We start from the raw sequence: 81,758 nt of genomic DNA, 5'->3' as shown, positions 1-81,758 counted from the left end.
CTAGCGCCGATAGAATATCGACACCAGATGGCTGCGTAGTGTTTTTTAGTGCTGTCTACTTGACAGGGGTAAGTCCACCGCGTGTTTGTTCAGTATTTTTATTAATGTACTTGGTGAGCCCCTAGCAATGCACCCATATTGTCCAAAATTATTTTTGCGTCATTGTTTAATAAAGGCATAACATCTGGACGTTGTACTAATTCAAAAGAGTTTTTTAATGTTCTTTTCAACATTGAAATATCAAAATTTGAGCAATACTCATTTATTTTATGGATGGTTAACATATCTGTCCGTGATAGTTTTGTACTCTCCTGTTGAGTTTGCCTATTTGCTAAAACATGTTTAATAAGCACACGCGCACTTGTGTTTAATAAACGATAATATTTCGCTTCTGATAATTTCAATAGATTTGTTTCAATCAATACCCTTGCACTAACAAAATCTAAGTCATCACATGCTTTATTGACTTTCGTAATATAGGATGTCATATTACCTGTCATTTTCACATCTCCATTCATACCATAAACCCGAAAAAAGCCATTGCTTTGGTATAGCGATTCCATTACAGACCATTTCTTTTCCGTCAACATAATATTACGTTAGGTTTTGTTTCCTACTATAATAATAAATACCCTCCACCTATTAGACTAATTATTCTAAATAGTACTACATATTTTTACCCATTTCAATGCATAACTTTTGCCCCGCATAAAAAAAGCAATGGATGACTTTAGCGTCATCCATTGCTTTCCTATTACATATTTTTTAATTCCTCTAAACGTTTTAATACAACCGCGTGCTTACTTTCATAATCCGCTAATTTTTCACGTTCTACATTGACTAATGCCTCAGGTGCTTTCGATACGAACTTTTCATTTGAAAGCTTACCTGTCACTAACTTCACTTCTTTTGCCCATTTCTCTAACTCTTTTTCAAGACGAGCGATTTCTTCCTCTAAGTTAATAAGCCCAACAAGCGGTAGGAAAACTTGTGCACCTGTAATAACTGCTGTCATCGATTGACCTGGTGCCTCTAAGCCTTCACCAATTGTTAACGTATCTGGGTTACAGAATTTCTCTAAATAGGCTTTATTCGCTTCAAGTACTGCCACTGTTGCAGCATCTTTTGCAGAGATAAATAACGGTACTTTTTTGCTCATTGGCGTGTTTACTTCCGCACGAATATTACGTACTGAACGTATAATATCCATTAGGAGCTTCATATTATCTGCTTCGTCAGCAAAATGAAGATCCGTGCGTACTGTTGGCCATGCAGCTACTGTAATCGATTCACCATCATGCGGTAAGTGTTGCCAGATTTCCTCTGTAATGAATGGCATAAATGGATGCAACAGACGCATCGTTTGATCGAGTACGTACGCTAAAATAGAACGAGTTGTCTTTTTAGCAGTTTCATCCTCACCGTATAATGGTAATTTTGCCATTTCAATATACCAAGAACAGAAATCATCCCAAATGAAATTATAAAGTTCGCGACCAACTTCACCAAATTCATAGCGCTCTGCCAGAGATGTTACACGTTCAATCGTCTCATTTAAGCGTGTTAAAATCCATTTGTCAGCAACCGATTTTTCACCTGTTAAGTCGATTTCATCATATGTCATTCCATCCATATTCATAAGGGCAAAACGGGATGCATTCCAAATCTTATTAGAGAAATTCCATATAGCCTCTACCTTCTCAGTAGTATAACGTAAATCTTGACCAGGTGATGAACCTGTTGCTAAGAAGTAGCGTAATGAGTCTGCACCGTATTGCTCAATAACATCCATTGGATCAACACCATTGCCAAGTGACTTACTCATTTTACGCCCTTCACCATCACGAACTAAACCATGAATTAATACATCTTTGAATGGACGTTGTTCTGTAAATTCAAGACCTTGGAAAATCATTCGAGATACCCAGAAGAAAATAATATCATAGCCTGTTACGAGCGTATTTGTTGGGTAATAACGTTTATATTCTTCATTTGCTTCGTCTGGCCAGCCCATTGTAGAAAACGGCCATAGCGCTGAAGAGAACCATGTATCTAGTACATCCTCATCTTGTGTCCAATTGTCTGCATCAGCCGGTGCTTCTTTTCCTACGTAAATTTCACCTGTTTCATTATGGTACCAAGCCGGGATTTGATGGCCCCACCATAATTGGCGAGAAATACACCAATCACGAATATTCTCCATCCAGCGTGAATAAGTATTTTCAAAACGAGCTGGAACAAAGTTTACTTTACCTTCTTGGTCTTTTTGAAGCTCTAATGAAGAATCTGCAAGTGGTTGCATTTTAACAAACCATTGTGCTGAAAGATATGGCTCTACAACAGCACCAGAACGTTCAGAATGCCCTACTGAATGCATATGTTCTTCAATGCGTATTAACACACCCGCTTCTTGTAAATCAGCAACAATTTGCTTACGACATTCAAAACGATCCATACCGTTGTATTTGCCAGCAAGTTCGTTCATTGTGCCATCTTCATTCATCACGAGGATACGCTCAAGGTTGTGACGATTACCCACTTCAAAGTCATTTGGATCATGGGCAGGTGTCATTTTTACAACCCCTGTTCCAAATTCCATATCAACATAGTCATCTGCTACAATCGGAATTTCGCGACCTACAATCGGTAAAATAACCGTTTTACCAATTAAATGCTGATAACGTTCATCTTTCGGGTGAACAGCTACGCCAGAGTCTCCAAGCATCGTTTCAGGACGTGTTGTCGCAACTTCTACATATCCTGAGCCATCAGCTAAAGGATATTTCATATGATAGAAGGCACCCTGCACATCTTGGTAAATAACCTCGATATCAGACAATGCTGTTTTAGCAGCTGGATCCCAGTTAATAATGCGTTCACCACGATAGATTAGGCCTTTTTCATATAATTGAACAAAAACTGTATTAACTGCCTCCGAAAGACCTTTATCTAGTGTGAATCGCTCACGTGTGTAGTCTAATCCAAGGCCAAGCTTTGCCCATTGATCACGGATATGCCCAGCATATTCTTCTTTCCATTCCCATGTTTTCTCGAGGAATTTTTCACGTCCTAAATCATAACGTGTAATATTATCCTCACGTAGCTTTGTTTCTACTTTTGCCTGTGTAGCAATACCTGCATGGTCCATACCTGGTAACCAAAGTGCATCATATCCTTGCATACGTTTCATACGGATGAGGATATCTTGTAAAGTTGTATCCCATGCATGACCAAGGTGTAATCTACCTGTTACGTTCGGTGGTGGAATAACGATTGAATAGGGTTCTTTCCCGCTTTCTGGCTGTGCCTCAAAAAATTTCCCTTGCAACCACCATTCATAGCGACCGGCTTCAATGGACTGTGGGTCATATTTAGTTGGCATTGAAATGTTTTCTGTCATATTGACTCCTCCTAATGTTTGAAGACTATTGATAAAGCAATCACTTTACCAAATAAAAAAACTCCTCTCGTCTAAAAGGACGAAGGAGTTTTAGTTCGCGGTACCACCTTTAATTCCAGCAGCGGTTAAGGAAATGATCATCGAATACATTTCTCAGCCTTATCTACTGGCTCTTAATTCGGTAACGGTGTTTAACCGGCTTTAACTACTGTTAGTTCACTAAAGCTGCTCAAGGGCTACCTTCAATTAAGTACAAATAGAAACTTCTCAGCTACCGTTTCCTCTCTGAAAATGTAACATAATTTACTCTTCCCTATCATAGCATCTGTATTTGATTTTCCTTATTGTACCGCAGAAACGTGTAATTTTTCAAGTGATTTAGTCATCTTTTAATAAGAGTAAAGTAAATAGAAAAGGAAGTGAATATTCAAATGCGTCGACGCAAGTATAACCCCTGGCTTTTACCACCTTGGTTAAGGCAATTTCGTTTTTACTGTAGAACGATTATCGTGCCAATTTGTGGTTTTCAATTTATCCGTGTCATTATTGTACCAACATCCGGTGATTTAGTTTTCTTATTACTCTTGCTACTCCTCAGCTATTTACTTTTGAAAGACATCATTTGATACACGAACTTTAAGCGGTGTATATTCTTCAGTTAGATCCCAAATCATGGAAGGCACTTCATGCCAAGAGCTGGACTCACGTACAACAATATGACTTGAGGATTCTCTCAAACTTATTTTTTGGTCAACTGTTGGAGTCTTCACTTGGTGTGAAGCTGCTACTACTGCTGTAGTTTGTTTTTTCACTTGCATGCTTTCTTCTGGCACAGTAAGTATCTCTTCATGTTCATAGGCACTGGCAGTAAAGGACTGATTTTCTAATACATGGTCATTTTCAACAACTGGCTCGTATTCGTTAAAGATGCTTGTGACTGTCCATTCAAGCTGACATTTCTGATTCGTCAAGCTTGGGCGAATATCTTTGACCATTATATCCTTAAGGTTTGATTCCTTTGGTAAATCGACATGTAACGGCACGGCATACTCAAAATAACCTGTATCTCCTTGGACATCTAGGGCATCAATTGAAATTAAATCATCATCGCCTGTAAAAGCATGCATATTTTGAAAATCGAAGCGTACATGTGCGGTAATATGATAGATGCCCACTAGTCGAAGTGAATCCTCTAACTGCATTGCCTGCCACTGTGGCTTAATTTGCACAGCTGCTATTTCTGTTGGGCAGCCGTACCCAGGAAAACAAAATGTTTCGCTCATATTCCAAGTTTTGTGTTCGATAATAATCCCTCCCTTTGCATCATATGACTTATGAGAGGATAGTATGCTAGAAAGCTTCCAACCGTATAAAAAAAGAGGAAATTCATATAAAAATGGCATGCTAGAATATTACTTCTAGCATGCCATTTTTATGAATGTACTTACATCCATTAAACATGTACTAATTTGATTTTATTTGCTACACGATCTGTTAAAATTTGCGTTGCCTTTGGTACTATCGGTTTGAAAATTGGATTTAAAACAGGACCAGCTAATCCGCCAGCAATAACCTCTAAGAAGCCTGTCATTTTTGTGTTTTCAGCATCGATGCTTTCTGCAAGGAAATAGCCATTTCCTGTGAAATTATCCGAAAGACCTTTAAGTTCAAATGTCACTTTGGATGGGGATACCCACTCTAAAATAATAATTTCTACTTCAACTGTTTTTTTCAGCACTCCCACATTTCCTTTAAAAGTCCATGTTGAATGTTTGTCATCAATCATTTCATGTGCGTTATAACCTGGGACAAGCTTTGCCCATTTCTCCATATCACTGACAAAATCCCATACATGTTCAATTCCTACGGGTACTTCGACCGTATGTGTGCCTGTTGCCATATCAATTCACTACTTTCTTTTATGAATAGCTATATTATAAACGATATCGTCCACATTTTGGCTATGCTGAAAGATATAATTTTGACAAAAGCAGGTCCTTCATCCAGTATAGATGATTGTCCTTGGTAGTTAATATATGCTATCTTTTCTCTTTTGTTCTTTTATTGCTCAAGTACTACAATGACTTCTAACTTATGTATACAAAAGGGCATGCTAGATTTTTTCTAGCATGCCCTATCAATTTTACTTAGCTAATTGTGCAAATACTTTATAGAAGGCATCAACCGTTTTTGCGATATGCTCCTCTGTATGTGCAGTAGAGATAAATAACCCTTCAAACTGAGACGGTGGTAGGAAAATTCCTTCCTCAGCCATCAGACGGAAGTATTCAGCAAATAAGGCTAAATCCGATGATTTAGCAGTTGCAAAATCAATGACCTCTTCATTCGTAAAGAAGAAGCCAATCATAGAACCCGCACGATTAACAGTGTGAGGAATATTGTACTTCGTCGCCGCTTCACGGAAACCAGCCTCTAGCTGATCGCCTAGTTGTTTAAAGTATTCATAAGTACTGTGATCTAAACGTGATAGCGTTTCATAGCCCGCTGTCATAGCTAATGGATTCCCTGAAAGTGTACCTGCTTGATAAATCGGTCCAGCTGGTGCTACTTGCTCCATAATTTTTTTAGTACCAGCAAACGCACCTACTGGAAGGCCTCCGCCAATTACTTTCCCTAACGTCGTTATATCAGGTGTAACTCCAAAATAACCTTGTGCACAACCATAATCAACACGGAAGCCCGTCATAACCTCATCAAAGATTAATAACGCACCATGTGTAGTTGTTAATTCGCGTAAGCCTTCTAAGAAACCTGATTGTGGTGGTACAACACCCATATTCCCTGCAACTGGCTCTACAATAACTGCTGCTAACTCTGCACCAAATTTTTCGAAAACAGCTTTAGCGCCTTCTAAATCATTATAGGCTACAGTTAACGTATTACGAGCGATATCTGCAGGTACGCCAGGGCTATCAGGAAGACCTAATGTAGCAACTCCAGATCCTGCTTTAATTAATAATGAATCACCGTGGCCATGATAAGAGCCTTCAAATTTTAAAATCTTATCCCGACCTGTAACTCCGCGAGCTACACGTAATGCAGACATAGTAGCTTCTGTTCCCGAAGAAACGAAGCGAATCATTTCCATGCCTGGAAGACGATCTAACACTAATTGAGCTAAACGATTTTCTGTATAGCTTGGTGCACCAAAGGAAGAGCCTTTTGCTGCAGTTTCAGCAATTGCTTTGACAACCTCTGGATGTGTATGCCCTAAAATGAGTGGGCCCCAAGATAATACATAATCTATATATTCATTACCATCAATATCTTTAATGATAGCCCCATGGCCTGATTCCATGAAAATTGGGTCCATATTTACTGATTTGAATGCACGAACGGGGCTATTGACACCACCTGGCATTAACTGAACAGCTTCAGCATAGGCTTGCTTTGATTTTTCGTAAGAACGTGTCATTTATTTCTCCTCCAACCAACGTGCAACATCTTTTGCATGATACGTAATAATTAAATCAGAACCTGCACGTTTCATGCCTAATAATGTTTCAAGCACAACTTTTTTCTCTTCAATCCACCCATTAATAGCAGCTGCTTTAATCATCGCATACTCACCTGAGACATTATACGCAACAAGTGGTAATGGATAATTATTTTTCATATCTCGAATAATATCTAAATAACTTAGGGCTGGCTTAACAATTAAGAAATCCGCTCCCTCTTCGATATCAGATTCTGCCTCACGGAATGCCTCTAAACGGTTAGATGGGTCCATTTGATAGGATTTACGATCACCAAATTGTGGAGCACCATCTGCCGCGTCACGGAATGGGCCATAGTAACTTGACGCATATTTCACAGCATATGACATGATTGGAATATGCTCAAAGCCTGCTTCATCAAGACCAGCACGAATGGCTGCAACAAAGCCATCCATCATATTAGATGGAGCAATTATATCTGCGCCTGCCGTTGCTTGTGATACTGCTGTACGAGCTAAAACATCTAATGAAGGGTCATTTAAAATTTGATCGCCTTCAATTAAGCCACAATGACCATGATCCGTAAACTCACATAAGCATGTATCCGCAATGACTAAAAGCTCAGGATGACGCGTTTTAATTAAGCGAGTCGCCTCTTGGACAATACCATGATCATGGAATGCACCAGTTCCAACAGCATCTTTTTCAGCCGGTAAACCAAATAAAATTACAGCTGGGATTCCTAATGCAACAACCTCATCAATTTCTGCTTCAAGCTTATCTAATGAAAATTGAAAAACACCAGGCATAGATGGTACTTCATTTTTAATACTTTCGCCCTCTATTACAAAAATAGGATAAATGAGGTCCTCTTTATGTAAGTATGTTTCTTTTACCATTGATCGCATCGTTGCATTGGCACGCAAACGACGATGTCTTTGAAATTGTAGTCTTGTCATGATTTGTCCCCTACTTTCATTAATTCTTCGATGACTGCTTGCATTGTATATACACTTGGCATAATATCCACAGTTGCACCGTATTGTTCAAGAGCTGCTTCCGTAATATGGCCGATGGCTGCAACCCTAGTGGCTTGCCACCCGACATGTACTGCTACACTTTTTGCATATACATCAACAGCTGAAGGACTAGCAAAAATCACTGTGACGTCCTCATTGTGATGAATGCAATTAATAATAGCTGATGTTTGATCATGTCGTTCTACCGTTTCATAAACTGTCCATTCTTTCAAATTAAAGGGCAGTCCATCCTTCAACGTACTTTTCGCCTTTTCTCCACGAATAAACAGACAACTTGGATGGTCGCCAGCTATACTTGGAAATTCCTTGACGAAAATATCAGCACTAAATACGGAAGGCATAAAGCTCACTTTAAATCCTAGATTTTCTAACGCTGTAGTTGTTTTTGTGCCAATGGAAGCAATTTTCGCTTGAAAATTTTCGGCACTTAATTGATGCCTCTCCATCTTATTAGCAAATGCATCTACAGCATTTTGACTCGTAAAGATAACCCAGTCAAATTGTAGCGCACTATTCAACAGTTTTGCATCAGCGTTGTCCATACGTTCGCATGTTTCAATTAATGGGGCAATTACTGCATGGCCACCTAAAGCTGCAATATCATCTACAATAGCTGTTGTTTTAGATGTACCTGTTAAAAGTACCGTTTTACCTCTTAAAGGTAAATCATTTTGCATCTTGCTCTGCCTTCACACGTTGAATTAAATCGAAAGCTCCTTGTTTCGTTAAAATAGTAGCCAATTCTTCCCCAATTTTTTGTGCGTCTGAACCAACTACTGTTTCTTTATATACAACTGATGCATCAGGTGCAGCAACAAGGCCTGTTAAAGTAATTTCATCCCCATTTGATGTGGCATAGCCAGCGATTGGTACTTGACACCCGCCATCCATAGCCGCCAAGAATGCTCGTTCTGCATGTGCCTCTTGCCATGTAAATTGGTCTGTTAATTTAGCTAACTCTGCTAATAGCTCGGTATCATCTCCACGGCATTCAATACCAAGAGAACCTTGTGCTACGGCTGGTAAACAATCTTCCACTGATAAAAATTCAGTGACAACATCTTCACTCCAACCAAGTCGTTTTAAACCAGCTGCTGCTAAAATAATCGCGTCGTATTCTTCGGTTTCAAGCTTAGCTAAACGTGTATCAACGTTTCCTCTAATCCATTTAATTTCAAGATCCGGACGTACTGTTAGTAGCTGCGCACTACGACGTAAAGAACTTGTCCCGACGACAGCTCCTGCAGGAAGATCAGCAAATTTAACATGTCCCTTGGAAATAAATGCGTCACGTGCATCTTCACGTGGAGGAATACAGCCAATTACTAAACCTTCCGGCAATACAGCAGGCATATCTTTCATAGAATGGACAGCAAAATCAATCTCTTTATCGTAAAGGGCTTGTTCAATTTCTTTAACGAACAATCCTTTGCCCCCTACCTTTGAAAGCTGTACATCTAAAATTTGATCACCTTTTGTCACAATTTCTTTTACTTCAAATTCAAATGGAGCACCAGCAGCCTTTAATTCATTAATGAACCAATTTGTTTGCGTTAGTGCTAGCTTACTTCTCCTAGAACCTACAATAATTTTTCTCAACAGTCTCCAACCTTTCCTCTAATACCATAAATGGAATCGCGATAAACTACTTCCTAAGAAGAAGTTCACAACAACTAATAAATAGGCATAAATATGTACCCATGCATAAGTTGTACCTATCAGCTTGCTTTTGCGATTCACATATAAGATAAAGCAATACAAAATTAAAATAATGAAGGATCCTATGATCTTCGCATCGAAAATCGAAAGACTCTCTAATGTTAATAATGCCCATTCAAACCCTAATATTAAACTTATAAATAACATTGGGATTCCAATAAAGAATGATACATTCATCCAGTTGCTCGTTTGCTGTAAAGATGGCAGTCTTGTCCAAAGATGCGACCACTTTTTCTTCTTCAGCAATCGATATAAAACAAGATATAAAATGGCAAACACAAATGTTAATGTGAATGCTGCATATGACAATATCGCAAATGATATATGAATAAAAAGCATTTCCGAAATTAATGTATCTCCGACAGTTCCCGTAGGACGTTTAGGCATAAATGTAAATATACTAGCAAACAAAAATCCTAATATATTAATAATAAATACCGGTAAGTCTACTCTTGCAATGCAATGCAGGATAATGGATAACGTCACAAGTAACCAGGAGTAAAAGAGAATTCCCTCTGACAATGATAAGATCGGAAAGCGTTTCGTTTCCACAAACGTTAAAATAATAATGGCACTTTGAATCATCCATACAAATGAAACAAGCCAGAAAGCAATGCGCCTTGCTCGTACTTGCTTATAAAAATAATCAGTAAAGTAAAAAACTAGACTGATCGCATACAAGACGATCATCACCTCATATAGCCTTGTCATGGTCAAATCAGCCAATAGACATCCCTTCTTTGTAGTGAAATTATAAAGCTATAAATAAGAAAACAAAAAACGTTTTCGTATCCTAAGTTTACCATACAGATACGAAAACGCCTCATGTAATATCAGTAGAGAATCCAATAGCGCAACACCACTTCGTACAACTTCAGTGTACAAATCGCATTAGATTATTTAGAAAGAATACTTTGGTTCAGCAGAAGTTTGAGTTGCCTGTGCGCGTTCTTTACGCTCAAGCTCTTGCTTCGTCATCTCTTGAACTTCAGCTTCCACAGCTTCTTCTATACCAAAAATTTGTTGGAATAAACGTAACTGTTCATTTGCTTTTGGTGAATTGGCCATTTCTTTCGCTTGTAAGATTGGCTCTTTTAACAATTGATTAATAATTGATTTTGTATGTTTGCTTAAAATTTTACGTTCACGTTCCGTTAAATCTGGCATTTTATTCTCGATACTAGTCATCGTCTCTTCTTGAATACGATTTGCTTTTTTCCGTAATGCAGAAATCACAGGTACGACACCAAGCGTAGACACCCAATCTTTAAATTGGAGCACTTCATGCCCAATCATATCCGTAATATCCGCAGCAGCACGTTCACGTTCCGCTAAATTAGCTTCGACAATACCTTGTAAATCATCAATATCATATAAGAAAACATTTGGTAAATCGCCAACACGTGGATCGATATCACGCGGAACAGCGATATCTACCATAAATAATGGTTTCCCTTTACGTAAACGTTCCACGAATTGCATGAGCTCATAATCAATGACATAGTCAGTTGCACCAGTCGATGTAATTAAAATATCTGCTTCTAATAAGGAGCACTGTAATTCCTTCATTGATTTAGCTTGACCATGGAATTTTGCAGCTAGACTTTCCGCTTTTTCAAACGTACGGTTAATTACTGTTACTTTTCCTACTCCACTGCCGTAGAGGTTTTCAATCGCAAGCTCCCCCATTTTCCCTGCACCTAGAATAGCTACATGCTTGCGTTGTAAAGAGCCAAAAATTTTCTTTGCTAATTCTACTGCTGCATAAGAAACTGATACCGCATTCTCGCCGATAGCTGTTTCATTATGTGCTCGCTTTGCAAATGTTACCGCTTGTTTAAATAGTTGATTGTAAACCGTTCCTGTCGTGCCAATCTCTTGTCCACTTAAAAAGCTTTTTTTTACTTGCCCTAAAATTTGCGTTTCACCTAGAACCATTGAATCGATTCCAGCTGTTACTTTAAATAAATGTTCGACTGCCTCATCCTCTTCACGAATTGTTAAATACGAAGAAAATGTCTCCACAGGCAAGCCAAACCAATCAGCTAAAAATTGTTTCACAAAATGACGTCCAGTATGCAGTTGATCCACAACAGCATAAATTTCTGTACGGTTACATGTCGAAACAATAACGTTTTCTAAAATACTTTTCTGCTTTTGCAGCGCTTCCATTGCCTGAGGTAGTTCACTCTCAATGAATGATAACTTCTCTCTTATTTCAACAGGCGCTGTTTTATAATTCAAGCCTACTACGATGGTATGCATGAATAACACCTCACACGTTCTAATTCACAAATTTCATTATAGCACAGTTCGACAATAGTTCATCTATAATTTGTGAACATGTCATGAAGAACTGCATTTCGTCATCTACATTAGAATTATTATAAACTAAGTGTAACAAATTATACGTTTTGTTTCAAATTAAAAAACTGCCCCGCATAAGGAGGCAGTTTTCATCATTAATTTGTTATAGAAATAGTTTTCATTGAAATAATATTTCCATCTTTATCATATGCGATCAAATCAATTTCATTATTAACTTTAAAGTCCTGCATAGTTTGTACTGTTTTCGTTAACATAAATACATGATCACTACGTTTTAGCAACTCGAATTGTACATCACCACTAATTGATTTATAACGTACATTAATCTTCGCAACGTTTGGACAATTACCATCAATACGAGCGCTCATTGTAAGATAGCCTTTTCGTAATGATACATTTGCATCTTCAAATAAATCATCCGGGTTGATACAGCTTGATGCCGGAGTTTTACATAAAATCGCATCAATCAACTTTTGGAACACCTGATGCAATTGTAAATTATCAAGCGCGTGATAATAAGCTCCGCCAGTTTCTGTAGACAATTGCATTAAAGTAGCATCATTTACTTGTGATTTCTTGCCCATACTTACTGTGTATATTTTCACACCTTGCTTTTTCGCTTCATTGATCACTTTTGTCATTTTTGATTTACTTGTTTTCCCATCAGATACAACCACAATAGCTTTAGCCGTTTTTGTATCGTTTGAGAATTTCGTTAATGCAATATCAATACCTGCAAAAATATCCGTAGCACCTTTCTCTTTAGATGCTTTATAAAGATCTTTCTTCAATACAGCATCTGTTGTACCCTCACCAAGAATTGTTGCCTTTGTGTTTGTTTCGATGACGATGTTATTTTTCGCCTTCAATTGATTGATAAATTCAATCATTTTCTTGCCACGATAATTAGTTGGATCAACAGCCTTCATAGATGAAGAATAATCTACTACATAGGCAATTTCTGTTGCTAATGAGCATGAATTTTTACTGAAGTACGGATTAGTAAAAATATCTTTGGTTACTGTTTTATCTTTTAAACCCTTCAAAATCGTTGCATAACGAGGGTCTATTGGATTGACAAGGGTTGCTTCTACTTTGGATTTGCCATAGATGATAGAGTCAAAGTATGCAACAGCTGTACCTGGGCTACCAGTATTGTTTAATGGATCTGAAGTATTCGTAATAAATGAAGCTGTTTTTTCCACTCCATCATACTTGATTTTGACTGTTCCTTGATAATCCGTAACTGGTTCTCCACCAGGACGAACTAACGTCACCATGACTTTTGTATAGCGATCCTTGCCTGATGGTCTAGATGCAGCATCAGCACTTTCTTTCAATGCCTCTACTCGTTTTTTATAAGCCTCTACTTGTCCAAGTAGCTTCCCGCCTTGATATTTTAATAACACGGTACGATCATAGTTACTTAAGTTGGTAAAGATAGAATAAATTTTCATAACACTATCATAATGTTCAAGTGTCAATTTTTTTTCTTCCGGCATATGGTTCATAAGCTGGATGATAGCTCCAACTGGATTAATGTTTTCTACCTGAGAGGCGATAGCATCATCAATCCCTTGAACACGATAAATCGGACGGCCATCTTCAGAAATCATATACATAATTTCTGTTTTAGCTGGCGATGTGACCGAATTATCTAAACGACGATTTAACAGTTCCTCAAAAAGGTAAACCGAAATATTGTAGTTTTCAAATTGTAAAATAGCATTTTCATACCCTAGTGCTGGATATCTAGGATCTGAGCCTCCGTAACGTAAATAAACATTTTGAACATTGCCCAAGGCGTCTGTTACATTAGTTTGCTGCCCAATACTAAATAGCTTTTTATCCCCATCATACTTCAATGGAATTGGTGAATACACATCAATTATGTTTTGTGTGAAGAACTCTGGCAATTTCTCATATGGGATATACGGTGGTGTCACATTCCCATTATCATCATCTGTATTAGTAGGATCATAGACTTGGTAATCAATACGCAATTCAGGTTGTGGTGAATAACGCACCTCTGCTTTTAATTTTTGCCCTACAAGACACTTCATTGCTGGATCGGTATTATTAACCAATTCAAAGGAAATCGTATCACGAGCAGATTTTGTTAATTTTGGCGCTACAACAATAGCTGATACAGTCGAACCATCAGATTGGACGGTTCTAACCGCTTCGCCAGAAGTATCGATAATCGTACCGTAAGTTGACGTCACACGGAATGTATAAGATTTATCATCCGCAATAGGGTCTCCATTACAAGCCTTTAAAGATACAGTCACAAGTGTTGAATCCACTTCATTCGCAATTAAATCTGGTTTTTCCACTACAATGCTTTGCAATGCATTATTTACATAATCAGGTCCAGTAAAATCATTGGAGTTATCCTTTGGCTCTTCAAAATCCGCACTATTAGAGCCCATGAATCCCGGAGGTAATGTAATACTATCATTATCACGACCAGCTGCACTTCGCGTTAATCCTTGTACGGCAAAGTTACCATTTTGGACTGCTCTGTATAAGAATGTCGCGACATCACCACGCGTTAATTTTGTTGATGGATTAAAGCTTGCAAATGTCTTTTTGCCTGAATTACTTGTCGATAAATTGTTTGAATATAAATATTGAACAGCTTGTGGTTCATCTAAATCCAATCCTTTAAAAGCGGCATAAATTTGTGCAAATTGACCACGAGTAATCGCTTTTGATCGATTGGCATTTACATGTGTTCCATTAAACGGTAAATAAAAATCACTATAAAAGTTATAAGCTACACTATCCGTATAAGATAATGGATAATTACGGTCTAGCTTCGCAAACATGAGGACAAGCTCTCGATCTGTCACTTGCTCATTCGGTAAAAAGTTATTGGCATTGTTCAAAGTCATCAATTCATTGTCAACCGCCCAAGAAATGGCTTTGTAATTATTACTATTCGTCGGAACATCTCTAATTGTGGTAGCTGCTTGCGTAACAACAGGTGTTGCTGTCATCAAAAGCAGCATGAAGCACAGCATAGTAAGCACTGCTTTTTTTACATATGTCATGGTTGTTCAGTCCTTTCTTTAGTTAAAGAACAATATGTCATCACGATAATTTTGTTTCAAGTCATCTTCTAAATATTTCAAGAAACGTTCTAAAACAACGGAAGCTTCTGCTCGAGACAGTGGTTTATTTGGATTAAAACGTCCAGCAGAATCGCCAATCATCAATCCAAGTTCATTGGCAATATAGATACCATCTCTTGCATAGTTTGGAATTTGGTTGTCATCCGTAAATTTCGTTAAATAGCCAGGATTCGGCGCTCTATTTTCTAGGCCTAAGGCACGAACAAAGATAGTTGCCGCCTGAGCTCTTGTGATGGCACCATCAGGCATGAAGTAATCCGCTGAAACCCCTTTAATGATCCCTTTATTTAAAGCTGATTCAATATAGTAATAGTCTTTAGTAGATCGTTTTAAATCCTTAAAGACACTTGTAGTAGGAGCTTTTCTTGATTTCTTTTCTTCAAACACGCGTAGGTCAACAGCTTTACCAATGGCTGTAGTAAAATCAATGCGTTTCATTGGCGTTTTAGGAGAGAAGAAATTACTTGAATCTGAATAAATACCTAGAGAATACAGTTTCTCAATTGCTTCTTTCGCATAATGATTTGTTAAGTCTCTAAATTTGGGAATAATAAGACGTTCAATAGTTGGCATATATTCTGTATCTAAATCCAGTGTACCTTTTTGTCCCGAAGCTAAATTATAAGTGTACTCCGATATAACGTCCTTTTCACTGACAACGGCATAGCCACCTTCGAAGCTGCCTAAAGTACCTAGGTTCTCCTCGTAATTCAGGATACGTGATTTACTAGTAGATACGCGATTTTTCACATGGCTTGTCTTACCATCACTGAATGAATAAACAGACTCTGTGATTTGTGTTTCAGTTGCTCCCCAAAAGTTTTCATAGCCTGCATGTCTGCTATCAGTTTCAATCGTTATGGTGTTTTGAACCGCATTTTTCCCTTTGCCAGTTTCATAGGCATAGGTCTTTCTTGAAATTACATTTCCCGAGTAATAATCAGAAGCTGCCCGATTATCTGTAACAGTTCCTTGGGAAAATTGATAATCGACTAAAGAATAAGTAATCGATCCGATTGTAATTTTTTCAGTATATTTCTTAACCTCTCCATTAGAAGTTTTTTGACCAATACTTGCATAATCCACAACATCTGACTCGTAGGCCATGTTTCTTGTTAATGTTGCGCCATTGTTGCCAGTTAACTTCATACTATACGTTTCAGTTAGTTTGCCCTTTGATTCTTTTTGTGTAATCTTAATATCTTTACTTGTTCCTTTGAAAATGACGGGTGATCCTGAAAGAAATACCGCTTCCTCATATGTATATTCATTTTTCACGGCACCGGTTGTTTCTAATGAAGCAGCTGATGCATGGAATGGTGTAATCGAATTAATTACAAAAATAGCCAGAACGACTAACACTAATTTTGACCAATTTTTTTGCATACGTTTATCCTCTCTTTCACTGTACATAAAGTGAATCATGATGCTAGCTTTAAAAATTTCTAAAACAAAAATCTGCTTATCTTTCGAAAGTATTGACAATTTAGCCTATAAGCCTAAGCGAAGATTCCTTTCATCGCCTTTTGCTAATACTATTCGCATTAGACTCGCAGATTTTAGTTTGTTATTGATATTAATCTACTAAAATAAAATGTCCCTTTACAAATCGATCCGATAATACAACTAAACGATCCGATGGCTGTAAATCAGATGCCTGAATCACTTTACCTGCTTTTATCAGTGTCGCTTGATCAATATTCATATTAATCATCTCACCTGCTTCATACCAACGGCCATTTTGCCATTGACTAACACTCTTGACATTTATAACAGCAGGATACGTAGATTTCACAGATTGCAACTTCCCTGTAAGCATTAATGGTGCAACAGGTTTGGCATTATCTAACATATGAAGGGCCTGTACATGACCATCCTTCACATAAAAGTAACCATAATCCCCTTCAGATAAATAAAGTTCAATATCAGGCATGACATTATATGTTCTACTTCCGTCATCTACCTTAGCCTTTGTTGAATTACTAACCGACAGAACTGTACGATCTGTTTTTTTGAAAACATTAGATTCTATTTTCATAGCATCGTCAATTTCAATAAGGTAGCCATCAGCTTGAGATAATCGTCCATAATATAATTCATGACCAGCTAAGTTTGGAGACATAAAGCTATCACTCGTCACTTGCACTACCTGTGCATAGTGATCACGAGCAGCACCATCCGTAATTACAAATGCTGTACCATAAGCCATAAGCCCCGTCGGTTCAATTAAACGACCATTACGAATTAAAATAGTTCCATTATGGAAATACATTGAGCCTGCTGTTTTAAGTTTTAACAGTTTGTAATCTGTATCTACAGATAGCATTGGTTCATAATAAGTTCGTTCATTATTTTTCAATACTACAATTTTCTCAATAACTTCTTTCCCAAATTGTTTTACAGTCGCGTAGTAAGCTTCACTACCAATATAATTTTTCAATTGACCTTTCTCTACCTTAGTATTTCCCACATATATCGGTACCTTGGTAGTAAAAGGCATTGTTGAAAGGTCTGCAGTTATTTGAGAGCCAAATTGCCAGTTAACAAAAGCATGCTGGTTTTTGACAGTTAATTTATTGGCATTAGGATTAACTGCTTGTATTTCCCCTTTATATAGGTTTTCTACAAGAGTACCCGTTTCACTTATTGCTATTTTTGTAACAATAGAAGTATTTTTATTTTTCAAGTTCAATTTAATTCGATCTCCAACATATAGGGCACTGATATCCGTTGCAGATGAGCTTTTTTGATAAACGGTTTCTTTATTAATATAGTAAGTAGTCTCTGCACCAATATCTGGCTTAACCATAATAAATAAACCATTAGGATCAATACTCGTTACGACACCAGCAATTGTGGTACTGTTGCCACCAGTTGATGGAATATTTGTTTCTGTTGGTAAATTAGATTTACCTCGTAGCTCCACAACACTTCTTAAAGAAATGTCAGCTTCCACTTCCATGCCCATTTTAAAACCTTCTATAGTTGTGGACGTATTATTAATAAATAAGCGAGTGTTCTTATTAATATTGTAGGTTACAGAACGGCCGCGATCATTTTGCAATGTCACTTTACTCAGCTGCTTTTCTATCGTGCCATCTGGCTTAGTATATTCTGAATATGTTACATCAACAAAGGTACCAGTTACTAATTGGGCAGCCTTAGCTGTTTGGTTAAAGGAAAAAACTAGAACCATCAGTAACATAATCGATAGTATGTATGATATCTTTTTCAAAAATTCTGCCTCCTTGCTAAATTTTAGTCATGAATAGTATATCGTATTATTGGTAGTTTTTCTCATTCAAAAAGTTACAATTTCTATCTCAAACGATAACTTTAAAAGTAAAGGTAGCTTTCAATTAAAGCTACCTTGCCTGCTCAGACCTGAACATCAATTGTATGTCCAGCTGTCGGATGTGGAGCATCTAACATTTCAACTAATTGTTCTGTGTTTTGCTGCTGCATATCCATCGCCTGTTTTGTTACAGCCAAAGATACGTTTTGCATAAGTGTCGCTTGATTCATTGCCATCGATAAAGCCGCTATATCCATACAGTCCACCTCCTATCTACCTTATCGGCAAATTTTTTTATTTCTCAAGCATATTCTCCAAGTTTCTCCATACTTCATAAGTAAAAATAAAAAGCATCTACAGTCCTAATTCATTAGAACCAATAGATGCTTTTTTTTACATTCTATTTTCAATAGTACGCCAAGCCTCTTCAAAACCAAGGCCTGTTTCTGAAGAAAAGACAATAAGTGGATCATTTTTTTCCATCTCCAATGTCTCTTTGACAATTTTTTTATGCTTATCCCATTTACCTTTTGGAATTTTATCTGCCTTCGTTGCAATCACAATGCAAGGAATATTATAATGCTTTAAAAAATCATACATCATGCGATCATCCGCAGTTGGTGGATGACGCAAATCAATAATTTGTACAACAGCTTTTAATTCTTGACGCCCTGTAAAGTAACGCTCAATCATTTTTCCCCACGCTTCACGCTCTGTTTTCGAAACCTTTGCATAACCATAACCAGGAACGTCTACAAAAAACAATTGTTCTTCAATTTTATAGAAGTTCAGGGTTTGTGTCTTACCAGGTTTAGACGAAATACGCGCTAAAGCTTTACGTCCGATCATTCGATTAATGAAGGAAGATTTCCCTACATTTGAACGACCAGCTAATGCAAATTCTGGCAGTCCATCTTCTGGATATTGGTCTGGTCTTACCGCACTAATGACCATTTCGACATTATGGACTTTCATTTTTCTAAATACCTCCGTCCAGTGCATAGGCTAATACTTCATCTGCCGATGACACTAGTTTAAATGTAAGTTGCTCACGGACACTGTCAGGGATATCTTCTATATCGCGTTCATTATCCTTTGGACAAATAATAGTTGTTAAACCTGCACGGTGAGCACTTAATGTTTTTTCTTTCAAACCACCAATTGGTAGTACTCGACCACGTAATGTGATCTCACCTGTCATCCCCACTTCTCGGCGAATCGGTTTGTTTAGAATGGCAGAGACAATAGCTGTCGCCATTGTAATACCTGCAGATGGCCCGTCTTTAGGGACAGCACCTTCTGGAACGTGAATATGGATATCATGTGTATCAAAATATTCTGGATCTACTTGAAGTTTCTCCATTTTTGTTCGAACATAGGATAAGGCTGTTTGAGCTGATTCTTTCATGACATCTCCCAGCTTACCTGTTAGTTGCAATTTCCCTTTTCCAGGTGTTAAGGATACTTCGATTTGTAAGGTGTCGCCACCAACTGTTGTGTAAGCAAGACCAGTTGCAACACCTACTTGATTTTCCTTTTCAGCCTGTCCATAACGGAAACGATGTTTACCAAGCAATTCTTGGATTGATTTTGAGTTAACCGTTACTCGTTTTTTCTCACCCGAAACAATTATCTTGGCAATTTTACGACAAAGCGTAGCAATTTGACGTTCTAAACCACGTACTCCAGCCTCACGTGTATAATAACGGATAATATCAATTACAGCTTCATCCTTAATAATAACTTGTGACTTTTTCAAACCATGTTCTTTCAACTGCTTCGGAATTAAATGATTATTCGTAATCTGTGCCTTTTCAATTTCTGTATAGCCTGCTATAGAAATTACTTCCATACGATCTAACAATGGTCCTGGGATGCTACTCAAATCATTGGCAGTGGCAATAAATAGGACATTTGATAAATCATAGGTTTCCTCAATATAGTGATCACTAAATGTATTGTTTTGCGCAGGATCTAAAACTTCTAGCATCGCTGCAGCAGGGTCTCCTCTAAAGTCATTAGACATTTTATCAATTTCATCTAATAAAAATACTGGATTAATGGTACCAGCCTTTTTCATCCCTTGGATAATACGACCTGGCATAGCTCCTACATACGTACGACGGTGCCCACGAATTTCTGATTCATCACGAACCCCACCTAATGAAATACGAATAAATTTGCGGTCTAAGCTTTCCGCGATAGAGCGAGCTAATGATGTTTTCCCCACACCTGGAGGTCCCGCTAAGCAAAGTATCGGTCCACGAAGTGAATTTTTCAGCTGACGGACAGCTAAATATTCAAGAACCCGTTCTTTAACTTTTTCTAATCCGTCATGATCACGATTCAAAATGTTCTCAGCATGATCAATATTCATGCGATCCTCAGTTGCCTTTGTCCAAGGTAAGGAAATGAGCCAATCGATGTAATTTCGGATAACGCCACTTTCAGCACTAGCACCTGGAATTTTTTCATATCTATCTAATTCCTTCAGTGCCACTTCTTTTGTTGACTCAGGCATCCCTGACGCTTCAATTGATTTACGTAACTCTGCTACTTCACCCGTTTTCCCTTCACGGTCCCCTAGCTCGGTTTGGATAGCCTTCATCTGTTCACGTAAATAGTATTCTTTTTGCGTACGCTCCATCGATTGCTTCACTTTTGAATTGATCTTCTTTTCTAGATCGAGTACTTCTTGTTCATCGTGCAAACGAATAATTAAGTGATCTAGTCGTTTCTTCACATTCAGCATTTCCAACACTTCTTGCTTATCTGCAATTTTAAATGGTAAATGTGATGCAATAATGTCTGCTAATCGTCCTGGTTCCTCAATATCTGCTACAGTGTTGATGGTCTCGGCTGTTATTTTATTAGAGGATTTAGCATATTTTTCAAAATACGTTAATAGTGTACGCATTAAAGCTTGCGTTTCTACATCCTTACCTAATAAATCCTCTTTTACGTCGATATCAACAAATGTATAATTTTCTAAGGCACGATAGTTTTCCCAAGATGCACGCGCGACTCCCTCAACTAAAATTCGCAATGTGCCATTTGGTAATTTTAACATTTGTTTGACATAAGCCATTGTACCAATTGCATATAAATCTTGTTCTTCTGGCTGTTCATCGTGCATTTCCTTTTGTGTTACCAATAAAATCATCTGGTCCTCTAACATTGCCTGTTCTAGCGCTGCTACAGAACGATTTCTACCCACATCAATATGTAACACCATCGATGGGAATACTAAAAGTCCACGTAAAGGTAATAATGGTACATTTGTTGTTTTTTGTATAGTTACCATGCGGGTATTCACCTCCGTCAAAATTTTCATGTTCAATTCCCGCGCTACTAGTATGTGTTTAAAAAACTGATTCACACTAGTTATTGAAACGAGCCAAAAATTTCTACAAGTCAGTTGGCCAATATGTAAGAATGAATAAAAAGCTGACTGTCGATATGTGCGAACATTGCACAATCGAAGTCAGCTAATTACTCTTTATCTCATAACGGTAGACAGCCAAATCTATACGCTATGCTGAAGTTTTTGTGTCGCTACCTTCATCGAGTTCAGTGCCATCTTCAAGAAGCAATTTCGGTTTTTCTTTATCCGTAATTGTTTTTGCAGTAATGATACATTTTTTTACGTCTTCACGTGAAGGCAGTTCGTACATTACATCAAGCATCGTTGACTCAATTATTGAACGAAGACCACGTGCACCTGTTTTACGCTCAATTGCTTCCTTCGCAATTTCCGCAAGTGCACCTTCATCAAACTCAAGCTCAACACCGTCTAGTTCAAGCATTTTCTGATATTGCTTAGCTAACGCATTTTTAGGCTCTGTCAAAATTTGTACTAGTGCAGCTTCATTTAATTGCTCTAGGCTAGCAAGTACTGGTAATCGACCAATGAACTCTGGAATTAGACCAAATTTCAGTAAATCCTCAGGAATCAGCTTAGACATGATAGAACCTTCATCTACGTCCACTATATTCGGATCTGAACCAAATCCAATTATTTTTTCACCTTGGCGACGTTTAATGATGGATTCAATGCCATCAAATGCTCCACCAACAATGAATAAAATATTGGTTGTATCGATTTGTAAAAACTCTTGATGAGGATGTTTTCGGCCACCTTGTGGTGGAACACTCGCAACAGTTCCTTCTAAAATCTTTAGAAGTGCCTGCTGAACACCTTCGCCAGAAACATCGCGTGTAATGGATGGGTTTTCTGACTTACGTGCAACTTTATCGATTTCATCAATATAGATAATACCTTTTTCAGCGCGTTCGATATCATAATCTGCTGATTGGATTAGCTTTAATAAAATATTTTCAACGTCCTCACCCACATATCCTGCTTCAGTTAATGAAGTAGCATCTGCAATGGCGAATGGAACATTTAATATACGTGCTAACGTTTGAGCTAATAATGTTTTACCGCTACCAGTCGGGCCGATTAACACAATGTTCGATTTTGCCAGTTCAACATCATCAATTTTACTGTTTGTATTGATGCGTTTATAGTGATTATAAACCGCAACTGCTAATGCTTTTTTAGCACGCTCTTGTCCAATTACATACTCATCTAAAATCGTTAGAATCTCTTTTGGTTTCGGGATATCTTGGAATTCGATTTCCTCTTCTACACCTAGTTCCTCTACAACGATTTCTGAACAAAGCTCAATACACTCATCACAAATATACACACCAGGACCTGCTACTAATTTACGCACTTGTTCTTGTGGTTTTCCACAGAATGAGCATTTTAAATTGCCTTTTTCATCATTAAATTTGAACAATATGTTTCACCCCTATTCAAGCAACAATCTTACAAGATTATTGAACCTTTATCAAATAAATTGTCTGCATCATTTATGCCTTCGCATTCATGCAAGTAGATTATAACATCATGTTGTTTACTTCATTCGCCGTCTGCAGCATATTTTTCAGGAACCCATTTGCGCGACCTTCCGTTTCTAAGGTCTCGGTTCTTCACTACTGACACATAAGACTCAAGCTGTCATCAACTACTGATATCTTGATCAGCTACATAGCTTTTTATTTATAAATCTACTACATTCATCTACCAAGGCTTTTTTCATTCGAAGAAATGTTAATTGTTAATGTCTTTATTATGATCTTACAGAATGAAGTAAAATGAGCATCGTGTAAAAATAAAAACAATACTATGTATAAGTGAAGTGTAAAGTGAGTCGTACTAAACTTTAAGGGGACTGATTTTTAGTTGATGTGATAAAACAAGGCACGGTTTAATGCCGTACCTTGTTTTTTTTTAGCTATCTAATTACACAAAATCTTATTCAGTAATTTTAGCGTTTTCTACTAAAAATTCAACTGTTTTTTGGATTTTGATGTCGTTTTCAAGTACTGCTGTACCACCTAAAGCACCTGTAATTTGCTCTTTTGTCATGTTGAATTGAGCAGCCATTTTTTCTAATTCTGCTTCAATATCAGCTTCAGTTGCTTCAATTTTCTCAGCTTCAGCAATCGCTTCTAGTGTTAAAGATACACGGACACGGCTTTCTGCTTCTTCTTTCATTTGACCACGTAAATCTTCTTCAGATTGGCCAGAGAATTGGTAGTATAGATCTAAGTTCATACCTTGTGTTTGTAGACGTTGACCAAACTCTTGCAACATACGATCAGTTTCAGAGTTAATCATGCCTGCTGGTACTTCAAACTCAGCATTTTCAGAAGCTTTTTCTACTAGCTCATCACGAAGAGATGCATCAGATTCTGCTACTTTTTGTGCTTCTGTTTGTTCTTTAATTTTAGCGCGTAAAGCTTCTACGCTTTCTACTTCTGAATCTAATTCTTTTGCGAATTCATCATTTAATTCAGGAAGAACTTTTGTTTTAACTTCTTTCACAGTTACTTTGAAAGTAGCTTCTTTGCCTGCTAATTCAGCCGCATGGTATTCTTCTGGGAATGTAACAACTACATCTTTAGATTCGCCAGCTTTCACACCTGTTAATTGCTCTTCAAAACCAGGGATGAAAGAACCAGAACCGATTTCTAGTGGATAGTCTTCACCTTTACCACCTTCAAAAGCTTCTTCACCAACGAAACCTTCGAAATCGATTACTGCTGTATCGCCTTCAACGATTGCTTCGTCTTCTTTAATTTCAAGTTCAGCTTTACGAGCTAATTGGTCTTGAATTTGAGCATCTACTTCTTCATCAGTTACTTCAACTGGAAGTTTAGCTACTTCTAGACCTTTGTAGTCACCAAGTTTTGGTTCTGGTTTAACTGTTACTTGTGCAGTGAATGAGAAATCTTGACCATGTACAAAGTTTTCTGTACCAGAGATTTCTGGGTAATCAACTGGCATAATTCCAGCTTCATCGATTGCCTTTGCATAAGAATCAGGAACGATAATTTCTAATGCATCTTGGTATAAAGATTCAATACCGAAACGTTGTTCGAACATTTTACGAGGCATTTTACCTTTACGGAAACCTGGTACGTTAATTTGTTTTACAACTTTTTTGAACGCTTGGTCCATTGCTGCATCTACTTCTGCAGCTGGTACTTCAATTGTAAGAGTACCGATATTACCTTCTTGTTTTTCCCATTTTGCTGACATGTATAAATACCTCCAAATAAATAATCAAGTTTAGGATGTTAGACAATTCATTCGTAACTACGATTTTGACAACCATTTTAGTATAACATAGATGTGTATAGTTTCAACTTTTTTCATACCTAATGTAGTTCCGTTAACTTTTCTAACATTTGTAAAAAGTCTACGATTTCATAGTCCATTTCTTTCACATTCCCTAGCATTGATGATACAAAATCTATATAACTATACGCAACAGCTTCTGCCTCAAATGGATGCCATTCAAAGGGAAATGTGACAATGGCATGTTTCGCCATTAAGTATTGTACCATTTCCAACGTCGTTGGGTCTTGTGCCAACTGACTTTCAACTATATTTTTTATTTCACCATATTGTGGTAATCGATTTGGTAAAGAGAGTTGTGCGGGGTTTATCGTTTTTGAATGCCCCAATTTTGAAACCGTAATACCAATTGAAACTTCCTGTTCAACTAATAGGATTAAAGCCAAGCTTTGGACAAAAGGATGAACGGTCGTACTTTCAATAATTGCTTGCAAAGCCGTTTTTAACTGCCTTACATTGGTATCCATTAAACGATGTAATTTAATAGATTGCTCATTCGCAGTTAGTGCACTAAATTTTTCAAGCTCATACTCCTGTTCCTCTATAAACCGTTGCACATTTTCTTTTTTCTCAAGATTTTTGGATACTTCTCTATTAAGACTTTTTAATCGTTCAAATTTCTCCACTTGATCACTTGGCAGTACACTTTCCTCTAGGAGGGTCGTGATCAACGTCTCTACTTGATGATATTCCTTCAACTGCATACAAATTGTAATATACAATTCCATGACTTCCACATACATTGTAGTCCCCATTGCAAAAAGCTGTTCACAAACACCTTTTGCCTTGTCATAATCCTTTAATTCGTATAAAGCAAAGGCATAGGCGCTAAGGGCAAATTCATCACCCGTTTCATATATAAAGGCCTTTTCAAAACTTGCAATTGCTTGCTCGTATTGATAATTTTCAGCAAACATATGCCCTTCACGTATTAATGTTTGGACAGCGCCTGGAAAAACAATAATATTGTCATGTTTGATAACATGACGCTTCCGTTTTGTCAATTCCCTCACCTCCTCTGTTCTATTTTTCATTTCCATTTTTTACTAAAAAAATCCACAAGTTTCTTATTTTTTACAAAAAATAATTGCTTTTACATTCATATTTTGTAATAAAATGTATTATAATTGGAATAGTCTAAAATTTATTACAACTTGCAGACTTTCTTCCTCGTTATCTGCATACAGAAAATCAAGTTCTTAATAAGGAGTGGAATACATGCAATTACTAGATACAATCACTGAATTTGACCATTGTATCTCACCTGCATTCGAGGCATTATCGATTAAAGTCATTTCATTTTCTACAGCGGACGGACCTATTCCAGATAATCCGATTGAATTTGAATTTTTAACACGTACAAAAATTGATGTGTATACGCAAGAAGCTAGCACTTATCTTTTACGTATTCTTGGAACAATTCCTGGTTCTATTGCACTTGGGCATCAAAATGAAACTCTTTCCATTATTCCACAAAAAGTAAACATCGAATGCAATGACAAGCTGTTACACGTGGACAAAAAAGATATGCATCAAATTTTACAACATCCTGAGCCGAATCGTCATTACAGCGAATGGCTTATTGATGCTATAAAAAACACCAATATTCTCGTTGAGCTGAAGACAAACCAGCATTCACTGATTGAGTGGCCGATCGGTATAAAATCAGCAGCCATAATATAGGTAGAGATAGACATACTTCATCGTATGTCTTTTTTTGTTACTCTTATTTAAGCCTTTCCATTTTATTGCGTTTCTATCATAACAACTTTCTATAGTTTCTGGAAATAATATTATAACAGCCACCAACATTAATGTGTTTGTATTGTCGATTCAAACAGCAAAAGGCTAAACATCCTGCATCAGGATTGCAAATTGGTCGATTTGCTTGAAAAAGGAGCTATAATAATAGAACAAACCTTATGATGGAGGCACATAAAAATGAATGTAAAAGAAACACTACAATCTTTTTCTACTATGACACTGCATGAACGTCAGTCAGTGATGAAGGACAATGGAGAATGGCTCTTACAGGAGATGCTAACGCACATTGGCTCAACTGATGCTGAATTGCGCGATCATTTAATTTATCGTACGTTTGTTGATTTACTAAGTGATAATTTACTAAGCACACAACAATTACAATTATTATTTGAGACAGCAACAAGTGAGGAATTTTTATATGTACATATCGGAGAAGCACCAACAGACAGTGTCTTTACTAGATCATTCTCTGCACTGCTTATTGCAGGTATACTTGCAAAGGATGCCGAGATACTTGTTTTAAAAGATGACGAGTTGCAACCGTTCTTTAAAAAAATTGGACGTTATCTTTTACTAGAACAAGATACAAGAGGTTACGTAAAGGATAAAGGATGGGCTCATAGCATTTCACATGGGGCTGATTTAGCCGCCACGACTATTAAACATCCAAAATTCGATTTGCAATATGCTCCATCCATTTTACATGCACTTAAGCTTGTCACGTGGAAAGGCACTGTCTATGTCAATGATGAAGAAGAGCGATTAATCAACATAGTAGATGCCTTATTACAACAAAACTACTCGGAGGAAGCTTTGATTGAATTTGTTGAACAAGCCTTTGATAAGTTTGAAATGCATTTAATGACGCAAGGTTATAATGAAAGCTTTTTTAGTGGGCGTACTTGTACATTAAACTTCATGAAGACATTATATTTTTCTTTAAAAATGAATAATAAAGCCCCCAAACTACAAAACACAATCTATGGGCAAGTAGCCAAATGGCTCAAACTTGGTGACTGACTAAAAAATGCTGATTCGATACGTATCTTTCTCATAAACATAAAAAATTTCTACCATATTAGCAATCTAAGAATTTACTTAGGTTGCTTTTCGTTTTTCAAATAGAATATAAATATGTAAATTTATGTATAATCAAGAAAACTATTTGTTATATTAACATAATTAATAACACTCCCCATTTATTCCCTTTTCAATCATTCCTTTCATTGATAGTTCATCCTAATGTTTCCACACAATGAGTCTTCTTCTACTCCTTTTATAGAAAAAAGGCAAATAAAATATATTACTATGTCCGATGGGATACTGATTTTATTACAAAACAGCGTCCAAAATGTGAAATGCAATTTTTCACAAAAAAAACTATTTACTTAGGTAAACATGAAGAATGCAGTATTTTCAACGTTTCCACAGTGTTTAATAAACAAAACCTTAAAATACCAATACTAAAATAACGTTTTTTGTTCAAAAAATGTTCAAATTCAATGTATCTTTACTATCATTTTCATAACAAAATTATGTTTTTTCTTAAAAACAGGGCGTATAATCCAATGTGCAAACAACGACAAGATGTGACAATCGTTATAGACATGTACGTATGTGAAACGATTGCACAAATCATTGATTTTGCTAACGCTTGCATTAGACCAATCAACTTCAAGATTTATGTTTCATATTGAACCATGCCATTGTAAATTCTTAAGTTGTTGATTGGTACGCCAAGATAAAAGAGGTGACCTCAGTATCCACTATTTATAAATGTGAACTGACAAAAAACACATGAATTTTATGAATAGCCGTTCTATAGAAAGGAGTCAAACATGAAGAAAAAATTAAGTTTAATGTTTGTAGCATTGGGTGCCCTTGCACTTCTTGCTGGATGTGAGCCATTAACAGTGTTCAATCCTAAAGGACCAAATGCAGAAACATTATCAAACACAATTATTTTATCCATTATTACAATGGCCTTTATATTACTAGTCGTGTATGTGCTTTTAGCCTTTATGCTAACTAAATATCGTGCGTCAAAAGCATCTGCAGATTATGAGCCACCTCATGAAGAGGGTAGCCATCTTCTAGAAATCACATGGACAGTAATTCCTATTATTATTGTTGCATTCTTGGCTGTTGTAACTGTAAGAACAACATCTACTGTAGAGGCTCAGCCAGCAGGATATGACGATAAAGAACCTTTAGTAATTTATGCATCATCATCAAACTGGAAATGGCATTTTAGTTACCCTGAAGAAGGTGTTGAAACAGTTAACTATGTCAACCTTCCAGTGGATCGTCCAATTGAGTTTAAATTATACTCATTCGGTCCGATTACAAGTTTCTGGATTCCTCAATTAGCAGGCCAAAAATATGCCATGAGTGATATGTTAACAACTATTCACCTTGCAGCAGATGAAGTGGGTTCATTCATGGGACGTAACTCTAACTTCAATGGACGTGGATTTGCAGAAATGGAATTTGAAGCACAATCTATGACACAAGAAGACTTCGATAAATGGGTTGCTGATGTTAAAGCAAAAGAAAAACCATTAACAGAAGAAAAATTTGATGAGCTATTAAAAGCTGAGCATGTTGGTCGCCAAAGCTTCTCATCTACACACTTAGAATTCAGCCCTGCCCCAATGGAACATGGTAAAAACATGAAAATGGGTGACATGGACCATGGTGACATGTCTGAAGAAGAGATGAATAATGAACATTCAGGTCATTAATTTACATTTAACTTTGAACGAGTAGATTATTAATTTTTAATTTTGAAAGGAGCGCATCCAATGAGTATGGAAGAATTATTCCATCCAATGCAAGAACCGATGATTTTAGCGGCAGCTATTAGTATCGTAGTTGGAGCAGTCGTTATCGTAGCTGGCCTTACTTATTTCAAAAAATGGGGCTATTTCTACAAAAACTGGCTATCAACTGTTGACCATAAAAAAATCGGGATTATGTATATCGCTGTAGCATTATTAATGCTATTCCGCGGTGGTATCGATGCACTATTAATGCGTGCACAAACAGCTGTTCCGGATAACGGGCTTCTTGATGCACAACATTATAATGAAATTTTCACAACACACGGGTTATTAATGATTTTATTTATGGCGATGCCATTTGTTATTGGTTTAATGAACATTGTCATCCCACTTCAAATTGGTGCACGTGACGTTGCTTTCCCACGTCTAAATGCTGTCAGCTTTTGGCTATTCGCAGCAGGTGCTGGTTTATTAAACTTATCATTCATTATCGGTGGTTCACCAGACGCTGGTTGGACAGCCTACTTCCCTCTTGCAAGTACGGATTTCAGTCCGACTGTAGGGAATAACTATTATTCTTTAGCACTTCAATTATCAGGTATTGGTACATTAATGACAGGTGTTAACTTCATCACGACTATTATTAAAATGCGTGCACCTGGTATGAAATTAATGAAAATGCCAATGTTTACTTGGTCGATTTTAATTACAAACGTAATTATTGTATTCGCATTCCCAGTATTAACTGTAGCGCTTGCTCTTATGATGTTAGATCGTCAATTCGGTACTAAATTCTTTGCCATGCAAGACGGCGGTATGGATATGCTTTGGGCCAACCTATTCTGGGTTTGGGGACATCCTGAAGTTTATATCGTTATTCTACCTGCTTTCGGTATTTTCTCAGAAATCATTGCAACATTTGCGCGTAAAAACTTGTACGGCTATAAATCAATGGTTATGAGTATGGTTGTCATTTCTTTACTATCATTCGTAGTTTGGGCCCACCATTTCTATACAATGGGTCACGGGGTAATGGTAAACAGCGTATTCTCTATTACAACAATGGCAATCGCCGTTCCAACCGGTGTTAAAATATTTAACTGGTTACTGACGATGAGGAACGGGAAAATTCAATTTACAACACCGATGCTTTATGCTCTTGGCTTTATTCCAATCTTCACAATTGGTGGGGTTACAGGGGTTATGCTAGCGATGGCAAGTGCTGACTATCAATATCATAATACGATGTTCTTAGTTGCCCACTTCCACTACGTTTTAATTCCAGGTACAGTATTCGGTGTACTTGCAGGTTACCACTACTGGTGGCCAAAAATGTTCGGTTTCCGTTTAAATGAAAAATTAGGGAAAACTGCGTTCTGGTTTATTGCAATCAGCTTCAACGTAACATTCTTCCCACTATTCATTTTAGGTTTAGATGGTTATGCTCGTCGTATGTACACTTACTCAGAATCAACAGGCTATGGACCATTGAACATGTTATCATTCGTTGGTGCTTTAGGACTTGCAGTCGGCTTTGCGTTGATCGTTTATAATATCTACTACAGCTGGAAACATATGCCTCGTAATGAAAAGGCAGATGTATGGGAAGGTCGTACACTTGAATGGGCTACTCATTCTCCAGTACCAGAATACAACTTTGCAGTAGTTCCAACTGTTACTCGCTTAGATGAGTTCTGGTTCGCGAAAAAAGAAGGTCGCGATATTACAGCAGGTAAAATTGAAAAAATTCACATGCCAAATAATACAGGCACACCTTTCTGGATGAGTGGATTCTTCTTCCTTGCAGCATTCTTCGCTGTATTCAATATGTGGGTGCCAGCCATCATTAGTATGCTTGGTGTATTTGGCTTCATGATCCATCGTTCTTTCGAAAAAGACCATGGTCGTTATATTTCAGTTGAGGAAGTTATGGCAACTGAGAAAAGCTTGAGAGGTGATAAATAATATGAAAATCGATTCTTCACTTCCATTAGAATATAGTACAGAGGAAAATCGCCTAAAAATCTTTGGCTTCTGGATTTTCCTTGGCGCCGAGATCGTGTTATTTGCCACATTATTTACTGTGTATTTCACACTTCACACACGGACAGGTAGTGGCCCGAATGGTGCTGAAATCTTTGAGTTAACACCAGTTTTATGGGAAACATTCTTATTATTAACAAGTAGTTTCACAATTGGTCTGGGTGTTCATGCAATGCGTATTGGTCGTAAAAAGGCAATGATGACTTTCTTCATCATTACCCTTTTACTCGGCTTAGGTTTCTTAGCTATTGAAATTGATGAGTTCATCACTTATGTACATGAAGGTGCGACAATTCAAACAAGCGCATTCCTGTCATCATTAATGACATTACTTGGAACACACGGTGCCCACGTAACATTTGGTTTCTTCTGGGGCCTAGCTATCATTATCCAAGTAGCTAAACGTGGTTTAAATCCACAAACAGCGAACAAAGCGTTTATCTTCTCATTGTACTGGCATTTCCTAGACGTTGTTTGGATTTTCATCTTCAGCTTCGTCTATTTGAAAGGACTGATTAGCTGATGAAGGAATTATTCCCAAAACAACATGTCATGGGCTTCGGCTTCTCACTATTACTGACACTTGTCGCTTTAGCCGTTGTAACCTTTGATATGAGTTATAAAGTGGCATTTGCTATTTTACTTGTCACTGCCCTTGCACAAGCAACTGTACAGTTAGTGTTATTCATGCACATCGGTGAATCTGAAGATAAGAAAACGTTATATACAACGATTTTATATTCAGTATTCGTAGGTGTTGTAACAATCATTGGTACATTGTTTGCCATGATCTGGGGTTACTAAGCAATTACATGTAGATATTTTCGAGCTTTTTGAAAAGCTCCTCAAAAAGCTGTCACCTACTTTCGTATTAAACGATTGGTTGGTGGCAGCTTTTTTTATTAATTTTCATGCTTCTTTCTGGTCATTATTGCAAGATTATTGTTTTTTTACTAAGTATTTAGATACATTTTATAGAATAACGAAACTTTTCCTTTTCTTGGGCGTATATTAGTAGATAGTGTTTTTTACCAAGAATAGGAGATGAAAGTAATGAAGAAGATTTTTAAAGTACTAGCAGTTGGAACACTAGCATTAACGCTTGCTGCTTGTAATTCAAGTGCCACACCTACGAAAGACACAACTAAAACTAGCAATCTCACTTTAGAACAAGTGTATGACAAGGCTGTGGATCGTCAGTCTGACATAAAAAGTGCTAGTGCCAATATGGATATGACACAGGTAACGAAGGTTGGATCTGGTGAAGAGGCGATGGAGTTCTCTATTAACTCTAAGATGGAAATGGACATTATCGTCGACCCATTAGCAATGCATTTATCAGGCTCTATGTCGATGCCAGATATGATGAATGAAGGCCAAGAAACAACGGACATGCCTATTGAAATGTATATGAAAAAAGACGCTGGCCTTTTCATGAAAGATGTGACTACAGACAGCTGGTTAAAGCTTCCTGATGAGAACTTTGATGCTATTTTAGATCAAACGGCTGCTTCTGCTGACGCTAAGGAACAGTTAGAACAACTTAAAAAGTTTATTAATGATTTTACATTTGAACAAACGGATAAAGAATATGTCCTTACATTAGAAGCAAAAGGTGATAAATTTAAAGAGCTAATTGATTCTGAGATTAATAAATCAATAGAAGACATGGGATTAGAAGAAAACCCTATGGATCAATTAACAATCGAAAAAATCAACTATGTGCTACACATTGATAAAGAAACTTTCGATACGAAAAAAATGGATATGAATTTTGATTTAAAAATGGCAGTAGAAGGCGATGAATTGTTAATGAATACAAAATCAGTCGTTACTTATACTGATTTCAATCATCTTAAAACAATTGACATCCCTCAAAGCATTGTAGATAACGCACAAACAATCGAATAAAAAAACAAACCTGCTTGTCATCTACCTACAAGCAGGTTTGTTTTGTCTTTATCCATATAACTAGGATGAAGAGTTCCGTAAAATTATCGAACGATTAATACATCACAATGAGCATAACGTACTACTTTTTCTGCTACAGAGCCTAGCATCATTTTTTCCATACGATTTAACCCGGTTGCCCCACATACGATCAAATCAACCGTAAGCTGTGTCAAGATCCCCTTTGGCGAACCCATCTCTACTACAGATTCTACACTTTGAACACCTTTCTGAACCACTTGCTTTTCTAAGCTTTCCATTTTACTCTTGTTTTCTTTCTTCAATTCTTCCGCATATTTTAAATCATATGCTGACACCGCTCCAAAAGATTTAGTATCAATTACATTCACTAATTGCAAAGTAGCATTGTGTTGCATTGCTACTTGACTCGCTCTTTCTAAAGCCTTCAATGATTGTTCTGAGAAATCAATTGCTACTGCGATTTTAAGATAATTAGCCATATTTAATCCTCTCCATTCATCATGCCATTCCATGTTTTCACAAATATTATATCATAACGGTATTCTATATAGTTTATCGTCATCGGGTTGTGGATTGCCGCGTCCATCCGTATTATTACTAATAAAGTACAGGTAGCTACCATCCATAAAAACATCTCGTATTCTTCCAAATTCCGATAGTAGCACATCTTGTTTTTTCATGTTCACATCAAATGTTAGCACCGCTGTCCCCCTTAGTGCTGCGGCATATAATTGATCATCTACTACAGTAATACCAGACGGCGCCCACGTTTTCGACGAGCCTGAGGTAAATAGAGGGGCTACCATATGTTGCTGTTTGTCTCTTCCCTCCATAAGTGGCCAACCATAATTCTTCCCTTTTTCAATTATGTTAATTTCGTCATTGGCCGCATTGCCATGTTCGCTTGCGTACATCGTACCATCCGTTGCCCATGCTAATCCCTGAGGATTTCGATGCCCATAGCTATACACATAAGAACGAGGAAAAGGATTATCATTCGGTATGGAACCGTCCAAATTGAGTCGTAAAATCTTTCCTTCTAATGCATCTAAATCCTGTGCTAAAGATGGTTGAGTGGCATCACCAACAGTAACATACAATTTCCTATCGGGACCTATTTTTAAACGACCGCCATGATGATATGTACCGCTCTGTATTCGATCAATTAAGAGATCCGTTTCCTGCCATTTATTATCGATTAGCGTCAATGTTACGACCCGATTAAATTGCGCTGATCCCTCTTCATACGTATAGTAAGCATAAGCAATATGGGTTGTCGTAAAATCAGGAGCTAACACAAATCCTAGGAGGCCGGCTTCAGGAGCTGTTGATAATTCCTTCTTTAATTGGACCTGTTGTCTTGCAACTTCACCTTCCATGATCTTTACAACATTGCCTGGTCTTTCTGTTACATATAACGCTGTATCGCTTTTTTCGATCGACCAAGGTGTTCGTAATTGCTCCGCTATTATTTCAACGTTTGAAGTGACTTTTGAGGGTTCTTCTTGTTTTACCACCCTCTCATCCTTCTCCTTGGTAGAAGTACAGGCTGCACACATCAAAATGGCTAGCAGCAAACTGGGAATCATTCGCTTCATCTTGTCTCCTCCTTTTTTTGAAAATAGAAAAAGACGTCGGTCCTAGACGTCTCTTTTACTTATTTTTATACTTTCAAACATAATTATTTCACCAAATGTTTTTGTGTGCTCTAGCACTTTAAGATAAGCTTCTTTTCGATGGATGAGTCGTTCTTGTCGTAATTTTTGATAGGAATAATAAAAATCATCTATTGTTATTTTATCCATAAACTCACCTCTTATAGTAGTGTATGCTAACACTATTATAAGGTTGGTAAATTCTTACGACAATTCTATTTTTGATTTTTGATTATAAGTTCCCAAAAATCGAAGGATAAAAGACATACGATTTCTCGAAAGAATATACATATTTATCTAATTAGTTGATAAAAAAAGGCAGTACTTTTTCTTCTACTACTTGTTCACCCGCCTGTATCCATCTACTTTTATCATGAATATACCCATCCTTATCAAGCGGCGTCTGGAACTGACTAGCTCCTGTAGCATCTAGTAATGAGCCTTCATCATAATCTAAGCCAACGTTAGCAACATGTTTAATGACAAAAGGCTTTTGAAATCGAATTTGGGCATCTTCATTATCCAATTCCCCAACGGTTACGATAAAGGGCACGCGCAAATAGATCGTTTCACCGCCACCTCTCCATAGTACCGCGTCAAAGCTCCCTTTATGGTACTCCCAATTCCCACCAATTGTAAAACCGCGATCAATAATATGATCTCGCAAATAACCATAGCCTATCTCTTTTCCAACTATTTTTGAATCAAACTGTAGCAATTTGAAACCTCCTCCTTTCACTTACTAAAAGTCTATCCTAAAAAGAGGAATTACAAACTATTTCTCGCACTCAGCAAAAAAATCCCGAAGCCCTAAACTAACAAGGCTTCGAGACTTTCGTCAAAATTTATAAAGGAACTGAGACTGTTCGATTTAAAACATATTTAGCGGCTTCTACATATTCTGTAACAGTTCGTAGGCTAACCGCGGCAGTTGGCACTAAGCTTTCAAAGCCATGATAGCATCCTGGATATAAATGAAACTCAACATCGACACCTGCCTGACAGAGCTTCGTTACATATTGTAACGTTTCATCACGGAACGGATCTAGCTGACCAACACATGTGTAAGTAAAGGGAAGCTCAGTTAAGTCATCGGCTCTTGCAGCAGCAGCGTATTGTGGCACATTGTCACTGCCGTTTTCTCCATTTAAATACATTTCCCATCCCTTTTGATTAAGGGAATGATTCCAGATCATATGACCAGTAATTTCTAAGGAGGATGGTGTATTATTACGATCATCTATCATTGGATATAGAGGCATTTGGAAGCTAAGCTTTGGATAATTGCGATCACGTGCTAGCAATGCAAGAGCAGCGGTTAGCCCACCCCCAGCACTTGCCCCAGCTATCCCGATACGCTGATTATCAATCCTTAGTTCATCTGCATGATCTGCCACCCATTTTAACGCAGTATAACAATCTTCGAGTGGGACTGGGTAAGGATGCTCTGGTGCAAGTCTGTAGTCTACTGATACAACGACACACTTTGCATCTGTAACGAAGCGCTGACAAAGCAAATCATCGCCCTCTGGAGCTCCTAAAACATAGCCACCTCCATGAATCCACACCAATGCTGGGTAAATTTCACTTTGCTCTTTTGGCTGATAGATTCTAATGCGCAGTGCAACACCCTCTTCAGGTCCTTCTATCATTTTATTAGTAACTAAAATCTGCTCGTCTATTATTGCTGGTACAGCTACAGCCGCCATCCCATCTCTTGTAGCTTGTACATTGTCTAAGTCTAAAGGTGGAAAAACAGCTAATAATTCTTTTAGTTCCGAATCAATACGATGTTCCATTATGCTTCATCCTCTCTTTTATCTGATCTTTACGATGTAAGTCCGCCATCAATCGTCACAACTGCACCATTCATATAGGAAGATTCCTGCGATATTAAGAAAGCGATTACATTTGCGATTTCAGTAGGGTTTGCTAATCTTCTTAGAGGTCCATTCTCCTCAGGGCTTGTTTCAAGTCCCTTTGTCATGTTTGTCCTAACACCACCCGGGCATATAGCATTTACGCGCACACCGCTAGGTCCGTATTCTATAGCAGCCGTTTTAGTTAGGCCGATAACACCATGCTTACTTGCCGAATAGCCTCCCATATAGGGCTGCCCCTGTATTCCAGCAGCTGAGGCGGTATTCACGATGACACCTGATTGTTGTTGTTCCATTTCTTTTAGCACATACTTTAAGCCTAAAAATGCCCCTTTCAGATTGACAGAGATTACACGATCAAACATCTCCTCATCTAAATCACCTAACAACGAGGGTGGACTTAAAATGCCCGCATTATTAATGAAAGCATCAATTCGACCAAATGCCTGCTTGGCAGCATCCACATACTTCCTTACATCTTGATTGTTGGAAACATCTGCTTGGACAAAAATGGCCTGCTGCTGATGCTCTTTCACAGCTTTTAAAGTGTCCTGACCACTCCTTTCATCAAAATCTACTAATATTAATGCCTTGTTTTTTGTCGCTAGTAGTTTAGCTGTTTCTCTACCTATTCCGCTTCCCGCACCAGTAATAATCACTACTTGCTGCTCCATATTATTTATGCTCCTTCCTCAGACACTATGATATAGATTTTAATTTTAATAGCTGAAAGCCTTCATAATTATTTTGGGCAATCTCCTGACAGCGTTTTGTGTAATAGTCGAAGCCACCTAGATAGATTAAGAAATTACGTGGTTTCCCTGCAATATTTGCGCCTGTATACCACGAATCGCCCTTGACATATAATGTTTCATTCGCAATCTCTCGACAATGTTTACTCCATGCCTGCTCTGCCTCCGCATTTGTCTCCATGACATCGATATCATGTTCACGTAAATAATCGATGCATTGTGCTATCCATTCTACATGTTGCTCTATAGCAATTGGCATATTTACAAGGACAGAAGGACTTTCTGGACCTGTAATCATAAATAGATTTGGAAAATTGGCTGTAGCTAGTCCAAGATAGGTTTGAACCGATGCACCATTTTCCCATTTGTCTTTTAATGTCACGCCATTCCTTCCACGAATATCTATTTTAAATAAGGGACCCGTCATGCCGTCATAGCCTGTTGCAAATATGATAATATCTAACTCGAAATGATCGCTAGCTGTTTGGATCCCTGATTCAGTAATCTCTAAGATGGGCGATTCCTTTACATCCACCAGTAAAACATTATCTCTGTTATAGGTTTCAAAATAATCGCTATCTAAAACTTGTCTTTTTGTGCCATACATATACTTGGGACATAACTTCTCTGCAACGGTCGGATCTTCAACAGTTTCGCATATTTTAGAACGAATAAATGCTGCCGCCTTTTCATTCGACTGTTCATTTGTTAATAAATCCTTATAAGTAGATGCAAAGGCAAAACCACCTTGTGCCCATGCTTCCTCAAAAACTTTCTGTCTATGATGATCACTATCTTCAATGGCAGATGGGTGGTTATAGGCAAAAGGTGTGCCTGAAACAGAATTCCTCATTGCATGCTTTAGATTTTCGGAATTCCCCTTAGTCTGTCGTATAAAGTCTTCATCATACAGATGATTACGAGCGGGTATTGTATACTGTGGTGTTCGTTGAAAGACGGTTAAATGCTTGGCTTCTTTAGCAATTACCGGAATGGCTTGAATACCACTGGAGCCTGTTCCAATAATCCCTACTCTTTTGCCTGTGAAATCTACCTTTTCATGGGGCCAATGCCCGGTATGATACCATTTTCCACTAAACTGATCTAGCCCCTGAAGCTTAGGAACATTCGCTGCAGAAAGGCAGCCTATCCCTGTAATGAAATACTTCGCTAAAACTTGATGTCCATCATTTAGATGAATCAGCCATTTATGCTGTTTCTCATCAAAATGTGCAGCCTTGACGCGTGTGTTGAATTGAATATTGGATCGTAATTTTAAACGATCTGCCACATAGTTTAAATACCGTAATATTTCTTCTTGCTCAGGAAATCTAGATGTCCACGTCCATTCTTCATATAATTCTTTAGAGAAAGTATAATTATAATAAATACTTTCAATGTCACATCTAGCACCAGGATATCGATTCCAATACCAAACGCCCCCTACACCATCACCAGTTTCATAGACGATCGTTGAGAATCCTTTACTCTTTAATTGATGTAACATATATAAGCCTGCAAATCCTGCTCCTAGAATAACTGCATCTACCTCTTTAATTGGTTGATTTTTCACTTCATTCCCCCTCATCAAATAAATTCTCAAGTGAAACATTAAGAAAAAAATAGCTTTTCTTAACATAAATGCTACAACTTACAGAAAATATTGAAAATTCCTTATTTTAAGCGTAGTATATACTTAAAAAAGGGGATAGGTCATGTCCAATCTCTATACCATTCAAAAACGTTTCGACACTGTGCAAAACTATTCCAATCACGAAGAGTTGTTGATTCACATTTTGCAGGTATATCTAGATTCTTTTCCGATCAAGGATGCTTATTTATTAAGATATTCACCGATCGGCTTTGTCGCTGAAGGGATTATTTTTTTAAATGATGAGGGTGGCAGTCATATCGGAGAAATTCGTGAGGAAATACGTAGCTTTCCTATTATTTATTCAGCTATCGTTGAGAAAAAAGCTAAATTTTGTACGGGCATGGACTATTTAAAAAACATTAGTATTAAATATTCTATCCCCTCTCAGAACAACGCTTTTTTAATTGTTCCTATCTTTATTGGACATTATGTGTTTGGTTATATTTGCAGTACACAAATAGCTATGGATGAAATAACTGAGAAGCTACTAGATGACTTTACAGCCTTTGGCAATGTAATTGGTCAGCTCATCATTCAAGCTAGAGACCATAAAAAGGAAAGTATACTTAGTAAAAGAGAATTAGAGGTCATGAGACAGATTGCTTTAGGAGATAGCACGAAGGAAATGGCCGATTTTATGAATTTAAGTGAATTAACGATCAATCAATATGTAAAATCCGCCATCAAAAAGTTACAGGCCAAAAATCGCACCCATGCCATCAGTATTTTATATCAAGAGGGAGTTATTTAATAGGGGGGAATAGAACACTCCCCCTTTATAGCTTATTGAATTAAACATCTGCATCAAAAATAAGCACATATCACATTAGTTACATTCATTCCCAATATGCTTTCATTAAATCCGTTGACCATGCTGGCTGTTTAATAACGCCTTTCGGTAGGAATTCTTTCATCACTGGCTTCATGTCTATAATAGGCGTCCCATCAATGGCATCAAGGCCTTTTACAATCAAAGTTCTCTGTTTGACCTCTACCAATTCAACCATCGTAATGCCTATTTTATTGGGTCTATTTTTCCCTCTTTGAGCGAAAATGCCGACCTTTGGATAGCTTTGATTATTTCTTGGATGCCTTGCTTTATACTGAATTTGATCGACTGAAACCTGATCAAAATAAAAAATGATTTCTATATGAGAAAAATCTTCTAATCCTTTCAACGACTCTTCATGCAAATTTTCTGAGAGTTCAATGGTTGAAATAATTTCTCCCCAATGATCATCCTTTATTGTTTTCCGGCTATTGCTAACTGTAGCAACTGGTTGAATCATATATTGCATTCTATCATCCCCATTCCCTAATTCCAGTATATAGGAATCAATAAAAATAAGGTGATTAACATATTAATCACCCGACGTTCCATAATCCTTGATGGTTACGTTCACTTCACATTTTATAGGTACCTCACTAAATATCTCATCCCACTCTTTTTTTATCTTTTCCCATTCTTTCGGATACTTAATTCTTAATTTATTGCCGAATCCTGAAACATCTGTTTGATATTCCTGTTGAAGCTTTTCCGACGTTTTCATGACTAATCGTTCAATTTCTTGCTCGATTGTTTTCTCCGCTTTTTTTAAAAATTTATTATTAAATGCTTTATCTGATAGTACCCAATGTTCGCCAATTCTTCCTTCAGATTGAATTTTTACTGTAAAAGAAATATGGTCACCATCTACTTTTGGTACAATTTTACTTTTCATAGATATGATTTCATAAACGATAGGTGAGCCCGATTCTTCATCAAAACTCTTTACTAAACCTCCTTCACCTTTCCCTGTGATCCATGAAATACCCTCTAAATCACTTTCATTCAGAAAACCTCGAAGCTTTTTAGTTTTCCCATCAATGACAGCAGCGCCTACAAATTTTACTTCTCCATCTTCTGAAATAACATTTTGTAATAAAAAGCTTGAATCCGAATATAATTTTCCTTCTAATTTCGCAATGGTCATAGGTGGCAAAATTTTAGTTGTTCTTTCATGTCCCCCCATCATCTCAACTAATTGAAAGGCAGGGATTTTCGTTGGCTCATTCGTTTCAAGCGTATCACTTGCCCGCCCCTGAGCAATAAGAAGAAGTCCGCTTGGTCGTATTTCGAGCTCTCTTAGAAAAAAATCCAACAATTGTTGCAGGTTAATGGTGCTAGCCAGTTCCTCACCAATAATGGTGACCTTGGAATGCTCCGCAAATGAATGTTTGTCTGACTTTAATAGCATATTTCGTAAAGTAGGTAAAACAACATCCCCTGTTTCAGAAACGTTTTTATATGCCTTTTCTCGTAATGTTCCATCTTTCATTCCAGTAACAGTTGTCTCAGAAGTGACCAATTGATTCGTGACGGTAAGCAATGTTCTATTAGCGTATTTAGCCTCTGTTTGTTCCTCAGTCGTAGCCTCTCCTGTTGCTAAATCTAATGAGGTTCCAACAATCAATCCTAAATCCTCTATCTCTTTACTACTCCAGCAGCCCGTAAGTAGGAGAGATACCATTACCATAAGTGAAATACGCAAATATCGATAGAGTCTCTTCATGTTTTATCGCCTTTCAGTTTTGATATAAGGAGTAAGGTTATGGGTAGTACACCAAATAAAAATAACGCAGCATGACCGATTTTATCGCCAAACATAAATAGGTCATTAATATTTTTGGGAATCATCGCGATAATATAAATAATCGGTAATAGCCCATATAGAAATGGGTGCATGCTTTTCTTAAAAAGCTGAGATAATCCTAGAGCGGCAGCATAATAGGTAATGGTGAACGTAGCAAAGATTTGCATAATCCATATAACAAGTAAAAATGATTCAAAGCGCTCAAAAATTAATCCTGGAATTTCAAAACTCCGCATGAGTTCGATTGTTGGCCATGTTCTGGTCATGACCCCTTCGATGGAAAGAGCGCCTATCACCATGACCACTGTAATTACATAAAAAAGTAATGGAATCGCTATGCCTACTAAGACGACTTTGACTGCTTTCTTTTTATCAGATGGGTACATAAATGCCACTAAGAGCAGCATAATCTCAGGGCCTAGAAACGCTAATGTCGCCGTTTTGATTCCTTTCAATACCGGAACGACTCCCAATCCTAAAACAGGTCGAAGATTATCGATCTCAAAGATTCCTAGGCTTAAAAAGGCGACAAGTAAAAAAATCACAAAGGTAATGGGAAAAATAAATTCGAATAAGCGACCAATTGAATTTATCCCACCACTCACCAAATAGATCCCCACCCATAAGAAAGGCAGAATAATAGCCCATGTGGGTGTTCCCTCCAATAAAAATAGGGAGGTTACTTCAGCCATGATTCGAACCTCAAATGCAGAAATCGTAAAGAAATAAGTAATGACAAGCGCACTAATCAACCAGCCTAGCCATTTCCCAACAATATCTTGATTGTATTGATAAAATGTCTTGTCTGGATATTGTTGACTTAGTTTGACGATAATTACACCTGCAATCATGGCAACAAGACCGCCTAAAAAAACACTAATCCATACATCTGGTGTTTTCACCTTCTCTACCGAGGCACGAGGCAAGGTAAGGATGCCAGTTGCAAGTATATAATTAATAATAATGACTATTGTTTGGGACGTCGTAATTTTATCTTTTGGACTGGTGATCATGGCTACTAGCTTCCTTTCCTCGTATTTCCCCTTTACGAACAGAATCTTTTGGCTGTAATAATTTTGGTCGGCGTTTCATCATCATTAATGGCATACGTACCATAAAATCTTTCCAATCCCCTGCTCTATATGGGACAGTCGGACTAACATAAGGAACACCAAAACTTTTCAGCTTCACTAAATGAGTGCACAGGAACAGGAAAAATAAAATGACCCCGTAAAGACCAAATATTGCAGCGAAAAACATGGCCACAAATCGGAGCATTCGTAATGTAATCCCAGCGTTATATTGAGGGATGGCAAAGGATGAAATTGCGGTTAAAGCAACCACGATCACCATAATCGGACTTACAATTCCAGCTTGGACGGCGGCTTCTCCAATAACAAGACCTCCGACGATCCCCATTGTGGGACCTATCGGCTTGGGCAAGCGAAGTCCAGCTTCTCGTAAAATTTCGATTGCTACCTCCATAATAAGTGCCTCGATTAACGCAGGGAATGGAACTCCTTCCCTTGTGGACATCATGGACAATGCTAGCTTAGTTGGGATTAATCCCTGATGGAACGACACAAAGGCGATATACATGGAAGGTCCAAAAAGAGTAATCCCCGCTGCAAAGTATCGTAGAAGACGAATAAGCGAACTAGCAAACCATCGTTCATAATAATCTTCCGGCGATTGTAGTAGCATATTAATGGTAACTGGTACAATTAAAGCAAATGGTGTGCCATCTAATATAATGGCAACTCGCCCCTCCATTAATGCCCCATACACTCGATCAGGACGCTCCGTGTTCTGCACTTGTGTAAAAGGGCTCAGAAAATTATCTTCAATTAATTGCTCTATATATCCCGATTCTAATAGGTTATCAAGGTCGATTGTTTGTATCCGTTTTTTTACCTCCTCCACCAACTCTGGATCTACTATCTCATCCATATAGGCAATGACTAGCTCCTTTTTTACCCTCTCTCCCACCGCCATCTGAATGATAGATAATTGCTGATTTTCACCTTGCTGTCTTAGAAGAGCTGTATTGTCACTTAATCTTTCTGTAAAGCCTACTCTTGGCCCTCTAACTACCGCTTCTGAAATAGGCTCCTCAATATTTCGCGTCTTGCCATTGATCGTACAAAGTAATAAAGCATTAGGCATTCCATCTACAAATAAAGCTGTATATCCTGTTAATACTTTACTGATTGTTCCTTGCATCGTTGATTCTTCTAGCACATCACCGATAGGTATATTATTTTTCATGAGGTTCTGTAGATTTCCTTTTTCTGTTAAATCAGAGGCAGATGTGTCCGAAAAACGCTCCATAATCGAAGTCAAAATATGCTCTTCAATTTGCATTTTATCTGCCAGTCCTTCCAGAAAAACGATGGCTGCACGAATATCCGTATTTCCTATGTGAAACTCTCTAAAGTGGGCATCCCAATTATGCCCAATTTCTTTTTTTATTCGTTCAACATCTTTGTTAAAATCACCTGTTAGCGGGTCGACTGTTTCTTGACTAGATGGCTGATCTACTTCCTTTTGGTTCGTGTATTCCTTCAAGTCGATCTTGCCATTCTTCTTTTTTTCAAGTATTACGCCATTAAATAATTTGAAAATCAAAAATGGAATAATGAATGCTAAAAAACCTTGCATAAAAACTTGCCAATGTGGTATGTAGGATATTATCTTTTCCCACATAATGATCACCCTCTTTAATACAATCGTACAAAGAATTACTACATGTTTTTATCATTATCTAAGCTGCCCTATTTTAAACTTCTAAACGTCAACATCTTTCCATAACAAAGTGCTTGCATTGAGATGTATTTTTGCCTTATGATTCATGAGCTTTCCTCAGCCCTTTCTATCCCCTTTTATTTATTCGAATCATTGAAATCTACAAAATAAGATATGGTATACTAGCTACTATGAAAAATTAGAAGGTGACATATATGCTAGAAGTTAATGAAAGTAAATTAGCCCATTATAGTATCCATTTTTTGAGCGAGTCGACACTTCTTTTAGGAGAAGAGGAATTTACACAGCCAGAGCTCATGCTAGAGGCTGCCTTTACACAGCTTGCATTTAGTAAAATAGAGCTGGAGCAGCAATATGAATTTTTCCATGAAACAGATATTGCACTAAATGAAGTTTTTGCCTATTCCAAAAAAATATTCGAGCAGGACAGTAGCTTTCTTGAACAATCTCAAAATATGGCGAAGCACTTACATAGTGTATCCCAGCACCCAAATATTAAAAGCGGAGAGCTATTTATTGGCTTGTTTGAAAATTGTTTTCTACTAAATGAGGTTAAAAAGATCATTGCCATTGTGAAAATTGATGAAAAAGAAATGTTTTTAGATGTCAAAAATGATAATAATAAAATGATCATTCACGGTGTGGATGGCATTAATGTAAAAAAAATTAATAATATGGCGATCATCGTAGATATGGGACAAGAGCAACCGCCTGCTGTATTTATAAAGACGAAGCGAAAAGAGGATATCGTCTACTGGCAGGAACGATTTTTAAAAATTAAAGCAGCAGATGAGCATTACCATAAAACTGATTTAGCGCTTCATGAATGCAAGAAGTACATTTTAAAAGAAGAGAATTACTCGAACACAGAGAAGCTAGGCTTTTTAAATAAAACGTTAGATTATTTTAGAAATGAAGAGGCATTTCAAGTTGACCATTATATTGACACCGTATTTGAGCAAGCGGATGCTACCCAAAAGGATATCCTCGTCAATTCAGTCAAACCTTATGAAACCGTTATTTCTGACAGCGCACTAGAAAAAGCTGAAAAGAAATATAAACGCAAAATCAAGCTGGATTCCAATATTGAAATTCAAGTCAATATTCAGCATATCGATCAAATAGATGAGCTGATTGAAGTTGGCTATGATGAAGCAACCAATCGAAAATTTTATAAAATTTATTTCCAGGATGAAATATAAATAAGGGACGCCTTTCGAGAAGTTCACACACGATAGCTGTAGTGCTATAGCTTGACCGCTTAGTGAAAATCAATGGTTTACCCTTATTGCATTATAAAAAAGGCATTCCCTTAAAAAGGATGCCTTTTTTGCCTTACCATATTCTTTTTTATATTTTTTTAAAGAAGATAAAACTTTTTCTTTTGGTAAAACGTCTAATAATTGGTAACAGAAGTTAACCTAAAGGAGAATGGATAAAGATGAAAAAACCTTTTAAGAAAACTTGGATTTTAGCTTCCGCATTAACACTAGGAATGGCCGTAATGACCCCGCTTCAAGCTGGTGCAACATCAGTGGATACAACTAAACAAGTCACTATACAAGTAGAACAAAAGATAAAAGGTACCATTAAGTACTTTGATGGCGATGGCCTTTCTATTAAAGGGACTGACGGCAAAAATTATTTTATTGGCTTACACAAATTCTCTGACAAGCAAATCGAACAATTGAAGCTAGTAGAAGGACAGGAAATCGCTGTTGAAGGAAGCATTGTAGAAGATTACTCAGATTTCTATACTTTTAATGTGTATAAAAAAAGCTTACCTAAAGAAGTCACTAAAGAAGAGTTAGTTCAATTAGAGAAGCTCTTCAATGACATGAAAAAAGCAGAAAAAGAAGAGAATTATGAAGAAATGGATCGAGTTTATCAGGCCATGAATAAAATTACAAGACCATATGAGTTGGCAAATTGGCAGCCTGAGCCTTTTGAAGAATTCATTAATGAAGCTGGATTTGCTGAGCAAAACATCGTCATCAAAAAACAAGATAAAGAACAGCTTAAAGCACTTTATGATGATTGGGTAAAATTCACTAAAGAAGATAAATCAGATGAGGCACAAGAAAAAATAGATAAAATCTTTACTATTTTAGAGGCATACTTCCAAGAGCTATATCCTCCACTAACGTTTGAGCAGTATATGGCTGATATGGATTTAGACATAACAAAGGAGGATCTCGTAAAACTAAAGGCGATTTATGAGGAAGCTCAAAAAGCCGATAAAGATAAAAACGAAGAGCTTTCCATCAAGCTATGGGATCAATTCTACGAAGTTATTAATTCATATTATAAGCCAATTTCCTTTGAAGAATATATGTCAGATATCGAATTTGACATTAGCGAATCGGATTACACAAAATTAAAACAGTTCTATGAGGAAGCAAATGCCTTAGATCAAAAAGGTGAAGATGAAAAGGCTGCTGCCCAATGGGAAGCCTTTTATAAAATTTTAGATCCCTATTATTTGGCAAATAGAGACATTTTGATTTCGGCATCGAAGTTAATCATTCACGGGAACGATTTACTTCCAGAACAGACAAAATAATATTATTAGGGCTCTCCTATTTATTATAGGAGTAGCCCTTTTCTCTTATATGACAAAATTGTCATGTACTCCATGGAATAGTCATGTTAATCGATAGTTGGACCATAAATTGCTTGATATAGTAATCCTTGTTGTAACAAGTAATTTATCTGTTAAGGAGAAATGAGCATGACACTATTTATTAAAAAATCTGTGATGATTGCTGTAATGCTAGTATTTTGTACGATGTTCCCACAATTCGCACATGCAACATCCGAAGAAAAAATCCGCAAAATCGAACACTTTATTGAGGAACAACAAGCCCTTAGTAAAATCCCTGGTCTTTCAGTAATTATTGTTGATAAAGGGGTAACCGTCTATCAAAAAGGATTTGGGTATGCAGATACGAAGTCAAAGACACCCGTCACTTCAAATACTCTTTTTGAGCTAGGCTCCACATCTAAAGCCTTTACTGGCCTTGCCATTCTCCAATTGGAAAAAAAGGGAGTACTGAAACGTTCAGATGATATTCAAACATATATCCCATGGCTAACGTTAACCTATAATGGAAAAAAAGAAGTTATAACGATTCAGCAATTACTGTCGCATACAAGTGGGATTCCTTCTAATTCCATCGTTCAAATTCCAGAAAGCACAGACAAAAACGCCCTTGAACAAACGGTCAAAACATTACTACATCAAACATTAAATCGAAAACCAGGAAGCTCTTTTGAATATGCAACGATTAATTACGATGTGTTAGGACTACTCATTGAACAAGTATCCAAAATGCCCTATGATCAATACGTCAAACATAAAATTCTAGAACCTATCGGTATGTATGAATCGTTTGTAGGAATTCATCAAGTAGAATCCCCCCATATGGCTTCGGGTTATAAAATAGGGCTTATGAAGGAGCGACCTTTTACAGCCCCTATCTACCGAGGTAATATCCCTGCTGGCTATATCATCAGTAACGCAAATGATATTGCAAAATGGTTGAAATTACAGTTAGGCAATAGTGACATTTATTCGATTGACGCTAACACCATTAAAGAATCCCATACCCCTGACCACTCTGTAGAACCTTTTGATACAAATACTTATTATGCTACTGGTTGGGCAGTGGTTGACAATGAAAACAAGCCCTACATTTACCATGCTGGAGAAAATCCAACGTTTACATCGTATTTCATGATGCAGCCTGATGAGCAAATAGGGGTTGCAATTTTAGCCAATATGAATACAAGCTCGACAACTGCTATCGGCCAAGGAATCATGGATTTGTGGGAAGGTAAAACGACAGCTCCCCAACAGGCTAATAGCTATCAAAAGCTAGATAAAATCGTCACGATATTAAGTATAATTATAATAGGAATCTGTCTAATCCTTTGCTATCTTTTAATCAAAACGGCCACCAACATTTATAAAAAAAGACGCCAATTGACTAAGTTAACTCCAAAGAAAATAATTTTATTAATGGTCCATTCATTACTCGTTGCCATCCTGATAACAGTGATTTTTATGGCGCCAGAAGTATTACTTGGCGGTTTAAATTGGACCTTTATTAGGGTGTGGGCCCCGACCTCTATATCGGTATTATTGGATAGCATTATAATGGCTTGTATTCTATATTTAACATGGGGGATAATACTCATTATGACAAAAAGGAAAGTGCTAGATTAATTGTCTATGGAATATTTGACCATATTCCAACAAGCTTTTGCTAGGATATTCTAAATAGAAAGGTTAGTGAGTAAATGTTATTAAAAGATGTTGAAAAGGTCCATAAACAAAAGATGAATTTCATAGGATTTTCTACTAAGGCCAGTCTAAACGAGGACATTCAATTAAACATTGTAAAAAATCTACGAGAACAATTACTAATTCACCTTCCTTTCATCAAAAATAGGGTAGATAATAGCATTATTCTTATCCAAGTATATGATGATGAAGAATGGACACCTGACACCCCTTATACACATATTGTAGCAGTGGAAGTAAGTGATTTTTCATTTGTGCCAAACGCTATGATTACACATACCATTCCTAACGGTGAATTTTTAGTATTTAAGCACCAAGGACCTGAGAAAAATATCGATAGTACCTATATGGCTATGAATGATTGGTTAGAAGACCATAACTATGTAACCCCGCGACCATTTGATATCGAACAATGGGATGATCTAGCAGCTATGAACAATCATGATCATATTATTAAGCTTTATATACCATTATAATTTCCTTAACCCCATGGATTAAAAAAATAGCCAGTTACTCGAATAGTCATGAGTAACTGGCTATTATAAAATAATGAAACTAAATCCAATCTTGAACGTAAATTTATTTAATAAAAGTTATATGATTCGACTGAATTTTGAGAAACGGGGTTTGTTTTATGAATGAATGGTGGCAAAGTAAGAAAAGAAAAACGAGAAAAAGCAAAGGACATAATAAGTACTCCCTATTTGAATTATTTCTAGATGTGCTTAGTTGGATACCAGAGCTGATTTTATTGCCATTCAGATTAATTTTTTGGTTGTTTAGAGGCGTCGGTAGATTAATTGCAGATCTATCTTAATGTCGTGAACCATATCAATGAAAATTAACGCTGACCATTCAAAACACTTTGTTATTTTCCCCATGGCTGTTCACCATATCTTTTAAGCTTCACAACTTCACCATCGTTATTGATTAAACGATTATATACATAATTAATTTTATATTCATTATACTTTTCTAATTGTATTCTTTCGTAAAAGTTCTTTGATAAAATCAACTCTCGGTCATCAATTAACAAATAATATTGGCCGTTCTTTTCGACAATATTTTGCTCTTCAAGTAGATAGGTGCTTTCAACTTGTACATGATTAATAGAATAAAAACCGGCTGCAAATAAGCCTACAAATGCAAATAATAAGAATATCACAAATAGCCTAGTTTTACTCATGTCCTCACCCCATTAAACTTAGTTTTCTTATGATACTTATACAAGTCATTACGTAAAAGCTAGAGCAATTCAAATAATCCATCCGGAACTAAATTACATTTATTATTTGAGAAGTCATTAATGGGCTTCCACAGCAATTTAAAGCGTATGCCATTATCTTCTTGCCCCCAAAAAGAAGCATTTTCATAAAAGGATATGTCAATAAATTCGGCTTCATGGACAAACACTATTTCATGCCCATTATCACCATTATATGTAAATATATTCTCGATGGTACCTACATACTTTAAGTTAGTAATACTCGCTGCGATTTCTTCCAATATTTCTCGCCTTACCGCTTCCGAACTCGTTTCACCAAATTCAATTTTTCCGCCTATTGGTCGATAATAAAATGTCCCCTTTACTTCATCAAAGCCTTCACAGACAAGTATTGCCTCTTCTTTTCTAAATACACAAATAGATTTTGCTATAATTTGCTCTTTTTTCATTTTTTTCCTCCAAACCCTTTTTTAGCTGTGTAATAAGTGCATTTTTTATTATAACAATTCGCCTATCGTAATCAAAATTCTTTTATGCGAATGTTTTGTACAGATATAGCTCGTATTGATGTATTGTTTTCAGGCCAGTCATTAACATGATAAACTAGTAAGAAGTATACTAGGAAGGAGATGGAACGTGAATGATGGATGCTAAAACTATTTTATTAGATCAGCTTCTAGCAAATGCAAATGATCGTAGCTGGTATATGTCATTTCATGAAGTAGTTGAAGGACTGTCTGAGGAAGATGCATTTTGGAAACCTGATGAATCCAGTCATAGTATCGCTGAAATTGTCCAACATCTCATTTATTGGAATGAAACTTGGCAAATCAGATACAAGGAAAATCATGTCCAAGCCAGTCCACAAGTTAAAAGCAATGATGATACCTTTCTTCTTAGCGATGAGGTCACTTTCTTGGAGCTAAAGGACAAATTGTTAAAAACGCTACTTCAGTGGCAGGAACTTCTTGAAGAGGAGCAACTACTATCTGATGTAAATGGTTATCCAGTGAAGGCCGAATGGTGGGCTATCATTTCCAATGCCACCACTCATAATGCCTACCATATTGGACAATTAGCATATATTCGTAAGATGAACAGCTAGTATTTATTAGATTATATTTTGGCACCCATTCTGTAATGGATACGGAACGAATTGCATAAAAATAAACCTCCCCCTAAAGAGAGAGGTTTATCACTGGTCTATTCAGCCATTCAAAGACAATTGCCTCTCATCTGAGTGGCTTTTTATTTTGAGTCTGCTTGAAGTGCATCTACCGAATCCACGAATGCTGAGGAAAGACCTCGTCTAATTAGGTTTGCAGATACTGGCTTTTTCCCAATCTCCCTAGCCCAAATTGATAATTGTCCTATATGGTGAATTTCATGTGCAATAGTATGGCGAATGATTTCACCCCATGTATGCGTCTCGATTGTTCCATCCTCTAATGGAAGATGAAGTAAACGCTCTTCCATACTAGCATCCCATTTGTTTACAAAGCTTGCTACTTCTAAATGAAACTCTTCTGTTAATTTTCGAACTTTTTCAAGGCTTCTATAGTCATCAAAATTTTCCTGAAAATCCTCTTTACCTTGTAATACACGTATCCAACTCCACTCTACATCCACTATGTGGAAGAGTGTATGTAGGATATTACCCATACCACCTGTTCTATTTTCTAAAAGTTCTTCTTCACTCAACTCTTCACACCAACGGAACCAATCTTCTCTGACCACCCAATTATATTTAAACAATAATTGCAAAAAAATCCCCCTCTTGAAAATAATATAATAGCCCTTTACTACTTCTTCATATATGAATAGTTTTCCTCCATTTCCTCACAATTTCCGCGTTATTATTGCTAATACTCGCTTGTTGCATTAAACTCACAGCATCTTTCCTACAAAAAAATAAATAAGGTAAACCTTACAACCGTAGTGGCTGTAAGGTTTACCTTATTTATTTTATTTAGTGCTGAATCATCAGGTATAAAAAAACAGGTCAAGCTAATGGGAAGGTATCATCTGAGCACTCAAACATACTCTCCTTGATACCTTACTCATTTTCTTAACCTGCCTAGCAAAGGATTACCATTAATTCGATTCTACATCGTCTTCTTTGGAGTAATTATATTGAGAAGGATCAACTGGCGTATACCCTGTTGGCTTATAGAATCTCAATAAGTCACCATTCACGACTTTATCAGATAGTTGCAATTTAAGATCTACTTCATTCTTAATTGTTTTCGCAGACTCTAATTGACTATCATCTAGTGGTAAACCTGTTTCATTATCATAAAATTTTTCATTCACTGAATAGATTTTTGGGCTGACAAAATCACCGTTTCTAAATGGCACAATTTCATGGTGCTCTTCTGACAATAGGTCAGATCCAAACTGAACAAATTGTTGCGTATCAATTCCTAGTAAATGTAATAACGTTGGAAGAAGGTCTGTTTGACCACCATACGTATGGTTAGTACCACCCTCCATACCCGGAACATGGATGAATAATGGAACGCGTTGTAAATTAGCACTTTCATATGGTGTAATATCTTTTCCAATTACTTGACTCATGGCTGCGTTATGATTATCTGAAATACCATAATGGTCGCCATATAGAACAATCATCGAATGATCATATAAACCTGATTCTTTTAATTGTTGGAAAACTTGTTCGATTGCTTCATCTGCATAACGAGCAGTTTGGAAATAATTATCAACACTTGCATCGCCTGTATTTGCTTTATCGATTGTTACTAAGTCTTGATTCATTTTATATGGGTAGTGATTCCCAACCGTAATTAATTTTGTATAAAACGGTTGTGGTAAAGAACTTAAAAGATTTTGTGATTGTTCAAAGAATGGTTTATCTAATAATCCATACTCAGCCATATCACCTGAAGTGCCCGTATTATAATAACTAGCATCATAGAACTTATCAAAACCAAAGGATTTATAAATCACGTTTCTGTTCCAGAAGCTTCCGTTATTGCCATGGAATACAGCCGATGTATAACCATAATCTTTTAAAATACTAGGAGCTGCCTGGTACGTATTTTGTGCTTTTGTAATATAAGCTGAACCTTGCGGTAACCCAAATAACGAATTTTCTAGCATAAATTCTGCATCGGACGTTTTACCTTGTCCAGTTTGATGGAAGAAATTATCAAAATACAATGTATTTTTATCTTTTGCTAATGAGTTTAAAAATGGTGTAACTTCTTCACCGTTTAATTTATAGTCGATAAGAAAGTTTTGGAATGATTCTAAATGCAAATAGATCACGTTCATTCCTTTTGCTTTCCCAAAATAATCAGCATTAGGCTTTGCATAGTTGGCTTTAGTATAGTTAATCACTTCTGTAATATCACTACTATCCGCTAAAGCTCTTTGTGAAGATGCTTTCATTGTTTCTACTGAATCATAGATCGTATAGTTATACATGCCTAAATATTTCACAATATAGTTTCTATCAAAACCTCTTGTTAATAGCTGCGGACGACTAGCCTCAGCTAACCCTAAATTAAGGATTGAAATAGCTAATGCACATGTAATGATCGCCATTGCTTTTTTATAGCCAAAACGTTTCGTATCTTTTTGAATTCTTTTTGAGAATCGTAGGTAGAACATTACGAATACATCAACGAAGAACAAGATATCATATGGTTTTAATAAAGAAAGAACACTACCACCTAAATCACCAAAGTTCTGCGTTTGAGAAAGTGTTGGCAATGTAATGAAATCACTAAAAAATCGGTAATAAACAATATTAGCATACAAAAGAATGGACATCAGCGTGTACACTACAACAAGTGATGTATATTTTCGTTTTCCTCTAAAGATAAATGAAAATCCTAAAAATAGCATGGCTGAACCAAGTGGATTTAATAGTAAAAGGAATTGTTGAATTACTCCTTCTACACCTAGGTCAAATTGTGTTTGTTGAGAGATATATGTTTTAATCCATAACATTAAAACAGCTACTACATATATTCCAAAAAAGTTGTTCAATAGGTCGTCTTTTTTACTTAATAAATTTCTCATTTCTTGCACCTACCTTGTACTTATTGAATTTAATCTTGATGTCTATTAACTTATATTATAAGTATTGCATTGCATTTAAAATAATGTTACGCCACGATAGCTTTTTTCGCGACCAATGTATAGTACTCCCCATTTAAACTTCTGTCAAGTTGTTAGGTATCATAATAGACAATTCGTATAATCATTACTAATTAACGCAAATGTTGGCATAAAAATATCCGGCAAATGTTAGTTTTTTAACTAGCATTTTCCGGATATTTTAAGTAATGATTCTACCTTTTCTATTTCCGTTAAATTCATCCATTTTAATAAACATACTTTTATTCGATAACATTCATTTCTAATTTTTTCTGTACAGCCTTAATCATTCGTGCCGACCCATAACAAATTTCTCCGTTTTTCATTAATATTTCTTTCTTTTTAAAATCCACTTCCTGAATATTGTCGATATTTACTACAAAGGAATTATGGCAACGAATGAAACTTTCATACTCTTTTTCTACGTCTTTCAGTTTCCCGTAAAACTCCACTTGACGATTCTCCAAATGTAAAACAACTTTATGTAATGGAGAGGATTCAAAAAACATAATTTCATCAAAATTAACACTAATAATTTTATCTGCAATTCTTTGAACGAATTTTTTATTGGATGTCTTATTCGTCACTTGCTTTCTTTCATTTGTCACCTTTAAACAGCTAATAACCTTACTTTGTATTGAATCAACATCATCTTTAATAATAAAATCCATCGCTGCTACTTTATAAATGAAATTTAAATAAGTAAGTTCTGAGTGCGTTGTGACAAAAACTATATCGCCTATTGGATCCACTTTTCTGATTTCCGCGCCAAGTGTAATACCATTCATCTCATGATTCAGGTCGATATCAAGAAAATATAAACCAGATCGTTTACTCTCATTTATATAGTGTAATAATTCTTCTGGATCCGCGGTCGTTAGGACCAGTTGCATATCCAGATTTTCAATCATTATATAATTTGAAACATATCTGGCTATCTTTTCTCTTTGTTCCTTTTGATCTTCGCAGATAAAAACATCAATCATCTCAATCCCTCACTTTAAAATTACAATTTCCTGCTTAAAAAAGCCATCCTCGATAACTGTATCCAACTGTGTCATATTTTCTTGATCAACCATCTTCTTCAGGCTGTTCAGCCCCAACCCTCGATTTTCACCTTTTGTCGAGAATCCTTTTTCGAAATATTGAAAAAGTTTATGTCCGGTATCACTAAACGTATTCCAAACTACAAAGGACACGGATTGTTCGAGCTCAACAAACCCTACTCGTATGATACCCTTCTCCGCCTCTTCAGCTGCTTCAATGGCATTGTCTAAAATAATTCCAATACAGCGGCACAATAGTACACTGTCCATATTCAAATAATGAATTTCGTTAGGGCATTCAAAAACCACATCTATCCCCTTTTCTTGTGCGGTAATCAGTTTGGAGGAAACCAAACCTTTTACTTCTGGAATTTTAATTTCAGACAATCCTCTCATTTTAAAATCATTATCACGAATCTCTTGACTGACACGCATAATATTATCATTAAAATAGTTCTCTAAAGCATTCATATCACGATTGTTAATATATTCGGACATAGAAGATAGGATATTGATATAATCATGGCGAAAAGTTCGCATTTCATAATAGTTTTTTTCCAGCTGTTCCGTGTACATTTGTATACTGTTTAGCTCAATTTCCTTCTCCCTCATCTCTAACTGCTTTCTGAAGGTATATACTAGGAACGACAAACTGACAGCAAAAATGACGAAATAAATAAATAAGTACAGCGTATTCATCAATACTAGCGTATTTTGATTTCCTGTTAATCGTACATAAACAATCATTGTAAAATAAATTGTATATGTAAAAAGACCCAAGAAAGCTAAAATTTGTTTTGTAATCCTATCTTCTGCATCCTTCTCAAAAACTCTGAAAGTAATCTTTTTCCAAAGTTTTATAAATATAATACCAATGATGAGTGTGATAAATTGATGTAGTAATACGGCTGAAAAAATGATTTCGTTTGTTGCTGAGGAGATTGTATCAATATCTAAAACTTTTCCCAAAATGAAAGTTGTTATATGATCAATGAGAATCATACCAATCATTATTGTTGATGCGTAGTACAGTGCAGGTATCCACTTTAGATATGTATACTTAAACATACCAAGAACAAACGCAAATATTAAGAGCGAGCCAAAAATATCTAGATACGGATATAGCCCACCCATGATTATACTAAACAGTATAACTGCAATAATATTTTCCTTTCGAATAAAACGTTTCCCTATGACAAAAGCTACTAAAATACACTGAATGGCGACTTGAACTATAGCTAATAGAATCACACGCTAATCCTCATCTCTCTATAGGAATCTAGTATGAATATTATACTATAGAAAACCAAATTAGCAAAATTTAGAATTTTTAGCGAAAATCTAGTATTTCACATATAATTTACTTTTTTAGTTCTTCTGGAATTGTTGGTTCAAATGAATACAATACACAGAAATTATGAACACTTAGCCCGCCTACTGCAACAAACAGTTTTGTTAGACCTTCTGCAAACATATTTTGAATTTTTTTCATTTTCTTCTTCCTCCCTTATTTTTTCAATAATTTATATGTTAATGGAAGAATACAACATACAGCTAGTAGACTTCCAAAGAATACTTGATTGATGACTAGTTGTGAGCTTGTACTAACCATTACTGCTACACAAATCGAATAGCCAATAATGGCTCTGTTTCTCAGTTTTACTCTCAACGCTTTATCATTAACACGGTTCTTGTCTGTATCTTGAGGGGCATATTTATAAAGACAGATATATACAGCTAGAATAGCTATCCAGAACATCGATTCTGATATGGAAATATCTCGTATGATGATCGGTAGTATTCCGAAAAGGAAAATGCTTATCAACGTGCAGGTACTGCTTTTTTGAGCATGAATACCTCTAGCATAGACCCGTACTAATAAATAAGCACTGTGAAAAATAAATGTTAGCCACACTGAATGAAGTAAAAATGCAGTCAAATAGACAGGAACGGCCTTCCCAAGATTAATGAGGCAGACTTCAATACCCAATTTACACTTCAATTCTTGAATTCTGGTCAGTTCTTGTCTTTCTTTTAATTTCCTAACCATATATTCTGCCAACACGTCTTCCCTAAATCCCTTTAGCAGCATTTCCATTATTATCCCCTCCTTGTTTTTCTTTACAATAATAGTATATCTTGCTTTTCTAGCATTTTTTTAAATATTTAGTAACTTACTACTCTGATTACATATATGCAAAAAAAAAAGAGGAAAATACACAGTTACGAGTATTTTCCTTACAATTATGAAATTTTTCATACGACAAACTCAACCAAATATTTGGGATACAGCGTAACCACTTCACTATATCCTTGAAGATCCATTCGATTAATACAGACTTTGTTTCTAGTGGGGAAAAATTCATTTTGTCGCATTTTATTATATAAATTAAATAACTGAATAAATAGAATTCTTTCTAAGAAGAAACACATCAATAACTCTTCATGATGCATGATGGCTGCATTCAGCTCACCTTCTATTGAAAACTTAGGAATTTCAAACTTCGCTGTATTGATTAATGGACCAATCTCTAAACTATTTTCCTGACAGCTCAGTGCCAGTATATACTTTGCAAAGGATTCAACTTGATTGATTTCTGCAATTTTCTTTTGTGTTCCAATTAGCAAATCAATATTGTCCTGCGGGTTTTCATCATAGATTGTTTGTACAAACGGTGATTTTTCCAGAAACTCTTGAACATTTGGGAATTTATCTTCTAGCATCACTTGAATGTTAAAGATTTTCCCTGTATCAATAATTTTTTCTGCAAAAATCAAGTACTCTACAATAGCTTCTGTAGAAATGAAATAAGGGGTAAAAAATTCTGTATAGCTTCTCACTAGATTCAATAGATCTCTGGATTTTTGTTTTTCATAGGAGATAAACAATGTAGGGTCCTTTTCCAAAAGCTGTTTTCCAAGCTTATTTTCTGAGCAGTCCATTGTTTCATCGATTCCATGATAAATAATCTCTTTTAATCTATTAACCTCGATATCTTTAACTTTAAAGGCCATGACTGTTTCTAATGTTATACAATCCTGGATCATAAAGAAATCGTTCATTTTTTTTACTTGATATTTCAATTTTAAGCAATACATATTCAACCTCCACTCCTTTCTATCCTATAAGAAACGCATACAAGGATGTTTGGTTATCACTCAAAAGTTTTGATAGCTCAATATCATAAAAACCGCCAAGTGGTACACTTTCCAACCCTAAGTAATTCGCTACCAACTGAATATTCTGTCCAATATGTCCGGCCTCCTGTTGAACCAATTTATAGGAGATATCTGTATACTTTCCTGAGATCCCGGACATATCACAGCTCAAAGCAACTGCGAACTGAGCGGTATTTGCCAAATACTTTTGGATAAACGCTTTACTCATTTCATCCCACGGCACGTATTGTTTAACCAATAATTTTTGAGTATCACTATTCAGCAGCATAATATTCCCCTGCTCTATCAAATCAACGTCTACCAATTGCTCGTTGAATAAAAAATAAATGTTAACATAGTACTGTCCCCCCCCAGAAGGGTATGTACGATTTTCTTTTTCACCACCAATCATGGCCAATTGAGTAAATTGTGCCATTACCTTTTTATCGACCTTTACATTCGTCTTGAATGGTTCCCTTGCCGAATATCTCGTCCCTAATGTTTTTTCAAATATATTATTATCGTCAATCGTATAATCTAAATCAATTAACGGATAATGGCCATTTTCCTGCAACTCTCTCGGTCTATGCGCATATACTTGAGTATTGGTGAATTCAGGTTCATTGATGGACATCATATGATAATCAATGAATTTTTTCTCTATATTCCGCTCCCCTTTAAAGTTCCACACATGCATTTCCTCCTTTTTAAGAAATCATCCAGCTTTAAGAAAAGCATCTGAAAAAATGAATTCATATTCCGGAGATACCCCTAATCGATTATTCAACATATGGAGATGAGAAATGACAATATAAAAGGCGTACTTTGGCTCCATTGTCGTTTGACATAACTTTATTTGAGCTAGCATAGATTTAAAAACCTTCAGATAGGGCTGATAGAATTCAATGGCAAGTTCTCCATTTTTCAATTGATCAATTCTGTTGTTAATCACTTTATATATTTGCTCTGGGGTCTTATTTTGAGAAAATTGAGTCCATATTTCACGATACGCATGAAACATTGTCTCATGCTTCTCAATATATCCTAATTCTTGAGCAATTTTTGTACAGTTGTACATGAGGTCAATCGCTAACACATAACGCTGAGTTCGATTAAGCTTTTGAATAATTTGTCCAGCAAATTTTGAAGAGTGGACAAATAATTCTTCAGACAGCGCCATTGCTGCCTCGCCCCCATAACGGTTTAGCTCTGGTACATACTCGATTGCCTGAATAGAAAAGTTCGGATACGGAGCAGTTGGTACGATGCCTTCTGTCTGAACGATTGCCTCATCATAGGAAATAGCTTGAAATGAATGACTACTATGCTTTAGATGAAAGCTCTCCAATAAGTGCTCCAAATCTTTTTCAATTTTTTCTGCTGCGTCTTGTGCTATTTGGTATCTCAATCGGATATGGGGGCCACCATCCCAATAACGAATGAAAAAATATCGAACTTTTTCTCTATCTAAATATGGCAATAAACAGTCTTTTAAAAATTCTTCAATTAAAACATAATCATGAATGAATAAATGTTTAGATACCCACATAAGGTCCTCCTTTATTTTAGAAATATACTGTGACTTGTGTTCCAGCTCTTAAAAAGATTTAATGAGTAGCCAAGCTGTTCATTGTTCTCTAAATTGAATTTCTCTTTTATTATTTTGTCATTATAATTTTTAATCCCTCGAGCAGCCAATCCATACTTCGCAGCAATTATAGATAAATGCTGTGCAAAATGACCCATCCTTAAAAAAATATCATCATAATCCTGACCTGATTTCTCAAAGGTAAAAAATAGCCAATAATACATGCCTTCCAAATTAGTGAAATCTTGATATTCTTGCAACATCTTCGTATACATAAGTTTGCCTTTCGGTTGAATAAATTCACACGTTTCTCCAATCCGATAAAAGCCACTTTTGACATCAGTAATATTATCAATAAACGTCCACAACCCTATTCCAGGATAGTCCTGCACAGCTGCTTGGACCTCCTGCACTATGTGATGGTGTGTATTGGCTGACATCAACTTTTTAACTACTGCATCGCCACTAATATTCTGCTCCGATACTCTTCTCCTGAAAAATTCTGTCTCCGGTTGCGCTTTTATATCTGTTGTACTCAAATGATATTCTTGGTCTAAGGCTATTTCCAATACAAGCGGAATAGTGACAAATTCAACAGGCTTTTCAAGCGATGCGGTTGTTAGTTTACGGTGACGAACGTGATGACCATTTAAAACATAGTCAAGATTATAAAGATAATGACCTGTATTCAATAAACTTAGCATTATAGAAAACTCACCATAATATTTTTGGAGCTGACGATTGTCATTTACGATGACGAGATAGTCTCTTTCAGCATTCAATCCTTTAAAATATTCTTGGTGATATACATAAATTTTGTCTGTTAATGCTTTGTATACAAACATATGCGTTTGATGAACGAATACCAATTTGAGACTATCTATATTTCTAGCTTTGGGAGAAAAAGAATGGAAATAGTATTTGCTGAAAAAATCTATCCGTTGAATCATCTCTAAAAAATAATAGAGATCGTAAATAATGGAACTCCAGCCATCACTTTTACCAAGCTCCTTCAAAAATTTCATGTCAATCACATCTAAATGATTTTGAAACAGCGGTTCATCATCAACTTGTGCAACAGACAATGTTTGCTTATAGCGATCCTCTCCGAATCGATCTAAATATTGTTGATCAATCATCCTTATTCCCTCCCGTTCAATTATGGAAATGGATGGGGTGTTTTCTCTATCCAGTCTTTATCTAGCTTCCCTTTCTTCTTAAACTGAATAGCCTTTTCAATTCGTTGACTGACAACTCGTCTATTTTGATGCCCAAAAGTCATCGTCAGCATGCCAGGCACTATATATTTCACATTTACAAATCCTGCAGAAAACAAATTCGGATTTTCTGTCATAGCCCGATACGCTTTACCAGATATATCGACCAATTGGCCTTCAAGCGTTCGAACAACCTCGGCAAATTTCCCTTGATATACTGTATACCCTGCCTCCAATTGCTCGTAGGAAGATACCATCTCCGTATTCAATGCAAACGAAAATGCATATTTCATCTCCTTGTTTGAGTAAAGTAGCAAGTGGTCTTCCAACTTGTGCACCGATTGAGGATTGTCCAACAATTGTCGTTTCCTAGTCTGATATTCCTCATTATTGAAGACATTTGTAAAAACAGTAATCGCAGTTGTAGCTTCAATCAACGCTCGTTCGATTGACTCTTCCAAGTCAAAGGAAGCTGCCGCAGCCGTATAGAAGGCCATTTCATTTTGCTTAGGCTCCTCTTTTTCTAATAAAACCCAGATTGTCGGAATTTTCACTTCCATCGATATATCAAACAAATGTACACGGATGCTTTTTTGCTTTAATGAGTCCAAATAAGCCTGAATTTTTTTAGAATGAATGCTGGATTCATCAATTCTGACAGGTGGAATCTGTCCATACCAAGTAGCTAAAAAAGCATCGCGTTCAATCAGCTCTAGCATCGCATGTAGGCTGGCCTCTGCTTCTGTTGAACCGAGAGCACTGCCATTGGAGCTTTCGTAAATATATCTTTTTTCATTAGAAACAACATGAGAGTTGTAATAAATTAGCTGCTCGGGAATTAGAACCTCTCTTTCACTATGCAATGCCCAAACTTTTTCATAATTCAGTGGCTGATCTTCTGAATAATTTTCTGGATTGCCATAATTGCATTGAGCCATCACTTCACTCAGTGTAAGATCAATCACTTCAGAATCCCTTTCCCGCATTGCCCTTTGTTGCTTTTTATAAGGAAACGCTGTGGCATAGCGCTCCAACGATTCCAAAATAGATATATATTTTGACTTTTCATACGTCCCTGTCCGACCATAGGAAAGCATTGATATTCCCTTATATGATACTTCTGTCTGAACCATTGGTGTTCCATAAGAATCGCCGGAGCGAGCCAATGCATTTACAATCGACGAGGGATGCGCATAGATTAGTTTTTTATTTCTTTCAATCTTCTCTCTTACTTGTTCAAAGCTCAATTGCCGATTATCTTTTGCATTGAATAGCGTATCCAATTCCTGAGGTCGATTTGAACCTGTATCTACATTACACTGACAATCTCCACGCTTGAAGGTTGCTTTCGCTTGGATTTCCAATGTATCTCGGTTTATCTCATAGAGGAACGGTTCGCTATTTGTTTGGAGCTTTTGCACAAGCGTATCAATTATTTCTGATTCTAATCGATTTGGCCGGTCTTCTTGCCAACCAAAATATTGTTGATAGCTTTTTAGTTCTTTTGTTCGCTCCTTAAAGCAATCTAGGCAAAAGAATGAATCATTCTTTGATGAATGAATAAAAATATACTTTTGGTTTGTCAGAATCGTAGCAATGTTTGTTTGTATGGTCATCACTCCACCTCCAAAAGTTCATAGTCAAAACCATGATCATTGAGTATTTTCCCTACAGTAGTCTGCTGACCACTTACTAAATTTTCTTGATTTGAGTTGTCCCAATTTACAGAACTGACTTCTTTTAGATGGAGCTCATTTAAATCTACGGTTTGGAAGAATGATTCCTTAATAGATACATCATTCATATGCATACTAATCCAAGTCAGTAAAACTGTTATCAACTGAGCTGCTGTTTTTACAGGGAGCTGAAAAATGAATGCCTCTGATTTGTCATTTACAGCATACAAGTAATACCCCCCTCTACTACATGCCTGGAGATAGAAATTGGTAGATAACTTTTCTTGATTCATTAAACTACTAATAAGTTCTGATTCCTCCAGCTCATTCAGATCTAATCTGTACAGTTTCCCTGTTTTATGATGTTGGGTACTATAGATGACTTTTCCCTGCTGCTTCAATAGAAGATCCTTTGAATAACTATTTTTTAATATTTCGATAAATGCCGCCTCTGAGAGAAACTGTGCGAGCCTTTCATAAGAAATATCTGCAAAGAAGTAATTCTCATCGTCTTCTGTTTGTACAGTAATAATCTGTAACGGTGATTGGTTGTAGGTAAAATACGCTTTATTTTTATTAAAAGATACTATCTTTGAATCATATTTTTTTACAAAATTTTCGAGTGAATTATAATTCTTGATTGCATCTTGAGGCGCTCTTCCTGAAATTTGATAATCCACCTTTTTAATTCCATCAAATGACAATTTCCTTTCAACTTCCATAAGGGAATTAATATTGAATACAGGGGCCTCTTTCCCAATGATAGATATAATGGCGCCATAATATAGGAAACCTGCTAAAAGCTTCTCTGAAATATCCTCAGCTGACACAGCCTCAAAATGCGGATGATTTCTTGTGGAAACCCATATTCTATCTTCTTTTTTCCCAATATAATAATTTGCAGCAATTTTCCCATCTGCCAAAACTTCTATATTTTCTACTTCTACAATTTCATGTTGAATATGATTTTCTGCCAATAATTCACTAAGATAAATGGCACCAAAATAAGATGTAGGAATATTCACACAAATCACCTCAATGTCTCTCAGACCCTTTTCTACTGATAAACATTGCTCTTCAACCCACGGCAAATAGAGACTGTTTTTGTGAAGATCATAAACCTTTGGATCAATTAAATAAAAAATATGTTTTTCTATAAGAAATTGAATGAGTTTTGTGTAGCGGTTAAACTCTTCAAAAAGTGCTGTTTCTTCACTTCCCTGATAGGCCTTACTTATCAAGGAAGTGATTTCATCATATTCTGGAATACTTAGTTTTAATTTTATTAATTCGTTTGATCCATATATAAATAGGTCGGGTTCATTATAGTGATATCGAATATTTCTTCGAGCCTTTATTAGCATATTACTCACTCCTTCTTATTGTTGAACTTAATGACAACTAATGAAATAATCAGAAGGGCCGATGTGTACCCAATGGAAATCAGCATATCTTGATTGAGTTCAAATGTCTGATTCCAAATTGAAATATAAATATTATTCAAATGATAGAATGGGTTTACATAAGATACGTACTTCACAAAATTCGGAAGACTTTCCACCGGAACAGAGAAGCCGCCAGTGAACATAACAATTTGGAACAATACAATAGACAAAATAAGTGCTGTTTTTACTTCCTTAAAGTTTGAATAAATTGCGTGAGAGTAAACCAACATCACCGCATTAATGAGTAATAAGCTTACATATGACATCAAAAAATTAACGATTGAAAGCTGCAAATCATAAACGAGTAAGCCAATCAAAGTGATTAAGAAAAATCCTGCTGTGGCTATAATAAATGACTTAGCAATACTCGACATGAGAAGAATTTTATCAGTGATTGGCGTAATGAAAAGTCTTTTTTCAATACCAGCTGCACGATTCATTACCTGATCAAAACCAAAGGCAAAAAATACGACTGAAAAACTAATGAGGACAATAAACGAAGGTGTATACATTTGAACATAGTTCATTCCTCCGCTATAGGTTGCATTACTGAACATTTGCCCCATTAATATATATGTGACAGGCGGTACAACAACCGTAAAGACTAAATAAAATAACTCTCTAAAGAACATTTTTAAGTCATATTTAATTTGTGTTAATAACATATTTGCTCCCCCTTATTTGGCAATTTTATCGAGATAAAAGCTATTAATAGATTTATGACCGGATTTCAGAATATTTTCTGGCGTATCGAATACTTCGGTTACACCCTCATTAATGAAAAGAACTTTATCACAATAGAGTTCGATTTCATCCATATAATGAGTCGATAAAATGACTGTACTGTCATTTTTCTTAATATATCCTGTAATACTTTCCCATAATATGTTGCGCATATGAGGGTCCAGTCCGGTAGTTGGTTCATCCAAAATAATCAAACGTGGTTTAGAAGAAAAAGCGATTGCTAGACTCACCTTTTGCTTCCAGCCCCCAGATAAATTATCGAAGAATGTATTTAAATGCTCCTGCAATTCAAACTCCTCAATAATTTCATTCAGATCTACTTTGCCCCCATAATAGGATCTAAAAAGATCTAGTAATTCTTTTACTTTTAATTTTTTATAAAACTGTGTAGGTTGCAATACTGCGGATATATTGCTTTTAATTTTTCCTAGCTGAGCTTGATCAATTTCTTTTAAATTATTACCAAAGACAACAACCTTCCCGTCATTAAAATCCTTAATGGTCATTAAAATTTCTAAGAATGTTGATTTCCCCGCTCCATTTTTACCGATAACACCAATAATCTCACCTTTTTCAGCAATAAAATCTATTCCTTTTAGAACAGCCTTTTTTCCATAATTCTTTGTTAGTTTTTCTACCTTTACATTAAAATTCTGCATCGTTCACCCTCCTAATTGTCAATCGTATATTCCACAACATATTCCCTAAGCTCATTTTTAAATTCAGGTAACACCTCTTCGATAAAGAACGTAGGTTCTTCACTTTCTTCATTAGTAATTTCATTCATAAAATGTTTGAATAGTATGGGTACTGTAATATCAATAAACAATGGCTTCATGGCAGAAATTTCTTCACCCATACGGTATTTCTTTAAAAAGAAAGTTTCGGGTAAATCCCTGTCTTGAAAATAGTTATTTATTAATGTATACAGTTCTACTTCATTTGCCGCATCCTTGCTTATACGCTCAATATCCTCGTGTTGTATATTCCACTTCTTCCTGTACATCACAATATTTTCAAAGCTAATTCTTGGCATATCACTTCTCTTTTTCAAAAAGTAATTTATATCAAAGTTAATTCTTCCGCTTTGAAACAGAAGTAGCAATACAGATAAAACACCTGGCAAGAACACTGGCACTAATGACGATTTATAGGCGACCCTTGCTTCATTTTTCTGATGGTCGAGCACTTTCAATTTTTTTGTTTTCTCATCATATTTAACTGAAAAATCTGATATATAAGGATACCCAACATCATGGAATCTCTGATTTCCAAACTCTAAATTTAATTTTTGTTTATAATTTCTATCATGAATACCGCCATTAAATCCAAACAGCTCTGTCACTTCATAATAATTTTTATCGTAATAATTTTTCCCTATATATTCTTGATACTGTGAATCTGTATTCAAATCCTCGAAGAAGTCTTTAAACCGGGATAAAAATTTCTCCTGACCATCATAAATATCGTTTAAAATTACTTTTTCCTGAAAAAGCTGATAAAAGAATGTCATACTAAATTCATTGCCGTATTTAATATACTTAGGAATTTTTTTAGAGAAGGGCTTGATTAGTTCCTGAAAATCTATTTCTACATCTTGATTTTCATCTAAGTATTGGGAAAAGAATGATTTAAATTCGTCCCTAAGATCATCCAAAATCTTTACTTCAGGTGCAATCGCATCATCATAGCGGTAATCCATGTCTTGGAAATAAGGGAAGAAGTATCTCAATTTTTCGAAGAATACATTGTTTAATAAATTGCTGTCCGATAAACTAATCTCCGAGTGCCCATATATTTTTTTATAAAGCGCAGCAACTTCGTATTGCACACGAATATTCACATCAAACAACAGTAAAAATGCTGTAATTTCTTCAAAAAAATGATTAGAAAATTTGTTTTCAATATCTTTAAGACGGCTCTGATTATTTTGAGCATCAAACAAGATATCTTCATATAGAATCTCCGTACCAAAATTCGGAATAGTTTCACTCAAATTTTTAATAATATCCTCAATCTTTTTCCAAAGAACCAACCTCTCATTTGTATCTGCCTGCTCGAATTCCTTTTGCAAATCATTAATGAATTGCAGCTGGCGTGATAGCTCTTGGCAAATATCATGGTCTTTTAAATAGGCAATCATTTCTTCTACAAGATTTCTTTTAGCATTTACTGAAATTTTTTGTACTACGATTTTCGTGGAAACAAGCTTTTTAAATACATCCAACTCATGCCCCGAATAAAGATCATGTTCACTTAGAAATTGAGCAAATTCTTTATAATACATTGTTTGCCCTTGTTTTTTCTTTAGAAATTGAATTACTTCTTCCGCAATCCCCATCTCAACCAGCTTATCTCGTGTTTCATATATTTTCTTAGATTGCGGTACATTCTCTTGCGTGACAAAAAAGATTTTAGAATCCCTTTGCCCGAATTTAGAAACATGGACTGGAATTTTTTCTAATGTATCGTTGTTCGTACGAATAACTTCCAAAAATATTCTAAAAAGTAGCGCATGGTTTAATTCGATGTTTGCCTTCTTTTTGATTAAAAATCGATTACCAGATGAGCCTGTTTGCGTAAGATAAGAAAACGGACTAGTCTTCATAGAGCTGCGCATTAACAAGTTGATAATAAAATTGTCCAGCTTTTTTTCTTTTTTATTATGTGTTTGGACAGGTTTGGATAAATATTTTTCAATGTTCTTATAAATAGTTTGATTAAAAAATAAAACGGTCTTTTGCAGCTGCTCATCGGCTATTTCTCGTTGCAGAATCTCTCTTGACTTCAATACAGATTCCTCGTACCTTTGTTGCAGTGCTTCTTGATACAACTCCAATTGATCTAAAAGCACTACTAGTCGATTCAATAAAATTGGCCCTGAATATTTCCTTAAACGAATGCTACGCAAATTATGAACATCCCGTTTCAGATTCAATAGCTTCGGATCCTTTTGTAGAGAGAACTCTTCTTCAATTTGACTGACTACAATTTCTTTCTCTCTTTCAATTTTTATATGAACATTGTCAATCTCTTCTTTAGCAGATTGAATTTCCTTCGCTTTTTCTCTCATTTCAAAGTACCACTGATCAGAAGTATTGGTTCCTCGATAAATACTAAATGGATTTTGAGTAACGATTATAGTCAAGTCCTAACTCCTCCCTCCAAGTCATCCCTTTTTTACTTTCCACAATTCTGTAAGCCATATAAATATACTTTTGCTTCTTCAAAGCACTTATATTAAAGTAAGGTAATAGTAAATACAGCAGATTTACGGTAAATCTATAAGCTGTTGCCTCAGGATTCTCCATAAAGTTATTTTTCTTTGAATAAGCGACAAAATTCCTATGAAAGTCGTTTGTAAAATTTTTCTCTAATTCCTCAATAGTACGAGTCAATTCCGCTTTATAGTGCTCATCTAACAATTCATCCACCTGACTTAAACAACATCCATAAAACTCTGTAAAATAGTTAAACCATCTATTAATTATTGGAGAATGTGCTTTCTCTGCCACTTCAAAATCTGATTGTTTTTCTAAATAAAATGTCTCAAATAACTTTTCGGTATATGGTTTCTCTTGCTTGACAGAAAGCTCAAAGAAGCCCTGAACATGCGAGACAAACGAAAGATAACCTTTATTATTATTCTTTTCATGATAGACATCTGAAATTCTTGAAAAAATAAGGGGAAACAGGTCCTCAACGCTAATATTCTGTGCTTCTACATATTTTCGAGTATCCAGTAGCAATGGGTAATGTCTGAATCGTTCGTTCATATATAAATTCGTTAACCGCTCATGATGAACAGTCAAATAATAAGGAAATATGTCCATCTCCCCGTGTTCTCGAATAGCTCGTTCATTTTTCTTATTTTCTAAATTTGATAGCAATCGGGAGCTTTGCTCATATTTTTTCTTCACTTGATCAATATATGATTTATCCAATGGCTGTTCTTCGATTAGCTGGCGCACTCTTTTTTTCAAAGCGTCATATTCAGATTGTGAAATCTTATTTTTTGTAATCAACTGAATATGAGGGCCCCCCTCCCAGCCTTTTGACACAAAATATTGACGTTTATCCCACAACTCATCAATAAGTAATAGCAATGATTGTTCTACTGAACTGTCATAGTTATAAATACAGGTTTGATACATGGCAACACACCCTTATGTATTTTTTCTTTAACAAGACAATGTTTGATTCTAAAAATTCATTTCATCAATTCTTCATGGTTGAGCATCTTCAAATAGAAGAGAATTGGGCGGTTGTCACAATATGTAGTTTCAACCGCTCCATTTTTCAAGTCATTAACAAGAACCACAGCATGATGTTGAGCCGCATGTAGATGAGGCTGAACAACTTGTAGAGCCACTGCTTGCTGTTGTTTCTGGAATCGCAGACACCTCGTCTAAATCTAGTAATTCCACCTCTAAATCAAATTCTTTTGTAGTTACTTCCTGCGTATGCATCTCTTTTTTCATCCCTTGTTCCTCCCATAAATAGGTATTAGTTGTTTATACTATTTTTCGTAACCGACTCTACCTCTTCCAAACATTTATTAACAAGAACCACAGCATGATGTTGAGCCGCATGTTGATGATGCCGAACAACTTGTTGAGCCACTGCTTGCTGTCGTTTCTGGAATCGCTGACACTTCATCCAAATCTAATAATTCCACTTCTAAATCAAATTCTTTTGCATTTACTGTTTGAGTAGTCATCTCTTTTTTCATCTTTAGTTCCTCCTAGAAATAGTGATTATTTGGTTTCTACAATAAAAACTTACTTCAATTTGTCCAAATGAATTATTAACAAGAACCACAGCATGATGTTGAACCGCATGTTGATGAGGCTGAACAACTTGTAGAGCCACTGCTTGCTGTTGTTTCTGGAATCGCTGACACTTCATCCAAATCTAATAATTCTACTTCTAAATCGAATTCATTTGCATTCAGTTCTTTTTTTCTTAAGTCTTTTTCCATTTTTCATTTCTCCTTTCATTTATTTACATACACACTATAACTCGAGAATTCTACGGTTATTCATTCCTTTCATACAAACTGCTCCTCTATACTTAGGTGTCCTAGTTAGCTAAATTAGGTGTGCAATTTTCTATCTTAACTGTCAATAAAATTTGTTATTTTCCTGATTGATAGCAATACAAACAAGATTGATTTGAATGAAAAAGAACCGCTTAAGTATTTTTCTTAAGCGGTTCTTTTCATTTTATAGGAGATAACAGTCAACCATTCTCGCTAGTTAAATTTTTACTTAACACCAATATTTGTAAAAATGGTATACTAGAACCATTTAATGGTTAATAAAGGAATTAGAAAAGAGGGGAGAATTAATGAAACATAAATACGCTTTTGAAAATAAAGAGGATTTCTCCAAATTTCAGGAGATCATCGAGAGACTCACACAAAATTTATTAAAATTCCAATATGAATTAGAACAAAAATATGCTTTGAGGGATTTACCAAAAGGTATAGTTTGGACATCCGAAGAATTATTACTGTCAAGTATTTTGTAGAGATACGTGCAAATCATAATGTGATGGTAGTTTTTGATGAATACCATAAATGGGATAAGGAAGGTAGGAAATTGCTATTAACGCAGTATTTTAACATAGATTCCTTATTCGACTAACGTGTATGATGAATGGAAGTTCATACACGCCAGTCCTTTTGGTATAGGGGATTTCTGTCTTACATTGGCTCAAGGTTTTACCTTAGTTACTGATAGATGAAATCTACATAAAAAAGTTCAGCCAGAAAACTCTGGCTGAACAATATCATACGAAGGACCCCATTTGTTTAAATCCGAACACGTTCCTAAGTGTGTAATTACCATTTCACATAGTTTTTTGTAAGCCCCATAATTTAGTGGCTTTTTTATATGTAAAATTTGTCTCTAGGAATCTTGTCATTAAGCCGATTTACCAACCTATATATTACGTAATTATCTATTTATCCCCTTATTTATACATTATAGTATTACTGGCAACCACTGAATCCTCAAACGAAAATCTGCCCTGTTTAGGTTTGATAAACTGGTGAATTTTCCTGATTTCTAGCGGTTATATTCATTCATTAAGTTCCTCCTGAAAAAATTAATAAGGACCAATTTCTTTCTACATCAATTATATAAAGAGTTATACTTTTGAATACATTGAAATATTTTGTTTTATTTACTTATATTTACATATATGTTATTGTTTATTTAGGTTTTATAGTTTTTAAAGGTTTGTAGGTTTTATAAGCGAAAAATTAAAGTGTGAAAAAAGAAAGGATGATTCGTATGAAGAAGAAAAAATTTATAAACAAGATGGCCCCTCTCGTGGTAGTTGCTGGAATTATGTTTTCAAGTATTCCGGCATTTGCCACAGAATTGACAGAGCCAATTACTCTAGCAGAATTACCCGAATCAATTACTATGGATGGTAAAGTGTTTATAATGGATAAGTCTGCAGGAGGTGGAAGTGGTACTGCAACTTCAGACAACAAAAGTATGAGTATCACGAGAAGTTCTTATAAAGTTACAGGTAGTGATGTTCGATTGTATGTTGATTCTTCACATGGACATGGCGGTGACCATTTTTCATCTGGCTGGGTAGATGCAACTGCACCACGATTCACTGCACGTGCAGAAGTTTGGTCCAATGGTCGGCTGAACACTACAGGTAATAATCAATTGAATAGTGGGATTAGAGCAAATGCAACTTCTTTTCTAGCTACTGGTCTTGTTCCAAATGCAACACCACGCATTTTCTATAATTGGTAATGAAGATAAAATGCTTATTTTTACGCTTTATAAGACCTATTTATACGATTGTCGGAATTATGTTTCTCGTCGTGCTGACTGCATGTAGTACAACAGATGATGTAAGTGTACCAGATGCACAACAACCTCAAACAGAAACCGCTGAACCCGAAAAATCACAAACAACGGAACCTAAGCCAGAGTCGTTTGATGGTTACGAGGATTACATAGATTACATCTCCGATATACCTGAATTTGAACCGTACTATAAAACCGTTTTTGCTTTTGAAGAACTTTCAGATGGCATAAAATCTGTGCCGATTGAAGAAGTAAAGGCTATGTATGATGAAATGAAAACAGCTTTTAATTATGTTCTTGTAAATGAATATCCCTTAGTTTATAGAGGAAATTATGAGGGCGAAACAAGTTTTGTGGATGGATATGAAGAGTATCAAGCTGCTGGCAATGATAAGGTGATTTCTAACCCAGTTAATGTTGTTTCGCTGGATCAGGAAGGTAATGAGTTTTTGACAACACCTTTAAAAACGATTTTATTAGGTGAAGACACTTTTAGTCACTTCGATAATAGTATTGATGTAGGTAGAAACTTTAAAAAGTCTGATTTTACACTTGAGGCACCAAACAAACCCATTAGTGTTGTGTTGGGAAATGCGTATAAGGATATTTATAAAATTGGCGATATATTTTCCTTGGAATTAATTTCTGAAGTCATGAATTTCCAAGTCGTTGGTTTTTATAAGTCTGGTGTTGGTTTTTCAATGAACGTTGGTGCCCTACAAGATGTGAACTTGGATCATACCATCGTTATGCCTCATTTTATACCTGATTACAAACCTGTTGGAGAAGCAGCTGTTTTTCAACATGCTTATCATATTGGTGAATTGCTATCGGGCTATATTCGTATTCCAGAGTCAGTCGAGAAAATAAACGAAGATACTTATGATCATACAATGGACATGATTGATGAAGTAGCGGAACGGAATAATATTTCCGGTCTCTATAAAATGCCATACTGGCCAGTGGGCTTTGTTTGGTAAGACCGCGAAATTTGCTTATCCGTATAAAGTATTACCACTACAATAAATACCTAAGGTCATTTATTAGCTGAAACTGAACAAAGAGCTAGCACTCACTTTGATAAGCTATTTAATAAAAAAGATGATTCAGACAAATTATGGGCAAATTTTAAAGCTATTCATGTTCTTGCATAAAAATAAAAAGCCTTACAACCGTTGTGGCTGTAAGGCTTTTATTGACGTCCCAGGAGGAAGTATCTTATACTCCCAAAACGTTGATATGACTGAATTTATATAAACTCTTGTGTAGAAAATGTGTAGAAAATAATTGCATAAGCATTCTTAGTTAATAAGGCAACTCACCCATAATGATGCCCCCGGAGGGCATCATAAAAGTGCATAACATCAACGTTTGATAGGGTTATTGTGTAGCATTTGTGCTGCGACAATAACCCCTTGTTTTTTGCACTTAATTTACCTTCATTACTCTACTAGTATTCCCTACCTTTATCAATAGATATTTTATCTTTTTTTATTAACAGAATATTGACATCTTTGAGTACAGTTAAATTTATATAATAGAAGAAAGGGCACTCTAACTATCTATAATTTTATGTACATTTATATTTAACTTTCCTAAAATGGAAATATAGAGGGGGAATTTTACATATGAAGAAATTAATATTTAGTGCAGCATTGGTATTAAGTCTTGGACTAGCAGGTTGTGGTGAAGCTGAAAAGCCAATTCCTAAGAACGAATCAATTGAGCATCCTAAACCTAGTGGTGAACAAAAAATCGAACACCCAACTCCGAAAGACAGTAATACTGAACAATCTGAACCAGAAGTTGAAAAAGATGAATCAAACAAGAATCAACAATCAACAAATATTGTCGATACATCTTTCTTTAAATTTGCAAAATCTGTTGATGTAATTGATAACCGTAGTACTCAAAACAATTTACTGGTATGGATTGACTACTCTGCAGATTCTGAACCAGGTATAAGTACGCTTAATACACTAAATCAAGCATTCTATTTTTTACAACAATCTGATGTCGTCAAAACTGGTACTGTTACCCTAGCAATTCGTGTGGATGATGTTAAAGTAGCTCAATTTAATGTAAAACCTGCAAATATAAATTTTAACAACACTCAACTTGGTATGGCCGACCTTGTGGTTAATGGTAGCGAGGTTGAATATTTGAACGAAGGTGTTAAAGCTTTTGGGCAAGTAATGGAGTTGTGGGATTAAATTTGCAAGTACAAAAAAAGACCAGGTACTCAATTTCATTTGAGTACCTGGTCATCTCTTTTAATTTAAACAACGTCCTATTTCTTCTAGCCACGTTTTCCCGCCATAAACAACAAAAGTTGTTTCATTACCTTTCACATCAAAAATCTTAATTCTTTGTGAAATAAAAAGATTTAAGCCAAGTTCAGCTCGATCTACATCCTTCAAACTAATTTCCCAATATAAATTAGGGTTAATGTTTAGTGCATGTGCACAAAAAATAAGACGTTGATTTGTTAATAGCAAACGGCCACCATCTGATTTTGTTGCACTATAATAGATATTCGCCATACCTGACCGTATTGGCAGCTCATTTGCACACATCTCAATTTCATGGAAAAAGATTTTTTTATAGGTTGGTTTAAATTCATTTAAATCATATGTTAACTGTTTTGCTTCTGATGTGATGATGTAACTGCCACAGTACTCACATATAGAGTCTTCAGGATTAAAAGTTGCAGCACAGTTTGGGCAGTTTAGGGCTTTAACCATCGCTTCATCGCTCCTAATATGTATTTATTTATAAAGTATACTTTAATTTACTTAATGTACCAATACTTTATAAACTATAGACCAGATACTCATACTGAACTGCACCCCGTCAAGTAGACAGTGGAAATAATAAAAAATGTATTAAGCGGCTTGAGTCCTGAATTCTAACGGACTCAAGCCGCTTAATCTTTTCTGATAACGATAGTAATTATAAAAATGAATATAATCATCAATCGCTAGTTTTAACTCTTCATATGAATCGTACTTATGTAAATAATATTTCTCACACTTCAATGTGCCCCAAAATGATTCAATTGGTCCGTTATCAATACATCGACCAATACGGGACATACTCTGTGTCATATTGGCAGTTTCCACAATCCGCTTAAATTCCTTTGATGAATATTGAAAACCTCGATCACTATGTATTAATGGCTGTTCGTTTGATTGTAATGATTGAATAGCTAATTTTATTGTTTTGAAAACAAGGGAATTATTATTCGAATGTCCGAACACATAACTCACAATTGAACCATCATATAAATCGATAATTGCACTTAAATAAGCTTTTTTCCCATTTCCATACTTAAACTCTGTGACATCTGTACACCATTTTTCATTGGGCTTTTTCGATGTAAATGCTCTATTTAATACGTTCTCCGCCACATGATGTGCTGGGGATTTACGATAAGGCTTGCGCTTTCTACGAATAACAGACTTCAATCCACTAATCTGCATTAAACGATAAATACGCTTTTCGTTCACCATCGTTTGATTATTTTCTTTTCGCTGACGATTGATTGTCAACGTTGTACGACGATAGCCGTAAATACCATCTACTTGTTGGTAAAGGAGATGAATGTCCTTTAAAATTGCTTCATTTTCAACTTCTCTGTTAGAAGGCGTGCGACTTAGCCACTTATAGTAAGCCGCACGCGAAACATCAGCTATTTCACATAGTAAAAGAATCGAAAGTTTTTCCTCTCGATGTAATTCTTGAATCGCTAAATAGCGTTGCTGTAGACGTATTTGGCTTAACGATGCCTCCTTTCGATTTCCTCTAACTTTTTTAAAAATAAATTTTCTGCACGTAAACGTTCATTTTCACGTTCAATACGTTGAATCTCTAATTTCAATTTCTCCTCAACGGTTAATTCGACTTCATCTTTTGTGCGACCACGACGATCACGTAATCCCTCTTCACCGTTCGCTTCAAATTTCTTCGTCCATTGATATACCTGTTGATACGAAACACCATAGGTGTGCACTGCCAACTGATAATTTTTCTGGTGCTTCAAACAGTACTCGACAATCTCAATACGTTCTTCAAAAGTTGTCTTTCTTCCTTCTGTCATAGCTTGACTCATTCCTTTACCTGAATCTTTTATTTCACTATGACTAGTATACTTTTTTACCCAGCTTTTTAAAACGGAGGTACTGCTAATCTCGTATTTCGCCAACACCTCCATCTGTGAATAATTTCATTGAATGTAGTCCTCCACAGCCGCTAATTTTAACTCTTTTGAATAGAACTTACATGAAGTAGCTTCTTGTAATCCTTCACGTCCACCTGCCTCAAATTTCATTTTCCATCTATGAAAAGTTTGATGATCTATTGAAAATCTTTCACACAATTCATTGATAGAATAGTGACCTTCTTCGAACAATTGAAGGATATATAGTTTCAACTCGAGTGGATGTTTGCTTCGCCCCATAAAAAATACTCCCCTTAGATAAACAGATTTTATTTTTTCATCTGTCTACCTAATAGGGAGCATATCATTAAGCTATCTTGGTCTTCGTTTTTATCTTTCTACTCCATACAGTTTTATTATTTTACTTCATACAATTTTGTTGTTTTGCTCTCGTTATTATAGACTAATTTCAATCCTAATAGCTCCGCTAAATCACGCACTTGAACATGAGTCCTACCATCTATAATCACGACAGGGATAGTCTTAGCATCATTAAGCATTACTTTAGCATCCTGTATCTCTTTTACTTCTTCTAAACCATTCCTAATGAAATGCTTTTGCAATAACCTGCCGTTCTTCTTTTGTTAGTTTGTAAAATCCATAATAAAATTTCTTAAAAAACTTCTCTGCTTTTTTATAATGTTCCAAATTTTTAATGGCTGTTCCTTCTACTTTTGAATGAACACACCCATCAAACGAAGGCATTTCCAATGTATATTTCGGTGTAATGGTTGGCAATAAATCCTCTGGTGTTGTCAACTGATATGTGCGATACTGACGAAATTCTATTTCAATTGCTTCCTGTGTTGCCTTCGCATTAATGCTTTTTAATATATCCATCTACAATCCCTCCATTATTTACTACGAAATGCACCTCGAACACGCCGATACGTTGGTCGCTTTGTCCCCATCAGTTCCTCAATTTCTAGACGGCTCATTTGCATTTTAGGCTGACGTCTTTTTGACGCTTGCCCTTTAATTTTTTTACTTAATCCCTTTTGTACCAACTCCGTTTGTAATGTTCTCATGTCCTTCACTCCTTTAATAAAATAAAAAGAGACACCAACAAAACAGGTTATTAACCTGTCTGTTAGTGCCTCCGGTATTTTCCGTAAAGGTAAGTACTATATTTTATTGTTTATTTCTAGTACCTCAATTGGTATTAATTTTGGTTTTTTAGTTAACCAATCCATTATTTTTTTTGAGAATGTCTTTTCATCTTCTTCATGGCTTACATCTAGTCCACAAAACTCTAAAATTTGTTTTACATTTTTTTGATATTTTAAAGCGTTATTATCATTTACTAATGGACATAGCCAAAGCTCTCTACCTTGATGGTCCCTTAATACCACCTGATAAACAATATCATTTCCGAAAAAGTCTTTTGTAAAATATCCATGCTCTATTGCAGACTCTCTACTATTAAATAGTATAATTTCACTTGGATTTGGGACAACAGAGGAATATTCATATAAAAACTTTTCTTTGTCATCCATATAACTCAAATAATTTTCTTTATCTTGCAAACAAACAATTTTTCCTTTGTAATAATAAAGAGTAGCTTTACTTTCAGTTACTCTTTTAAAGTCACTTCTATTTTTATGCACTTCAAATTGTCCTTCTTCATTCTTAAAATATTTAACAATATCATAATCACTATCTTTTACATTTATTGATAAATATTCTGGTATACCTAGTTTTTCAAGTACTTCTTGAGAACCAGATGGCCCCTCACCACCATAACCGCAATTTAAATTATAAAACCAAGCTTCATTACCATTTATATCTCGTATTATAAATCTCGCTGATTTCAAATTCTTTAAATCAGATAAATCATTTTCTGATGCAATATAAAAGCCATCTAAAATTGCATCAAAACTATCAAAATAAACAAAAATATGTGTTATTTCATCTAAAATATTTAAAACTTCTTCAATCTTTCCTTTAGCTTCACTTGTTGACCCATCATTAATTATAACAGGCATTTTTTTCTTTACTTCAATAGTTCCATTTCTTAGTTTTACAATATCACTTCTCATAAATAATTTACCTTGACTAGATTGATGTATTGGATAAATACCATTACTCTTTACCATAGCCAATAACCTTTGTTTTGATACTTCAAGCATTTCAGCTGCCTTAGCTGATGTAATAAGTTGATGTTCAAGTAAAGTTTTTAGTTGTTTTTTATTCTCCATAAGACCCTCCTGTTTTTACGAACGTAAATACAAACGCTTTATGTATTTACAGATAATTTATACCTTTTTCCCAGAAAAGTCAAATGTTTTTACCCAAAAATTTCAAATAGAATTTCCCATTTTAATTAATTATTAATATCCTCTATAAAGATTAATCTCATCAAAGTGTGCAGTAGATTATTACAACACTACGTCAATCGGTGCACTGTAGCGATACGATAAATACATCTCACCTTTTGATAATTCTTCCAATGCTTCTTTTATTGATTCTTCACTTTTAACACTTATCCCGAAAGTTCTGTTTGATGGACCACAAACTCCGTAATCAGTGTCAACGATTGTATATTCATTACGGCTTTTTGATGCAGCAATAATATAACATTCATTTTTTATTAAAATTTCGAAATTTTTCGTTTTACCTTCCTTGAATTGAATTAATTCACCAACTTGTTTTTCTTTTAATTGGTCACATAAAGCTTTTAAACTTTCATAATCACGATTGCCTCCCATATTGGCTTCCATAAATAAAAATTGGAATCGTTTGCTATTCCATTGTTCTTCGAAATGATTTTTAAGTGCTGTCGTCATTTACATATCCTCCTATACAATTTTTTTCGAATGCTTATTAAATCAATGACCCATCTATGATGAATAACTGTGGTTCTTTACTATTCAAGGAATCTAGCAGTTCTTTGTATTTAATTAACCATTATCTTCACCTGGTGCTCCTGAAATTCGTAATAATGCATAATCACGACTTACTCCTTCAATTTCATCAATTAATGTACCGTCATCGTCAGCTACAATTTCAGTGTAAATTTTCATCGCTTCTTCTTCATTTTGCGCCATGATTAATGCATAATATGGATCGTGTACCTCATAAAAACGCATTATACCGCTTGGTTGTCCGTCCCAATGCTCGTTATTTCTAAAACAGCTACAATGTCATTAATATAAGGCTCATCTACATTCACTACGATGTAATTGTTAAATGCTACCTTACCATCACTTTCACGACCATGTTCAATTTGACTGCATACATTATCTAATGCGATTGCTAGTTCATTTTGAGTGAAAGAATCGACGTATTTCGCAACATCACGTTCATTTATGATTGTGTATTTACGTTCACAACCTTCTTTGATAGTCCCTTCAAATGCTGGCTCTGCTTTTTGACCTTTCAAAATACCTATTACCTTTTGGTTAATGCGGCGCTCACTTGTGTTCATTCCCATTTAAATTTTCTCCCTTCATTCAATACTCAGATTGTTCAGTATCTACTACCTTGATTTTTACGATCTCTTATACCTTGCAATACACCAAAAGCTATCTCTACCTCTGATTGATACCTAGTGCCTTTAGTTATCTTCCAAAAAAGGCTCTGAAAAATTTCTAAATCTAGCTGACACTGAAAAGCTCTTATATTATTTAAAAGATCATGTTGAAAAAAATATTAAAAAGTTAACAAACAGTGATAATGGTATCGTAAATTTACTACTGCTCCTCGCCTTAACTTCTGGTATGCGTTACGGTGAATTGGTTGGCCTCATCGAAACAGATTTTAACTTTAAGGAAAATTTCATTCGCGTAGAACGGCAATGGAAATACAAAGAAGGCGGTGGCTTTGGTGACTTAAAAAATGAAAGCTCTGAGCGTACGATAACTATTGATACAGAGACTATGCTATTGTTCAAGAAATTTTTTAAGTATCGTACCCCACACTCAGATAATCAATATCAACTTGTCTTTTTCGAAGATACATCCGATATTTTAGTCGTCACTAATGATCGATTAAATGATGTACTACGAGCAGCATTGAAACATCTTAAAATAACACCACTCATTACAGCTCACGGATTACGTCACATACATGCAAGCATTTTACTTTTTGAAGAAGTAAATTTGATTTATGTGTCTGAACGTCTAGGTCATTCAAGTATTGAAATTACTTCTTCTACATATGCCCATGTGCTAAAAGAATTGCGTGAACGTGATTCCAGAAAAACAGCAGAGGTATTTAAAAAGATGATGTTAATGCCTTCAACTAAAATAGAGCTTGTAAAAATGTGTAGAGAACTTTTATTTTTTAACTCTTTTTAACGACTTCTCATAAATACAAAAAACACCTTAAATCCTTGATATTAAAGGATTTAAGGTGTTTTTTACACTGTAGTTTCTCTTTCTAAAACTACCTATTGACGTCCCAGGAGGGATTCGAACCCCCGACCGACGGCTTAGAAGGTTGTGGTAATAGATTTTCTAGCTTTTATACATTTCTATAAAACCTGTATTTATAGCCTTTTATCAATCGATATATTAAAAACTTATTGAATCTTTCCCTCCATTTATACGTTTTGGTATTTGTTTGGGCACCCCTTGGGCACCTACCTTTAATCCTCCAATGATACATTTGACCAGATGCAGTATGCAGTACTTCAACCTGATTCACAATCATTGAAACAGCCTTGTACATTACTGGTTCAAACGATCTTTGATGTGGAATAGCTGTGTGAATATCGAGATAATAAAAAGCATCCTACTTTTAATTAAAAGATGCTTTATTCAATGAAAAAACTCCATCAAATGAAAGCGTATTTCAACCACAAAAAAACATTTCAAAGATTCTACTATATAATCATACCCAGTGAATCCTCAAGGTGTCCCCGTAGGTATAACTAAAATATCTTTTAAAATTTAATTTTTATTTATTAAAGCTTGTTTAAGCATTAACCCTAGTATTTGTTAATTAATAAGTGCGGAAAAGTTCTTAGGTGACTCAATAAAGTAATAGCAAGTTACTATTTCTTCATATCAAGTTAGGAGTCCTTCTCGTTAATTCTTTCAACCAAATGAGGAGATTTCTTATAAATTAGGAGTTTCAATCTAATAGTTACAAAAATAAAGGGTAAATGGTAATATTATCTTAAATTAGAAATATACTTTATGGTATGTCAACACTAAACTGGACAAAAATTATAAGGTCTGTTGCTTGAATTCCACTGGAGTTAAATAGCCTAGTG

General features: G+C 35.8%; 76 protein-coding genes, 1 pseudogene and 1 other annotated feature. Of the genes and pseudogenes, 18 read left to right on the top strand and 59 right to left on the bottom strand.

What is annotated here, in order from left to right; genetic code table 11:
* Positions 1 to 101: 101 nt before the first annotated feature.
* Both AC07YC_RS20770 and AC07YC_RS20765 read right to left on the bottom strand, forming a co-directional pair.
* The gene (locus AC07YC_RS20770) at positions 102 to 590 is read right to left on the bottom strand and encodes a hypothetical protein (protein ID WP_494920329.1); all 489 of its coding nucleotides are present in this window, start codon (positions 588 to 590) and stop codon (positions 102 to 104) included.
* A 164-nt stretch (positions 591 to 754) separates the two neighbouring features.
* Positions 755 to 3,400 carry a valine--tRNA ligase gene (locus tag AC07YC_RS20765; RefSeq protein WP_336635509.1) on the bottom strand — a complete coding sequence of 882 codons (2,646 nt, stop codon included), beginning with the start codon at positions 3,398 to 3,400 and terminating at the stop codon, positions 755 to 757.
* A 72-nt stretch (positions 3,401 to 3,472) separates the two neighbouring features.
* Positions 3,473 to 3,729: a binding site (T-box leader), on the bottom strand.
* Positions 3,730 to 3,831: 102 nt separating this feature from the next.
* Between AC07YC_RS20765 and AC07YC_RS20760 the strand changes: the two genes are divergently transcribed.
* Entirely contained in the window at positions 3,832 to 4,026 is a 195-nt protein-coding gene (locus tag AC07YC_RS20760; protein ID WP_081791133.1) for a YszA family small membrane protein, read from the top strand.
* Here AC07YC_RS20760 and AC07YC_RS20755 read toward each other — a convergent pair.
* The 17 genes from AC07YC_RS20755 to AC07YC_RS20675 form a co-directional block, all read right to left on the bottom strand.
* Positions 4,003 to 4,683: a valyl-tRNA synthetase gene (locus AC07YC_RS20755; RefSeq protein ID WP_494920328.1), complete on the bottom strand. Its 681-nt coding sequence runs from the start codon at positions 4,681 to 4,683 to the stop codon at positions 4,003 to 4,005. The two genes, AC07YC_RS20760 and AC07YC_RS20755, sit on opposite strands and share 24 nt — an antisense overlap.
* Positions 4,684 to 4,853: 170 nt before the next feature.
* Positions 4,854 to 5,300, bottom strand: coding sequence for an SRPBCC family protein (locus tag AC07YC_RS20750; protein ID WP_025114606.1), 447 nt, complete (start codon positions 5,298 to 5,300; stop codon positions 4,854 to 4,856).
* Between the two features lie 243 nt (positions 5,301 to 5,543).
* The gene (gene hemL, locus AC07YC_RS20745) at positions 5,544 to 6,836 is read right to left on the bottom strand and encodes a glutamate-1-semialdehyde 2,1-aminomutase (protein WP_336635507.1); all 1,293 of its coding nucleotides are present in this window, start codon (positions 6,834 to 6,836) and stop codon (positions 5,544 to 5,546) included.
* Complete coding sequence (gene hemB / locus AC07YC_RS20740; RefSeq protein WP_494920327.1) at positions 6,837 to 7,817, bottom strand: porphobilinogen synthase; 981 nt, start codon at positions 7,815 to 7,817, stop codon at positions 6,837 to 6,839.
* Complete coding sequence (locus tag AC07YC_RS20735) at positions 7,814 to 8,575, bottom strand: uroporphyrinogen-III synthase (protein WP_336635505.1); 762 nt, start codon at positions 8,573 to 8,575, stop codon at positions 7,814 to 7,816. The genes hemB and AC07YC_RS20735 overlap by 4 nt, the downstream gene beginning before the upstream one ends.
* The gene (gene hemC / locus AC07YC_RS20730; protein WP_494920326.1) at positions 8,565 to 9,497 is read right to left on the bottom strand and encodes a hydroxymethylbilane synthase; all 933 of its coding nucleotides are present in this window, start codon (positions 9,495 to 9,497) and stop codon (positions 8,565 to 8,567) included. The genes AC07YC_RS20735 and hemC overlap by 11 nt, the downstream gene beginning before the upstream one ends.
* A gap of 18 nt (positions 9,498 to 9,515) precedes the next feature.
* The gene (locus AC07YC_RS20725; protein ID WP_036119291.1) at positions 9,516 to 10,343 is read right to left on the bottom strand and encodes a cytochrome C assembly family protein; all 828 of its coding nucleotides are present in this window, start codon (positions 10,341 to 10,343) and stop codon (positions 9,516 to 9,518) included.
* 174 nt (positions 10,344 to 10,517) lie between these two features.
* Entirely contained in the window at positions 10,518 to 11,882 is a 1,365-nt protein-coding gene (hemA, locus tag AC07YC_RS20720; protein ID WP_494920325.1) for a glutamyl-tRNA reductase, read from the bottom strand.
* A 197-nt stretch (positions 11,883 to 12,079) separates the two neighbouring features.
* On the bottom strand, positions 12,080 to 15,001 hold the full coding sequence (locus AC07YC_RS20715) for a vWA domain-containing protein (protein ID WP_336635503.1): 2,922 nt from the start codon (positions 14,999 to 15,001) through the stop codon (positions 12,080 to 12,082).
* 18 nt (positions 15,002 to 15,019) lie between these two features.
* Complete coding sequence (locus AC07YC_RS20710; protein ID WP_336635502.1) at positions 15,020 to 16,468, bottom strand: S-layer homology domain-containing protein; 1,449 nt, start codon at positions 16,466 to 16,468, stop codon at positions 15,020 to 15,022.
* A 190-nt stretch (positions 16,469 to 16,658) separates the two neighbouring features.
* Positions 16,659 to 18,317, bottom strand: a complete 1,659-nt coding sequence (locus AC07YC_RS20705) for a DUF5666 domain-containing protein (protein ID WP_494920324.1) — start codon at positions 18,315 to 18,317, stop codon at positions 16,659 to 16,661.
* Positions 18,318 to 18,460: 143 nt separating this feature from the next.
* A complete protein-coding gene (locus AC07YC_RS20700) occupies positions 18,461 to 18,634 on the bottom strand; it encodes a YjfB family protein (protein ID WP_080709112.1) in 174 nt (57 codons plus the stop codon).
* 136 nt (positions 18,635 to 18,770) lie between these two features.
* Positions 18,771 to 19,352 carry a ribosome biogenesis GTP-binding protein YihA/YsxC gene (gene yihA / locus AC07YC_RS20695; RefSeq protein WP_036149273.1) on the bottom strand — a complete coding sequence of 194 codons (582 nt, stop codon included), beginning with the start codon at positions 19,350 to 19,352 and terminating at the stop codon, positions 18,771 to 18,773.
* A gap of 4 nt (positions 19,353 to 19,356) precedes the next feature.
* Positions 19,357 to 21,681: an endopeptidase La gene (lon, locus tag AC07YC_RS20690; protein WP_336635500.1), complete on the bottom strand. Its 2,325-nt coding sequence runs from the start codon at positions 21,679 to 21,681 to the stop codon at positions 19,357 to 19,359.
* A gap of 229 nt (positions 21,682 to 21,910) precedes the next feature.
* A complete protein-coding gene (gene clpX, locus AC07YC_RS20685) occupies positions 21,911 to 23,182 on the bottom strand; it encodes an ATP-dependent protease ATP-binding subunit ClpX (protein ID WP_008180649.1) in 1,272 nt (423 codons plus the stop codon).
* A gap of 518 nt (positions 23,183 to 23,700) precedes the next feature.
* Positions 23,701 to 24,990, bottom strand: coding sequence for a trigger factor (gene tig / locus AC07YC_RS20680; protein WP_036119311.1), 1,290 nt, complete (start codon positions 24,988 to 24,990; stop codon positions 23,701 to 23,703).
* A 119-nt stretch (positions 24,991 to 25,109) separates the two neighbouring features.
* Positions 25,110 to 26,102 carry a hypothetical protein gene (locus AC07YC_RS20675; RefSeq protein WP_494920331.1) on the bottom strand — a complete coding sequence of 331 codons (993 nt, stop codon included), beginning with the start codon at positions 26,100 to 26,102 and terminating at the stop codon, positions 25,110 to 25,112.
* A gap of 205 nt (positions 26,103 to 26,307) precedes the next feature.
* On the opposite strand from AC07YC_RS20675, the gene AC07YC_RS20670 reads away from it, so the two are divergent.
* From AC07YC_RS20670 to AC07YC_RS20640, 7 genes are all read left to right on the top strand, one after another.
* On the top strand, positions 26,308 to 26,772 hold the full coding sequence (locus AC07YC_RS20670; RefSeq protein ID WP_494920323.1) for a hypothetical protein: 465 nt from the start codon (positions 26,308 to 26,310) through the stop codon (positions 26,770 to 26,772).
* A gap of 258 nt (positions 26,773 to 27,030) precedes the next feature.
* Complete coding sequence (locus AC07YC_RS20665) at positions 27,031 to 27,873, top strand: DUF2785 domain-containing protein (protein WP_494920322.1); 843 nt, start codon at positions 27,031 to 27,033, stop codon at positions 27,871 to 27,873.
* 818 nt (positions 27,874 to 28,691) lie between these two features.
* The gene (gene qoxA / locus AC07YC_RS20660) at positions 28,692 to 29,597 is read left to right on the top strand and encodes a cytochrome aa3 quinol oxidase subunit II (protein ID WP_494920321.1); all 906 of its coding nucleotides are present in this window, start codon (positions 28,692 to 28,694) and stop codon (positions 29,595 to 29,597) included.
* A gap of 60 nt (positions 29,598 to 29,657) precedes the next feature.
* Entirely contained in the window at positions 29,658 to 31,601 is a 1,944-nt protein-coding gene (gene qoxB, locus AC07YC_RS20655) for a cytochrome aa3 quinol oxidase subunit I (protein WP_008180847.1), read from the top strand.
* Position 31,602: 1 nt separating this feature from the next.
* Positions 31,603 to 32,202 carry a cytochrome aa3 quinol oxidase subunit III gene (gene qoxC / locus AC07YC_RS20650; RefSeq protein WP_025114588.1) on the top strand — a complete coding sequence of 200 codons (600 nt, stop codon included), beginning with the start codon at positions 31,603 to 31,605 and terminating at the stop codon, positions 32,200 to 32,202.
* Complete coding sequence (qoxD, locus tag AC07YC_RS20645) at positions 32,202 to 32,483, top strand: cytochrome aa3 quinol oxidase subunit IV (protein ID WP_008180843.1); 282 nt, start codon at positions 32,202 to 32,204, stop codon at positions 32,481 to 32,483. Before qoxC ends, qoxD begins: the two co-directional genes overlap by 1 nt.
* A gap of 249 nt (positions 32,484 to 32,732) precedes the next feature.
* The gene (locus AC07YC_RS20640; protein WP_402794131.1) at positions 32,733 to 33,590 is read left to right on the top strand and encodes a DUF6612 family protein; all 858 of its coding nucleotides are present in this window, start codon (positions 32,733 to 32,735) and stop codon (positions 33,588 to 33,590) included.
* An 83-nt stretch (positions 33,591 to 33,673) separates the two neighbouring features.
* On the opposite strand, the gene AC07YC_RS20635 is transcribed toward AC07YC_RS20640, so the two are convergent.
* The 7 genes from AC07YC_RS20635 to AC07YC_RS20605 form a co-directional block, all read right to left on the bottom strand.
* Positions 33,674 to 34,090: a universal stress protein gene (locus tag AC07YC_RS20635; RefSeq protein WP_494920320.1), complete on the bottom strand. Its 417-nt coding sequence runs from the start codon at positions 34,088 to 34,090 to the stop codon at positions 33,674 to 33,676.
* Between the two features lie 51 nt (positions 34,091 to 34,141).
* Positions 34,142 to 35,209, bottom strand: coding sequence for a PQQ-dependent sugar dehydrogenase (locus tag AC07YC_RS20630; protein WP_494920319.1), 1,068 nt, complete (start codon positions 35,207 to 35,209; stop codon positions 34,142 to 34,144).
* A 42-nt stretch (positions 35,210 to 35,251) separates the two neighbouring features.
* The gene (locus AC07YC_RS20625) at positions 35,252 to 35,416 is read right to left on the bottom strand and encodes a hypothetical protein (RefSeq protein WP_008180835.1); all 165 of its coding nucleotides are present in this window, start codon (positions 35,414 to 35,416) and stop codon (positions 35,252 to 35,254) included.
* Between the two features lie 151 nt (positions 35,417 to 35,567).
* Positions 35,568 to 35,984: a YugN family protein gene (locus AC07YC_RS20620; protein ID WP_025114584.1), complete on the bottom strand. Its 417-nt coding sequence runs from the start codon at positions 35,982 to 35,984 to the stop codon at positions 35,568 to 35,570.
* 127 nt (positions 35,985 to 36,111) lie between these two features.
* Entirely contained in the window at positions 36,112 to 37,065 is a 954-nt protein-coding gene (locus AC07YC_RS20615; RefSeq protein WP_494920318.1) for an alpha/beta hydrolase, read from the bottom strand.
* 29 nt (positions 37,066 to 37,094) lie between these two features.
* Complete coding sequence (locus AC07YC_RS20610; protein ID WP_494920317.1) at positions 37,095 to 37,820, bottom strand: SDR family NAD(P)-dependent oxidoreductase; 726 nt, start codon at positions 37,818 to 37,820, stop codon at positions 37,095 to 37,097.
* A 25-nt stretch (positions 37,821 to 37,845) separates the two neighbouring features.
* Positions 37,846 to 39,471 (bottom strand): flavin-containing monooxygenase, encoded by a 1,626-nt coding sequence (locus tag AC07YC_RS20605; protein ID WP_494920316.1) that lies wholly within the window; start codon positions 39,469 to 39,471, stop codon positions 37,846 to 37,848.
* Between the two features lie 142 nt (positions 39,472 to 39,613).
* On the opposite strand from AC07YC_RS20605, the gene AC07YC_RS20600 reads away from it, so the two are divergent.
* Positions 39,614 to 40,303 (top strand): response regulator transcription factor, encoded by a 690-nt coding sequence (locus AC07YC_RS20600; RefSeq protein WP_494920315.1) that lies wholly within the window; start codon positions 39,614 to 39,616, stop codon positions 40,301 to 40,303.
* 85 nt (positions 40,304 to 40,388) lie between these two features.
* Here AC07YC_RS20600 and tsaA read toward each other — a convergent pair whose 3' ends face one another.
* The 4 genes from tsaA to AC07YC_RS20580 all read right to left on the bottom strand — a co-directional run bounded on the left by tsaA (position 40,389) and on the right by AC07YC_RS20580 (position 44,891).
* On the bottom strand, positions 40,389 to 40,850 hold the full coding sequence (gene tsaA / locus AC07YC_RS20595; protein WP_494920314.1) for a tRNA (N6-threonylcarbamoyladenosine(37)-N6)-methyltransferase TrmO: 462 nt from the start codon (positions 40,848 to 40,850) through the stop codon (positions 40,389 to 40,391).
* Between the two features lie 63 nt (positions 40,851 to 40,913).
* Complete coding sequence (locus AC07YC_RS20590) at positions 40,914 to 42,104, bottom strand: Ger(x)C family spore germination protein (RefSeq protein ID WP_494920313.1); 1,191 nt, start codon at positions 42,102 to 42,104, stop codon at positions 40,914 to 40,916.
* A complete protein-coding gene (locus AC07YC_RS20585) occupies positions 42,101 to 43,198 on the bottom strand; it encodes a spore germination protein (protein WP_494920312.1) in 1,098 nt (365 codons plus the stop codon). The genes AC07YC_RS20590 and AC07YC_RS20585 overlap by 4 nt, the downstream gene beginning before the upstream one ends.
* Positions 43,176 to 44,891 (bottom strand): spore germination protein, encoded by a 1,716-nt coding sequence (locus tag AC07YC_RS20580; protein WP_494920311.1) that lies wholly within the window; start codon positions 44,889 to 44,891, stop codon positions 43,176 to 43,178. Before AC07YC_RS20580 ends, AC07YC_RS20585 begins: the two co-directional genes overlap by 23 nt.
* Positions 44,892 to 45,145: 254 nt before the next feature.
* Between AC07YC_RS20580 and AC07YC_RS20575 the strand changes: the two genes are divergently transcribed.
* From AC07YC_RS20575 to AC07YC_RS20560, 4 genes are all read left to right on the top strand, one after another.
* The gene (locus AC07YC_RS20575; protein WP_494920310.1) at positions 45,146 to 46,153 is read left to right on the top strand and encodes a nucleoid-associated protein; all 1,008 of its coding nucleotides are present in this window, start codon (positions 45,146 to 45,148) and stop codon (positions 46,151 to 46,153) included.
* A 239-nt stretch (positions 46,154 to 46,392) separates the two neighbouring features.
* Positions 46,393 to 47,514, top strand: coding sequence for a hypothetical protein (locus tag AC07YC_RS20570; protein ID WP_494920309.1), 1,122 nt, complete (start codon positions 46,393 to 46,395; stop codon positions 47,512 to 47,514).
* Between the two features lie 168 nt (positions 47,515 to 47,682).
* A complete protein-coding gene (locus AC07YC_RS20565) occupies positions 47,683 to 49,179 on the top strand; it encodes a serine hydrolase domain-containing protein (protein WP_494920308.1) in 1,497 nt (498 codons plus the stop codon).
* A 74-nt stretch (positions 49,180 to 49,253) separates the two neighbouring features.
* Entirely contained in the window at positions 49,254 to 49,733 is a 480-nt protein-coding gene (locus tag AC07YC_RS20560; protein WP_494920307.1) for a GyrI-like domain-containing protein, read from the top strand.
* A 392-nt stretch (positions 49,734 to 50,125) separates the two neighbouring features.
* Here the strand turns inward: AC07YC_RS20560 and AC07YC_RS20555 are convergent, their stop codons facing one another.
* On the bottom strand, positions 50,126 to 50,443 hold the full coding sequence (locus AC07YC_RS20555; RefSeq protein ID WP_494920306.1) for a hypothetical protein: 318 nt from the start codon (positions 50,441 to 50,443) through the stop codon (positions 50,126 to 50,128).
* Between the two features lie 59 nt (positions 50,444 to 50,502).
* Positions 50,503 to 50,931 (bottom strand): NUDIX hydrolase, encoded by a 429-nt coding sequence (locus AC07YC_RS20550; RefSeq protein ID WP_494920305.1) that lies wholly within the window; start codon positions 50,929 to 50,931, stop codon positions 50,503 to 50,505.
* A 191-nt stretch (positions 50,932 to 51,122) separates the two neighbouring features.
* On the opposite strand from AC07YC_RS20550, the gene AC07YC_RS20545 reads away from it, so the two are divergent.
* Positions 51,123 to 51,587 (top strand): DinB family protein, encoded by a 465-nt coding sequence (locus AC07YC_RS20545; RefSeq protein WP_494920304.1) that lies wholly within the window; start codon positions 51,123 to 51,125, stop codon positions 51,585 to 51,587.
* A gap of 143 nt (positions 51,588 to 51,730) precedes the next feature.
* On the opposite strand, the gene AC07YC_RS20540 is transcribed toward AC07YC_RS20545, so the two are convergent.
* The 19 genes from AC07YC_RS20540 to AC07YC_RS20450 form a co-directional block, all read right to left on the bottom strand.
* Positions 51,731 to 52,246, bottom strand: coding sequence for a DinB family protein (locus tag AC07YC_RS20540; RefSeq protein WP_494920303.1), 516 nt, complete (start codon positions 52,244 to 52,246; stop codon positions 51,731 to 51,733).
* Positions 52,247 to 52,576: 330 nt separating this feature from the next.
* On the bottom strand, positions 52,577 to 54,529 hold the full coding sequence (ltaS, locus tag AC07YC_RS20535; RefSeq protein WP_336635479.1) for a lipoteichoic acid synthase: 1,953 nt from the start codon (positions 54,527 to 54,529) through the stop codon (positions 52,577 to 52,579).
* Between the two features lie 320 nt (positions 54,530 to 54,849).
* A complete protein-coding gene (locus tag AC07YC_RS20530) occupies positions 54,850 to 55,593 on the bottom strand; it encodes a LytR/AlgR family response regulator transcription factor (RefSeq protein ID WP_494920302.1) in 744 nt (247 codons plus the stop codon).
* A 9-nt stretch (positions 55,594 to 55,602) separates the two neighbouring features.
* Positions 55,603 to 56,904 carry a sensor histidine kinase gene (locus tag AC07YC_RS20525; protein ID WP_336635477.1) on the bottom strand — a complete coding sequence of 434 codons (1,302 nt, stop codon included), beginning with the start codon at positions 56,902 to 56,904 and terminating at the stop codon, positions 55,603 to 55,605.
* A gap of 109 nt (positions 56,905 to 57,013) precedes the next feature.
* Positions 57,014 to 57,145, bottom strand: a complete 132-nt coding sequence (locus AC07YC_RS20520; protein ID WP_008179416.1) for a cyclic lactone autoinducer peptide — start codon at positions 57,143 to 57,145, stop codon at positions 57,014 to 57,016.
* Positions 57,146 to 57,160: 15 nt separating this feature from the next.
* Complete coding sequence (locus AC07YC_RS20515; protein ID WP_494920301.1) at positions 57,161 to 57,751, bottom strand: accessory gene regulator AgrB; 591 nt, start codon at positions 57,749 to 57,751, stop codon at positions 57,161 to 57,163.
* Positions 57,752 to 57,909: 158 nt separating this feature from the next.
* On the bottom strand, positions 57,910 to 58,737 hold the full coding sequence (locus AC07YC_RS20510; RefSeq protein ID WP_494920300.1) for an ABC transporter permease: 828 nt from the start codon (positions 58,735 to 58,737) through the stop codon (positions 57,910 to 57,912).
* Between the two features lie 34 nt (positions 58,738 to 58,771).
* Positions 58,772 to 59,509, bottom strand: coding sequence for a SagB/ThcOx family dehydrogenase (locus AC07YC_RS20505; protein ID WP_494920299.1), 738 nt, complete (start codon positions 59,507 to 59,509; stop codon positions 58,772 to 58,774).
* Between the two features lie 18 nt (positions 59,510 to 59,527).
* Positions 59,528 to 60,361 carry a thiopeptide-type bacteriocin biosynthesis protein gene (locus tag AC07YC_RS20500; RefSeq protein WP_494920298.1) on the bottom strand — a complete coding sequence of 278 codons (834 nt, stop codon included), beginning with the start codon at positions 60,359 to 60,361 and terminating at the stop codon, positions 59,528 to 59,530.
* A gap of 11 nt (positions 60,362 to 60,372) precedes the next feature.
* Positions 60,373 to 61,539 carry a hypothetical protein gene (locus AC07YC_RS20495; protein WP_494920297.1) on the bottom strand — a complete coding sequence of 389 codons (1,167 nt, stop codon included), beginning with the start codon at positions 61,537 to 61,539 and terminating at the stop codon, positions 60,373 to 60,375.
* Between the two features lie 20 nt (positions 61,540 to 61,559).
* Positions 61,560 to 63,233 carry a YcaO-like family protein gene (locus AC07YC_RS20490; RefSeq protein WP_494920296.1) on the bottom strand — a complete coding sequence of 558 codons (1,674 nt, stop codon included), beginning with the start codon at positions 63,231 to 63,233 and terminating at the stop codon, positions 61,560 to 61,562.
* Positions 63,233 to 64,657 carry a hypothetical protein gene (locus tag AC07YC_RS20485; protein WP_494920295.1) on the bottom strand — a complete coding sequence of 475 codons (1,425 nt, stop codon included), beginning with the start codon at positions 64,655 to 64,657 and terminating at the stop codon, positions 63,233 to 63,235. The genes AC07YC_RS20490 and AC07YC_RS20485 overlap by 1 nt, the downstream gene beginning before the upstream one ends.
* A gap of 5 nt (positions 64,658 to 64,662) precedes the next feature.
* A complete protein-coding gene (locus AC07YC_RS20480) occupies positions 64,663 to 65,403 on the bottom strand; it encodes an ABC transporter permease (protein WP_008179402.1) in 741 nt (246 codons plus the stop codon).
* Between the two features lie 12 nt (positions 65,404 to 65,415).
* Positions 65,416 to 66,141 (bottom strand): ABC transporter ATP-binding protein, encoded by a 726-nt coding sequence (locus AC07YC_RS20475; RefSeq protein WP_418302370.1) that lies wholly within the window; start codon positions 66,139 to 66,141, stop codon positions 65,416 to 65,418.
* Between the two features lie 11 nt (positions 66,142 to 66,152).
* Positions 66,153 to 68,630, bottom strand: a complete 2,478-nt coding sequence (locus tag AC07YC_RS20470) for a lanthionine biosynthesis protein (protein ID WP_494920294.1) — start codon at positions 68,628 to 68,630, stop codon at positions 66,153 to 66,155.
* Positions 68,599 to 69,636: a hypothetical protein gene (locus AC07YC_RS20465; protein WP_494920293.1), complete on the bottom strand. Its 1,038-nt coding sequence runs from the start codon at positions 69,634 to 69,636 to the stop codon at positions 68,599 to 68,601. Before AC07YC_RS20465 ends, AC07YC_RS20470 begins: the two co-directional genes overlap by 32 nt.
* A 153-nt stretch (positions 69,637 to 69,789) precedes the next feature.
* Complete coding sequence (locus AC07YC_RS20460) at positions 69,790 to 69,963, bottom strand: thiazolylpeptide-type bacteriocin (protein WP_008179397.1); 174 nt, start codon at positions 69,961 to 69,963, stop codon at positions 69,790 to 69,792.
* Positions 69,964 to 70,040: 77 nt separating this feature from the next.
* Entirely contained in the window at positions 70,041 to 70,214 is a 174-nt protein-coding gene (locus tag AC07YC_RS20455; RefSeq protein WP_008179395.1) for a thiazolylpeptide-type bacteriocin, read from the bottom strand.
* A 75-nt stretch (positions 70,215 to 70,289) separates the two neighbouring features.
* A complete protein-coding gene (locus AC07YC_RS20450; RefSeq protein WP_080709115.1) occupies positions 70,290 to 70,463 on the bottom strand; it encodes a thiazolylpeptide-type bacteriocin in 174 nt (57 codons plus the stop codon).
* Between the two features lie 1,375 nt (positions 70,464 to 71,838).
* On the opposite strand from AC07YC_RS20450, the gene AC07YC_RS20445 reads away from it, so the two are divergent.
* The 3 genes from AC07YC_RS20445 (at position 71,839) to AC07YC_RS20435 (ending at position 74,534) form a co-directional block, all read left to right on the top strand.
* Positions 71,839 to 72,264, top strand: a complete 426-nt coding sequence (locus tag AC07YC_RS20445; protein WP_494920292.1) for a hypothetical protein — start codon at positions 71,839 to 71,841, stop codon at positions 72,262 to 72,264.
* On the top strand, positions 72,264 to 73,301 hold the full coding sequence (locus AC07YC_RS20440) for a hypothetical protein (RefSeq protein ID WP_494920291.1): 1,038 nt from the start codon (positions 72,264 to 72,266) through the stop codon (positions 73,299 to 73,301). The genes AC07YC_RS20445 and AC07YC_RS20440 overlap by 1 nt, the downstream gene beginning before the upstream one ends.
* A 648-nt stretch (positions 73,302 to 73,949) precedes the next feature.
* Positions 73,950 to 74,534 carry a hypothetical protein gene (locus tag AC07YC_RS20435; RefSeq protein ID WP_494920290.1) on the top strand — a complete coding sequence of 195 codons (585 nt, stop codon included), beginning with the start codon at positions 73,950 to 73,952 and terminating at the stop codon, positions 74,532 to 74,534.
* 60 nt (positions 74,535 to 74,594) lie between these two features.
* On the opposite strand, the gene AC07YC_RS20430 is transcribed toward AC07YC_RS20435, so the two are convergent.
* The 8 genes and pseudogenes from AC07YC_RS20430 to AC07YC_RS20395 all read right to left on the bottom strand — a co-directional run bounded on the left by AC07YC_RS20430 (position 74,595) and on the right by AC07YC_RS20395 (position 79,973).
* Entirely contained in the window at positions 74,595 to 75,065 is a 471-nt protein-coding gene (locus AC07YC_RS20430; protein WP_494920289.1) for a hypothetical protein, read from the bottom strand.
* 141 nt (positions 75,066 to 75,206) lie between these two features.
* A pseudogene (locus AC07YC_RS20425) lies at positions 75,207 to 76,780 on the bottom strand (IS3 family transposase).
* Positions 76,781 to 77,083: 303 nt separating this feature from the next.
* Positions 77,084 to 77,380, bottom strand: coding sequence for an ArpU family phage packaging/lysis transcriptional regulator (locus AC07YC_RS20420; RefSeq protein WP_494920288.1), 297 nt, complete (start codon positions 77,378 to 77,380; stop codon positions 77,084 to 77,086).
* A 14-nt stretch (positions 77,381 to 77,394) separates the two neighbouring features.
* Complete coding sequence (locus AC07YC_RS20415) at positions 77,395 to 77,568, bottom strand: hypothetical protein (protein WP_494920287.1); 174 nt, start codon at positions 77,566 to 77,568, stop codon at positions 77,395 to 77,397.
* Between the two features lie 96 nt (positions 77,569 to 77,664).
* Positions 77,665 to 78,738, bottom strand: coding sequence for a hypothetical protein (locus AC07YC_RS20410; RefSeq protein ID WP_494920286.1), 1,074 nt, complete (start codon positions 78,736 to 78,738; stop codon positions 77,665 to 77,667).
* Positions 78,739 to 78,918: 180 nt separating this feature from the next.
* Positions 78,919 to 79,326, bottom strand: coding sequence for a hypothetical protein (locus tag AC07YC_RS20405; protein ID WP_494920285.1), 408 nt, complete (start codon positions 79,324 to 79,326; stop codon positions 78,919 to 78,921).
* 114 nt (positions 79,327 to 79,440) lie between these two features.
* The gene (locus tag AC07YC_RS20400; protein ID WP_494920284.1) at positions 79,441 to 79,629 is read right to left on the bottom strand and encodes a YosH family protein; all 189 of its coding nucleotides are present in this window, start codon (positions 79,627 to 79,629) and stop codon (positions 79,441 to 79,443) included.
* The gene (locus tag AC07YC_RS20395) at positions 79,629 to 79,973 is read right to left on the bottom strand and encodes a hypothetical protein (RefSeq protein ID WP_494920283.1); all 345 of its coding nucleotides are present in this window, start codon (positions 79,971 to 79,973) and stop codon (positions 79,629 to 79,631) included. The genes AC07YC_RS20400 and AC07YC_RS20395 overlap by 1 nt, the downstream gene beginning before the upstream one ends.
* 217 nt (positions 79,974 to 80,190) lie before the next feature.
* Between AC07YC_RS20395 and AC07YC_RS20390 the strand changes: the two genes are divergently transcribed.
* Complete coding sequence (locus AC07YC_RS20390; RefSeq protein ID WP_494920330.1) at positions 80,191 to 80,838, top strand: site-specific integrase; 648 nt, start codon at positions 80,191 to 80,193, stop codon at positions 80,836 to 80,838.
* The last annotated feature ends 920 nt before the right edge of the window (positions 80,839 to 81,758 follow it).

The sequence above is a fragment of the Lysinibacillus sp. GW247-5R2A genome, assembly GCF_059424475.1.
Note: the sequence above shows the minus strand (reverse complement) of the source record. Positions and strands in the feature narration are given on the sequence as shown.

Excerpts from the sequence above, each read along its gene's own strand:
- AC07YC_RS20770 (WP_494920329.1), bottom strand. The coding sequence starts at position 590 with ATGTTGACGGAAAAGAAATGGTCTGTAATGGAATCGCTATACCAAAGC.
- AC07YC_RS20765 (WP_336635509.1), bottom strand. The coding sequence starts at position 3,400 with ATGACAGAAAACATTTCAATGCCAACTAAATATGACCCACAGTCCATT.
- AC07YC_RS20760 (WP_081791133.1), top strand. The coding sequence starts at position 3,832 with ATGCGTCGACGCAAGTATAACCCCTGGCTTTTACCACCTTGGTTAAGG.
- AC07YC_RS20755 (WP_494920328.1), bottom strand. The coding sequence starts at position 4,683 with ATGAGCGAAACATTTTGTTTTCCTGGGTACGGCTGCCCAACAGAAATA.
- AC07YC_RS20750 (WP_025114606.1), bottom strand. The coding sequence starts at position 5,300 with ATGGCAACAGGCACACATACGGTCGAAGTACCCGTAGGAATTGAACAT.
- hemL (WP_336635507.1), bottom strand. The coding sequence starts at position 6,836 with ATGACACGTTCTTACGAAAAATCAAAGCAAGCCTATGCTGAAGCTGTT.
- hemB (WP_494920327.1), bottom strand. The coding sequence starts at position 7,817 with ATGACAAGACTACAATTTCAAAGACATCGTCGTTTGCGTGCCAATGCA.
- AC07YC_RS20735 (WP_336635505.1), bottom strand. The coding sequence starts at position 8,575 with ATGCAAAATGATTTACCTTTAAGAGGTAAAACGGTACTTTTAACAGGT.
- hemA (WP_494920325.1), bottom strand. The coding sequence starts at position 11,882 with ATGCATACCATCGTAGTAGGCTTGAATTATAAAACAGCGCCTGTTGAA.
- AC07YC_RS20715 (WP_336635503.1), bottom strand. The coding sequence starts at position 15,001 with ATGACATATGTAAAAAAAGCAGTGCTTACTATGCTGTGCTTCATGCTG.
- AC07YC_RS20710 (WP_336635502.1), bottom strand. The coding sequence starts at position 16,468 with ATGCAAAAAAATTGGTCAAAATTAGTGTTAGTCGTTCTGGCTATTTTT.
- AC07YC_RS20700 (WP_080709112.1), bottom strand. The coding sequence starts at position 18,634 with ATGGATATAGCGGCTTTATCGATGGCAATGAATCAAGCGACACTTATG.
- yihA (WP_036149273.1), bottom strand. The coding sequence starts at position 19,352 with ATGAAAGTCCATAATGTCGAAATGGTCATTAGTGCGGTAAGACCAGAC.
- lon (WP_336635500.1), bottom strand. The coding sequence starts at position 21,681 with ATGGTAACTATACAAAAAACAACAAATGTACCATTATTACCTTTACGT.
- tig (WP_036119311.1), bottom strand. The coding sequence starts at position 24,990 with ATGTCAGCAAAATGGGAAAAACAAGAAGGTAATATCGGTACTCTTACA.
- AC07YC_RS20670 (WP_494920323.1), top strand. The coding sequence starts at position 26,308 with ATGCAATTACTAGATACAATCACTGAATTTGACCATTGTATCTCACCT.
- AC07YC_RS20665 (WP_494920322.1), top strand. The coding sequence starts at position 27,031 with ATGAATGTAAAAGAAACACTACAATCTTTTTCTACTATGACACTGCAT.
- qoxA (WP_494920321.1), top strand. The coding sequence starts at position 28,692 with ATGAAGAAAAAATTAAGTTTAATGTTTGTAGCATTGGGTGCCCTTGCA.
- qoxB (WP_008180847.1), top strand. The coding sequence starts at position 29,658 with ATGAGTATGGAAGAATTATTCCATCCAATGCAAGAACCGATGATTTTA.
- qoxC (WP_025114588.1), top strand. The coding sequence starts at position 31,603 with ATGAAAATCGATTCTTCACTTCCATTAGAATATAGTACAGAGGAAAAT.
- qoxD (WP_008180843.1), top strand. The coding sequence starts at position 32,202 with ATGAAGGAATTATTCCCAAAACAACATGTCATGGGCTTCGGCTTCTCA.
- AC07YC_RS20640 (WP_402794131.1), top strand. The coding sequence starts at position 32,733 with ATGAAGAAGATTTTTAAAGTACTAGCAGTTGGAACACTAGCATTAACG.
- AC07YC_RS20635 (WP_494920320.1), bottom strand. The coding sequence starts at position 34,090 with ATGGCTAATTATCTTAAAATCGCAGTAGCAATTGATTTCTCAGAACAA.
- AC07YC_RS20630 (WP_494920319.1), bottom strand. The coding sequence starts at position 35,209 with ATGAAGCGAATGATTCCCAGTTTGCTGCTAGCCATTTTGATGTGTGCA.
- AC07YC_RS20625 (WP_008180835.1), bottom strand. The coding sequence starts at position 35,416 with ATGGATAAAATAACAATAGATGATTTTTATTATTCCTATCAAAAATTA.
- AC07YC_RS20615 (WP_494920318.1), bottom strand. The coding sequence starts at position 37,065 with ATGGAACATCGTATTGATTCGGAACTAAAAGAATTATTAGCTGTTTTT.
- AC07YC_RS20610 (WP_494920317.1), bottom strand. The coding sequence starts at position 37,820 with ATGGAGCAGCAAGTAGTGATTATTACTGGTGCGGGAAGCGGAATAGGT.
- AC07YC_RS20600 (WP_494920315.1), top strand. The coding sequence starts at position 39,614 with ATGTCCAATCTCTATACCATTCAAAAACGTTTCGACACTGTGCAAAAC.
- tsaA (WP_494920314.1), bottom strand. The coding sequence starts at position 40,850 with ATGCAATATATGATTCAACCAGTTGCTACAGTTAGCAATAGCCGGAAA.
- AC07YC_RS20590 (WP_494920313.1), bottom strand. The coding sequence starts at position 42,104 with ATGAAGAGACTCTATCGATATTTGCGTATTTCACTTATGGTAATGGTA.
- AC07YC_RS20585 (WP_494920312.1), bottom strand. The coding sequence starts at position 43,198 with ATGATCACCAGTCCAAAAGATAAAATTACGACGTCCCAAACAATAGTC.
- AC07YC_RS20580 (WP_494920311.1), bottom strand. The coding sequence starts at position 44,891 with ATGTGGGAAAAGATAATATCCTACATACCACATTGGCAAGTTTTTATG.
- AC07YC_RS20575 (WP_494920310.1), top strand. The coding sequence starts at position 45,146 with ATGCTAGAAGTTAATGAAAGTAAATTAGCCCATTATAGTATCCATTTT.
- AC07YC_RS20570 (WP_494920309.1), top strand. The coding sequence starts at position 46,393 with ATGAAAAAACCTTTTAAGAAAACTTGGATTTTAGCTTCCGCATTAACA.
- AC07YC_RS20565 (WP_494920308.1), top strand. The coding sequence starts at position 47,683 with ATGACACTATTTATTAAAAAATCTGTGATGATTGCTGTAATGCTAGTA.
- AC07YC_RS20560 (WP_494920307.1), top strand. The coding sequence starts at position 49,254 with ATGTTATTAAAAGATGTTGAAAAGGTCCATAAACAAAAGATGAATTTC.
- AC07YC_RS20555 (WP_494920306.1), bottom strand. The coding sequence starts at position 50,443 with ATGAGTAAAACTAGGCTATTTGTGATATTCTTATTATTTGCATTTGTA.
- AC07YC_RS20550 (WP_494920305.1), bottom strand. The coding sequence starts at position 50,931 with ATGAAAAAAGAGCAAATTATAGCAAAATCTATTTGTGTATTTAGAAAA.
- AC07YC_RS20545 (WP_494920304.1), top strand. The coding sequence starts at position 51,123 with ATGATGGATGCTAAAACTATTTTATTAGATCAGCTTCTAGCAAATGCA.
- ltaS (WP_336635479.1), bottom strand. The coding sequence starts at position 54,529 with ATGAGAAATTTATTAAGTAAAAAAGACGACCTATTGAACAACTTTTTT.
- AC07YC_RS20530 (WP_494920302.1), bottom strand. The coding sequence starts at position 55,593 with ATGATTGATGTTTTTATCTGCGAAGATCAAAAGGAACAAAGAGAAAAG.
- AC07YC_RS20520 (WP_008179416.1), bottom strand. The coding sequence starts at position 57,145 with ATGAAAAAAATTCAAAATATGTTTGCAGAAGGTCTAACAAAACTGTTT.
- AC07YC_RS20515 (WP_494920301.1), bottom strand. The coding sequence starts at position 57,751 with ATGGAAATGCTGCTAAAGGGATTTAGGGAAGACGTGTTGGCAGAATAT.
- AC07YC_RS20505 (WP_494920299.1), bottom strand. The coding sequence starts at position 59,509 with ATGCATGTGTGGAACTTTAAAGGGGAGCGGAATATAGAGAAAAAATTC.
- AC07YC_RS20500 (WP_494920298.1), bottom strand. The coding sequence starts at position 60,361 with ATGTGGGTATCTAAACATTTATTCATTCATGATTATGTTTTAATTGAA.
- AC07YC_RS20495 (WP_494920297.1), bottom strand. The coding sequence starts at position 61,539 with ATGATTGATCAACAATATTTAGATCGATTCGGAGAGGATCGCTATAAG.
- AC07YC_RS20490 (WP_494920296.1), bottom strand. The coding sequence starts at position 63,233 with ATGACCATACAAACAAACATTGCTACGATTCTGACAAACCAAAAGTAT.
- AC07YC_RS20485 (WP_494920295.1), bottom strand. The coding sequence starts at position 64,657 with ATGCTAATAAAGGCTCGAAGAAATATTCGATATCACTATAATGAACCC.
- AC07YC_RS20480 (WP_008179402.1), bottom strand. The coding sequence starts at position 65,403 with ATGTTATTAACACAAATTAAATATGACTTAAAAATGTTCTTTAGAGAG.
- AC07YC_RS20475 (WP_418302370.1), bottom strand. The coding sequence starts at position 66,141 with ATGCAGAATTTTAATGTAAAGGTAGAAAAACTAACAAAGAATTATGGA.
- AC07YC_RS20465 (WP_494920293.1), bottom strand. The coding sequence starts at position 69,636 with ATGTATCAAACCTGTATTTATAACTATGACAGTTCAGTAGAACAATCA.
- AC07YC_RS20460 (WP_008179397.1), bottom strand. The coding sequence starts at position 69,963 with ATGAAAAAAGAGATGCATACGCAGGAAGTAACTACAAAAGAATTTGAT.
- AC07YC_RS20455 (WP_008179395.1), bottom strand. The coding sequence starts at position 70,214 with ATGAAAAAAGAGATGACTACTCAAACAGTAAATGCAAAAGAATTTGAT.
- AC07YC_RS20450 (WP_080709115.1), bottom strand. The coding sequence starts at position 70,463 with ATGGAAAAAGACTTAAGAAAAAAAGAACTGAATGCAAATGAATTCGAT.
- AC07YC_RS20445 (WP_494920292.1), top strand. The coding sequence starts at position 71,839 with ATGTTTTCAAGTATTCCGGCATTTGCCACAGAATTGACAGAGCCAATT.
- AC07YC_RS20440 (WP_494920291.1), top strand. The coding sequence starts at position 72,264 with ATGAAGATAAAATGCTTATTTTTACGCTTTATAAGACCTATTTATACG.
- AC07YC_RS20435 (WP_494920290.1), top strand. The coding sequence starts at position 73,950 with ATGAAGAAATTAATATTTAGTGCAGCATTGGTATTAAGTCTTGGACTA.
- AC07YC_RS20430 (WP_494920289.1), bottom strand. The coding sequence starts at position 75,065 with ATGGTTAAAGCCCTAAACTGCCCAAACTGTGCTGCAACTTTTAATCCT.
- AC07YC_RS20420 (WP_494920288.1), bottom strand. The coding sequence starts at position 77,380 with ATGGATATATTAAAAAGCATTAATGCGAAGGCAACACAGGAAGCAATT.
- AC07YC_RS20415 (WP_494920287.1), bottom strand. The coding sequence starts at position 77,568 with ATGAGAACATTACAAACGGAGTTGGTACAAAAGGGATTAAGTAAAAAA.
- AC07YC_RS20410 (WP_494920286.1), bottom strand. The coding sequence starts at position 78,738 with ATGGAGAATAAAAAACAACTAAAAACTTTACTTGAACATCAACTTATT.
- AC07YC_RS20405 (WP_494920285.1), bottom strand. The coding sequence starts at position 79,326 with ATGACGACAGCACTTAAAAATCATTTCGAAGAACAATGGAATAGCAAA.
- AC07YC_RS20400 (WP_494920284.1), bottom strand. The coding sequence starts at position 79,629 with ATGCGTTTTTATGAGGTACACGATCCATATTATGCATTAATCATGGCG.
- AC07YC_RS20395 (WP_494920283.1), bottom strand. The coding sequence starts at position 79,973 with ATGGGAATGAACACAAGTGAGCGCCGCATTAACCAAAAGGTAATAGGT.